The organism is Halopenitus salinus (assembly GCF_042662125.1).
GTDB lineage: Archaea > Halobacteriota > Halobacteria > Halobacteriales > Haloferacaceae > Halopenitus > Halopenitus salinus.
This window is the reverse complement of record NZ_JBHSXL010000003.1, coordinates 282,699-390,029: the sequence shown is the minus strand read 5'-3', so window position 1 is coordinate 390,029 and position 107,331 is coordinate 282,699. Positions and strand designations below refer to the sequence as shown.

The 107,331-nt window shown below is 67.0% G+C and carries 122 protein-coding genes, 4 tRNA genes and 4 pseudogenes (2 of these 130 running past the window's edge); 61 read left to right on the top strand and 69 right to left on the bottom strand.

The window, feature by feature from the left end; all coding sequences use genetic code 11:
- The 15 genes from ACFQE9_RS04775 to ACFQE9_RS04705 all read right to left on the bottom strand — a co-directional run.
- Nucleotides 1-9 carry the 5' portion of a 30S ribosomal protein S4e gene (locus tag ACFQE9_RS04775; protein WP_379741094.1) on the bottom strand. Its footprint begins 702 nt before the window's first position, so only the first 9 of its 711 coding nucleotides appear in the window; its start codon is at nucleotides 7-9; its stop codon lies beyond the left edge, outside the window.
- Nucleotides 6-362, bottom strand: coding sequence for a 50S ribosomal protein L24 (gene rplX / locus ACFQE9_RS04770; protein ID WP_379741091.1), 357 nt, complete (start codon nucleotides 360-362; stop codon nucleotides 6-8). Before rplX ends, ACFQE9_RS04775 begins: the two co-directional genes overlap by 4 nt.
- A gap of 2 nt (nucleotides 363-364) precedes the next feature.
- Complete coding sequence (locus tag ACFQE9_RS04765; RefSeq protein WP_379741088.1) at nucleotides 365-763, bottom strand: 50S ribosomal protein L14; 399 nt, start codon at nucleotides 761-763, stop codon at nucleotides 365-367.
- Nucleotides 763-1,107: a 30S ribosomal protein S17 gene (locus ACFQE9_RS04760; RefSeq protein ID WP_379741085.1), complete on the bottom strand. Its 345-nt coding sequence runs from the start codon at nucleotides 1,105-1,107 to the stop codon at nucleotides 763-765. The genes ACFQE9_RS04765 and ACFQE9_RS04760 overlap by 1 nt, the downstream gene beginning before the upstream one ends.
- Nucleotides 1,098-1,580 (bottom strand): ribonuclease P protein component 1, encoded by a 483-nt coding sequence (locus ACFQE9_RS04755; protein ID WP_379741083.1) that lies wholly within the window; start codon nucleotides 1,578-1,580, stop codon nucleotides 1,098-1,100. Before ACFQE9_RS04755 ends, ACFQE9_RS04760 begins: the two co-directional genes overlap by 10 nt.
- Nucleotides 1,581-1,599: 19 nt before the next feature.
- Nucleotides 1,600-1,812 (bottom strand): 50S ribosomal protein L29, encoded by a 213-nt coding sequence (gene rpmC / locus ACFQE9_RS04750; protein WP_379741080.1) that lies wholly within the window; start codon nucleotides 1,810-1,812, stop codon nucleotides 1,600-1,602.
- Entirely contained in the window at nucleotides 1,812-2,822 is a 1,011-nt protein-coding gene (locus tag ACFQE9_RS04745) for a 30S ribosomal protein S3 (protein WP_379741077.1), read from the bottom strand. The genes rpmC and ACFQE9_RS04745 overlap by 1 nt, the downstream gene beginning before the upstream one ends.
- Entirely contained in the window at nucleotides 2,822-3,289 is a 468-nt protein-coding gene (locus ACFQE9_RS04740; RefSeq protein WP_379741074.1) for a 50S ribosomal protein L22, read from the bottom strand. The genes ACFQE9_RS04745 and ACFQE9_RS04740 overlap by 1 nt, the downstream gene beginning before the upstream one ends.
- A 3-nt stretch (nucleotides 3,290-3,292) precedes the next feature.
- On the bottom strand, nucleotides 3,293-3,718 hold the full coding sequence (locus ACFQE9_RS04735; protein ID WP_379741072.1) for a 30S ribosomal protein S19: 426 nt from the start codon (nucleotides 3,716-3,718) through the stop codon (nucleotides 3,293-3,295).
- A complete protein-coding gene (locus ACFQE9_RS04730; RefSeq protein ID WP_379741069.1) occupies nucleotides 3,715-4,437 on the bottom strand; it encodes a 50S ribosomal protein L2 in 723 nt (240 codons plus the stop codon). Before ACFQE9_RS04730 ends, ACFQE9_RS04735 begins: the two co-directional genes overlap by 4 nt.
- Nucleotides 4,438-4,439: 2 nt before the next feature.
- Entirely contained in the window at nucleotides 4,440-4,694 is a 255-nt protein-coding gene (locus tag ACFQE9_RS04725) for a 50S ribosomal protein L23 (RefSeq protein WP_379741066.1), read from the bottom strand.
- Complete coding sequence (rpl4p, locus tag ACFQE9_RS04720) at nucleotides 4,691-5,437, bottom strand: 50S ribosomal protein L4 (protein WP_379741063.1); 747 nt, start codon at nucleotides 5,435-5,437, stop codon at nucleotides 4,691-4,693. The genes ACFQE9_RS04725 and rpl4p overlap by 4 nt, the downstream gene beginning before the upstream one ends.
- A 3-nt stretch (nucleotides 5,438-5,440) precedes the next feature.
- The gene (locus tag ACFQE9_RS04715) at nucleotides 5,441-6,457 is read right to left on the bottom strand and encodes a 50S ribosomal protein L3 (RefSeq protein ID WP_379741060.1); all 1,017 of its coding nucleotides are present in this window, start codon (nucleotides 6,455-6,457) and stop codon (nucleotides 5,441-5,443) included.
- Nucleotides 6,458-6,461: 4 nt separating this feature from the next.
- A complete protein-coding gene (locus tag ACFQE9_RS04710; RefSeq protein WP_379741057.1) occupies nucleotides 6,462-7,313 on the bottom strand; it encodes a putative RNA uridine N3 methyltransferase in 852 nt (283 codons plus the stop codon).
- A gap of 231 nt (nucleotides 7,314-7,544) precedes the next feature.
- Nucleotides 7,545-8,849, bottom strand: coding sequence for an amidase (locus tag ACFQE9_RS04705; protein ID WP_379741054.1), 1,305 nt, complete (start codon nucleotides 8,847-8,849; stop codon nucleotides 7,545-7,547).
- 207 nt (nucleotides 8,850-9,056) lie between these two features.
- On the opposite strand from ACFQE9_RS04705, the gene ACFQE9_RS04700 reads away from it, so the two are divergent.
- Nucleotides 9,057-9,818 carry a TetR/AcrR family transcriptional regulator gene (locus ACFQE9_RS04700; RefSeq protein WP_379741051.1) on the top strand — a complete coding sequence of 254 codons (762 nt, stop codon included), beginning with the start codon at nucleotides 9,057-9,059 and terminating at the stop codon, nucleotides 9,816-9,818.
- Between the two features lie 12 nt (nucleotides 9,819-9,830).
- Here ACFQE9_RS04700 and ACFQE9_RS04695 read toward each other — a convergent pair whose 3' ends face one another.
- From ACFQE9_RS04695 to ACFQE9_RS04685, 3 genes are all read right to left on the bottom strand, one after another.
- Complete coding sequence (locus ACFQE9_RS04695) at nucleotides 9,831-10,109, bottom strand: DUF7521 family protein (protein ID WP_379741048.1); 279 nt, start codon at nucleotides 10,107-10,109, stop codon at nucleotides 9,831-9,833.
- Nucleotides 10,110-10,185: 76 nt separating this feature from the next.
- Nucleotides 10,186-10,563, bottom strand: a complete 378-nt coding sequence (locus ACFQE9_RS04690; RefSeq protein WP_379741045.1) for a helix-turn-helix domain-containing protein — start codon at nucleotides 10,561-10,563, stop codon at nucleotides 10,186-10,188.
- 147 nt (nucleotides 10,564-10,710) lie between these two features.
- A complete protein-coding gene (locus ACFQE9_RS04685) occupies nucleotides 10,711-11,721 on the bottom strand; it encodes an AIR synthase family protein (RefSeq protein ID WP_379741042.1) in 1,011 nt (336 codons plus the stop codon).
- A 259-nt stretch (nucleotides 11,722-11,980) separates the two neighbouring features.
- On the opposite strand from ACFQE9_RS04685, the gene ACFQE9_RS04680 reads away from it, so the two are divergent.
- The gene (locus ACFQE9_RS04680) at nucleotides 11,981-13,048 is read left to right on the top strand and encodes an mRNA surveillance protein pelota (protein ID WP_379741039.1); all 1,068 of its coding nucleotides are present in this window, start codon (nucleotides 11,981-11,983) and stop codon (nucleotides 13,046-13,048) included.
- Nucleotides 13,049-13,241: 193 nt separating this feature from the next.
- On the opposite strand, the gene ACFQE9_RS04675 is transcribed toward ACFQE9_RS04680, so the two are convergent.
- The gene (locus ACFQE9_RS04675; protein WP_379741036.1) at nucleotides 13,242-13,493 is read right to left on the bottom strand and encodes a DUF8015 family protein; all 252 of its coding nucleotides are present in this window, start codon (nucleotides 13,491-13,493) and stop codon (nucleotides 13,242-13,244) included.
- A gap of 320 nt (nucleotides 13,494-13,813) precedes the next feature.
- Here ACFQE9_RS04675 and ACFQE9_RS04670 point away from each other — a divergent pair, with 320 nt between their 5' ends.
- The gene (locus ACFQE9_RS04670; protein ID WP_379741033.1) at nucleotides 13,814-15,136 is read left to right on the top strand and encodes an MFS transporter; all 1,323 of its coding nucleotides are present in this window, start codon (nucleotides 13,814-13,816) and stop codon (nucleotides 15,134-15,136) included.
- 34 nt (nucleotides 15,137-15,170) lie between these two features.
- On the opposite strand, the pseudogene ACFQE9_RS04665 reads toward ACFQE9_RS04670, so the two are convergent.
- The 7 genes and pseudogenes from ACFQE9_RS04665 to ACFQE9_RS04635 form a co-directional block, all read right to left on the bottom strand.
- Nucleotides 15,171-16,328: pseudogene (locus ACFQE9_RS04665) on the bottom strand (multicopper oxidase domain-containing protein).
- A 135-nt stretch (nucleotides 16,329-16,463) separates the two neighbouring features.
- A complete protein-coding gene (locus tag ACFQE9_RS04660; protein ID WP_379741030.1) occupies nucleotides 16,464-16,877 on the bottom strand; it encodes a DUF3054 domain-containing protein in 414 nt (137 codons plus the stop codon).
- Nucleotides 16,878-16,987: 110 nt separating this feature from the next.
- Entirely contained in the window at nucleotides 16,988-17,596 is a 609-nt protein-coding gene (locus tag ACFQE9_RS04655; protein ID WP_379741350.1) for a class I SAM-dependent methyltransferase, read from the bottom strand.
- 29 nt (nucleotides 17,597-17,625) lie between these two features.
- Nucleotides 17,626-18,096: a GNAT family N-acetyltransferase gene (locus ACFQE9_RS04650; protein WP_379741027.1), complete on the bottom strand. Its 471-nt coding sequence runs from the start codon at nucleotides 18,094-18,096 to the stop codon at nucleotides 17,626-17,628.
- A 102-nt stretch (nucleotides 18,097-18,198) separates the two neighbouring features.
- Nucleotides 18,199-21,339, bottom strand: coding sequence for an isoleucine--tRNA ligase (gene ileS / locus ACFQE9_RS04645; RefSeq protein ID WP_379741024.1), 3,141 nt, complete (start codon nucleotides 21,337-21,339; stop codon nucleotides 18,199-18,201).
- A gap of 108 nt (nucleotides 21,340-21,447) precedes the next feature.
- Entirely contained in the window at nucleotides 21,448-22,587 is a 1,140-nt protein-coding gene (gene cobT, locus ACFQE9_RS04640; protein ID WP_379741021.1) for a nicotinate-nucleotide--dimethylbenzimidazole phosphoribosyltransferase, read from the bottom strand.
- A gap of 2 nt (nucleotides 22,588-22,589) precedes the next feature.
- The gene (locus tag ACFQE9_RS04635; RefSeq protein ID WP_379741018.1) at nucleotides 22,590-23,048 is read right to left on the bottom strand and encodes a hypothetical protein; all 459 of its coding nucleotides are present in this window, start codon (nucleotides 23,046-23,048) and stop codon (nucleotides 22,590-22,592) included.
- Nucleotides 23,049-23,209: 161 nt separating this feature from the next.
- Here ACFQE9_RS04635 and ACFQE9_RS04630 point away from each other — a divergent pair, with 161 nt between their 5' ends.
- The 17 genes from ACFQE9_RS04630 (at nucleotide 23,210) to ACFQE9_RS04550 (ending at nucleotide 32,757) form a co-directional block, all read left to right on the top strand.
- Nucleotides 23,210-23,488, top strand: coding sequence for a hypothetical protein (locus ACFQE9_RS04630; protein WP_379741015.1), 279 nt, complete (start codon nucleotides 23,210-23,212; stop codon nucleotides 23,486-23,488).
- Nucleotides 23,485-24,318, top strand: a complete 834-nt coding sequence (locus tag ACFQE9_RS04625; protein WP_379741012.1) for a beta-keto acid cleavage family enzyme — start codon at nucleotides 23,485-23,487, stop codon at nucleotides 24,316-24,318. The genes ACFQE9_RS04630 and ACFQE9_RS04625 overlap by 4 nt, the downstream gene beginning before the upstream one ends.
- A 164-nt stretch (nucleotides 24,319-24,482) precedes the next feature.
- Nucleotides 24,483-24,568, top strand: a tRNA-Ser gene (locus ACFQE9_RS04620).
- A gap of 58 nt (nucleotides 24,569-24,626) precedes the next feature.
- Entirely contained in the window at nucleotides 24,627-25,166 is a 540-nt protein-coding gene (locus tag ACFQE9_RS04615; RefSeq protein ID WP_379741009.1) for a 30S ribosomal protein S13, read from the top strand.
- Complete coding sequence (locus ACFQE9_RS04610; protein ID WP_379741006.1) at nucleotides 25,163-25,690, top strand: 30S ribosomal protein S4; 528 nt, start codon at nucleotides 25,163-25,165, stop codon at nucleotides 25,688-25,690. Before ACFQE9_RS04615 ends, ACFQE9_RS04610 begins: the two co-directional genes overlap by 4 nt.
- Before the next feature lie 6 nt (nucleotides 25,691-25,696).
- A complete protein-coding gene (locus ACFQE9_RS04605) occupies nucleotides 25,697-26,086 on the top strand; it encodes a 30S ribosomal protein S11 (RefSeq protein ID WP_379741003.1) in 390 nt (129 codons plus the stop codon).
- 1 nt (nucleotide 26,087) lies between these two features.
- The gene (locus ACFQE9_RS04600; RefSeq protein ID WP_379741000.1) at nucleotides 26,088-26,840 is read left to right on the top strand and encodes a DNA-directed RNA polymerase subunit D; all 753 of its coding nucleotides are present in this window, start codon (nucleotides 26,088-26,090) and stop codon (nucleotides 26,838-26,840) included.
- Nucleotides 26,841-27,053: 213 nt separating this feature from the next.
- Nucleotides 27,054-27,138: transfer RNA gene (locus ACFQE9_RS04595), tRNA-Leu, on the top strand.
- An 89-nt stretch (nucleotides 27,139-27,227) separates the two neighbouring features.
- Nucleotides 27,228-27,581, top strand: coding sequence for a 50S ribosomal protein L18e (locus ACFQE9_RS04590; protein ID WP_379740997.1), 354 nt, complete (start codon nucleotides 27,228-27,230; stop codon nucleotides 27,579-27,581).
- Entirely contained in the window at nucleotides 27,578-28,027 is a 450-nt protein-coding gene (locus ACFQE9_RS04585; protein WP_379740994.1) for a 50S ribosomal protein L13, read from the top strand. Before ACFQE9_RS04590 ends, ACFQE9_RS04585 begins: the two co-directional genes overlap by 4 nt.
- Nucleotides 28,021-28,419, top strand: coding sequence for a 30S ribosomal protein S9 (locus ACFQE9_RS04580; RefSeq protein WP_379740991.1), 399 nt, complete (start codon nucleotides 28,021-28,023; stop codon nucleotides 28,417-28,419). The genes ACFQE9_RS04585 and ACFQE9_RS04580 overlap by 7 nt, the downstream gene beginning before the upstream one ends.
- A gap of 12 nt (nucleotides 28,420-28,431) precedes the next feature.
- Complete coding sequence (locus ACFQE9_RS04575) at nucleotides 28,432-28,626, top strand: DNA-directed RNA polymerase subunit N (RefSeq protein WP_379740988.1); 195 nt, start codon at nucleotides 28,432-28,434, stop codon at nucleotides 28,624-28,626.
- Between the two features lie 2 nt (nucleotides 28,627-28,628).
- Entirely contained in the window at nucleotides 28,629-28,805 is a 177-nt protein-coding gene (locus tag ACFQE9_RS04570) for a DNA-directed RNA polymerase subunit K (protein WP_379740984.1), read from the top strand.
- A complete protein-coding gene (eno, locus tag ACFQE9_RS04565; RefSeq protein WP_379740981.1) occupies nucleotides 28,805-30,007 on the top strand; it encodes a phosphopyruvate hydratase in 1,203 nt (400 codons plus the stop codon). The genes ACFQE9_RS04570 and eno overlap by 1 nt, the downstream gene beginning before the upstream one ends.
- 43 nt (nucleotides 30,008-30,050) lie before the next feature.
- Nucleotides 30,051-30,863, top strand: a complete 813-nt coding sequence (rpsB, locus tag ACFQE9_RS04560) for a 30S ribosomal protein S2 (protein ID WP_379740978.1) — start codon at nucleotides 30,051-30,053, stop codon at nucleotides 30,861-30,863.
- 119 nt (nucleotides 30,864-30,982) lie between these two features.
- On the top strand, nucleotides 30,983-32,002 hold the full coding sequence (gene mvk, locus ACFQE9_RS04555) for a mevalonate kinase (protein WP_379740975.1): 1,020 nt from the start codon (nucleotides 30,983-30,985) through the stop codon (nucleotides 32,000-32,002).
- On the top strand, nucleotides 31,999-32,757 hold the full coding sequence (locus ACFQE9_RS04550; RefSeq protein WP_379740972.1) for an isopentenyl phosphate kinase: 759 nt from the start codon (nucleotides 31,999-32,001) through the stop codon (nucleotides 32,755-32,757). The genes mvk and ACFQE9_RS04550 overlap by 4 nt, the downstream gene beginning before the upstream one ends.
- A 30-nt stretch (nucleotides 32,758-32,787) precedes the next feature.
- On the opposite strand, the gene glmM is transcribed toward ACFQE9_RS04550, so the two are convergent.
- Nucleotides 32,788-34,152, bottom strand: a complete 1,365-nt coding sequence (gene glmM / locus ACFQE9_RS04545; protein WP_379740969.1) for a phosphoglucosamine mutase — start codon at nucleotides 34,150-34,152, stop codon at nucleotides 32,788-32,790.
- A gap of 117 nt (nucleotides 34,153-34,269) precedes the next feature.
- Between glmM and ACFQE9_RS04540 the strand changes: the two genes are divergently transcribed.
- The 6 genes from ACFQE9_RS04540 to ACFQE9_RS04515 all read left to right on the top strand — a co-directional run bounded on the left by ACFQE9_RS04540 (nucleotide 34,270) and on the right by ACFQE9_RS04515 (nucleotide 37,661).
- Nucleotides 34,270-35,313, top strand: coding sequence for an Mrp/NBP35 family ATP-binding protein (locus ACFQE9_RS04540; RefSeq protein WP_379740966.1), 1,044 nt, complete (start codon nucleotides 34,270-34,272; stop codon nucleotides 35,311-35,313).
- The gene (locus ACFQE9_RS04535; RefSeq protein WP_379740963.1) at nucleotides 35,310-35,624 is read left to right on the top strand and encodes a hypothetical protein; all 315 of its coding nucleotides are present in this window, start codon (nucleotides 35,310-35,312) and stop codon (nucleotides 35,622-35,624) included. Before ACFQE9_RS04540 ends, ACFQE9_RS04535 begins: the two co-directional genes overlap by 4 nt.
- A gap of 55 nt (nucleotides 35,625-35,679) precedes the next feature.
- Nucleotides 35,680-35,997, top strand: a complete 318-nt coding sequence (locus ACFQE9_RS04530) for a DUF5785 family protein (protein ID WP_379740961.1) — start codon at nucleotides 35,680-35,682, stop codon at nucleotides 35,995-35,997.
- A 92-nt stretch (nucleotides 35,998-36,089) separates the two neighbouring features.
- Nucleotides 36,090-36,719 carry a CBS domain-containing protein gene (locus ACFQE9_RS04525; RefSeq protein ID WP_379740958.1) on the top strand — a complete coding sequence of 210 codons (630 nt, stop codon included), beginning with the start codon at nucleotides 36,090-36,092 and terminating at the stop codon, nucleotides 36,717-36,719.
- Nucleotides 36,720-36,965: 246 nt separating this feature from the next.
- Nucleotides 36,966-37,481 (top strand): GNAT family N-acetyltransferase, encoded by a 516-nt coding sequence (locus ACFQE9_RS04520; protein ID WP_379740955.1) that lies wholly within the window; start codon nucleotides 36,966-36,968, stop codon nucleotides 37,479-37,481.
- Nucleotides 37,482-37,587: 106 nt separating this feature from the next.
- A tRNA-Thr gene (locus tag ACFQE9_RS04515) sits at nucleotides 37,588-37,661 on the top strand.
- A gap of 167 nt (nucleotides 37,662-37,828) precedes the next feature.
- Here the strand turns inward: ACFQE9_RS04515 and ACFQE9_RS04510 are convergent.
- The 8 genes from ACFQE9_RS04510 to cofD form a co-directional block, all read right to left on the bottom strand.
- Nucleotides 37,829-38,095: an elongation factor 1-beta gene (locus ACFQE9_RS04510; RefSeq protein ID WP_379740952.1), complete on the bottom strand. Its 267-nt coding sequence runs from the start codon at nucleotides 38,093-38,095 to the stop codon at nucleotides 37,829-37,831.
- Between the two features lies 1 nt (nucleotide 38,096).
- Complete coding sequence (locus tag ACFQE9_RS04505) at nucleotides 38,097-38,276, bottom strand: HVO_2753 family zinc finger protein (protein ID WP_379740949.1); 180 nt, start codon at nucleotides 38,274-38,276, stop codon at nucleotides 38,097-38,099.
- A 91-nt stretch (nucleotides 38,277-38,367) separates the two neighbouring features.
- Nucleotides 38,368-39,603: a tripartite tricarboxylate transporter permease gene (locus ACFQE9_RS04500; protein WP_379740946.1), complete on the bottom strand. Its 1,236-nt coding sequence runs from the start codon at nucleotides 39,601-39,603 to the stop codon at nucleotides 38,368-38,370.
- 103 nt (nucleotides 39,604-39,706) lie between these two features.
- On the bottom strand, nucleotides 39,707-39,901 hold the full coding sequence (locus ACFQE9_RS04495; protein WP_379740943.1) for a 30S ribosomal protein S17e: 195 nt from the start codon (nucleotides 39,899-39,901) through the stop codon (nucleotides 39,707-39,709).
- 23 nt (nucleotides 39,902-39,924) lie between these two features.
- Nucleotides 39,925-40,566, bottom strand: coding sequence for a DUF447 domain-containing protein (locus ACFQE9_RS04490; protein ID WP_379740940.1), 642 nt, complete (start codon nucleotides 40,564-40,566; stop codon nucleotides 39,925-39,927).
- On the bottom strand, nucleotides 40,563-41,423 hold the full coding sequence (locus ACFQE9_RS04485; protein WP_379741347.1) for a triphosphoribosyl-dephospho-CoA synthase: 861 nt from the start codon (nucleotides 41,421-41,423) through the stop codon (nucleotides 40,563-40,565). Before ACFQE9_RS04485 ends, ACFQE9_RS04490 begins: the two co-directional genes overlap by 4 nt.
- Nucleotides 41,424-41,515: 92 nt before the next feature.
- Entirely contained in the window at nucleotides 41,516-42,382 is an 867-nt protein-coding gene (locus ACFQE9_RS04480; RefSeq protein ID WP_379740937.1) for a tRNA-dihydrouridine synthase, read from the bottom strand.
- A complete protein-coding gene (gene cofD / locus ACFQE9_RS04475; protein WP_379740934.1) occupies nucleotides 42,382-43,452 on the bottom strand; it encodes a 2-phospho-L-lactate transferase in 1,071 nt (356 codons plus the stop codon). Before cofD ends, ACFQE9_RS04480 begins: the two co-directional genes overlap by 1 nt.
- A gap of 112 nt (nucleotides 43,453-43,564) precedes the next feature.
- On the opposite strand from cofD, the gene ACFQE9_RS04470 reads away from it, so the two are divergent.
- Nucleotides 43,565-44,557 carry a biotin--[acetyl-CoA-carboxylase] ligase gene (locus ACFQE9_RS04470; protein ID WP_379740931.1) on the top strand — a complete coding sequence of 331 codons (993 nt, stop codon included), beginning with the start codon at nucleotides 43,565-43,567 and terminating at the stop codon, nucleotides 44,555-44,557.
- Here ACFQE9_RS04470 and ACFQE9_RS04465 read toward each other — a convergent pair.
- The 4 genes from ACFQE9_RS04465 to ACFQE9_RS04450 all read right to left on the bottom strand — a co-directional run bounded on the left by ACFQE9_RS04465 (nucleotide 44,554) and on the right by ACFQE9_RS04450 (nucleotide 47,577).
- Nucleotides 44,554-45,093, bottom strand: a complete 540-nt coding sequence (locus tag ACFQE9_RS04465; RefSeq protein ID WP_379740928.1) for a universal stress protein — start codon at nucleotides 45,091-45,093, stop codon at nucleotides 44,554-44,556. The genes ACFQE9_RS04470 and ACFQE9_RS04465 overlap by 4 nt on opposite strands.
- 134 nt (nucleotides 45,094-45,227) lie before the next feature.
- On the bottom strand, nucleotides 45,228-45,800 hold the full coding sequence (locus tag ACFQE9_RS04460) for an NADPH-dependent FMN reductase (RefSeq protein ID WP_379740925.1): 573 nt from the start codon (nucleotides 45,798-45,800) through the stop codon (nucleotides 45,228-45,230).
- Nucleotides 45,801-46,059: 259 nt separating this feature from the next.
- Nucleotides 46,060-46,572: a SprT-like domain-containing protein gene (locus ACFQE9_RS04455; protein ID WP_379740922.1), complete on the bottom strand. Its 513-nt coding sequence runs from the start codon at nucleotides 46,570-46,572 to the stop codon at nucleotides 46,060-46,062.
- A 3-nt stretch (nucleotides 46,573-46,575) separates the two neighbouring features.
- Nucleotides 46,576-47,577: an HhH-GPD family protein gene (locus tag ACFQE9_RS04450; RefSeq protein ID WP_379740918.1), complete on the bottom strand. Its 1,002-nt coding sequence runs from the start codon at nucleotides 47,575-47,577 to the stop codon at nucleotides 46,576-46,578.
- A gap of 114 nt (nucleotides 47,578-47,691) precedes the next feature.
- On the opposite strand from ACFQE9_RS04450, the gene ACFQE9_RS04445 reads away from it, so the two are divergent.
- Nucleotides 47,692-48,012, top strand: coding sequence for a hypothetical protein (locus tag ACFQE9_RS04445; RefSeq protein WP_379740915.1), 321 nt, complete (start codon nucleotides 47,692-47,694; stop codon nucleotides 48,010-48,012).
- A 76-nt stretch (nucleotides 48,013-48,088) separates the two neighbouring features.
- Here ACFQE9_RS04445 and ACFQE9_RS04440 read toward each other — a convergent pair whose 3' ends face one another.
- Nucleotides 48,089-48,364, bottom strand: coding sequence for a PadR family transcriptional regulator (locus ACFQE9_RS04440; RefSeq protein WP_379740912.1), 276 nt, complete (start codon nucleotides 48,362-48,364; stop codon nucleotides 48,089-48,091).
- Nucleotides 48,365-48,698: 334 nt separating this feature from the next.
- Between ACFQE9_RS04440 and priS the strand changes: the two genes are divergently transcribed.
- From priS to bcp, 3 genes are all read left to right on the top strand, one after another.
- The gene (gene priS, locus ACFQE9_RS04435; RefSeq protein WP_379740910.1) at nucleotides 48,699-49,862 is read left to right on the top strand and encodes a DNA primase small subunit PriS; all 1,164 of its coding nucleotides are present in this window, start codon (nucleotides 48,699-48,701) and stop codon (nucleotides 49,860-49,862) included.
- On the top strand, nucleotides 49,859-50,911 hold the full coding sequence (locus tag ACFQE9_RS04430; RefSeq protein ID WP_379740907.1) for a DNA replication complex subunit Gins51: 1,053 nt from the start codon (nucleotides 49,859-49,861) through the stop codon (nucleotides 50,909-50,911). The genes priS and ACFQE9_RS04430 overlap by 4 nt, the downstream gene beginning before the upstream one ends.
- 101 nt (nucleotides 50,912-51,012) lie before the next feature.
- The gene (gene bcp, locus ACFQE9_RS04425; RefSeq protein ID WP_379740904.1) at nucleotides 51,013-51,489 is read left to right on the top strand and encodes a thioredoxin-dependent thiol peroxidase; all 477 of its coding nucleotides are present in this window, start codon (nucleotides 51,013-51,015) and stop codon (nucleotides 51,487-51,489) included.
- Nucleotides 51,490-51,515: 26 nt separating this feature from the next.
- Here the strand turns inward: bcp and ACFQE9_RS04420 are convergent, their stop codons facing one another.
- From ACFQE9_RS04420 to ACFQE9_RS04400, 5 genes are all read right to left on the bottom strand, one after another.
- The gene (locus ACFQE9_RS04420; RefSeq protein WP_379741344.1) at nucleotides 51,516-52,442 is read right to left on the bottom strand and encodes a DMT family transporter; all 927 of its coding nucleotides are present in this window, start codon (nucleotides 52,440-52,442) and stop codon (nucleotides 51,516-51,518) included.
- A gap of 94 nt (nucleotides 52,443-52,536) precedes the next feature.
- On the bottom strand, nucleotides 52,537-53,589 hold the full coding sequence (idsA3, locus tag ACFQE9_RS04415; protein WP_379740901.1) for a geranylfarnesyl diphosphate synthase: 1,053 nt from the start codon (nucleotides 53,587-53,589) through the stop codon (nucleotides 52,537-52,539).
- Nucleotides 53,586-54,938, bottom strand: a complete 1,353-nt coding sequence (locus tag ACFQE9_RS04410) for an RNase J family beta-CASP ribonuclease (protein ID WP_379740898.1) — start codon at nucleotides 54,936-54,938, stop codon at nucleotides 53,586-53,588. Before ACFQE9_RS04410 ends, idsA3 begins: the two co-directional genes overlap by 4 nt.
- 222 nt (nucleotides 54,939-55,160) lie before the next feature.
- Complete coding sequence (locus ACFQE9_RS04405; protein ID WP_379740895.1) at nucleotides 55,161-56,159, bottom strand: YeiH family protein; 999 nt, start codon at nucleotides 56,157-56,159, stop codon at nucleotides 55,161-55,163.
- 2 nt (nucleotides 56,160-56,161) lie between these two features.
- Nucleotides 56,162-56,293: a hypothetical protein gene (locus tag ACFQE9_RS04400; RefSeq protein ID WP_379740892.1), complete on the bottom strand. Its 132-nt coding sequence runs from the start codon at nucleotides 56,291-56,293 to the stop codon at nucleotides 56,162-56,164.
- A gap of 405 nt (nucleotides 56,294-56,698) precedes the next feature.
- Here ACFQE9_RS04400 and ACFQE9_RS04395 point away from each other — a divergent pair, with 405 nt between their 5' ends.
- The 5 genes from ACFQE9_RS04395 to ACFQE9_RS04375 all read left to right on the top strand — a co-directional run bounded on the left by ACFQE9_RS04395 (nucleotide 56,699) and on the right by ACFQE9_RS04375 (nucleotide 59,835).
- The gene (locus ACFQE9_RS04395; protein WP_379740889.1) at nucleotides 56,699-57,547 is read left to right on the top strand and encodes a hypothetical protein; all 849 of its coding nucleotides are present in this window, start codon (nucleotides 56,699-56,701) and stop codon (nucleotides 57,545-57,547) included.
- A gap of 10 nt (nucleotides 57,548-57,557) precedes the next feature.
- Nucleotides 57,558-58,211 carry a hypothetical protein gene (locus ACFQE9_RS04390; protein WP_379740886.1) on the top strand — a complete coding sequence of 218 codons (654 nt, stop codon included), beginning with the start codon at nucleotides 57,558-57,560 and terminating at the stop codon, nucleotides 58,209-58,211.
- 2 nt (nucleotides 58,212-58,213) lie between these two features.
- Complete coding sequence (locus tag ACFQE9_RS04385; protein WP_379740884.1) at nucleotides 58,214-59,284, top strand: helix-hairpin-helix domain-containing protein; 1,071 nt, start codon at nucleotides 58,214-58,216, stop codon at nucleotides 59,282-59,284.
- Between the two features lie 141 nt (nucleotides 59,285-59,425).
- Nucleotides 59,426-59,662: an LSM domain-containing protein gene (locus ACFQE9_RS04380; protein WP_379740881.1), complete on the top strand. Its 237-nt coding sequence runs from the start codon at nucleotides 59,426-59,428 to the stop codon at nucleotides 59,660-59,662.
- Nucleotides 59,659-59,835, top strand: a complete 177-nt coding sequence (locus ACFQE9_RS04375; protein ID WP_021074254.1) for a 50S ribosomal protein L37e — start codon at nucleotides 59,659-59,661, stop codon at nucleotides 59,833-59,835. Before ACFQE9_RS04380 ends, ACFQE9_RS04375 begins: the two co-directional genes overlap by 4 nt.
- A gap of 107 nt (nucleotides 59,836-59,942) precedes the next feature.
- Here ACFQE9_RS04375 and ACFQE9_RS04370 read toward each other — a convergent pair whose 3' ends face one another.
- A complete protein-coding gene (locus ACFQE9_RS04370) occupies nucleotides 59,943-60,716 on the bottom strand; it encodes an alpha/beta fold hydrolase (RefSeq protein ID WP_379740877.1) in 774 nt (257 codons plus the stop codon).
- 220 nt (nucleotides 60,717-60,936) lie between these two features.
- Between ACFQE9_RS04370 and ACFQE9_RS04365 the strand changes: the two genes are divergently transcribed.
- The 3 genes from ACFQE9_RS04365 to ACFQE9_RS04355 all read left to right on the top strand — a co-directional run bounded on the left by ACFQE9_RS04365 (nucleotide 60,937) and on the right by ACFQE9_RS04355 (nucleotide 64,484).
- Nucleotides 60,937-61,182, top strand: coding sequence for a DUF7127 family protein (locus ACFQE9_RS04365; protein ID WP_379740874.1), 246 nt, complete (start codon nucleotides 60,937-60,939; stop codon nucleotides 61,180-61,182).
- Nucleotides 61,179-63,455, top strand: coding sequence for a CDC48 family AAA ATPase (locus ACFQE9_RS04360; RefSeq protein WP_379740871.1), 2,277 nt, complete (start codon nucleotides 61,179-61,181; stop codon nucleotides 63,453-63,455). The genes ACFQE9_RS04365 and ACFQE9_RS04360 overlap by 4 nt, the downstream gene beginning before the upstream one ends.
- A 318-nt stretch (nucleotides 63,456-63,773) precedes the next feature.
- Nucleotides 63,774-64,484 (top strand): TMEM165/GDT1 family protein, encoded by a 711-nt coding sequence (locus ACFQE9_RS04355; RefSeq protein WP_379740868.1) that lies wholly within the window; start codon nucleotides 63,774-63,776, stop codon nucleotides 64,482-64,484.
- A gap of 78 nt (nucleotides 64,485-64,562) precedes the next feature.
- On the opposite strand, the gene ACFQE9_RS04350 is transcribed toward ACFQE9_RS04355, so the two are convergent.
- Nucleotides 64,563-65,552 carry an aldo/keto reductase gene (locus tag ACFQE9_RS04350; RefSeq protein ID WP_379740865.1) on the bottom strand — a complete coding sequence of 330 codons (990 nt, stop codon included), beginning with the start codon at nucleotides 65,550-65,552 and terminating at the stop codon, nucleotides 64,563-64,565.
- A gap of 50 nt (nucleotides 65,553-65,602) precedes the next feature.
- Entirely contained in the window at nucleotides 65,603-66,346 is a 744-nt protein-coding gene (locus tag ACFQE9_RS04345) for a DUF47 domain-containing protein (RefSeq protein WP_379740862.1), read from the bottom strand.
- A 185-nt stretch (nucleotides 66,347-66,531) separates the two neighbouring features.
- On the opposite strand from ACFQE9_RS04345, the gene ACFQE9_RS04340 reads away from it, so the two are divergent.
- The gene (locus ACFQE9_RS04340) at nucleotides 66,532-67,005 is read left to right on the top strand and encodes a hypothetical protein (protein WP_379741341.1); all 474 of its coding nucleotides are present in this window, start codon (nucleotides 66,532-66,534) and stop codon (nucleotides 67,003-67,005) included.
- Nucleotides 67,006-67,030: 25 nt separating this feature from the next.
- Here the strand turns inward: ACFQE9_RS04340 and ACFQE9_RS04335 are convergent, their stop codons facing one another.
- From ACFQE9_RS04335 to ACFQE9_RS04315, 5 genes and pseudogenes are all read right to left on the bottom strand, one after another.
- Nucleotides 67,031-69,616 (bottom strand): RtcB family protein, encoded by a 2,586-nt coding sequence (locus tag ACFQE9_RS04335; protein ID WP_379741338.1) that lies wholly within the window; start codon nucleotides 69,614-69,616, stop codon nucleotides 67,031-67,033.
- Nucleotides 69,617-69,925, bottom strand: a pseudogene (locus ACFQE9_RS04330) (RtcB family protein); the annotation flags it as partial.
- Nucleotides 69,926-69,956: 31 nt separating this feature from the next.
- On the bottom strand, nucleotides 69,957-70,481 hold the full coding sequence (locus ACFQE9_RS04325; RefSeq protein WP_379740859.1) for a hypothetical protein: 525 nt from the start codon (nucleotides 70,479-70,481) through the stop codon (nucleotides 69,957-69,959).
- 101 nt (nucleotides 70,482-70,582) lie between these two features.
- Nucleotides 70,583-71,083, bottom strand: coding sequence for an archease (locus tag ACFQE9_RS04320; RefSeq protein WP_379740856.1), 501 nt, complete (start codon nucleotides 71,081-71,083; stop codon nucleotides 70,583-70,585).
- The gene (locus ACFQE9_RS04315; RefSeq protein WP_379740853.1) at nucleotides 71,080-72,000 is read right to left on the bottom strand and encodes a DUF502 domain-containing protein; all 921 of its coding nucleotides are present in this window, start codon (nucleotides 71,998-72,000) and stop codon (nucleotides 71,080-71,082) included. Before ACFQE9_RS04315 ends, ACFQE9_RS04320 begins: the two co-directional genes overlap by 4 nt.
- Nucleotides 72,001-72,136: 136 nt before the next feature.
- On the opposite strand from ACFQE9_RS04315, the gene ACFQE9_RS04310 reads away from it, so the two are divergent.
- Entirely contained in the window at nucleotides 72,137-72,610 is a 474-nt protein-coding gene (locus ACFQE9_RS04310; protein WP_379740850.1) for a GNAT family N-acetyltransferase, read from the top strand.
- 89 nt (nucleotides 72,611-72,699) lie between these two features.
- On the opposite strand, the gene ACFQE9_RS04305 is transcribed toward ACFQE9_RS04310, so the two are convergent.
- The 4 genes from ACFQE9_RS04305 to thyA all read right to left on the bottom strand — a co-directional run bounded on the left by ACFQE9_RS04305 (nucleotide 72,700) and on the right by thyA (nucleotide 76,691).
- Nucleotides 72,700-74,130, bottom strand: a complete 1,431-nt coding sequence (locus ACFQE9_RS04305; protein WP_379740847.1) for a helix-turn-helix transcriptional regulator — start codon at nucleotides 74,128-74,130, stop codon at nucleotides 72,700-72,702.
- Nucleotides 74,131-74,200: 70 nt separating this feature from the next.
- A complete protein-coding gene (psmA, locus tag ACFQE9_RS04300; RefSeq protein ID WP_379740844.1) occupies nucleotides 74,201-74,983 on the bottom strand; it encodes an archaeal proteasome endopeptidase complex subunit alpha in 783 nt (260 codons plus the stop codon).
- Nucleotides 74,984-75,105: 122 nt separating this feature from the next.
- Nucleotides 75,106-75,672, bottom strand: coding sequence for a dihydrofolate reductase (locus tag ACFQE9_RS04295; protein WP_379740841.1), 567 nt, complete (start codon nucleotides 75,670-75,672; stop codon nucleotides 75,106-75,108).
- Nucleotides 75,669-76,691, bottom strand: coding sequence for a thymidylate synthase (gene thyA / locus ACFQE9_RS04290; RefSeq protein WP_379740839.1), 1,023 nt, complete (start codon nucleotides 76,689-76,691; stop codon nucleotides 75,669-75,671). Before thyA ends, ACFQE9_RS04295 begins: the two co-directional genes overlap by 4 nt.
- Before the next feature lie 173 nt (nucleotides 76,692-76,864).
- Here thyA and ACFQE9_RS04285 point away from each other — a divergent pair, with 173 nt between their 5' ends.
- Complete coding sequence (locus ACFQE9_RS04285) at nucleotides 76,865-78,394, top strand: cryptochrome/photolyase family protein (protein WP_379740836.1); 1,530 nt, start codon at nucleotides 76,865-76,867, stop codon at nucleotides 78,392-78,394.
- Nucleotides 78,395-78,714: 320 nt separating this feature from the next.
- Here ACFQE9_RS04285 and ACFQE9_RS04280 read toward each other — a convergent pair.
- Nucleotides 78,715-78,798 (bottom strand) — tRNA-Leu (locus ACFQE9_RS04280).
- Between the two features lie 158 nt (nucleotides 78,799-78,956).
- On the opposite strand from ACFQE9_RS04280, the gene ACFQE9_RS04275 reads away from it, so the two are divergent.
- Nucleotides 78,957-79,265: a transcription initiation factor IIB family protein gene (locus ACFQE9_RS04275; RefSeq protein ID WP_379740833.1), complete on the top strand. Its 309-nt coding sequence runs from the start codon at nucleotides 78,957-78,959 to the stop codon at nucleotides 79,263-79,265.
- Between the two features lie 18 nt (nucleotides 79,266-79,283).
- On the opposite strand, the gene ACFQE9_RS04270 is transcribed toward ACFQE9_RS04275, so the two are convergent.
- From ACFQE9_RS04270 to ACFQE9_RS04245, 6 genes are all read right to left on the bottom strand, one after another.
- Nucleotides 79,284-79,724 carry a hypothetical protein gene (locus ACFQE9_RS04270; RefSeq protein ID WP_379740830.1) on the bottom strand — a complete coding sequence of 147 codons (441 nt, stop codon included), beginning with the start codon at nucleotides 79,722-79,724 and terminating at the stop codon, nucleotides 79,284-79,286.
- Entirely contained in the window at nucleotides 79,721-80,215 is a 495-nt protein-coding gene (locus ACFQE9_RS04265) for a phosphopantetheine adenylyltransferase (RefSeq protein WP_379740827.1), read from the bottom strand. The genes ACFQE9_RS04270 and ACFQE9_RS04265 overlap by 4 nt, the downstream gene beginning before the upstream one ends.
- 92 nt (nucleotides 80,216-80,307) lie before the next feature.
- A complete protein-coding gene (locus ACFQE9_RS04260) occupies nucleotides 80,308-80,943 on the bottom strand; it encodes a helix-turn-helix domain-containing protein (protein WP_379740824.1) in 636 nt (211 codons plus the stop codon).
- A 106-nt stretch (nucleotides 80,944-81,049) separates the two neighbouring features.
- Nucleotides 81,050-82,168: a glutamate--cysteine ligase gene (locus tag ACFQE9_RS04255; protein ID WP_379740821.1), complete on the bottom strand. Its 1,119-nt coding sequence runs from the start codon at nucleotides 82,166-82,168 to the stop codon at nucleotides 81,050-81,052.
- 62 nt (nucleotides 82,169-82,230) lie between these two features.
- Nucleotides 82,231-82,869, bottom strand: coding sequence for a fibrillarin-like rRNA/tRNA 2'-O-methyltransferase (locus ACFQE9_RS04250; protein ID WP_379740818.1), 639 nt, complete (start codon nucleotides 82,867-82,869; stop codon nucleotides 82,231-82,233).
- Complete coding sequence (locus tag ACFQE9_RS04245) at nucleotides 82,866-83,762, bottom strand: NOP5/NOP56 family protein (RefSeq protein WP_379740815.1); 897 nt, start codon at nucleotides 83,760-83,762, stop codon at nucleotides 82,866-82,868. The genes ACFQE9_RS04250 and ACFQE9_RS04245 overlap by 4 nt, the downstream gene beginning before the upstream one ends.
- 202 nt (nucleotides 83,763-83,964) lie before the next feature.
- Here ACFQE9_RS04245 and ACFQE9_RS04240 point away from each other — a divergent pair, with 202 nt between their 5' ends.
- Nucleotides 83,965-84,966, top strand: coding sequence for an arsenic resistance protein (locus ACFQE9_RS04240; RefSeq protein ID WP_379740812.1), 1,002 nt, complete (start codon nucleotides 83,965-83,967; stop codon nucleotides 84,964-84,966).
- Between the two features lie 149 nt (nucleotides 84,967-85,115).
- Complete coding sequence (locus ACFQE9_RS04235; RefSeq protein ID WP_379740809.1) at nucleotides 85,116-85,559, top strand: GIY-YIG nuclease family protein; 444 nt, start codon at nucleotides 85,116-85,118, stop codon at nucleotides 85,557-85,559.
- Nucleotides 85,560-85,568: 9 nt separating this feature from the next.
- On the opposite strand, the gene ACFQE9_RS04230 is transcribed toward ACFQE9_RS04235, so the two are convergent.
- Both ACFQE9_RS04230 and ACFQE9_RS04225 read right to left on the bottom strand, forming a co-directional pair.
- Nucleotides 85,569-86,006 carry an acyl-CoA thioesterase gene (locus tag ACFQE9_RS04230; protein WP_379740806.1) on the bottom strand — a complete coding sequence of 146 codons (438 nt, stop codon included), beginning with the start codon at nucleotides 86,004-86,006 and terminating at the stop codon, nucleotides 85,569-85,571.
- A gap of 49 nt (nucleotides 86,007-86,055) precedes the next feature.
- Nucleotides 86,056-86,607: a bifunctional nuclease family protein gene (locus ACFQE9_RS04225; protein ID WP_379740803.1), complete on the bottom strand. Its 552-nt coding sequence runs from the start codon at nucleotides 86,605-86,607 to the stop codon at nucleotides 86,056-86,058.
- Between the two features lie 192 nt (nucleotides 86,608-86,799).
- Here ACFQE9_RS04225 and ACFQE9_RS04220 point away from each other — a divergent pair, with 192 nt between their 5' ends.
- The 7 genes from ACFQE9_RS04220 (at nucleotide 86,800) to ACFQE9_RS04190 (ending at nucleotide 93,244) form a co-directional block, all read left to right on the top strand.
- On the top strand, nucleotides 86,800-87,783 hold the full coding sequence (locus tag ACFQE9_RS04220; RefSeq protein WP_379740800.1) for an ABC transporter substrate-binding protein: 984 nt from the start codon (nucleotides 86,800-86,802) through the stop codon (nucleotides 87,781-87,783).
- A 6-nt stretch (nucleotides 87,784-87,789) separates the two neighbouring features.
- Nucleotides 87,790-88,584: an ABC transporter permease gene (locus tag ACFQE9_RS04215; RefSeq protein WP_379740797.1), complete on the top strand. Its 795-nt coding sequence runs from the start codon at nucleotides 87,790-87,792 to the stop codon at nucleotides 88,582-88,584.
- 2 nt (nucleotides 88,585-88,586) lie between these two features.
- On the top strand, nucleotides 88,587-89,339 hold the full coding sequence (locus tag ACFQE9_RS04210) for an ABC transporter ATP-binding protein (RefSeq protein ID WP_379740794.1): 753 nt from the start codon (nucleotides 88,587-88,589) through the stop codon (nucleotides 89,337-89,339).
- An 81-nt stretch (nucleotides 89,340-89,420) separates the two neighbouring features.
- On the top strand, nucleotides 89,421-90,050 hold the full coding sequence (locus ACFQE9_RS04205; protein ID WP_379740791.1) for a cyclase family protein: 630 nt from the start codon (nucleotides 89,421-89,423) through the stop codon (nucleotides 90,048-90,050).
- A gap of 87 nt (nucleotides 90,051-90,137) precedes the next feature.
- Nucleotides 90,138-91,184 carry a zinc-binding dehydrogenase gene (locus tag ACFQE9_RS04200; RefSeq protein ID WP_379740788.1) on the top strand — a complete coding sequence of 349 codons (1,047 nt, stop codon included), beginning with the start codon at nucleotides 90,138-90,140 and terminating at the stop codon, nucleotides 91,182-91,184.
- Between the two features lies 1 nt (nucleotide 91,185).
- Nucleotides 91,186-92,826: a class I adenylate-forming enzyme family protein gene (locus ACFQE9_RS04195; protein ID WP_379740786.1), complete on the top strand. Its 1,641-nt coding sequence runs from the start codon at nucleotides 91,186-91,188 to the stop codon at nucleotides 92,824-92,826.
- Nucleotides 92,819-93,244, top strand: a complete 426-nt coding sequence (locus tag ACFQE9_RS04190; RefSeq protein ID WP_379740783.1) for a PaaI family thioesterase — start codon at nucleotides 92,819-92,821, stop codon at nucleotides 93,242-93,244. Before ACFQE9_RS04195 ends, ACFQE9_RS04190 begins: the two co-directional genes overlap by 8 nt.
- 78 nt (nucleotides 93,245-93,322) lie before the next feature.
- Here ACFQE9_RS04190 and ACFQE9_RS04185 read toward each other — a convergent pair whose 3' ends face one another.
- Complete coding sequence (locus tag ACFQE9_RS04185; RefSeq protein WP_379740780.1) at nucleotides 93,323-94,942, bottom strand: SufS family cysteine desulfurase; 1,620 nt, start codon at nucleotides 94,940-94,942, stop codon at nucleotides 93,323-93,325.
- An 89-nt stretch (nucleotides 94,943-95,031) separates the two neighbouring features.
- A complete protein-coding gene (locus ACFQE9_RS04180) occupies nucleotides 95,032-95,832 on the bottom strand; it encodes an ArsR/SmtB family transcription factor (protein ID WP_379740777.1) in 801 nt (266 codons plus the stop codon).
- Nucleotides 95,833-95,958: 126 nt separating this feature from the next.
- On the opposite strand from ACFQE9_RS04180, the gene ACFQE9_RS04175 reads away from it, so the two are divergent.
- Nucleotides 95,959-97,416 carry a nucleotide sugar dehydrogenase gene (locus ACFQE9_RS04175; RefSeq protein ID WP_379740774.1) on the top strand — a complete coding sequence of 486 codons (1,458 nt, stop codon included), beginning with the start codon at nucleotides 95,959-95,961 and terminating at the stop codon, nucleotides 97,414-97,416.
- 57 nt (nucleotides 97,417-97,473) lie between these two features.
- On the opposite strand, the gene ACFQE9_RS04170 is transcribed toward ACFQE9_RS04175, so the two are convergent.
- Nucleotides 97,474-98,895: an alkaline phosphatase family protein gene (locus tag ACFQE9_RS04170; RefSeq protein WP_379740771.1), complete on the bottom strand. Its 1,422-nt coding sequence runs from the start codon at nucleotides 98,893-98,895 to the stop codon at nucleotides 97,474-97,476.
- Between the two features lie 288 nt (nucleotides 98,896-99,183).
- Between ACFQE9_RS04170 and ACFQE9_RS04165 the strand changes: the two genes are divergently transcribed.
- The 8 genes and pseudogenes from ACFQE9_RS04165 to ACFQE9_RS04130 form a co-directional block, all read left to right on the top strand.
- Nucleotides 99,184-100,155 (top strand): phosphoadenosine phosphosulfate reductase family protein, encoded by a 972-nt coding sequence (locus ACFQE9_RS04165; RefSeq protein WP_379740768.1) that lies wholly within the window; start codon nucleotides 99,184-99,186, stop codon nucleotides 100,153-100,155.
- 119 nt (nucleotides 100,156-100,274) lie between these two features.
- Nucleotides 100,275-101,681, top strand: coding sequence for an oligosaccharide flippase family protein (locus tag ACFQE9_RS04160; protein WP_379740765.1), 1,407 nt, complete (start codon nucleotides 100,275-100,277; stop codon nucleotides 101,679-101,681).
- Between the two features lie 41 nt (nucleotides 101,682-101,722).
- Nucleotides 101,723-102,709 (top strand): hypothetical protein, encoded by a 987-nt coding sequence (locus ACFQE9_RS04155; protein WP_379740762.1) that lies wholly within the window; start codon nucleotides 101,723-101,725, stop codon nucleotides 102,707-102,709.
- Between the two features lie 499 nt (nucleotides 102,710-103,208).
- Nucleotides 103,209-103,843, top strand: a pseudogene (locus ACFQE9_RS04150) (IS6 family transposase).
- Complete coding sequence (locus ACFQE9_RS04145) at nucleotides 103,830-104,075, top strand: hypothetical protein (RefSeq protein WP_379740759.1); 246 nt, start codon at nucleotides 103,830-103,832, stop codon at nucleotides 104,073-104,075. Before ACFQE9_RS04150 ends, ACFQE9_RS04145 begins: the two are co-directional and overlap by 14 nt.
- 138 nt (nucleotides 104,076-104,213) lie before the next feature.
- Complete coding sequence (locus ACFQE9_RS04140) at nucleotides 104,214-105,329, top strand: hypothetical protein (RefSeq protein ID WP_379740756.1); 1,116 nt, start codon at nucleotides 104,214-104,216, stop codon at nucleotides 105,327-105,329.
- Between the two features lie 10 nt (nucleotides 105,330-105,339).
- On the top strand, nucleotides 105,340-106,245 hold the full coding sequence (locus ACFQE9_RS04135; RefSeq protein ID WP_379740754.1) for a glycosyltransferase family 2 protein: 906 nt from the start codon (nucleotides 105,340-105,342) through the stop codon (nucleotides 106,243-106,245).
- A gap of 61 nt (nucleotides 106,246-106,306) precedes the next feature.
- A pseudogene (locus tag ACFQE9_RS04130) lies at nucleotides 106,307-107,331 on the top strand (ISH3 family transposase) (it continues 87 nt past the right edge of the window).

The window sequence follows — 107,331 nt, the reverse complement described above, 5'->3', positions numbered from 1 at the left end:
GTTCGTCATTCGTTATCCTCCAGTAGCCGCGCCTCGCGGCGGTCGTCCTCGAGGTCGAGCTCCGTGACGCGGACGTTGCTGGCCGGCAGCGGACGGGGAACCTCCTCGCCGTCCGCCTTCTCGACCGTGACGTCCTCGACCGTGATGGTCGTGTCGCGAAGCGACACCTCGACGACCTCGCCCTCCTCGCCGGCGTGGTCCCCGCGGAGGATCTCCACCGTATCGCCCGCGTTGACGCGGACGTTTCGCTGGTCGTACTCCTCGCGGAGCTCGTCTGCGAGCGTTGCACGAACCTGCTTTTGGCGCTCGTGCAGCGGCGCGGTCTCCGTTCGTTTTCGCTGTTTGCGTGGCTGTCGCGTCATGGTTAGACGATCATCGTCGCGGTGGACGCGATGCTCCCGAAGCGTTCGGCGACCTCGCGGGCGACGGGGCCTTTGATCTCCGTGCCCCGCGGCTCCTCGAGGTCGTCGATGACGACGGCGGCGTTGTCCTCGAACCGGACGCGGCGGCCGTCGGGACGCCGGATCGCCTTGCGCTGGCGGACGATTACCGCCTCCAGCACCTGGCGTCGCATTTCCGGGGTCCCCTTGGTGACCGAGACGGTCACCTTGTCGCCGATGCCCGCCTTGGGGTGGCGGTTCTTCGTGCCGGAGTAGCCGTGCACGCTGATGACCTTGAGCTCGCGGGCGCCGGTGTTGTCGGCGCACGTGATGAGCGAGCCCTTCTCGAGGCCCTGCGTGACGTCGGCCTTCAACGCCTCCATCAGGCATCACCGTCCAGCACTTCGACGACGACGTGGGATTTCGTCTTCGAGAGCGGTCGCGTCTCCGCGATCGTCACTTCGTCACCGACCTCGAGGGAATCGAGCACGCCCGGCACGTGTGCCGGGATGCGCGATCGACGCTTCATGTACCGATCGTATTTCGGCACGAAGACGTCGTATTCCCGCTCGACGATGACGGTCTTTTCCATATCCGTCGACACGACCGTTCCCTCTCGGGTCTGGCCGCGGACGGAGAGCTGTCCGTAGAACGGACACTTCTCGTAGTCGTACTCCTCCGGTTCGTCTGGTTCCGGAGGCATGGGTACGTCAATTCCTATCGCCATACTGAGACACCTTCCTCGGTGCGTTCGGCGGGTCGTGAGAGCAGTCGTGTGCCATCCACCGTAACGTAGACCGCGTCCTCGCACTCGCCTAGGGAGCGGCTCGTCCCGTCTCCGGTCTCGGAGTCGTCCTCCGAGACCGAAGACGGGAACGGGCGAGACTGACGGGGGCGGACCCCCGCAGTATCCCGTCCGAGTTCGGACGCGGACCCCGGGACCTTCCGGTCGCCGGCGGCTTCATCTGTGCGTGCGTTCGCGGTCGCGGCGACGCTCGGCGCCTCGACGATCGCGAACTCGAAGGTCGTCCCCCGCTTGGGGACGCGTTTGTCCCCCGTCGCCGTGCGGACGACGATCGTCCGCTGGCTCTCCGCGACGACACGGCCAGCGACGTCGACGAGGTCGCCGTTGCTGGCGGCGGCCACCCGTACCGGGAGGCCGATGAGTTCGTGTCGCGTGAGCGTTTCGGGGGTGATCACGGATCGTGGTTCGTGGCCGCTATTCGTCCTCGAGGTCGCCTTCCTCGGTCTGGATCGTCTTGATCCGCGCGATGGTGCGTTTCAGCTCGCCCATCCGACCGGGACTCTCGGGCATGCCGCCCGCGGCCTGTTGGGCCTTCACGTTGAGCAGCTCGGTCTCGAGTTCCTCGAGTTCGACCTCGCGTTCCGCCGGGGTCATGTCGCGGATCTCGTCGGGGTGGAGGATCGCCATTATTCGTCCTCCTCCTCGTCGGCCGCGTCAGCCTCGTCGGTGGTCTCGGATTCGGTGTCCTCCTCAGCCGTGGATTCGGTCTCCTCGTCGGCCGCGGACTCCATCTCCTCGACGAGTTCCTCGGCCTCGGCCTCGACGTCCGCCTCGAGCTCGTCGAGATCCTCTGCGTCCTCGCCCTCCGGCGTGCCCGTCTCGACGGGCTCCTCGGGGGAGGTGTCGGTCGCCTCGGAAGCCGTCTCCTGGCTCTCCTCGATGACCTCCTCGACGATCTCCTCGTCGATCTCCTCGTCGGGACCGCCCGTGGGCACCTCGACGTCCTCGTCGGCGCCGACGTCGGGGACCTCCTCGGGCTCCTCCTCGAGGAGCGACTCGACGCCCTCCTCGGCGGACGCCTGTTCGACCTCGGGAACCTCGGCGTCCTCGCGGAGCTCGAAGTCGTCGGGAAGCTCCGCTCCCGGCGGGATGATCTTGACCGTCACGCCGATCGTTCCGAGCTTCATCACGGCGACGCCCTGTCCCTCGTCGACGACGTTCTCCGCGGGCTCGCCGTTGTGCTTGATGTAGCCGCGGTTGAACTTCTCGACGCGCGAACGGGCGCCCGTGACCTTCCCGGAGAGGACGATCTCGGCGCCGAGCGCGCCGGACTCCATGATCCGGTCGATCGTGGTGTGTCCCGCCTTCCGGAAGTACCAGCCGCGCTCGAGCGCGTTCGCGAGGCGGTCGGCGACGATCCGGGCGTTGAGGTCCGGCTCGTCGACCTCCTGGACGTCGATCTGCGGGTCGTCCATGTCGAAGCGTTCCTCGAGCGTCGAGGTGATCTTCCGGATGTTCTTTCCGCCCTTCCCGATGACCATGCCGGGCTTTTCGGCCTTCAACACGATCTGGGTGCCCATCGGCGTCTTGGCGATGTCCATGCCGCCGTAGCCCGCACGACCGAGCTCGTCAGCGAAGAACTCGTCGATCTGGGCCCGCTGTAGGCCGTTCTCGATGAATTGGTGTTCGTCTGCCATTATTCGTCGTCCTCCGTCTCCTCGATGATGAGCTCGACGTCACAGAGGGTCGTGTTCCACGGCGAGGCGCGGCCGAACGCGCGGGGCTGTCGTCCCGGGCGTTCGCCGACCTTGTGGGCGGCGACGTGTTTGATCTCCATCTCGTCGCCGTCGAAGCCCTGTTCGGTCGCGTTGTTCTCGACGTTCTCGATGAGCTTGAGGAAGTCCTTCGAGGCCTTCTCGGGGTACCGTCCCGCGTCCCAGCCGTCGATGTCCGATCGGTGACCGACGCCGGTGTTGTGCTGGCGGAACGGAACCGAGCGCTCCTCGTCGATGACCGCCTGGAGGTACGTCCGCGCCTCCGCGACGGTCTTTCCTTTGATCTCTCGCGAGATCGCCTTGCTGTGCTTCAGGCTGATCGGCCGCTCGCGGAGCATCCCCTTGGCGGTCGTCTCCGGATCGGCCTCGACGCTGTAGTTGATTCCCATGGGTTACTTGAGCGGCACGAACTTCGAGGACCGGGTCGCGCCGATGCCGGCCTGCCCGTGTTCGACGGACGTTCGCGTGAGCTGGAACTCGCCGAGGTAGTGGCCGATCATCTCGGGTTCGACCCGGACGCGCTCGAAGCTCTGTCCGGTGTAGACCTCGAAGGTCAACCCGACGAACTCCGGCAGGATCGGCATGTCGCGAAGGTGCGTTCGGATCGGGTCGTTGGCCGTCCCCTCCTCGGTTCGTTCGCGAGCCGTCTCGAGCAGCTTGCGCCGTTCGGCGCCCAGCCCTCGTTCGATGGTTCGCCGCTGGCGTGCGGGAAGCAGTTCCGCGACCTCGTCGACGTCGAGTTCCTGCAGCTCCTCGAGCGTGTGACCGCGGTAGGCGAACTCCTCGCCCTCGCGGCCGATGCGGTATTCCGAGCTCATGTGTCTCCTCCTCGTCCGGTCCGCTTCGATGCGATGTCGCCGACCTTCCGTCCCGGCGGGGCGTCACGCGAGACGGACTTCGGCTGTCCGGGGTGCTGGCGACCGCCGCCGCCGAACGGGTGGTCGACGGCGTTCATGGCCACGCCACGGACGCGCGGGTACTTCGTGCCCCGCGCCTTCATCTTGTGATGTTTGTTGCCGGCCTTCACGAACGGCTTCTCGGTTCGGCCGCCGCCGGCGACGACGCCGATCGTCGCGCGCGACTGCGGGTTGAGCCGTTTGACCTCGCCGCTCGGAAGCTGGACGACCGCGACGTCGCGGTCGTGGGTCAAAAGCGTCGCCGAGACGCCGGAGGCGCGGGCGAACTTGCCGCCGTCGCCCGGCTGGCTCTCGACGTTACACACCGGAACGCCCTCGGGGATCTCCGCCAGGGGCAGCGTGTTTCCGGGCTTGATCTCGGCGCTCACGCCGACCTGGATCGTCTCGCCGGTCGAGACGCCCTCGGGCGCGAGCACGAGTCGACGATCGCCGTCCTCGAACTCGATCTCCGCGAGCGGAGCCGAGCGGGCCGGGTCGTGTTCGATGCCGACGACCTCGCCGGCGATCGTATCGTCGCCCTCGTTCTGTTTGTGCGATAGCTCCGCCTTGTAGCGGTGGGACGGGGCTCGGAACGTCGAGCCGCCGCGTCCACGCCGCTGTCCTTGAATTCGTCGTCCCATGTTCAGAACACCCCGATTCGGGAGGCGACCTCGGTCGCGTCGTCGTCCGGCGAGAGCGTGACCGTGGCCTTCTTTTTCCCCTTCGGCGTCACCTGCGTGTTCACGTTCTCGATGTCGACGCCGTAGCGCGTCTCGATGGCGTCGCGAACGTCGCCTTTCGTGGCGTCAATGTGGACGAGGAACTGGAGCTTGTTGTCGAAGTCCATCTCGTCCATCGCCTTCTCCGTCACGAGCGGGTGTTCGATGATCGAGCTCATCGGTCGGCCACCCCCTCGATCGCGCTCTCGGTCCAGACGGTGAGCCGTCCGGGGTGTGCGCCGGGAGCGAGGTCCTCGGCGTCGAGCTGGTCGGCCGTCGCGACGTCGACGCCCGCGAGGTTGCGGGCGGCCCGCGACGGCTCCTCGCTCGTCACGACGAGCACCGACTTCGGCTGTCGGTACTTTCGACCGCGGGTCTTCCCGCGGCCGGCTCGGATGGATCGGCCGTCCTCGGCGCGCTCGATGTCGGCGTCGAGCCCGACCGTCTCGAGGAACGCGAGCGCCTCCTGGGTCTTCTGGAGGTCCTCGAACTCGTCGGAGACGACGAGCGGAAGCTCGACGTCCTCGTCGAAGGCGTGCCCGCGCTCGGCGACGATCTCCGCGTCCGTCGTGGCCGCGATGGCCGAGCGGACGGCGAGACGTCGCTCCTTGTCGTTGAGCTTCTTCGAGCGGTCCTTCTCCGTCTTCGGCGGGTGGGCGCGCCGCCCCGAAACGACGTTCGGGACGCGGCGCGCCTGACCGTTCTCCTGTGGGATGTGTGCCATCCCGCGGCCGGAGCCGGGCGACTCCGCCGGGGTTCGAAGCCCGGCGAACTCGTCGGAACCGTACGCCTGCTTTCTGTTTGCCTGTGCGACGGAGACCGCACGCCGGATGAGGTCCGGGCGGAACGCGGTCTCGAAGACGTCGGGGAGGTCGACCTCGCCCGCGTCGTCGCCGTCCAGGTCTCGTACTGTTGCCTTCATGGGTTATCCCTGGTTGGATGCGGTTGATACGTACCGGACCTCGGGGTCGAGGCGCGGCTGGTCGTTCGGTCGGATGGCCGGCCGGAACCGGAGCAGTCGTTTGTCCGGACCCGGAAGCGAACCCTTGATGAGCGCGTAGGAGCCGTCGACCTCGCCGTAGTTGACGAAGCCGCCCTCGACGGAGGCGTCGTCGCCCTCGCCGAAGTCGATGAGGCGCTTGTTGAGTTCCGTGCGCTGGTGGTAGCCGGTCTGTCCCTGCTGGGGAACCGTCGAGCGGACCCGGGAGGGGTTCCACGGACCGAGGTTCCCGATCCGGCGCCGCCAGCCCTGGCGGGCGTGTTTGCCCTTCCGCTTTTGAACGCCCCACCGCTTGACGGGGCCCTGGGTTCCCTTGCCCTTCGTGACGCCGGAGACGTCGGTGTACTCGCCCGCGCGGAAGACGTCGCCGAACTCGTGGGCGCCGCCCTCCTCGACGAGCTCGAGCGCGAACTCCGCGCGCTCCTCGAGCGAGCCGCCGCCGACTCGCGTCTCCATGACGTCGGGTTCCTTCTTCGGCACGTTCGCGAGCTCCGAGGGGGCGGTGTGTGTGATGACGCGGACGTCGTCGACGACGTCCTCATCCAGGAGCTCCTCGAGCTCCTCCGCGTCCTCCTCGAAGGTGTCCTCCGCCGGCAGGTCGAGGGCGCGGTCGAGTTCCTCGTGGAACTCGCCGCCCCAGACCTCGGTCACCGGCTTCTTGCCGTACGGCGTGTCCTCGTAGGCGCGCAGGGCCACCGCGTACATCGGCGGCGTCTCGACGACCGTGACGGGAACGGACTCCTCCATTCCCTCACGGGGCGAGTTGGCTTCGTCGTTGACCATGACGACGTGGGTCATTCCGGCCTTGTAGCCGGCGAATCCCTGGAGCGCGGGTGCTCCGTCGTCGTCGGGCCACGAGCGGATGCGGGGCACCTCGCTCGACGCGCGTTTGCGCGGTCCAAAGCCCAGCGAGCCTTTGCGTGGTCGGCTTGGTTGTGGCATGTGTTTACTCCGTGAGTGTGAGGGACGCGAGGGACGCGAACATCGCCTCCTCCGTTCGCACCACCTGGCTTCCCTGGTTCGGGATCGTGTTCACCCAGAGGTCGAACCCCGGATCGGGTTCGACGGGGCCGCCCTTCGCGGCCCGGACTGCCTCGGGTTCCACCCCGAGCATCTCCGGAAGTCCCCTGCCCGGCGAGCCGAACGCGACGATCGGATCGTCGACGTCGGCCACCGTTCCGACGAGTTCGCCGAGTCGCGAGACGGAGAGCCGCTCCCCGTGTCGCGACGTCGCGATGGCGTACCCGCCGTCGGCGAGCACCTCCGGGAGGTCCGCGCCCACGACCTGGAAGCCGTCCTCCGGCTTCCCGGTGATGCGGGCGCGGACCGGTTCTCTCGAAGAGATCCTGATGGTGACGCGCTCCCCCCGCTCGAGTTCCATACCGGATGGAACGAGCAGCGAGATCGGGTGTTCCCACGGCGGGGAATTGACCCGAACGCGGCCGTCAGGTCCGACCTCGGTCACGAGTCCCTGTGTTTTCGACTCGTCCCCGTCGGGGGTCGAGCCGGTCCGTGACGGGAGGCGAAGCGGCGGAAGGACGCCAACGTACGCCAGTTCGTCGCGACGGTCCCAGATGCCCGATCGCAGATCGGGCGGGGTCGCGGCGTACCGGAGTACGGTGGCGACGAACTCGCCGCCCCATCGGCGTTCGCCCTCCCCGTCGGGGAAGACGACGAGCCGGGTCGCCGAGAAGACCGCGGCCGCGCGGGCCACGTAGCCGAGTTTGCGAGTCGCCTCGCGTTGGTCCTCGGCCTCTCGGACGACCGACGACGGAACACACAACGTGAGTCCGTCCATGGGTCGCCTCGTCACCAGACTGTACACTCCATTCCGGATCCGATCCTAAAAGGGTAGCGGAACGAGTTCGCCACTGAGGACCGTTCACACGCCGATTGAGAGGCGTTCACGGGGGGGAGGCCATCGACGATGATCCGCCACGATCGTCCCCGCACCCGGTCGCCGTCGCGGTTCCCTACCGCGATCTCGCGATCCACGAACGTGGATCCGTCCTGGCGATCGATCGGGAGCTCACCGAAGCGCGTCCTCGATGGAGCGACACCAGGACAGTAGCCACTCGTCGCGGCCGAACCGCGACACGCACTGCAGCGCCATCGGCAGCCCGTCATCGGTCCTCGATGCCGGAACCGTGACGCTCGGGAGCCCCGAGTGCGTCCACGGCAGGTTCATGATCGGATCCCCGGTCGACTCGAGCCCCTCGGGCGCCGGGCCCGGCGCGGCCGGGCTCACCAGAACGTCGAGGTCGTGGGTCTCGAACGTCTCGTGGAGTCGCTCGCGAAGCTTCGACCGGCCGCTTCGAGCTCTGGCGAGCGTCTCGACCGACGTCTCCCGTCCCTCGTGGACGAACTCCGCCGTCGCGTCCGCGTATCGGTCCCCGTACTCGGAGAACCGGGCGTCGTGACCGATCGCCATCTCCGCGGACATGATCGCCTCGTGTCGCTCGTTTATCTCCTCGATGTCCTCGCCGAACGGGTCGATCCGGACCGTCGTGTACCCGGCGGCCTCGAGACGCTCGACGTGCGCTTCGAAGTGCTCGCGCCCGACGTCCTCGGCCTGCTCGAGATACGGTCCCTCGAGGACCCCGATCCGGGACAGATCCGGCGGGTCGTCCCCCGCTCGCCAGTCGTCGTAGAGGACGCCCGCCGCCAGCTCGGCACCCTCGACGTGCTGGGTGAAGAACCCGACGTGGTCGATCGACGGCGCGACCGCGATCGTCCCGTCGATCGGGATCCGGTCGTGGCTGGGCTTGACGCCGACGATCCCACAGAAGGCCGCCGGGCGGTTCGTCGACCCGATCGTCTGGGTCCCGAGCGCCAGCGGACACAGACCCGCCGCGACGGCGGCGGCGGATCCGCTGCTCGATCCGCCGGGGGTGTGGTCCGGATCGTGGGGATTCCGCGTCGGACCGGACTCGAAGCAGGCGAACTCCGCGGTCACCGTCTTGGCGAGGACGACGGCCCCGGCGTCCGTGAGCCGCGAGACCGCCTCGGCCTCCGCCCCGGAAAGCGCCTCGGCCGGGACGTCGGATCCCGCACGCGTCGGCAGGTCGGCCGTCCGAAAGACGTCCTTGATGCCCACGGGAACGCCGTAAAGCGGGGGGCGGGACTCCGGGTCCGGGAACCGCGATCGAACCCGCTCCAGGGCCCGATCGATCCGTTCCCATCGGTTCTCCTCGTCGACGAACGCCCGTAACCTCGGGTCGACCGCCTCCGCGCGCTCGCGGGCGTCCCGATAGTGCGCCTCGAGGTCGGTCGTGTCGTACCGCAGCGATCGCGAGATCGACGCGAGCGACGTGTCACCAAGTAGCTCCGTCATGCCGTCGTCTGTGGGGGCGGGGGGCTTAACGGTTCTCCCGTCGCGTCGATGCCGCCTCGAGTTCGGTTGCGTTCGGATCGATTCGGTTCGGATCGATTCGGTTTGGTTGTGTTCGGGTCGGGTCGTTCGGGTCGACTCCGGTCCCGCAACGTCGACCGATGGCCGGTTCCAACGCATCTATACGCGTGCTCGACCGAGACGAGGTGGATGACGACCGACTCGAGCACCACGGACGAGATCATGGCCGGCGTTCACCGTGCGCTTCGAGAACACGGTTACGCCGACCTCACGATGCGCGACATCGCCGAGGCGTGCTCGAAGAGCAAGTCCCTGCTGCACTACCACTACGACACGAAGGAGGACCTCCTCGTCGCCTTCCTCGATCGACTCATCTCGACGTTCGAGTGGCAGGTCGAACGCGGCGCGGATCGGCCGGCGCCGGAGCGGCTCGCCGAGTTCATCGCGTGGTTCACCTTTGGTCCCGACGCGACAGACCGCGAGCACTTCCACGTGGCCCTGTTGGAGCTTCGATCCCAGGGTCCGTTCAACGACCGGATACGCGCCCAGCTGCGCCGAAGCGACCGGATGTTTCGGGAGACGGTGTCCGACGTCATCGAGGACGGCATCGAGGAGGGAGCGTTCCGTCCGGTCGATTCCGGCGAGCGCGCCGCCCTCCTCGTTGCGGCCCTCGACGGCGCGAGGACCAGGCAGATCACCCTCGACGGGATGGCGATCGAGGGGGACACCTACACCAGGGTCGTCGCGGAGGCGGTCGTCGCCGAACTCGTCGAGCCGATCCTGACCGAGGGGACCCGGCTGCCGGCGCTCTCGGAGGTCGACGTGATGCTGCCCCGTGATTCGGACGTCTACACCTGTCGGTCGGGATCGTCATCGCGGGCGTCCGGCGCTCCCGACGTCGACGAAACCGACCGGGAATCGCGCGGTGGAGATCCGACCGATCCGGCGTAGCCGCCCGTCGTGTCACTCGATGTACAGCGAGTAGACGATCACGCCGAACCCGAACGCCGTGAGGACGCTGTTTATCGCGATCCCGATCGCGATGTCCCAGTTGAGCCCCTGATCGAGGATCCCGCCCAACAGCGCGCCGACCGTCACGAACCCGAAGCCGATCGCGAGCGCGCGAAGGGACCGGTCGCCGGTCCGTCTGTACGCGCGCGTGGCGTAGTAGGTGATGCTGCCACCGAGCAGTAGGATGGCGGTCTTCGCGACGATGATGAGCAGGTCGATATACATTACCATGTGTCGTGTCCTCGATTTCGTCAGTTTCTCGTTCGTTTCTCTCTCGTTCGTGTGTCTCGTCGTGGTTCCTCGTCTCTCAGGTCTCCTCTCGGACCTCCGACCAGAGCGCGGCGAGCCGCTCGTCCTTCGCGGGCTCCGGTCGGGATAGCTCCACGGTGAGCTCGTTCTCCTCGTCGAGCTCGACGGTCACCGAATCGAACGCCACGCTGTAGCGGGTCGTGTGCTGTCCGTCGCGGCGTATCTCCGTCGACTCGCGCAGCAGGTCGGCGTCGGTCAGCCGTTCCAGCTTTCGATAGGTGGTCGAAAGCGGGATGTCGCACTCCTCGGAGATCTGGCTCGCGGTCTTCGGCCCGTCCAGCGCGGCGATGATCTCGGCTGCGGCGTCGTCGCTCAGCGCGGCCAACACGTCCCGTGGATCCGGCTCCTCCTCGCGCGACGACGGGTCCCGCACCATGGTCGGAGGGTGTCGTCGCCGTCGGTTAAATCCTCCCGATCCGCTCGCCGCGGCGACCGAACCGGTTCGGGTTCCGCGAGCGGACGCGATCTCTCGACCCCCGACCGGGAGATGCACGACTGCGAGGGAATCGCTGACTGTCGGGGGTCACCGTCCCGACAGCCGGGCGTACACCGGCCAGGAGGCGTCCCCGTCGGGCGGCGAGGTCTCCTCGCCGTCGACCTCGACGCCCGACCCCGTGCGTGCCACGCCGACCTCGGCGGCGGGCGTCCCCCGCTCGTGGAGGGAGTCGAGGACGCCATCGACGTCGTCCGGGTCGACCGCGAGGAGCAGCGTCCCCGCCGTCGTCGCACGCCACGGATCCATCCCGAGGGCCTCACAGGTCGCCTCGACGCCGGGGCGATACGGCACCGCCTCGGAGTCGATCCGCAGGCGAACGCCCGCCGAGTCCGCCATCTCGTGGAGCCCCCCGAGCAGCCCGCCCTCGGTCGCGTCGTGCATCGCGTGGACGCCGTCGTGCTCCGTGATCGCCAGGGCGTCCCCGACGAGTCGGACCTCATCCAGCCGCGCTTGGGCGGTCGCGACCGTCTCGGCGGGAAGATCGATCGCGTCGGGAAAAAGCGAGGCGAGGAGGCCGGTGGCCTCGACGGCCGGCCCCTTCGTGAGGACGATCCGATCGCCGGGGCGCGTCCCGTCCGGCCGGACGATCCGGTCCGGATCGCCGACTCCGATCGCGGTGGCCGCCCCGACCCAGGGGTATTCACTCCCCGGATAGCGGGCGGTGTGTCCGGTCGTGATCGCCACCCCGAGGCGTCGACACTCCCCGTGGATCGCCCCCCAGACGCGGTCGAACTCCTCGTTCGCCATTTCGGAGGGAAGCGCGAAGGCCACGGAGAGGTGGCTCGGCGGGATCCCGGAGACGGCGACGTCGGAGAGCACGATGTGGAGGGCGAACCGTCCGGCGCGCTCGAAGCCGAGATCGGGGAGGATCGAGATCGGGTCCGTGGCGAGGACGGTCGCGCTTCCGCCCCCGGCGTCGATGACGCCGAAGTCGCAGCCGTGTTTCGGACCGAGCGCGACGTCCTCGCGGTCGGCCCCGAGCCGGGAGGCGACGTGTGTCTCGAAGAACCCCCGGGAGATCTTCCCGTCATCCGGCACGGCCGATCTCCCCTCCCTGTGGTGTTCGACTTCCCCGTGGTAGCCGTACTTCTCGCGGCCCCACGGCGAGGGGGCAGGACGAGAACACGACGTCGGAGGGAGGGACGACGGAAGGGGCGTCTTCGGACATGGGCGACGGTTGTGCGGAATCGCACATAAACCTCGGGAGTGCGGTCACGGATACCGGCCACGGCCGGATCGTCGCACACGTACGCCGAGAGAAGCCAAGCGTTGATACGACCGGGACCGAACGCCGGGTATGCGCATCACCGATCGGTCTCCGGGCGAGGAGGGCCGCGAGCGGATCGGCCTCGTTCCGGAGAACGTCGACGACCTCTGGCACCTCTCGCACGTCCTCGAGCCCGGTGACCGGATCGAGGGCGACACGACCCGACGCATCCAGCGCGACGACGACGAGATGCGGGACACCGGCGGGCAGCGCGAACACCTGTTCGTGACCATCGAGGTGGAGACGGTGGAGTTCGCGCGCTTCGCGAACCGGCTCCGCGTGGGCGGGGTGATCGCCGAGTGCTCCCGCGAGGACCAGCTCGGCCAACACCACACGCTGAACGTCGAGGAGCACGACGAGGTGACGATCGAAAAGCGGTTCAAACCCGACCAGCTCGAACGCATTCAGGAGGCGACCGAGGCCGCGGAGAACCCCGACGTGGCCATCGCGACCGTCGAGGAGGGCGAGGCGTACGTCCACACGGTCCAGCAGTACGGCACCGAGGAGTACGCCTCCTTCACGCGCCCGACGGGCAAGGGCGAGTACGCCCGCCCGCGCACGGAGCTGTTCGCGGAGCTCGGCGAGGCGCTTTCACACCTGGACGCGGACGCGGTCATTCTGGCGGGACCGGGGTTCACGAAGCGGGACGCCAACGACTACCTCTCCGAGGAGTTTCCCGACCTGGAGCCGTCGATCACGGTCGTCGACACATCGAGCGCCGGCGATCGCGGCGTTCACGAGGTGTTGAAACGCGGCGCCGTCGACGAGGTCCAACGGGAGACGCGGATCTCGAGGGAGGCGGAGCTCATAGACGAGCTGACCGAACGAATGGCGGAGGGGACGAAGGCGACCTACGGGCCCGAGGACGTCGCGGAGGCGGCCGAGTTCGGCGCGGTCGAGACGCTGCTCGTCGTCGACGATCGGCTCCGCCGCGAGCGGCAGGGCGAGGGCGACTGGGAGATCGACGTCAACGAGGTGGTTCGATCGGTGGAACGTCAGGGCGGCGACGTCGTCGTCCTCTCCTCGGAGTTCGCGCCGGGCGAGCAGCTCGCGGCGCTTGGCGGGATCGCCGCGCTGCTTCGATATCGGCTGCAGTGACCGCCCCCTCTCCATCGAGATCCGTGCTCGTACAGTCGAGCGCCTTCCTGGAACGGTGATCGGCTCGGAGCGGGAAACGAGGTCGGGAACGAACAACGAGGTTGGAGACGGAAAACGAGGTCGGGAACGGGAAACGAGATCGGAGTCGACGAGCGGAGAAGCGGAAGGAAGGTCGAAGAGATCCGAACCGGATTCAGTCGGCGTTCGTCGGGCCGGGCTGGGACGTGACGGCGGGTCCGGTCGTGTTCGACCCGCCCGCGCGAACCGACGGAGTTCCGGCGACCGGACCGTTCACGAACATCGCGTGGCCCATGAGGCCGATGGCGACGGTCGCGCCGACGGGAACGGCCGAGACGAGGGGGAGTCCGACGATCGTCAACGCAGCGGTGATGCCGATGAGCGCGGCCGGAATGAGTCCGAGAACGTAGTCGTAGTATCCAGTCATAATATACTCTATAGTATGAGACATGGGTATATAATTGTTTCCCATGGGTATGGAATCACTATTCCGATCCATTCCTGATGGTTTCTCATAACTTATGAACGATCGAAGGCGCGAATACACGCGTTAGCGACGTTGAAACGCGATTTCCAGTACGGTTGAAACGTGATTCCCAGTACGCGCTCGATCGGGCAGCCATCCACACAATCGCTCGATCACCACCGAAGCGCGTGTTCGATCACTGCCGATGAGCATGGTCGGCCACCACCGAGGGGCGTGATCGATCGAACCGTTAAACTCGCCGCGAGTCACACACGGCTGTAGTGAACACGAACGATCGCGCCATCACCGCGCTGGTCATGGTGGCACACGGGATGGTCCACACCTACGAGCTGTCGATCCCCATCTTCGTGGCGCTGTGGCTGCTCGAGTTCTCGACCATCGATCTCGGAATCGTCACCCTCGAGGTGACGACCGCCACGCTCGGCGTCGTCGTCACCGCCGGGTACGGCCTGTTCGGTCTCGGGGCGCTCCCCGGCGGGATCCTCGTCGATCGCCTCGGCTCTCGGCGACTGATAACCGTCTGTCTGCTCGGAATGGCCGGATCGTTCGCGCTGTTGGCGGTCGCGCCGGGCGTGACGGCCATCACCCTCGCGCTCGTGCTCTGGGGCGTCTCCGCGTCCGTCTATCACCCGGCCGGACTGTCGTTGATCTCGAAGGGCGTCGCCGACCGCGGAACCGGGTTCGCCTACCACGGGATCGCCGGGAACGTTGGGATCGGGGTCGGACCGCTCGTGGCCGCCACGTCGCTGCTCTTCTTGGAGTGGCGGACCGTGGCCGCCGTGCTCGCCGTCCCGGCCGTGATCGCGGCCCTCTACGCCTCCCGCGCGGACATCGACCCGCAGGCCGCGGTCGATTCCGATTCGGCCGCCGGCGACGGCGGGGACTCGAAGGCCGACGCCGGCGTCGACTCGCTCGGCGAGTTCGTCGCCGAGTCCCGCACGCTCTTCGCCGGAAGCTTCGCGCTCGTCTTCCTCGTCGTGATGTGCTCGGGGCTGTTCTACCGCGGCTTCCTCACCTTCCTGCCGGAGCTGCTCGGCCGGATCGAGGGCTTCGATCCGATCCCGGTCGCGTCCCTGGTCCCGGAGGCGCTTCGGTCCCTCCTCGGCGTTCAGGCGTCGGGCGGCGAGACGCTCGCGCCGGGCGATTACTTCTACTCGGGACTGTTGCTCGTCGGGGTCGTCGGCCAGTACGTCGGCGGCAAGCTCACCGACCGCTTCCCCGTCGAATACGGGCTCGCGGCGGGATTCAGCGGGCTCGCGGTCCTCGCGCTCGTGTTCCTACCGGCGGCCTCGCTGGGGCTCGGCCCGCTGGCGGTCGTCGGCGTGTTCATGGGCATGTTCCTGTTCGTCGTCCAGCCGCTCTATCAGGCGACGGTCGCGGAGTACACGCCCGCCGGAACCCGCGGACTCTCGTACGGGTACACCTACCTCGGCGTCTTCGGCGTCGGCGCGCTCGGCGGCACGGTCGCCGGCGTGATCCTCGAGTATCTCTCGGAGCCGGCCCTGTTCCTCACGCTGGCCGGGTTCGCGACCGTCGGCGCCGCGACCGGGCTGTATCTGGGTCGCAAGAACGCCCGTCCGTGAGCGCGGGAGGATCGACGCACGGTCGAGGACCGAGTCACCCCTCGTAGCCGGCGTACTCCATCAGGTCGGCGAAGACGTCCGTCCCCATCGCCTCGCGATAGACGACCGCGGAGAGCATCCCGCCCGGGTAGACGGTCCCGTTCATGACGTGATCGACCTTGTGACAGTGCATCGGGTAGATGCCGGGGTCGGCGTCGGCGGTGAACTCGACCGTGTGCCGCTCCGCGGGCGCGACGTCGCAGACATCCATCTCGTATCGGGCCGCCTCGGGGATCGTTCCGCCGTCCTTTTCGATCCGGGTGAACCGGTGGTTGTGGACGTGCAGCGGGTGGTTCATGTAGCCGGCGTTGACCCAGTGGATCCGAACGGTGTCACCGTGCTCGACGATCATCGGCGAGCCGTCCTCGGGGTGGAGCGTTCGCGGCGCGACCTTGCCGTTCACGGTGAAGACGTCCGGATTCCGGTTTCGCGGGCTGTAGGAGACGTCCTCGCCGGCCATCATCCGGTTGAGCCGGGAGTCCCAGTCCTTCACCGACAGGAAGTACTCCCGGTCGGCCTCCTCGTAGCCGGCCGGGTCAACGCGGAAGATCCCGTACATCCCCATGTCGATGTGCCGCTGGGTCTGGAAGTGGCAGTGATACAGATGCGTCCCGGGCACGTTCGCCGGGATGGTGTAGGTGTGCTCCTCGCCCGGATCGACGGTGATCCCGGTCGTCGTCGGCACCCCGTCGTCCTTCCAGGCCTTGCGCGAGCCGTGGAAGTGGACGGTGTGCGGCAGGTGCCCGTCGACGTTGTCGAGCGTGACCTCGACGTCCTCGCCCTACGTGGTCCGAATGATGGGTCCCGGGACGCTCGGTTCGCCGCCGGCGGCCTGGAACGCCCAGACCCGCGGCAGTCGCACCGGGCCGCCCATCGTCTCCAGCGGATGCGCCTCGTGGACCGCCGGCTGCGTCCTGAGCGTCACGGAGCCGCCCTGCTCGTCGGCGTTGACGACCTCGGGCGGGCTCGTCCGCGGCAGCTCCTCGTCGACCTGCTCGCGCCCGTCGGCACCGGCGGCGTCGTCCGCGCCCGCGCCGACTCGGTTCACCGGCGCCTGACACCCCGCGAGCGACGCCGCGCCCGTGCTTCCGGTGATCGCGAGGAACTCACGTCGTGATACCGCCGTTCCGGGTGCGCCGATCCGATCTCTCATCACGTATTGACGGAGGGAGCGTCACTACATAGGGCGGTCGCGCGTTCTCGGCCCGCTGGAAGGCGGGCGAACGTATTCGACCGATTCCTTATAAATAGCGGAACGTGTTCGATTCGGCCTTTTTGTCAACCGATTTCACCGCACTCGGAAGTAGACGGCCCGCCAGACCCCGATCGCCACGGAGCCGGTCACCACCATCACGAGGACGAAGACCGGTTCGGCGCCGCCGTGAAAGAGTCCGACCCACCGCAGTCCGACGCCGATCAGGGCCGCCGGAACCCACGACCGGATCGCGAGCGGGACGGAGGCCTTCGCGGACTCGACTGCCCCCGGCGAGTACGCTCCGATCGGCGGCGCCGCGATCGCCCAGCCGATCAGAAACGGCGCGTATATCCCGGCCAGATAGAGGGGGTTCTCGAGCAGGAACGCGGTCTCGTGGTGGCTCGAGGCGCCGATCGACAACACGACCAGGATCGCGAGGACGTCCCCGACCGCAAGCGGCAGCGCGCCGCGGTCGAGACGCCTCGACAGGAAGCCGTCTTCGGGCATACACGGAGTTGTGTCGGGACGCCCCTTGTTTCGTGCGATTCGTGACGCCACTCGTTTCGTGTGGCGCGGAACCCCTCCCCTGGTATCGGCGATCGTCGCTCGACGTCGTCTCACGCGTCGGTGTCGTCGACGTCCGTCGGAACCCGGCCGACGGCGGTGTAGACGAACCCCTCCTCGAGCAGGACCGGATCGAAGCCGGACGCCTTGAGGGCCGCCAGGAGCTCGTCGCGCGCGACGAACGTCGATCCCATCCCGAGGACCGACTCGCCGACCGCGAGAAGCCGGCCGAGCGGATGGCTCGGATCGAACTCGCGTATCACGGCCACGCCGCCGGGCCTGATGGCGCGGTACATCTCCGCGAGGGCCGCGTCCCGGTCCGGAACGTGATGGAGGGCGTCGACGATCATCGCGGCGTCGACCGCGTCCGACCCGACGGGCAGTTCCCGCGCGTCCCCCCGGATCGCCGCCAGCCCGCGATCGAAGGCGCGATCCAACATCCCCGCCGACACGTCGACGACGATCGAACGCTCGACGTCGGGACGGTTCGCGATCGCCAGCGACGCGCGACCCGACCCGCCGGCCACGTCGAGGACGCGCCGGACCGGGACGTTCGCGAGATCGAAGGCGTCCGAGAGGCCGACCGGATCCGCGGCGGGCATCACCAGGTCGTACAGGCGCGCGAGCCGGTCGAAGAATCGAACGTCGCCGACGCCGTGGATCCCCGCCGATCCGCTCCGTCGAGAACGGGTCACAGCCAGCGATCGAGGGGGGCGCTCAAGCGTATCTCCTCGCCGCCGTGTCCGCGGCGGGTGTCCTCGGGCTCGAACCCGTTGGCCCTGTAGAACTCCGTCGCGGCGGGCTCCTCGGTCGGAACGGACACGCGGAGCGTCTCCACGCCCTCGCGCGCGAGGTCGCGGGCGACGCGCTCGAGGAGTCGCCCGTCGACGTTCGTCTCCACGTGGTCGGGGTGGACCCACAACGCCAGAAGCTCCGCCGCCGACCCGTCGCGGTCGGGGTGGGCGATCGCCAGCCCGACGGGTCGGTCGTCGACCTCGACGAGGTAGCCGCAGTCGGCGGCGACGGCCGCCTCCCGAACGCCGGCAGCGGAGACGTCGAAGACCTGTACTTCACGATCGTCGAAAACGGCCGTTTCTCCCGCGCGGGAAACCGCCGCCCGTAGCGCCTCGGCGTCGCCGGGACGCGCCGGTCGGACGTGCATCGTGTCCGATGGGATGTGCGACACCGTCGAATATCTTTCGACCGTCGCGAGCCGCGGCGGTCTGCCCCGGACGACCCGGGACGGTGATCGGGAGCGCCCGGACTATCGCGGGTCGATCCCGATCGTGACGTCCACGCCCTCGATCTCCCACTCCTCCGTGTGCGAGGCGTCGGAGGGGTCCGCGAGCCGCTCGCTCGTGCGCGTCTCCTCGTCAATGAGTTCGCGATGTTCCTCGACGAACGATGCGATCCGGTCGTCCTCGACGTCGAGCGCCAACCGGATCTCCGCGTCCACCTCGAGATCGAGGTCCTTGCGCATCTGCTGTATCCGCCGGATGACGTCGCGCGCGTAGCCCTCCGCCTCGATCTCCTCGGTCAGCGTCGTGTCGACGTAGACCGTTCCGTCCTCGAAGTCGGCCCCCCACATGTTCTCGGGGGGCGTCGAGACGTACTCGACCATCTCGTCTTCCAGTTCGACCGGCTCGCCGTCGACGACGACGCCGTCGCCCTCGACCGTCTCGCGGGTGGCACCCTCCAGGGCGTCCATCACCTTCTGGGCGTCGCCGCCGAAGGCGGGGCCGATCTCGGACATCCGCGGCTCGGCCTCCTCGACGAGCTCGTCGAACCGGTCGGTCACCGCGAGCTCGCGCGCGTTCACGCGCTCGAGGATGAGGACCTCGAGGCGCGCGATCGACTCGCGAACGTCCCCGTCGTCGCTCTCGACGACGACTCGGGAGACGGGCCAGCGCAGCTTGCGTCCCGCCTGCTGGCGTGCGTTCGCCGCCGCCTCCTCCACCTCGCGGAGGACCGCAACGTCCCGTTCGAGTTCGGGATCACGGCGGGACGGATCGGGGGCCGGGTACGAGAGCGCATGGACCGTCGCGGCGTCGCCGTCGAACGTCTGGTACATCCGCTCCGTGACGTAGGGCGCGATCGGCGCCAGCATCCTGATCGTCTCGTCGAGGACGGTCGCGAGGGTGGCGTAGGCGCCGCGTTTGGACGCCGAGTCGGACTCCTCCCACATCCGGTCGCGGACCGCCTTGATGTAGAACCGCGAGACGTCCTGGGTGACGAACTCGATCAGTTCGTTGACCACGTCGCTGACCCGGTAGTCCTCCCAGGCGTCCTCGACCTCGCGCTCGACGGACTGGAGCCGCGAGAGGACCCACTCGTCGACGAGTTCGAGCTCGCCGTCAGTGAGGTCGGCCTCGGCGGGGTCGTAGCCGTCCAGATCCATGTAGGGAAGCGGGAACCGGAAGGTGTTCCAGAGGATGTTGAGCTTGCCCTGGATCTCGCCCAGCCCGTCCCACTCGAAGGCCAGGTCGATGCCCTGCTGATCGTGGCTCAACAGGTAGGTCCGGAGGGGATCCCGGCCGGCGCGGTCGATCGCCTCCTCGGGGGTGACGATGTTGCCGACGGACTTCGACATCTTGCGCCCCTCGCTGTCGTTGACGAACCCGTGCATCAACACCTGCTCGTAGGGGGTCTCGCCGAAGGCCGCCGTTCCCATCCCGAGTTGCGACCAGAACCACCCGCGCGTCTGGTCGTGCGCCTCGACGATGAGGTCGGCCGGCCACAGCTCCTCGAACGCCTCGGTCTCGCCGGGGTAGCCGATCGTCGCCCAGGACGCCACCGACGAGTCGAGCCAGACGTCGAAGACGTCCTCGACCCGCCGGTAGGTCGTCCCGTCCTCCGTGATCGTCAACCCGTCGACGGTCGGGCGATGGAGGTCGACGTCCGCCGGGTCGATCGACTGGTCGACGCGATCGGCCAGCTCCTCGCGCGTGGCGATCACGATCATCTCCTCGCCGTAGTCCCCCGGCTCCGCGTCCTCGGGGACCCAGATCGGGATCGGGATGCCCCAGTAGCGCTGTCTGGAGACGTTCCAGTCTGGGGCGTCCTCGATGAAGTCACGGAACCGCTGGTCGCGGGCCCACTCCGGGAACCACTCGGAGTCCGTCATGTTCTCGAGGAGGTCGTCCTTGATGTCGGTGATGGAGATGAACCACTGGTCCGTGACGAGCTGGATGATGCCCGTGTCACACCGCCAGCAGTGGCCGTAGCTGTGCTCGACCGTGCCGTGGGCGAGCATGTGTCCGTCGGCGACCAGGTCCTCGATGATGTCGTCGTTGGCCTCGCGGACGAACTGTCCCGCGTACTCGCCGGCCGCGTCGGTGAACTCGCCGTTCGGCTCGACCGGACAGGCGATCTCCAGCCCGAGTTCGGTCCCGCGCTCGAAGTCGACCTCGCCGTGGCCGGGCGCGGAGTGAACGAGGCCGGTCCGGTCGGCCTCGACGTAGTCGGCGGCGTACACCCGCCCGGCCCCCTCGAAGTCGGGGTACTCGGCGAGGTGATCCGCGAGCGGATGGTCGTACTCCCAGCCGACCAGATCCTCGCCGGACAGCTCGGCCTCGATCTCGTAGTCCTCGTAGCGGCCCTGCTTCAGGACGTCCTCCACGCACTCGGCGGCGACGTAGAGCAGTTCCTCGCCCTTCCCGCCGCCGGTGGTGGCGCGAACCGCGTTGTAGGTGAGATCCGGGTCGACCGCGACGAAGGTGTTCGCGGGGATCGTCCACGGGGTCGTCGTCCAGATGACGAGGCTCCCCTCGCGGTCCGAAAGCGGGAACTTCACGTAGATGGAGGGGTCCTCGACGTCCTCGTACTCCACCTCGTTGTTCGCGAGGCCGGTCTCACACCGGGGACACTGGGAGATCGACCGCTTTCCCCGCTCGACGAGCCCGCGGTCCGCGACCTCTGCGAACGCCCACCAGGCCGACTCCATGTACTCCGGCGAGACCGTCCTGTAGGGGTCCTCCCAGTCCATCCACACCCCGATGGACTTGAAGTCCTCGTCCATCGCCTCGCGGTTGGACTCGGCGAACTCCATGCACTCCTCGATGAACGCCTCCATCCCGTACTCCTCGATGTCGCGTTTGGACTCGAAGCCCAGCTCCTCCTCGACCTTGACCTCGATCGGGAGCCCGTGCATGTCGTAGCCGGGCCGATCCGTCACCCGGTGGCCGTCCATTCGCTTGTACCGGATGATGGCGTCCTTGAGCGTCTTGTTCCAGGCCGTCCCGAGGTGCATCTGCCCGGAGGTGTACGGCGGGCCGTCGACGAAGAAGAACGGCGGGTCGTCGGCGTGGGCCTCCTTTGCCGCCTCGTAGGCGTCCGCGTCGTCCCAGTAGGCGTCGACCGTGGACTCGACGTCCGCGGGCGCGTACTGGTCGTCGATCTGCTCCATATCCGTGCGTGTCCGGCCGCGTATTTGAATACGACGGAGTCGCGTTTCGCCGCTTCGAGGGAGTCCTCATCGGTTCGCCGTCCCATCGGACGGTCGAGCCGCGTCGCCTCACTCCGCGAGGCCGATGTCCTCGAAGGTCGCCATCCCGCGAAGCGTCGCGCACGCGGACCGGTAGATCGGCAGCGCCAGGCAGGCGCCGGTCCCCTCGCCGAGCCGGAGGTCGTAGGCGAAAAGCGGCTCCAGTCCGAGCGCGTCTAGTTGGATCGCGCACGCGGGCTCGACGCCCGCGTGCGAGGGAAGCAGGAACGGCCGAACGTCCGGCTCGAGCGCGTCGGCCAAAAGCGCGGCCGCCCCGCTTATCGCGCCGTCGACGACGACCGGCGTCCGGTCGGCCGCACAGCCGATCGCCACTCCGGCGAGGACCCCGACCTCGAACCCGCCGACGCCGGCCAGGACGTCGATCGCGTCGTCGACACGCGCGCTCGCGTCCTGTTCGTTCGCAGCCTGCTCGTTCGCATCCAGTGCGCTCGTCTCGAGCATCTCCTCGACGACCGCGACCTTGTGATCGAGCTCGCCGTCGTCGATCCCGGTTCCGTGGCCGGTCGCCTCCCCCGGCGATGCCTCGGTCAGGGCAGCCGTGATCGCGGCCGCGATCGTCGTGTTTCCGATCCCCATCTCGCCGAGCGCGACGACGTCGGCGTCGGCCAGCTCCTCGCTCGCGATCCGCAGGCCCGCATCGATCGCCGCCACCGCGTCCCGGCGGGACATCGCCGGGGCGCTGGAGGCGTCGTCGGTCCCCCGATCGATCCGGACGTCGAGTGCGCCCGGAACCGGATTCCCGGCGATCCCGGCGTCGACGACGAGCGTTTCGGCGTCCACGGCGCCGGCGATCGCGTTGATCGCCGCTCCCCCCTCGAGGAAGTTCTCGAGCATCGCGCGCGTGGCCGCCTGCGGGTACGCGGAGACGCCGCGATCGACGACGCCGTGATCGCCGGCGGCGACGACGACGGTCGCCTCGGCGAGTTCTGGACGGGGAGCGCCGACGAGTCCGGCGATCGCGACCGCGAGGTCCTCGAGACGACCGAGGCTCCCGGGCGGCTTCGTGAGAGTCGGCTGGCGCTCGAGCGCCGCGCGCTCGGCGGCCCCGTCGACCGGCGGCACGGCCGGAAGATCGGGATCGACGGACTCCCCACCGCGGCGATTGCTTTCGCTCTCCTCGACGCTCTCCATGGACGATCGGTCCCCCATTTTCAGGCCTCGAAGTCCGGGAGGTCGTCGGGCGCCTCGTAGTCGCTCTCCCAGTCGATGTACTCCTCCTTCAGGGTCTCACAGACGACCTGGCCGAGCTCGGTCAGTCCCGCGTTGATCCCCGAGACGGTCCCCCACGAGTCGAGATCGGGGTGGAGGTCGCGCTCCTTCCAGTCCTCGGGAAGTCCCGGAGCGTGATAGCCGACGCGGTCGGCAAACGAGTCCCAAAAGAAGTCGAACCTGGAGACGAGATCGAGGTCGGCGACGATCGCCCACTCCGACTCGTCGAGGTCGCTCGTCGCCGCCCACTCCTCGAAGGCCTCCTCCCAGGCGCCCTCCTCGAGGAACGCGGACAGCTCCGCGCGTCGGTAGTCGCCGCCCGCGACCTCCGCGTCGTCGTACTCGTTCGGATCGACCTCGGAGAGCTCCGGCGGGTCGAGTACGGTCACGTCGAGGGACATACCGTTCCGTTCTCGCGACGAGGCCAAAGGTGCGTCGACTGCGTCGGTCGAATGGACGTGACGCGGGCCGGCGGATTCGCGCCGCCGACGGTCGCCCGAATCGCCCCGGCGTTCCCTCGTCGCCCCCGTGTTTCAAGGCGTCCCGGCCCGTCAGACGGACGATGACCGACGACTGCGTTCACCTGGAGTACCGGCGTGAGTCCGGCGATCGGGCCTTCGAGACGCCACGGGCGTACTGTACGGTCACGGGCTCGTTCGTACAGCCGATGCGCGCGGACGTCTGCAACGCCCGCTACGGCCTCGATCCGGAGACCGACTGCGAGTTCTACGTCGATCCGGACGATGAACTCGACGCCGAATCGGACGGCAAATTCGACGCCGAATCGACCGATGAACCCGACGCCGAGCCGGACGGCGACGACTCGGGGGCGACCGAATGACCTACGAGGAGTACCTCGAGGGGAAGCCCGTGATCATCACGGCGGCGCTCACCGGCGGCGTCCACGGCAAGGAGGCGCATCCGGACCTCCCGGAGACGCCGGCGGAGATCGCAACGGCGGCCGCCGCCTGTGAGGACGCCGGCGCGAGCATCGTCCACCTGCACGCCCGCCGCGAGAACGGGGAACGGGCCTTCTCGCGCGAGCGGTTCCAGGCGGTGACGGACGCGGTTCGCTCGGCGACCGACGACGTGATCGTCCAGCACTCGACCGGCGGGACCGCCGCCCCGGACGGCCTCCGACACGAGCCGTTGCGAACCGATCCGGCCCCGGAGATGGCCTCCCTCGACATGGGCCCGCTGAATCGGTACGAGCGGCTGACCTCGGAGAACACGCGTGGGCTCGTCGCCTCGCTACACGCGGAGATGCGCGAGCGGGACGTCAAGCCCGAACTGGAGGTGTTCAACGACGGCCACCTCAACGAGGCGCTTTCGATCCTCGAGGAGTTCGCGGATCCCCCGTATCTGAACCTGCTCTTCGGCGGCGGAACGACCTCCCCGCCCCATCCACGGAACCTGCAGAACGCGGTCGCGAACCTCCCCTCGGAGGCCGAGTTCAACGTCATCGGCCTGGGACGCCACCAGCTCCCGATGACGACCCAGTCGATCCTGCTCGGCGGCCACGCTCGCGTGGGACTCGAGGACAACAGATACCTCCGGCGCGGGGAGCTGGCGACGAACGAGCAGCTCGTCTCGCGAACGGCACGCATCGCGGAGGAGCTCGGGCGACCGGTCGCGACGCCGACGCAAGCGCGTGAGATCCTGAAGTTGTAGCCGTGGGCTGAAGATGGAACGGTAGCGGGCCGCGTTCCTCGTGTCACCCCGACGCACGGGGCGGCGACATCCGTGATGTTTAAGTGGCGATGACGGGTTCGTTCACACGCACGTACTGCAGGGGCAGCGGGGCCCCGAGTCCGGAAGGGCGACGATACGATAGGGTTGCGGTAGCCAAGTCTGGCCCAAGGCGCAGGGTTGCTAACTCTGTGGCGGTCACGCCTCCGGGGTTCGAATCCCCGCCGCAACGCTCGAACCGACCCCGCGGACGACGGGAGACCGTCGACCGCACCGACACTCCACCACAAATGAGTGCAGAAGAACCACAGGACGACCCGGCGGAGGAGGAGGACCTCCAGTACTTCGTTCGCATCGGGGGCGCGGACCTCGATGGGACGAAGACCGTCGAGCGAAGTCTGACAGAACTCAACGGTATCGGCACGCGAGCGGCGCGAATCGTCGCCGACGCCGCCGACGTGGACCGCACGGCCACGTTCGGCGCGCTCGAGGACGACGAGATCGACGCCGTCGTCGACGTCGTCGAGAACTTCGAGGATCACGTTCCGTCGTGGATGGTCAACCGGCAGAAGGACTTCTTCACCGGCGAGACCGACCACAAGATCGGAACCGATCTCTCCGAACAGCGACGACACGACATCAACCGCATGAAGATGATCGAATCCTACAAGGGACTCCGACACAAGCGCGGCCAGAAGGTCCGCGGACAGCGGACCAAGTCCACGGGACGGACCGAGGGCACCATCGGCGTCAACGTCGAGGAGATCCGCGAGGAACAGGCCGAAGAGGAGGCCGCCGCGGAGGCCGAATCGGCCGGTGATGAGGAATGACGACCGGCAACAACACCAAGGCCTACGAGACGCCCAACCACCCGTACCAGGGCGAGCGGATCGCCGAGGAGGCCGACCTGGTCTCGCGGTACGGGCTGAAGAACAAAGAGGAGTTCTGGCGAGCCCAATCCGAGCTGCGGAACATGCGTCGCGAGGCGCGACGCCTGCTCGGGGACGCACAGGGAGACGTCGAGGCGGCCCAGGAGGCCGGCTCGGAGTTCCTGACCCGGCTTCGAACCCTCGGCATTCTCGGGGAGAACGACGACATCTCGTCGGTCCTGTCGCTCGACGTGACGGACCTGCTCGAGCGTCGACTCCAGACGGTCGCCTACCGGAAGGGCCTCGCCTCCTCGACGAGCCAGGCGCGACAGTTCATCGTCCACGGCCACGTGACCGTCGACGGCGCCCGCGTCACGCGCCCCTCGAAGAAGGTCGACACGACCGAGGAGGACACGGTCGCCTTCGACGAGACGAGCCCGCTCGCCGACGAACTACACCCCGAGCGTGCGGACGCACAGGAGTAACCACCCATGAGCGAAACAGAAGACGAAAAGTGGGGAATCGCCCACGTCTACGCATCGTTCAACAACACGCTCATCACGGTCACGGACGAGACCGGCGCGGAGACGATCGCCAAGTCGTCCGGCGGGACCGTGGTGAAACAGAACCGCGACGAGGCGTCGCCGTACGCGGCCATGCAGATGGCCGAGGTCGTCGCCGAGGAGGTCAAGGCGGCCGGCCTGGAGGGCGTTCACGTTCGCGTGCGCGGCCCCGGGGGCAACCTCAACAAGTCGACGGGTCCCGGCGCACAGGCGACGATCCGTGCGCTCGCGCGAGCCGGCGTCGAGATCGGCCGGATCGAGGACGTGACGCCGATCCCGCACGACGGAACGAAGGCGCCGAAGAACAAACGGATCTAACATGAGCGAGGCCGACTTCGACGTGCAGTACATCGAACGCGAGGACCGGAGCGCGCGGGTGTTGATCCGCGGGCTCTCGCCGGCGTTCGCCAACGGCATTCGCCGGGCGATGATCGCGGACGTCCCCACGTTCTCGATCGACACCGTCCGGTTCCTCGAGAACTCGTCGGTGATGTTCGACGAGATGCTCGGGCTTCGGCTCGGGCTGGTTCCGTTGACGACGCCGATCGACGACTTCGAGATCGGCGACGAGGTGACCCTCGCGCTCGACGTCGAGGGGCCGGCGACGGCCTACTCGGGCGACCTCGAGACCGCGGAGCCGCTCGTCGAGCCCGCCGACGAGAACGTCCCCATCATCGAGTTGAAGGAGGGACAGCGGATCGAGCTGGAGGCCGACGCGGTACTCGACACCGGCAAGGAGCACGCCAAACACCAGGGCGGCGTCTCCGTCGGCTACCGGCACCTCCAGCGCGTCTCCGTCGGCGACGACCTCGGCGAGTTCGACGACGAGGAGGCGCGGATCCTCCGCGGCGTCATCGAGACGGAGGACGGCGAGGTCGTCCCGACCGAGGAGTTCGGCCACGACCTCTCCGAGCGATACCCCGACACGGAGGTGCACGTCGAGGACGTCCCCGGCGCGTTCGTCTTCCACATCGAGACGGACGGCTCCGTCGACGTCGAGGAACTGCTGCTTCGCGCGATCGACACGATCGAGTCCCGCGCGGACGAACTGCGAGAGACGGTCGCCGTCTGAACACGAGAACGACCATGACCCTTCGAACCACCACGAAACGGACGCGCGCCCTCGATGCGCCGGCGGTCGCCGCCGACGCGTCACGGGGAGCCAGCGGCTTCCCGTCGAGGGAGCGAGCCCGTTTCGAAGGAGTCCCCGCTTTCCCGCCCGCGATCGCGGGGGGACGGCGGACCGAAAGTGGTTTGAAGGGCGACGCGGTAGCGTGGAGTGCACGCAGGGATAGCCAAGTCAGGCCAACGGCGCAGCGTTCAGGGCGCTGTCCTGTAGAGGTCCGCAGGTTCAAATCCTGCTCCCTGCACTCCACTTTTACCGACTCGACCGGGATCGCGCGGCCTCCGGCCGCTCGGCCCCACGCGTATTCACGACCTTCGATACTGGAGGAGACCAATGAGTAGCAAGACGAATCCACGATTACAGAACCTCATCGCCGACCTCAAGTCGGCATCCCGCGAGTCCGACGCCGCAGTCTGGCAGGACGTCGCGGATCGGTTGGAAAAGCCCCGGCGCACCCACGCTGAGGTCAACCTGGGCCGCATCGAACGGTACGCCCAGGAGGACGAGGCGGTCATCGTTCCCGGCAAGGTGCTGGGAAGCGGTGTGCTGGAGAAGAACGTCACCGTCGCCGCCGTCGACTTCTCGGGAACCGCCCGCAAGAAGATCGAACAGGCCGGCGACGCCGTGTCGCTCGAACAGTTCGTCGAACGCAACCCCAGCGGCTCGAACGTCCGGGTGATCCGATGAACCTGTCCGAGTTCGACGCGGACGTCGTCGTCGACGCCCGCGACTGCATCCTCGGCCGCGTCGCCTCGAACGTGGCGACCCGAGCCCTCGACGGCGATCGCGTCGCCGTGGTCAACGCCGAACACGCGGTGATCACCGGCAACGAGGAGGACACGATGGACACCTATCAGACGCGAGCGGAACTCGGGTCCGACAGCGGGCCCTACTTCCCGAAGCGTCCCGACCGCATCTTCAAGCGGACGATCCGCGGCATGGTCCCCTACAAGACCGACCGCGGCCGCGAGGCGTTCGAGAACGTTCGGGTGTACGTCGGCAACCCCTACGAGCGCGACGACGACCACGAGGCCGTCGTGCTGGAGGGAACCTCGCTGGATCGGCTGTCGAACATCAAGTTCACGACGATCGGGGACGTCTCCGAGAGTCTGGGTGCTAACGTCACATGGTAACGAATACCTCAGGAAAGAAGAAGACGGCCGTCGCCCGCGCCACCGTTCGCGAGGGCGAGGGTCGCGTTCGAATCAACTCCCAGCCCGTCGAGCTGGTCGAGCCGGAGCAGGCCCGCCTCAAGATGCTGGAGCCGTTCCGCATCGCCGGCGAGGAGCTTCGCGACGGCGTCGACATCGACGTCTCCGTCGACGGCGGCGGCTTCAGCGGACAGGCCGACGCCGCCCGGACGGCCATCGCCCGCGGGCTGGTGCAGCACCTCGGCGACGCCGAGCTGCGCGAGGCGTATCTGAACTTCGACCGGACGCTTTTGGTCAACGACGTCCGCCAGTCCGAGCCCAAAAAGTGGGGCGGACCCGGCGCGCGTGCCCGCTACCAGAAGTCCTACCGCTGAGGTGATCCACCCATGATGATCCCTGTCCGGTGTTTCACCTGCGGCAACGTCATCGGTGAACACTGGGACGAGTTCAAGGAACGCGCTCGCGACGGCGACGAGGACCCCGGAGCGGTGCTCGACGATCTCGGCGTCGACCGGCACTGCTGTCGCCGGATGATGGTCAGCCACACCGACCTCGTCGACGTCGTCTCGCCGTATCAGTGACCATGTCACGAAACCACAACCGCTACGAGAAGGCACGCATCCTGGGCGCGCGAGCGCTGCAGGTGTCCTACGGCGCACCCGTGCTGATCGACACCGACGAGACGCAGCCGATCCTCGTCGCGGCCGAGGAGTACGATGCGGGCGTCCTCCCCTTCACGGTCCGTCGGGAGGAGGCGTAATGACGCGCATCACCTCGATCGCGTTGCGGCGCGTGCTCGACTCGCGCGGCAACGCGACGGTGGAGGCGGACGTCCTCACCGAGTCGGGCGGCTTCGGCCGCGCGGCCGCGCCATCCGGCGCCTCGACCGGCGAGTACGAGGCCGTCGAACGGCCGCCCTCGGAGGCGATCGCGGCGGCCCGCGAGCACGCCGTTCCCCGCCTGGAGGGGCTGTACGCGGGCGACCAGCGCGAGGTCGACGCCGCCCTTCGAGCCGCCGACGGCACGGAGGACTTCTCCGCGATCGGCGCCAACTCGGCGGTCGCGATCTCGATGGCGGCCGCCAAGGCCGCTGCCGACGTCATCGGCGCCCCGCTGTATCAACACCTCGGCGGGGCCTTCCGCGGGGAGAACTTCCCCGTCCCGCTCGGGAACGTCATCGGCGGCGGCGAACACGCCGCCGACGCGACGGACATTCAGGAGTTCCTCGCGGCGCCGGTCGGCGCTCCGAGCGTCTCGGAGGCCGTCTTCGCGAACGCCGCCGTCCACGCGGCCGCCGCGTCGATCCTGGCCGACCGGGGCGTTCCGGCGGCCAAGGGCGACGAGGGCGCGCTCGCGCCGTCCATCTCGGACGCCGAGGCGTTCGAGGTGATGGCCGAGGCGACCGACCGCGTCGCCGAGGAGGTCGGCTTTTCGATCCGGTTCGGCCTCGACATGGCCGGCGCGGAGCTGTACGACGCCGACGCCGATGCGTACGTCTACGGCGAGGAGACCCGCTCGCCCGACGAGCAGGTCGAGTACGTCGCGGGGCTCATAGAGGAGTACGACCTCGCGTACGTCGAGGACCCGCTCGACGAGGACGACTACGACCGGTTCGCGACGCTCACCGAGCGCGTCGGCGATCGGACGCTGATCTGCGGGGACGACCTCTTCGTCACCAACGTGGATCGGCTCGAGGAGGGGATCGACGTGGGTGCGGCAAACAGCATCCTGATCAAGCCCAACCAGATCGGAACGCTCTCGCAGGCGTTCGACGCCGTCGAGCTCGCCACCCGCAACGGGTACGACTCCGTCATCTCCCACCGCTCGGGGGAGACGGAGGACACGACCATCGCACACCTCGCCGTCGCGACCGACGCCCCCTACATCAAGACGGGGACCGTCGGCGGCGAGCGAACCGCCAAGCTCAACGAGCTGATCCGGATCGCCGACGGGGCGGTGTGAGATCCATGAGCCGACGAACGACAACCACGACAACGGACAACCGATGACCGAGGACAACGACGCGGTCGAACTCGACGAGGACGCGGCGGCCGAGGAGGCCGACGCCGACGTCGCCGAGGACGAGACCGACACGACGGACGCACAGCCCGCCGACGCGGCGGAGACGCCGACGGAGGCGGAGACCGAAGCAGCCGAGGCCGACGCGGATGCGGACGCCGAGGCCGAAGCGGAGGAGGCGGGCTCGCCGTTCGACGAGGACGTCATGCCCGACGAGGAGGCCGACCTCCTCATCCCCGTCGAGGACTACCTCGGCGCCGGCGTCCACATCGGCACCCAACAGAAGACCCAGGACATGGAGCGGTTCATCCACCGCGTTCGCGACGACGGACTCTACGTGCTCGACGTCTCCAAGACGGACGAGCGCATCCGCGTCGCCGCAGACTTCCTGTCCGACTACGAGCCCGAGCAGGTGCTCGTCACCTCCTCGCGGCAGTACGGCCGGTTCCCGGCCGAGAAGTTCGCGGACGCCATCGGCGCCCGCGCGCGCACCGGACGGTTCATCCCCGGCACGCTGACGAACCCCGATTACGCCGGCTACATCGAGCCGGACGTCGTCGTCGTCACCGACCCCATCGGCGACGCCCAGGCGGTAAAGGAGGCCATCACGGTCGGCATCCCCGTCATCGCGATGTGCGACTCCAACAACCAGCTCTCGAACGTCGACCTGGTCATCCCCACGAACAACAAGGGTCGCCGCGCGCTCTCGGTCGTCTACTGGCTGCTCGCCAACGAGACGCTCGACCGCCGCGGCGCCGACTCGCTTTACGCCCTCGAGGACTTCGAGGCCGAGCTGTAACGCGAACGAGACGTTTCGATCTCGATTCGTTTCGACTTCCCAACGACGATCGACCCCGTTTCCTCGCGCGCTCGACGACAAGCGCAACGCCTGTTATCTCGGAGCCTGTCTGGACGACCATGACCGTCTCCAGCGCGCCGGGGAAGGTGTACCTCTTCGGCGAACACGCCGTCGTCTACGGCGAGCCCGCGGTTCCGTGTGCCATCGAGCGTCGCGCGCGCGTCTCCGTCGAGCCGCGCTCCGACGACCACGTTCGCGTCGTCGCGGAGGACCTCTCGCTCGACGGGTTCACGGTCGAGTACGAGGGGTCGACGCGAACCCAGCCCGACGTCGACGTCGACGAGTCGCTGCTTTCGGCCGCGACCGGATACGTCGACGCGGCGGTCAGGCAGGCCCGCGAGGCGGCCGACGCGCCGGAGGCGGGCTTCGACATCACCGTCGAGAGCGACATCCCGCTCGGGGCCGGACTCGGATCGTCGGCGGCCGTCGTCGTCGCCGGGATCGACGCGGCCACGCGCGCGCTCGGCGAGCCGATCGACGACCGTGAGATCGCCCGGCGCGCCTACCGGGCCGAGTACGAGGTCCAGGACGGCCAGGCCTCGCGCGCGGACACCTTCTGTTCGGCGGTGGGCGGCGCGGTCCGCGTCGAGGGCGACGACTGCACCACTCTCGAGGCGCCGAACCTCCCCCTCGTCGTCGGATTCGACGGCGGGGCCGGCGACACCGGGAAGCTCGTCGCCGGCGTTCGCGATCTGAAGGACACACACGGGTTCGCCGCCGACACGGTGGCGTCCATCGGCGACATCGTTCGCGAGGGAGAACGCCTGCTCGCGGCGGCCGACCCCGACGCCGGTCCCGATTCGGAGCTGCTCGACGGCCTGGGCGAGCTGATGGACTTCAACCACGGGCTCCTGTCCGCGCTCGGCGTCTCCGCGCGCTCGCTCGACTCGATGGTCTGGGCGGCACGCGACGCCGGCGCCCACGGCGCGAAGTTGACCGGCGCCGGCGGCGGCGGCTGCATCGTCGCGCTCGATTCGTCCCCGGAGACGGAGACGGCGCTGTCGTTCACCCAGGGCTGCGTCGACGCGTTCCGCGCGGAGCTCGCCACCGAGGGCGTCCGCCGGGAGGACCGGCGATGACCGGCGACCGCGTCGTGGTGAAGCTCGGCGGCAGCGTGATCACGGAGAAGGACCGCCCCGAGACGCTCGACGGCCCGGCCCTCGATGCCGCCTGCGATGCGATCGCGGGCGCGCTCGTCGACGGGGCGGTTTCGCGGCTCGTCGTGGTCCACGGCGGCGGCAGTTTCGGCCACCATCACGCCAGCGAACACGGGGTCTCGACGACCGCGGGGACCCACGACGCCGGCGCCGTGATGGACGTTCACGGGGCGATGGCGACGCTCAACCGCTTCGTCCTCGATCGCCTTCACGATCGAGGAGTCGAGGCGGTCCCGGTCCATCCCCTCTCGCTCGCCGCCCGTCCGGAGGGGGCGGAGGGCGACCTCGCGCTGCCGGTCGAGTCGACCGAAACGCTGCTCTCGGAGGGGTTCGTCCCCGTCCTCCACGGCGACGGGATCGCCACCGCCGGGGCGGGCGTGACCGTCGTCTCCGGCGACGAGCTGGTCGTCGAACTCGCGAGCGCTCTCGAGGCCGATCGCGTCGGGGTCTGTTCGACCGTCCCCGGCGTGCTCGAGGACGGCGAGGTGGTCCCCTCGATCACGGCCTTCGAGGACGTGGCGGACGCCCTCGGGGAAAGCGACTCGACGGACGTCTCCGGCGGAATGGCCGCCAAGGTTCGCGAGCTGCTCGCGCTCGAGGCGCCGGCGTCCGTGTTCGGCCCCGACGATCTCTCCGGGTTCCTCCGCGGCGAGGAGCCAGGAACGCGGATCGAGTGACGGGGGTCGATTCTCCCGGAGGCTGCCTTCTCAGCGGGACGCGATCGCGTCCTCGAGGATCCCCCGCGCCTCCGCCAACAGCACCTCGCTCGCCTCCGGATCGCGCGCCTCCGCCGTCAGTCGGACGAGCGGCTGGGTCCCGGAGGCCCGGATCAGGAACCATCCGTCGTCCGTCTCGACGCGGACGCCGTCGAGCGTTTCGACGTCGGCGTATTCCCCTCGAACCCGATCGCGGACGGCGTCCATCGTCGCGGTTCGATCCGCCACTTCGAGGTGTCCGCGTCGGATCGGATAGGTCGGGATCGCATCGAGGCGGTCGGAGAGTGGCTTTGCGGCGGAGAGCGCCGCCAGCCGCACGGCGGCCAGCGGTCCGTCCGGACACGGCGTTTCCTCCGGGAAGATCCACGCCCCGGAGGGCTCGCCCCCGAGGACGACGCGGTCCTCGCGGGTTCGGCGCGCCACGGAGACGTCGCCGACGGGCGTCCGTACGACTTCCCCGCCGACGGTCTCCAGCGCGTCGTCGACCGCGAGGCTCGTGTTGACCGGCGCCGCGACCCGATCGCCGTCCCGTCCCGCCTCGACCGCCTCGCGTGCAAACACGGCCAGGAGCGCGTCGCCGCCGACGAACTCGCCGTCCCCCGTCACCGCCATCATCCGGTCGGCGTCGCCGTCGTGTGCGATCCCGAGATCGGCGTCGGTCGCGGCCACGTGGGCGGCAAGCGATCGGCAGTTCTCGGCGGTCGGCTCGCTGGGGCGTGCCGGGAATCGGCCGTCCCGCTGTCCGTTGAGGGTCTCCACGTCCGCGCCGAGATCGACGAGCGCGTCCGCGGTCACCCGGCCCGTTCCGTTGCCGAGGTCGACGACCACGGTCGTCCCTTCGAGCGTAACTCCGAGCGACTGGAGCGTCCGATCGCCGGATTCGACGATCGCGTTTCGGTGGGCGGCGGCGGCGGTCGTTCCGGCGGCGTCGGCGTACTCCCGGCGGCGCCCGTGGGCGTTCCAGGCCGCCAGGTCGTACGCCTCGCGTTCGATCCGCTCCGTGATCCGGTCGCCGTCCTCGGGGCCGAAGGCCATCCCCGAGGCGGTCCACAGCTTGATCCCGTTGTCCGCGGGCGGGTTGTGTGAGGCCGTGACGACCGCGCCGGCGTCGGCGTCGCCTGTCGCCGCCGCGCGGGCGATCGCGGGCGTGGATGCGACGCCGACCTCGCGGACGTCGACGCCGGACTCGATCAGCCCCGCCGCGAGCGCGTCGAGGAGCGCCCGCCCGGAGTCGCGGACGTCGCGTCCGACGACTACGGCGTCCGTCTCGGCGCCGAGCGCCCGTCCGATGGAGAGGGCCAGCTCCGCCGTGACCGTCTCGCCGACGGGCCCGCGAACCCCGCTCGTTCCGAACATGCCTCCGGATGGGCGCGGGCGGGCCAAAAAGCGCTCGGGATCTCCAAAGCGTTCGAGAGCCACGCCGAACGCCTCCCCGGACGTCATGCTTATTCGGCCGAACCCCCTCCGACCGACATGGACGAATCCGCGATACGCGATCTCCTCTCCGCGGTCGAGGACCCGGATCTCGGCGACGACGTCGTCTCCCTGGGTCTCGTGAACGAGGTCGACGTCGACGACGAGGACGGGACGGTCCACGTCTCGCTCGCGCTTGGGGCGCCCTACTCGCCGACCGAGACCGCCATCGCCGAACGGGTCCGTTCGACGCTCGCGGCCGAAGGGATCGACCCGGAGCTGTCGGCGCGGATCCCGACGGACGTTCCCCCGGGCGAGCAGGTGCTTCCGGGGATCAAGAACGTGATCGCCGTCGCCTCGGGAAAGGGCGGCGTCGGCAAGTCGACGGTGGCGGTCAACCTCGCGGCCGGCCTCTCGGACCTGGGCGCGCGCGTCGGAGTGTTCGACGCCGACGTCTACGGCCCGAACGTCCCGCGGATGGTCGGCGCCGACACGCCGCCGCGAACCGACGGCGAGACGATCGTCCCGCCGGAACAGTACGGGCTGCGCGTGATGAGCATGGACTTTCTCACCGGCGAGGACGACCCGGTCATCTGGCGTGGCCCGATGGTCCACAAGATCCTGACCCAGCTCGTCGAGGACGTCGACTGGGGCGAGCTCGATTACCTCGTGGTCGACCTCCCGCCGGGCACCGGCGACACGCAGCTCACCGTGCTCCAAACGCTGCCGCTCACCGGCGCCGTGATCGTGACGACCCCGGAGGACGTGGCGATCGACGACGCGACGAAGGGGCTGCGGATGTTCGGCGAACACGACACGAACGTGCTCGGCATCGCGGAGAACATGTCCGGATTCAGGTGTCCCGACTGCGGGAGCGTCCACGACGTCTTCGGCGAGGGCGGCGGCCGCGAGCTCGCGGACCAACACGACCTGCCGTTCCTCGGAGCCGTCCCCCTCGATCCGGCGATCAGAGCCGGCGGCGACGGCGGCGAGCCGATCGCGTTCTCGACGGGCGAGACGGCGGCGGCGTTCTCGGAGATCGCGGAGACCGTCGCGAACAACGCCGGAATCGTTCGCAGACGTGAGGTGAGCGAGGGATCGTGAGCGATCGCGATCCGGAAGCCGGGACCGATTCGACACCCGACGACGATCCGGGCCTCGACGCCGATCCGGACGTCGACGTCGACGGCGCAACCTCCGACGCGCGGTTCGGCGACGACCCCGAGAAGCGACGGTTCCTCCGTGGGATCGCCTCGGAGATCCGCGCTGACAGCTCCGAGAGCAAACAGGTCGCTGCCTTCCTCCAGCGGGTTTCGGATCTGTACGACCCCGCGGAGGACACCTCGCCCGAGGAGATCTACCGGAACGTCGAACACATCGTCGAGACCAAATCCCGCGGCGGCCTCGATCGCTGACGGTCGCCTCGTGGGCGAACGTAACGACTATGCCACCCGATCGCGAACGTCGGGTATGGACTGGCCACACGACCCCGACGGCGAGGAGGGGAGCGAGGGCGGTCGAAAATACGGCCACGCCGTCCTCGCGAAGAAGATCGACGAGGAGGAGGACTTCCCGCTTTCGGCGGCGGAGTACGTCGAGGAATACGGCGACCATCCGGTTCGGATCGACCACGAGACGGTCGTCTCCGTGGCCGAGATCTTCGAGAACGTCGATCGAGAGGAGTTCGAGGACTTCGTCGAGTTCCACCAGGAGCTCGGCCGAGCCATGCGCGAGGCCGGCCACTGGTTCTACGAGGGTTCGGAAACCTTCGTCGGCTCGCAGGCCTGACCGGCGATCGTCGTCCGAACCGTACTCTACGCCCCGGTCCGTGTTAACTGTACTGCAGGCAAGTTTTACACCCCCGCGTTCGATCTACGAGTATGCGGGACGATATCACGGTACAGGAAATCATGAACCGGGAGTTCCTCGGGGTCAGCGAGTCCGACTCGCTCCGGGATGCCGCGGAGCTCCTGGTTCGCGAGGAGGCGGACTGTCTCGTCGTGCTTCGCGGCGGCGATCCCGTCGGCTGTCTGTCCCCGCGTGACGCCCTCGAGGCGATGTTGGTCGGCGATGCGACCGCGGGCGAAAGCGACTCCGATCACGGAGCGACCGTCGGCGAGGTGATGGCCGATCCGGCGCCCACGATCCACGCCGACGAGGGACTCACGCTCGCCGAGGACCGACTGCTCTCCGACGGATCGAGTCGACTCGTCGTCACGGCCGACGGCGAGGCCGTCGGCGTACTCACCGAACGGGACGTGCTCGCGACGCGCCCGCCGGGTGCACGCGCGGAACCGGCTTCCGACTCGCAGGCCGGATCGGCACGCGAGCTGCGGTCCTCCACGGACCGGGTCCGGGAGTCGGAGGCGACCTCCGCTCCCGACCGCGATCGGGAGCCCGAGGCCACCCGCGAGGCGACCCAGAGCATCTGTGAGGTCTGTGGAACGCTCACCGCGTCCCTCTCGAACGTGAACGGACAGCTGGTCTGTCCGGACTGTCGGGAGGTTTGAGTGACCGCGAAGCGCGTACTCCCTCGAGGTGGGCTCCGACCCCTCGACGATCGTCCGCGTTCTCGCCCTCCGACGAGTCGATCCGATATCGGATTGGCAGTCGGGTCGGAACCCGTGTCGGAAGATGGAACCGGATCGAAGCCCGGATCCGAATTCGGATCGGAACTCCGATCGGGATTCGGATCCGGTCCCGGACCCGCCCTCGTAACCGGAAGACTCGACGGCATCGAGCGCCGCCGCTGATCCATGGACGGATCGACGACGGTCGAGATACGGGAGGGAACACGGGCGGACGTCGACGCCGTCGTGGATCTGTGGGTCGACCTCGCCGCGGATCAGCGACGGCACGGGTCACATCTCCGTGCCGACGCGAACCGGACGGCCGTCCGCGAGACCATCGCACGACGCGTCGTCCGAGACGAACTCCTGGTCGCGATCGGGACGGCGATCTCGGAGACGGACGACGGGGACGCCACGCCGCTTGGGTTCGTGATGTTCTCGATCGAACGCGGCGTCTACGAACAGGACCTCACGCGGGGGATCATCGATGCGGTGTTCGTCCGCCCGGCGAACAGGGATTTCGGGATCGGATCGCGACTGCTTGACGCCGCCGAAACGCGGCTCTCGAACCGCGGAGTCGACGTCGTCGCTCTCGAGGCGCTCGCGGACAACGACGACGCACGTCGGTTCTACCGCGAGCGGGGCTACGATCCACGACGGATCGAGTTCGAGAAGCCGATCGATTCGAACGGGACGAAGTGAGTCGACTCGTGTTCGACGAGGCGAGTCGGTTCGACCGGGGCCGAGGACGGCCGATCGAGGGACGAAGCGATACTGACTCAAGGGAGGGTATACAACCCGAATCCGTGCCAGGGGAGCATGGGCGGTTCATGCACTCGACTTGTAATCGAGATTTCCGGGGTTCAAATCCCCGCCCTGGCTCGTGGCGGTCAACCTCGCGGCTTCTCGCGACCGTTCGACTTCTCCCGTGACTCGACGTCGTGGCGTCGTGGCCGACGACGCCGCGGCTCGCCAAGTCGAACGAAGCGGTGAAAAATCCCGACGAGCGATGGACTCGCCTCCCGATCGCGATCCGAAACGTCGCGAACTCAGAGTCGGCCGACGTTCTCGACCGCGACGGACTCGACGCCCTCGACGCCGGAGAAGGCCTCCTCTACGGCCTCCGTGCCGCCGGCGTCGTCGGGGACGATGACGGTCGGCAACAGCGCGACGAGACCGAACGCGACGTCGTCGCGCTCGAACCCGCGGATCTTCGCGCCCTGGGGCAGCGAGTCCTCGAGCTTCTCCTGCAGCTCGTCCAGGTCGATCTCGGGGCTGTCCGGCATGACCTTGATTTTGGCGGCGACGTCTCCCATCTCAGGGCCCCCGGAACCCGCAGTCGGGACACTCATACAGGTTGCTCTGCTTTCGGCACTTCGCACACCGGCTGATGTTCGTGCCGCACTCGGGGCATTTGAACCGGGCGGCGTTCATCCCGGCGACCTGGATCCCACAGGAGACACACTGTTGTGCCGCCTCTTCTTCGCTCTGGCTCATGGTACAACGAACCCGTGCGCGGCTTTTAACGGTTGTTCTTTGCACCCGCCGCCTCGCCCGCCGACGTCGTTCGATCGGGGATTCCCCGACATCACCCGAGCATCAGCGGTCCGATCAACACCCCCATGAGGTGGACGCGACGGGTGCCGACTCGCGGCGGCACCATCCCGAGAAGCGTCGCAACGCCGAAGGTTCCCACGCCGGTCACCCCGGCGAAGAGGTACGAGAGGCCCACCAAAAGCGTCAAGACGCCGATCGAGAGCCGGGCGTAGTCGGCTCGGCCGACCACCCGGAGATAGGCGTCACCGACGGCGAGCAGCACGCAGAATCCGATCGCCGCGGCGATGGCGACCGCGGCCAGCAACATCGGGAGGGCGAACGGGACCGTCGCCTCCTCGAGTGCGACCATCACCCCGGTCCGCGGCGTTCCGAGGGCGACGAGCGCGAACAGCGCGAAGACGGTGTTGCTCGTCGAGGCGCCGCTCGTCGCGACGACGAACCCCCGATCGGCGGCCGACCGCGGGATCGCCGGAAGCGCCGCGGTCGCAGCGATCGCCGCCGAGACTCCGGGAAGGTAGCCGACGATGGCGCCCGAAAGGGATCCGGCGGACGCCGCGACGCCGAGATCCCGTCGCTCCATCGCGATCCGCGCGTCCGACTGGGGCGGAACGCCGGCTCCGTCGATCGCGTCGATCAGGACGGGCGCGCCGAAGAGTCCCGCGAAGAGCGGCGCGAGCATGCCGCCGGTCGAAAGCGGGGCGTCGGGATCGACGTCGAGCGTGACCGCTCCGAGCACGGCGCTCGCCAGAAAGACGACGAGCCCCGCGATCGCCGCCCGGCGTGAGGACTCCGTGACGAGGAGGAACGCGACGACGGACGCGAGCACGAGGACGATGTGTGCTCGGATCGTCGGATAGGCACGAACCATCCCCCAGGTGATCGGGATCGCGAGCGGCACGGCCAACGCGACCGCCAGCCCGGAACCGACCGCCGAGAGCCGGATAGCCTCCCGGCCGCGCCCGGCGATCACGAGCCGGTGGCCGGGCAGGGAGGCAACGGCCATCGCGGCATCGGGGACCCCGAGCGCCAAAGCCGGGACGACGTCCAGGAAGGTGTGGACCACCCCGGCGCCGATCATCGCACAGCCGATCAAGAGGGGATCGGCGGGGACGCTCGGAGCCACGCTGGCCAGAAGCAGCGCGAAGTTGTTGGCGTGGAGCCCGGGAACGAGACCGCTCACCGTGCCCAGCGCGGCTCCTCCCAGGAGGAACGCGATCGCCGCGGCCGCGAAGCTCGGATCCACGACCGGGCGCACGATGGGGTCCATCCCGCGGACTTGGCCGCGGCTTCGGACATAAACCTCCGGAGTCGTTTCGATTTCGGGCGCCGCTCGGGATCCGATCGTCGTCGAGGTAAATTCGGAAAAGCGCTTACGCCGCGGCGTTCGTCTGGGTCTTCTTGCGGGTGACGTAGCCCGCGATGCGGTTGCGAACGCCCTTGGACTCGACGGTCGTCAACGCCTCGACGCTGTCCTTGTTCGTCTCGAAGTCCGTGTTGAACGAGTCGGGATACTCCTCGAGGAGCACGTTACCCAGCTGTTTGATGTACTTGGGCTTGATGGCCATACGGGCGGTATCCTCGGCTCGAACTAAAAGGGTTCGTTCCGGTCTCGCCACCCCGTCAGCTCGTCGATCCGGGCGAACGCCTCCCGCTCGCGGGGACCCCCACAGCGGTCTACCGTCCCCGCGAGACGACCGAGGCGCGCGAGCAACTCTCCCTCGTCATACGCGGCGACGTCGAGACGCGAGGCGGCCACCGTCGCCTCGATCACGGCGCCGAACCCGCGATTGATCGTCGGAACGCGCTCGGCGATCACCGCCGACTCGATCGGATCGAGTTCCCATGTCGCGATCTCGGTGTCTCCCTCGTGGTCGATCCCGACGCGGGTCGCCTCGATCTCGACCCACGCGTCGGCCTCCGGAAGGATCGCTTCCGAACGCTCCTCGATGGCGAGCGCCGCCTCCACGAACGTGCGGGGATCGACCGTGAACTGGACGACGCCGCCGCCGCGACGCTCGAAGTTGCCTCGCGTGCGCGTTCGACCGTAGGTTCGTGCCGTCACCGTCTCGTCCTCGTCGTCCGGGGCGTGGAGTCCGAGCGCGGCCACGTTCCACCGGTCGTTGGGCCCGAGCGTCGAAACGATCGACTCCGTGACGCCGCGGAGACGGACCGGCCAGCCCGCCGCGGTCGCTTCCCCGTCACTCGAGTCGACCCTTCCCTCACGTGTCACACCTGGAGCCCCCGTTCGAGCGCGACGAACAGCGCCGCCGCCGTGAGATCCGCCGTCGTTCCCGGGTTGATCCCTTCGGCGTGGAACTCCGCTGCCAGCTCCGCCGCGGCTTCGAGGTCCTCGCCGATCGCCGCGGCGCGCCGGGTGACCCCCCGTGCGGTTTCGGCGCCCTGGCTCGCGGCGACGAGCGTATCCGGCCGATCAGCCAGGATCCGAAGGAAGGCCCTGGCGGCCCGGTCCGTGACGGGGCCGTCGTCGTTTCGGATCGCCTCCGCGGCCTCGAAGGTCCGATCGAAGCCGGTCGTCCACTCGATCGCGTTCCCGTCCGGGACCCGGGCCTCGTCGGGGGGTTCGCCAGCCCCTTCGACCGCGCTCTCGGCGGCGTTTTGAGGTCGTGCCGACAGCTCCATGACGTCGAGGAGCGACAGCTCACGGCTTCGAAGCGCCGGTTCCGCCTCGGCGCCCCGGCGAACGTCGAGGGCGTCAGCGTCCGGCGGCGGGTCCGCGACCGCGACGTCCACGTGCTCGAAGGCACGGTAGAACGCGGCCGCGTCCTCGACCGTCGTCCGCTCTACGACCCGAGATACGCCCTCTGGCGTGAGATCGCCGTCGGCCGCTGCGGAGACGAGCGGCGTCAAGAGGAGCAGGCAGCCGAACTGCGTGTTCCCGCCCGACTGCCGGCTCATCCCCGCGACGGCGCGTTCGAACGCGACGCCGACGGTCGCGCCGCGTTCGGCGCGTCGGAGGCCGCGTCCGGACCCGACAGCACCGGCCATGAAGTGTTCGAACCGCAGGTCGCCGAGATCACGCTCGCGGTCCACGTTCCCCGGCTTCGGCGTCCCGGAGACCTCGAGCAGGAGCGCGAGCTGTGCGTTCTCCGCGGGCGTTCGATCCCGGGACGGAAGGGGCGAAGTGGTCGCGCGCTCGCCGTCCGCGTGGCGTCGGTCGCTCACGGCTCGGCGCCCTCCGGATCCGTTCGGAGTCGTTCGTCTCTCCCGTCGTCTGACGGGTCGACGGTATCATCGGACGCGTCGACATCCTCGTCCGCCGCGGCGAACCTCTCGACCGCACGCGCCACGCGCTCGAGCACCCGCGGATCGTCGCTCGGACGGCCGACGCTCACGCCGTCGGCGCCGAACGCGAGGTACTCGCGGACGCTCTCCGCGCCGCGGACCTCGTTGTTGGCGATCGTCCACAGGTCCGCCGCGCGGTCCACGTCCGCGATCACCGATTCGGAGTCCATCGCGTCGACGTGGACGATCGCCGCACCCGCGTCCTCGATCGCGGCCGCCACGACGGCGAGGTCGACGCCGGGAACCTCCGCGCGGACCTTCACGCTCACCGTCGCGCCCGTCTCGGCGGCGGCCTGGACGTATCTCGAGAGGCGGTCGCGGTCGGCCAGAAGGGACTCCCCGCAATTGACGGCACACAGCTCGGGCTGTCGACAGTGGGCGTTGATCTCCAGGATCGCTTCGTGGTCCGCACATACGCGGGCGACCTCGCGAACAGGCTCGATCGTGGCGCTTCGAACGTTCACGGCCGGGCGAACGTCGACCTCGGCGAGGGCCTCGAGCTGCGCGTCGACGAACGCGACCGGATCGGGAGGCAGGAACTCCTCGCGGTCGCGTTCCACGAGATCGCGCGCCGCGGAACGGCTCTCCGGATCGAGGGCGATCCCGCCGAGGAACGCGCACCCCACGTACGGCGCGGCCGTTCGCGCCCACGCGGCATCGGAGCGTCCGCTGAGGCTCGCGGCGGCGACCGGCGGATCGAAGGGGACTCCCGCCTTCCGCCGGCGTGATTCGGCTCGGGTCATCAGTGATCCGGCTCCGTCGTTCGACCGGTCGCGTCGACTCCATTCGGATCCGATCCGGCTCCATCTCGGTCCGCGCCGGCTTCGACTGCATCGAGCGCACGTCGACACGCCCGCGCGACGCGTTCCGCGTCCGCCTCGTCGTCGATCCGCGTGTCGGTTCGGACCACCTCGCGTTCGAGTTCGGTTCCGTCGTCAGCATCGAGCACGAAGGCGTCGACGAACGGGTACGCGTTCGCGACCCCCCGAGTGCTCGGTTCCCGGTCGGTGCTGGCCATGAGCTTCCCGGCGGGCCCCGAAAAGACCGTGTCCTCGACGAACGGCGAGACCGCGACCACGGGCGTTCGAGCCAGCGCCTCCTCGACGCCGGGGAGCGCGAGCATCGGGCCGATGCTCGTTACCGGGTTCGACGGACCGATCACGACCGGGTCCGAAAGCGCCCGCTCGAACGCCGGGGACGGTTCCGCACGGTCGGCGCCGCGGAACTCGACGCCCTCGACGGCGGGGGACGCCCGCCTCCCGACCCAGTACTCCTGGAAGTGCATCTCGCCGGCGTCCGTGTGCACGATGGTCGCCACCGGCTCGTCGGACATGGGAACCACCTCGAGGTCGACCCCGAGCGCGTCCGCGAGCGTACGGGTGACCTCGCTGAGCGAGCGTCCCGCATCGAGCAGGCTCGTTCGCGTGATGTGGACCGCCCGGTCGCGGTCGCCTATCTCCATGAACTCGCCGACGCCGGAAAACCGCCGCCACCGTGCGATGTCCCGACCCGCCGTCTGTGCGGCCTCCGGGAGGTACCGCGGTCCCGGATCGAGGTCGGCCGCCTCGGCGAGCCGGGACAGATCCTCGTGTGTCGCCGTCGTGTCCCCCTCGATCCCCCACCACGTCTCGCGATCGAGGAGGCCGGCCTCGTGGAACAGCACCGTATCGACGTCCGGACACACGAGGTGGCCGCCGATCTCGACGTCGTCGCCCGTGTTCGCGACGACCGTGATCGCGTCGGGATCGAAGACCGATTTCGCCCCCGGCAGGAGCTTCGGCGTCCCCGTCCCGCCCGCGAGGAACGTGACCATATCGAGGGATGGCCTCCCACCGGTATGTATGCTGCGTCGTCGGCGATTCGAGACGCCGCTCGCGTCCGGCGGGGACCCGAACCCCTATCTCGCAGCGCCGATCAGAGGACGTATGGACACGCGTCGTGCCCTGCTCGATGCGCTCTCTACCGGTCCCGTCGAGGGCCCCGAACTCGCCGATCACCTCGGAATATCCAGGGCGGCGGTCTGGAAGCAGATCGAGGCGCTGCGCGCGAACGGATTCCGGATCGAAGCCGGGGAGGAGGGATACGCCGTCCGATCGGTCCCGGAGTACGGCTCGGAGGCGATCCGGTTCGGACTCGAGGCTCCCTACGGGATCGAGTATCACGAGTCGATCGAGTCGACGAACGAGCGAGCGCGGGAGCTGGCCGAGTCGGGCGAGACCGACGTCGCCGTCGTGGCCGACGAACAGACCGGCGGTCGCGGGCGCCTCGATCGAGAGTGGACGTCGCCGTCCGGCGGCGTCTACGCCTCGCTCGTGATCCGTCCGGATCTCCCGCCGGCGCACGCGGCGATCGTCACCCTCGCGGCCGCCGTGGCGACGACCGACGCCTGTCGGGAACTCGGCGTGGACGCGCGGATCAAGTGGCCGAACGACGTCCTCCATCCCGACGGTGCGGGCGAGCGCGGGGGTGCCAAGCTCGCCGGCATCCTGACCGAGATGACCGGTGAGTCCGACCGCGTCTCCTGGATGATCGTCGGCACCGGCGTCAACGCGAACGTCGACGCCGCGGATCTCCCGCCGGGTTCGGCGAGCCTGCAGTCGATACTCGGCCACGAGGTCGACCGACGGCGATTCCTCCAGCGGCTACTCGAGCGGCTCCACGAGCTGATCGAGACGCCCGACGACGTCCTTCCCGACTGGCGCGACCGCGCGATGACGATCGGGGAGCGTGTCCGCGTCGAGACGACGACCGACGTCATCGAGGGGACGGCAGTCGACGTGGAGTTCCCTGGCGCGCTCGTCGTGCGAACCGACTCGGGACGACGGAGGGTTCTCGCCGGGGACTGTCGGCACCTACGACCGATCGAGGAGGTGGACTCCGGATCCGGATCCGGACGCGGGTCCAACCCCGACGGCTAGCTGCTTCCGGAGGCCTCGGAGCCGGTCGCGGCGTTCGTTGTCTCGGTCTCCTCGCCCGCGGGGGCGACCTCGGTTTCGGCCTCGGCCGCCGCCTCGGAGGCGTCGACGCGAACCGTCAACACGGGAACGCTCGAGCCACGTACCACCTTCTCCGCGACGCTTCCGAGCAGGAGCCGGTCGATCCCGCCCCGACCGTGGGTCCCCATCACGACGAGGTCGCAGTCCTCCCGCTCGGCGAAGTCGATGATCTCGCGGCTCGGCGACCCCTCGACTATCGCCGTCTCGACCGGAACCTCGTAGTCCGCCGCGATCGACTCGACCTCCTCGACGGCGGTTTCGGCGTCGGAGCGAAGCAGATCGTCGACGCCGTCCCACGTCGTCTCCATCGGGAGCCCGGCGTAACTCGAGACGTTGACAACGTAGAGCGCGTGGACGCTCGCGCCGTGAACCGCCGCCAATTCGAGCGCGTGGCGCACCGCTCGCCGTCCCTCCGTCGATCCGTCGGTCGGAACCAGGATCCGGTCGTAGAGAACCATGGCAATATACCACACGGTAGCGGATGAACCCCCATAACTGTTTGCACGTTTTGCCGGTTCTCGTCCATGGTCGTTCGTTCTCCCCCGCGAGCGCCTGCGATTCCCCGCGACCGTCCCCTCGCGGGCGCTTCGACTCACCCTCCCTCGTTCTGCTCGCTCTCGAAGGTCGGCGGCTCCGGCTCGATCGATCCGTACGCGACCGTCCGCTCGCCGAGGGTCGAGACCCGCTCGCGAAGGTCCTCGTCGGCGAATTCCCCGTCGACGATGGCTGACTCGGAACGCGGAACCGCCGCCTGGTAGGGAAGTACCCAGGCGTTGAACGCTCGACAGATCGAGCGCAGGTGGTCGAGCGCGGTGATCGGAAACGCGCCGCCGGCGACCGCGAGTAATCCGATCGTCGTTCCCTCCAACTCGTCGAATCCGCAGTGGTCGAGGGCGTTCTTCAACACTCCCGAACAGGAGCCGTGGTACATCGGCGTTCCCAACACGACCGCGTCTCCCCTCGCGACGGATTCGCGAAACTCCTCGGCGTCGCCCTGTTCGTCCAGATCCGGGTTGAGCGGCGGGAGGTCGAACCGTCGAAGATCGAGATGTTCCGTGCTCGCTCCCGCCCGCTCCGCGCCGGCGAGCGCGGTCTCGACGGCAGCCCGCGTCCGACTTTCCGAACGCAGACTCCCGGAGACGCCGACGACGTGCAGATCGCTCATAGATCGACCCCGACTCGTGACACCAAAAAACCGACGACCCGTCGCCGGAGGTTTATCACCGATCGCGCCCCACCGTCGCCGCCGTGAGTTGAACACGGACCACGACGGTCGAGGCGGGAGTCCGGCACGCCGTCGTGGCCACCATCGGATCGCACACGTGCCGGCTGTTCGCCATCCACGGATCCGGTTCAGTCGTCCACATCAAGCGGAGGCCCAGATTCGGCGCCGTGTTCGGCTTCGATCGTTCGATGGACGCCGGTCACTCGTTTCGAACGACGCGGAACCGCCCTCCGCAGTTCCCACAGCGGTACTCCTCGGGTCGTTCAACGAGCTTCGATCGGCGGTATCGCGCCAGCCGATCGCCGCAGTCGACACAGCGGACCCACCATCTCGGGTCGACGAAGCGTTCACAGCGGACGTGCGTCTCGAGCTCCGCGGCGAGTCGAGCGAACGCATCGCCGTGGCTCGGATCCCCGCGTTCGTTCAACAGATGGGCGTGAACGAGCTCGTGGCGGATCGTCGCGGCCAGTGCGTTCCACCCCCTGTTCTCGAACTGTCGCCGTGCGAGGACGATCGATCGGGGTTCGCCGTCTCGATACCGGACCATCCCGGCACGACGTTTCGCGCGGGTGCTGAGCCGCCACTCCAGGTCCCCGACCGACACGGTGAGATCGTGTTCGGAGACGACGTCCCGGGCATACACCCGCGTGACCGCGAGCAGCTCCTCGTCCGAACAGCCGGATTCGATCGCGTATCGGTCGATCGGCGGCATGGATCACTCCCGGAGCCGTGCCACGGGCGGATCGCGCGACTCGTCCATCCGGACGAGCCCGTCCGCGGCGAGGTCCTCGAGCAGCCCGCGTAGCCACTCGCGTCCGTGTTCGCCCTCGGGCGAGTAGTCGACCCGGATCCGGTGTCCGAGGTCGTCGAACGCGAGCGCGTCGTACTCTCCGAGCGTCCGGACGATCCGTCCGCGGAACTGGCGACGGCTCCCCTCGAAGCTCGGCTGAGTGGGAACGTCGGGCGCGGTGAAGTCGCCGGTCTCGTAGGCGCGACACCGTCCGCGCCAGGGACACCCGGCCTCTTCACACCGCGGTGTCGTCCCACACGCGACCGCGCCGAGTTCCATGATCGCGTTGTTCCACACGCGCGATTCGCCCTCGGGCATGAGCGTTCGTGCGGCGGTCTCGAACGCGTCCTCGTCGTCTCGAACCCCGAACGCGCGGTGGAGGACCCGTTTCACGTTCGTGTCCACCACGGCGTCCCCGGCGTTGAACGCGAAGGAGGCGACGGCGTTGGCGGTGTATGGCCCGACCCCCATCAGCTCCTGCAGTTCCGCCGGCTCCTCCGGGAATTCGCCGTCGTACTCCGAGACCACCTGCCGAGCGGCCTCCGACAGGTACTTCGCCCGGTTGTTGTAGCCGAGCGAGTGGTCCGACCAGAAGGCGACGACGTCGCTTTGGTCCGCCTTCGACAGGTCCTCTACCGTCGGCCACGTCTCGAGGAAGTCCTCCCAGGCGGGGACGACCCGGTCGAGTTGGGTCTGCTGGCTCATCACCTCCGAGACGAGAATCTCGTAGGCGTCGTCGGTTTCGCGCCACGGAAACTCGCGGTGGTCCTCGCGGTACCACTCGATGAGCCCCTCGCGAATCTCCGTGGCGTCCTCCGGGATCAACTCGCCATCGTCGGTCGGTTCCGGGCCGCCGTCCTCGGCCGAACCGGTCGTGGTCACATCCGATCCCGAGGCCGGCGTCGATCCGTTCCCCGAACTCGTCATATCGCCGCTACGTGCTTCGCTCGTTTATACGGTGGTGGTCCCTTCACGGGCAGTGCTTCCGTCGTCGACGACGGATGCGAAACCGGTTTGAGGCCGCCGCCGCTGTCGGGAAGCATGACGCTCGAGGATCTAACCGCCGACGTCGAGGACGCCTACGGCGATCTCGACGGGACGTTCGGACTCGATCTCGACCGGGAGACCAGAACGGAGCTTGCAATGTTGGTCGCGGCTATGGAGGCCGATCCCGAGGAGTTGGTTCGCCGAGGGATCCACGCGCTGTTCCGGTCGACCGTCGACACCGGCGACCTCGACTTCCAGCTTCGAAACGGGTACGACGTCACCTACGACGAGTACCTGATGGGGATGAGCTACGACGAGATGGCCGGCGGATCACAGTATCCACAGCGCGACGACGATCGCCGCTACCAGATGTGACTCACGGCTGGTAGGATTCGAAGCACGGATCGGATTCGAGTCGCGAACAGGAACGCGTGCGTGTCGCTCGAGGCGATCAGGCGTCGACGTACTGCGCTTCCCACTCCGTCCGGGCGTCGATCTCCCGTTTCCCGCGGCGGGTGAGCGTGTAGTAGTTGGTTCGGCGATCGCGTTGGCCCTTCTCGACGAGTCCCTTCTCGACGAGGGTGTCCAGGTTCGGATAGAGGCGCCCGTGATGGATCTCCTTTTCGTAGTAGTCCTCCAGCTCGTCCTTGATCGCGAGTCCGTGCGGCTCGTCGAGTCCAGCGATCACGTAGAGCAGATCCCGCTGGAATCCTGTCAGATCGTACATCGGTGAGTTCCGTTCGATAATTCTTGTCGTATTATGATAAATATGTCGAACGATTATTCGGATGTAGCCACGGTATACGGCCAATACGTCTGGATATCACATCTGATGATCCGTTCAGATGGTTTACTACTCCGGCGTGCAGTATCCATATCCGATCGTACAGGTTAGCATCTCGACGTTCCGATATTCCAATAGTCGAGAACCGATCTCGGGTGACAGCCGTGATCGGCGACGGCTCCCGAACGAATCCGGGATCCGAAAGACTGGGGAGTCGTACGACGTCGAGACCCGAACGGAACGGCTTTAGGCCGACCGGTGTTAGCGACCGAAAGCGATGGACGACCGAACGCGCGAGTACCTCCGCGGCCGGTTCGGCGACTACTACCGCGTCTCCTCTCCGTCGATGCCCCCGCAGGCGAACGAGCGCGAGTGGGGGCACATTCCGTGGACGCCGGGATCGGGCACCACCATGGTGCGCCACCGGTCGCTCTTCGATCTGGGGAACCCGGACGCGTTCTTCGCGGAGACCGCTCCACGCCACGCGTACTTTTCGGCCGCCAGATACGACACTCCCGGCGCGTCGACGATGTCGAAGAAGGGGTGGCGATCGGCCGATCTCGTCTTCGATCTCGACGCCGACCACCTCCCGAGCGTCGACCCCGATTCGGCCTCGTACGCGGAGATGCTCGCCGCGTGTAAGGACGCGCTCGTCCGGCTCGTTCGATTCCTCGAGGAGGACTTCGCGTTCGAGGACCTCGAGATCGTCTTTTCGGGCGGCCGCGGCTACCACGTCCACGTTCGCGATCCGGACGTCCTGGAGCTTGCGAGCGACGCGAGACGGGAGATCGTCGATTACGTTCGGGCGATCGACCTCGACGTCGACGGGCTGATCCACACCGTACAGGAACGCGGCACGAACAAGCGCGTGCTTCGTACCGAAGGTGGGTGGGGCAAACGCGTCCACGAGGCGCTCGTCCGATACGCCGAGGAGCTGCGCGAGCTTGACGACGAGGCGGCCACCGATCGACTTCAGGATCTGGAGGGGATCGGCGAGGGACGCGCCGAGACGATCCTCGGCGCGTTCCGGCGGAACCCGGAGGCGATCCGGGAGGGGAACCTCGAGGCGGGCGGCCCGGGCGCTCGACGGCTCGTCGAGGCGCTTTGCGAGCGGGTGACGGACGAGACCATCGCACCCGTCGACGAGCCGGTGACGACCGACACACACCGGCTCATCCGCCTTCCGGGGACCCTCCACGGCGGAACCGGCCTCGAGGTTCGGCGGATCGACCGCGAGGACCTCGCGGCCTTCGATCCCCTCGTCGATGCGGTTCCCGACCGATTCACCGGGCGGTCGATCGCGATCGAGTGTTCAGAACGAACGACGATCGAGCTGTGTGGCGATAGCTTCATACTGGAGCCCGGAGAAACGACTGTCCCGGAGTACGTGGGCGTCTTCGCGATGGCCCGCGGACGAGCGAGGAAGGCACCGGAACGATGAATCTCGATGAACTCCGCTCGGTCCAGGCGAAGGAGCGCCGAAAGGATAGCCTGCAGCATCTCCGAGACGCGTTCTACGACGACGTCGCCGCCTACATATCGGATCTGCGCGACGCGCGCGATAGACGAGCCGAGCAGGTGGAGAACCCCTTTTCCGACGACGACGTGCGGCGGCTCTCCGATGAGATCGAGACCGCAGAGGAGGTCGCCGAGGCGCTCTACGAGCGTCGGGTCGGCAAGGTCGTCAAGCTGGCTTCCTTCGCGGCGGCCGACATGCCCGTCGAACAGGAGGGAATGACGAGCCAGGAGCGCGCGCTCTTCGAGGATCTCGTCGAGCGGATCGAGCGGAACAAGTCGTCAGTCCTCGACGTGCTATCGGGGACGACCAAGGCGGGCGAGGCCTCGTCCGACGCAACGGCGGATCCACCCCGCGTCGACGCGGAACCGAACGCTCGCCCGGAGTCGCTCGAGGCGAATCCGACTGAAGAGGCCTCGACCGACCCCGTGGAGGGTGACTCCCGGTCGCGTCCGTCGAACGATGAGCCACCCGTGCCGCCGGAGGATCCGCCGGGATCGGCCGGGATGGACGGGACCGAATCGGCAAGGCCGGACGGGACCGAATCGGCAAGGCCGGACGGGACCGGTTCCGCGAAGCCCGACGACGGCGGCATGCTTGCCGATGCGATGGCCGGGGGGGACGCCTCGGACGGATCCGACGATCCGTCCGGGGACTCACCCGCCGCCGTCCCGAGCGGCGATGCGGTCGCCGGGGATGGCCCGAACGCCGACGGCCCCCCAACCGGCTCCGCTACGGGGTCCCACGAGGGGATGCAGCCGCCTGACGATGACGGAACGATCGGGGATCCGAGCGACGACGCGGCGGCCGAGGAGGATCCAGAACGGACCACGGTTCGGATCAAACGTGACGTCGGATCCATACTCGGCGTCGACGAGCGCGAGTACGACCTCGAGAGCGAGGACGTGGTGCGTCTCCCCTCGAGCAACGCCGAGCCGCTCTTGGCCCGCGATGCGGCGGAGCGGATCGAGTAGCGACCTCCTCGGGAGCCGTCGCGATCGCACCGGTTCACCGGTCGGTTCGACCGAACGGCTCCGACCGTCGTGTTTTTGTTGCCGCCCCGCCACCTCGGAGCATGCTCGAAGTCGGCGCCACCGCACCCACGTTCTCGCTTTCGAACCACCGCGGCGAGGACGTCTCGCTCGAGTCGATCGACGCCGAGTACGTCGTCGTCTACTTCTACCCCCGAGCCGACACGCCCGGCTGTACGACCGAGGCGTGCGGCTTCCGTGATCGATGGGACGCCTTTGCGGACGCCGACGTGACCGTCGTCGGGATCAGCGACGATCCGGTCGAGGACCTCGAGTCGTTCGCCGCGAAACACGACCTCCCGTTCGATCTGCTCTCCGATCCCGACGGGGCCGTGGCGTCGGCCTACGACTCCTACGGGGAGAAGAACGTCTTCGGAAACGTCGTCGACGGGACGTTTCGAAACACGTACGTCGTCGACTCCGACGGGGAGATCGTCCTCGCCTACGAGGGCGTCGACCCGGAGGCACACGCCGAGGCGATCCTCGAGGACCTTCGGTCAGTCCGATCGACCGACGATTGAAGCGTCCCGGAGACGACCGATCCCTCTCAGCGACGGCCGCCGATCGCCGCCCGGATCCCGGGCAGTTCCCGACGGATCGCCTCGCGTTTGACGAGCACGAACCCGACCACGATGACGCCGAACCCCGCGACCGTCCAGCCCGTCACGGCCTCGCCCAACAGCGCCCAGCCGGCCACCGTCGTCACCACCGGTACGACGTAGGAGGTCAAGTTGATCTGGAAGGCGCCGAGCCGCGAGAGCAGTTCGAAGTAGATCGCAAAGGCGATCGCACTCGAGAACACGCCGAGGAAAACGACCGCGACGACCGCCAACGGCTCGGTGGAGGGAGGCATCTGCGGCTCCCCGCGAAGGAGGCTGAAGGCGTGTAACACGCTCGCGCCGAAGAGCATGGCCCACGCCGTGAGCGTCAGACTCGAGAAGGAGGGATCGAGTTCCTGGAGTCCCACGCTCCCGACCGCGGCCGCGATGACGCCGACCAGGATGATCGAGACGCCGAGGGTGACTCCCGACGAGAGGTTCGCCGGATCGGGCTGGGCGACGAGGGCGACGCCGAGGAACGCCAGCCCGATCCCGACCACGTCGCGGCCGTCGATCCGCGCGTCGGCGACGACCAGGGCGGCGACCGCGGCGGTGGCGATCGGTACGAGGCTGTAGGTCACGGCCGCGATGCCGCTCGTGGTGTACTGCTGGCCGATGAACAGGACGGAGTTGTTGACGCCGATCGAGAGCCCGCCGCTGAAGGCGATCGCCAGCAGGTCATCGCGCGTTCGCGGCGGCGCTCCGCCCCGGTATCCGAGCGCGTACCCGGCGAGAACGATCGCGGCGAGATCGAACCGGTAGGCCGCAAACAGGACCGACGGGTAGAACTCTAATCCGATCTCGATGGCGATGAACGAGCCGCCCCACAGGGTGGAAAGCAGGAGGAATCCGGCCGCATCACGATAGCGGGACACGATCCGATCGCGGGCCCGGGGGGACATACCTCCTCGCATCCCCGGACGACTTGCCGGATGTCGACCACGGGACGACCGACTGGGGTCCGCTGGGTCAGTAACCGCGGCTGATCAGGTACTCCGCGATCTCCGCGAGCCGCCGGCGCGCCTCATTGTCGGGGAGGACCTCGAGGTGCCGCTTCGAGCGCTCGGTGAGCTCCTCCGCCTTCTCGCGGGCGTAGTCTATCGATCCCGACTCCTCGAGGGCGGCGACGGCCGACTCGACTTCGGACTCGGTCACTTCCGCCGGCGTCTCCGCGTCGACGAGGGCGTCGACGTCGACGCCCTGTTGACGGGCGTGAAGCGTGATGAGCGTCTCCTTGCCCTCCACGAGGTCGGAGCCGCGCTGCTTTCCGAGATCCTCGGAGGGAACCGTCAGATCGAGGACGTCGTCCTGGATCTGGAAGGCCCGCCCGGAGTCGATCCCGTAGCGATACAGGGCGTCGACGACCTCCTCGTCGGCGCCCAACAGGACGGCCGGCGTCGAGGCGGCCGCCCCGTAGAGGACCGCCGTCTTCAACTCGACCATCTCCAGATACTCCTCGGGGAGAACCTCCGCACGCCGCTCGAATGCGACGTCGAGCGCCTGCCCCTCGCAGATCCGGGTGCACGTCGAGGCGAGCAGCCGCATCGCCTCCAGGCCGTTTTTCGGATCGGCGCCCGTCTCGGACATGATCTCGAAGGCCTTCGAGTAGAGCGTGTCGCCGGCGAGGATGGCCGTCGACGTGTCGTAGGCCTCGTGGACGGCCGGAACGCCGCGTCTGAGGTCGTCCTCGTCCATGATGTCGTCGTGGATCAGCGTGAACGACTGGATGACCTCGATCGAGACGGCAGCACGCATCAGATCGACGGGGTCGCCGGAAACGGCGGGGAACGAGCGATACTCGACGTCCGACGACTCGACGTCGACGTCGGCGATCGCCTCGCCCGCCAGTAGCGCGACCGTCGGCCGGAGGCGTTTGCCGCCGGCCTCGAGGATGTATCGCGAGGCCTCGTACAGCCGCTCCGGCTCGGCCAGCGGCAGCTCCTCGTCGATCGCGGCGTTGACGAGTTCGCGCCGCGTGCGGATGGTCTCGAGTACCCGTTCCTCCGTCGCTTCGTTCGTCATTCGACGAGCTGGAAGGTGTTCCCGTTCTGTGTGACGTGGAGGTCACGCCCGAGTTCGTAGCCCTGGGAACGACACAGGTCGACGTACGGCGCGAATCCTTCGAGGTTCTGGTGGGCCGGAATGACGTGTTGGGGCTGGAGGGCATCGAGCATCGTGTAGTGGCCCTCCTCGCGCAGGTGGCCGGAGACGTGGATGTCGTCGTAGATCCGGGCGCCCTGCATCCGGAGCAGCTGTTCGGACTGGTAGCGCTGGCCCTCGTTGGTCGGCTCCGGGATGACCCGGGCGCTGAAGATGACCTTGTCGCCGTCGTCCAGCTCGTAGGGGGTCTCGCCGCGGCCCATCCGGGTGAGCATCGCGCGCGGCTCGCCCTGGTGGCCCGTGACGATGGGCAGGTAGTCCTCCTTGCCCTCCTTCATGATCCGCTTGAACGTCCGGTCGACGGACTTCCGGTGGCCGTACATCCCCAGGTCGCCGGGGAAGTCGACGAAGTCGAGACGCTCCGCAGTCCCGGAGTACTTCTCCATCGAACGGCCGAGCAGGACGGGCTGGCGACCGATGTCCCGGGCGAACTCGACGAGACTCGAGACCCGTGCGATGTGGGAGGAGAACGTCGTTGCGACGATCCCGCCGTCGTAGTCCTCGACCGAGCGCATCACGTCGCGAAGGTGTTCGCGCGCGACCGACTCGGAGGGGGTCCGACCCTTGCGTCCGGCGTTCGTACAGTCCTCGATGTACGCGAGCACGCCCCCGTCCTCGCGGCCGATCTGGCGGAACCGGTCCATGTCGATCGGGTCCCCGATGACCGGCGAGTGGTCCATCCGCTTGTCGAGACCGTACACGATGGCGCCCTCGGGCGTGTGGAGGACCGGGTTGATCGCGTCGATGATCGAGTGAGTGACGTTGACGAACTCGAGTTCCACCTGCTCGGAGTCGCCGATCCGCATCGTCCCGCCCGGGTTCATCTTGATCAGGTCGTTGTCGACCTGGAACTTGCTCTCGCCCTGGATCTGCTGTTTGACGAGCTCGATCGTGAACGGCGTCGCCACGACCGGCGCGTCATAGCGGTGGGCGAGCTTCGGGATGGCCGCGATGTGGTCGAGGTGCCCGTGTGTGGGCACGATCGCCTGGACGTCGCCCTCCAGTTCGGACATCACCCGGTCGTCCGGGATGGCGCCCATGTCGATCAGATCGAGGCTGTGCAGCTTCTCAGTCTCCACGTTGTCGTGGATCAGGACCTTGCTCAGGTTCAGGCCCATGTCGAAGATGACGATGTCGTCCCCCGCACGGACGGCAGTCATCTGTCGGCCGACCTCTTCGTATCCGCCTATCGTTGCGATTTCTATTTCCATAGTTGTCTCCTCGAGCATCCAAAGCCGCGTACACGGCGATACTGCTCACTGAAACCCGCAATCTGGGGGCCAAGGCCCCGGCGTCTTACAGCGCGTCGGCGAGGGCCCCGCTACGGCCGAGCCGACACCGGCTCGCCGTGTCCCGCGGGATGGTGGTAGCTGGACGTACACGTGCGCCTCTTAAAAACTGTGTGGGTTGACCTGCGAAACCGCGGCGTTCGATCAAAAGACCGCTCGGAGGACGAGGAGGACCGACGTGCTCACCACGAACAGCCCCGCGAGCACGACGGCCGCCGGACGCATCCCGACGTCGAAAAACTCCCTGACGTCGATGCGAAACCCCAGCCCGGCGAAGGCGACGAGGAACAGCCAGCTCGAGACCCGATCCATCGCGGCGATCTGCGCGCTCGAGAACGCGCCGAGGGTCGCAAGGACCACGAGGGCGAGGAACCCGACGATGAACGCCGGAACGGTGCGCCAGATCCGAAGGAGTCGCATTCCGGTGAACGCCTCGGAACCGCCATCACGGGAGTAGTACGTCGCGTACCCCACCGCCACCGCTCCGATCAGGGCGTTTCGCGCGAGCTTGACGATCACGGCCCACTCGCCCGCGGGCTGTGAGTACGCGAACCCGGCGGCGGTCACGGGGCCGGTGCTGAACATCGTGGCGCCGGCCCACACGCCGAAGACCAGATCGGAGAGTCCGAGCGTTCGACCGACGATCGGGTAGACCACGAGGGTGACCGCATCGAAAAGCAGGATCGTCCCCGCCGCGTAGGCGACCTGGCGGCGGTCCGGATCGATGCTTGCGGCCACCGCGGCGACGGCGGAGACGCCACAGATGCTGGACCCGGCCGCGAGCAGGGATCCGAGCTTCTCGGGCACGGGCAGAAGGAACCGCGCGAGCACCTCGACGGAGACGATGCTCACACAGACGGCGGTGACGACGACGAGGAGGACCGGTCCGCCCGCCTCGATCAGGCGCTCGAGGCCGACGCTCGCCCCCATGAGGACGATTCCCGCCTCCAGCCAGCGGCCGTGGGTGTCGACGCCCGGCTCGGCCGATTCGGGAATCCCGACGGCGTTCGCGATCAGGGCGCTCACGCCGATGACCACGACGAGGGGACTGCCGAGCGGAACGAACTCCGCCAGCCACCGGGCGATCAGTCCGCACACGACGAGCAGCGCGAGTCCGGGCACGAGACGGCGGATACCGGACATATTCACCTCGAGATGTCGGCGTCGATCCGGCTTTCGCGAGCGGACACGGCGGGCGTCTCTCGGGAGAGACGTTCGCCATCGAGGGTCGCAAGCGCCCCGTCGAACGCCTCACTCGGCGGCGGTCGTCGGATCACTGTCCGCGATTTCGACCCGCGACGGTTAACGCTGCTGGTGGCCACTCGTTTGTCGCGGATGTCGGCGAGTATCTCCGATTCTGGGGACACGCACCCGACCACGACAACGATGATCGGCTTGTCGCGGTAGCGAAGCCGGAGATTCGAACCCGAAGATGCGAAGCCGGAGATGTGCTGTGGAGGATGCAACGCCGGAGATTCGACGTGGAGGATGTGACGTCGGAAGGTGACCCCACGTTGAGGGGTGATCGACGTCGCGAGCGTACGATCGTCGTCGGTTTAAACGCTCCAAATTGCCGGGAACGGCTGGACCACGTGCTATCGGTTCCGATCGGAGTCACGCGTGGGTATATATATGATAAATAACTAAGGTGTCTCGGCTGAACGTTCATGGTAGGTGATATCATGCCAAAAGCCGGAGAAGCGATAGAAAACGCGGCGCGACTCGAGGAGATCGAGTTTCCGGAGTTCACCTCCCAGCTGATCTCCGATACGTTCAACGCGATCGTCACCTCGATGATCCGCCAGCAGGAGGCGTACGCCGACCTGCTGGAGAAGGTCTCACAGTCCGTGGCGGACTTCGAACAGGAGTCCGTGAGCGCGCGCGACGTGACCCAGTGGCTCATCGGGAACTTTCCGGGGGACTCCCGCGGGACGACCACCGTCGGCACCCTCGACGATCCGGGTACGCTCTCGGAGACGGAACTGGAGATCCTCGAACGCAAGCTCACCTCCCAGGTCGAGGAGATCGGCGTCGAACTCCCCGGTCCGGGCGACGCCTCGGGCGGAAACGGCGACGAGGCGACCTACGACCTCACCGAGGACGACGTCGGGAACATCCGTGACGCGGCGCGACGGAAGATCGCTCGCCCCCGTCTCGAGGCCCTCCAGGACCTCGTCTCCCAGGGGATCGTCAGGGTCGTCGTCGACGACGGAACGATCGAGACGCGCGTGATCTTCGAGACGGTCGCCTCGGAGTACGACACCTCGAGCACGTACGAGAGCGAACGGACCCGAAGCCAGTACGGCGGGCGAGCGGGCCTGACCCTCGGGTCGTTCTCCATCGGCGGGTACGGCAGCCGGCAGACGACCTCCGTCTCGACGATGACCGAACGCGAGCGTTCGAGCAGCCGGGCCAGCGTCGAGATCATGGGCGGCGTGACGATCAACGTCCGCGGCGACTATCAGGCGCTCCGCCCCGAGGGCGGAGGCGAGGGAGAAGGCGGCGGAGGCGGGGGCGGAGGCCCCGCCTGATCCTCCGACGGTGCCGTCGTTATCCACCGTCGTCTCCTCGCTCGTTCGGGACGCGGCCGCAGGCGCGACCGCCGGCGAGCGGGTCGCGGCGCTCGACCGTTCGGACCTGGAGGACCGCCTCTCGGACCCGCCGGAGTCGTTCGTCGAGGAGTCCGAGATCGACGCCTTCCTCCGGGAACGCTTCCCGCCCCCGGAGGAGCCGCCGATCGACCACCTCACGAAGGCGCTCCACCCGGCCGTCCGCGATCGCTACCTCGAGAGCTGGCAGCCCGGCGAGACGGCGATTCGCCCCTACGAGGTTTTCCTCCACCCGGCCGACGTCGGCGAGGACGGCCAACGTCGCTTCGAGGGGCTCGAACGACTACCCGGGCTCGATCCGGCGGACCTCCCGCTGGAACGCCGCGGGGATCTCCCGTTCTTGACGCCGGAGGCGGTCGGCCGGATCCGGGACGCCGCCGCGAACGCGATCGGAACCCGACGACGCGATGCGATCCGGACCGTCGCCGAATCCGGGATCCCCGAGCCGGTCGTCGAGGACGTCGAAATGGACGTCAAGCTCGCGATCGACGAGGACCTCGACGCGAGGGCGATAGACGCACGGGCGGCGACCGGCGTCGAATCGCAGGCCGTCTGCAGCCTCTCGGCGCGAATGCACTTCAGGTGACCGTGACCATGGTACGACTCGGCGATCTGTTGATCGAGGTTCGAAACGAGATCCAACGAGGCATCGACGCGATCGAGGTCGAGTCCGACGCCGCCGACCGGGAGGGCCCGAACGTCGAGGTGGCGTCGGTCGAACTCGACATTCCCTTCGGGGTCTCCGAGGAGACGAGCGACGGTGAGCCTTCAGCGGAGGAGGCCCTCGAGAGAGGATCGCTCGCGAAGGAGGCCTCTCCGACGGAGTCGCCCGGGGATGAGTCGGCCGCGGAGGGGGATGGGGAAAGAACGGAGAAGGGGGAGAGACGCCCGACCGCCGACCTCGACGTTCGCCCCGGCGCGGCGGGCGGCACCTTCTCGGTTCGGTTCGCGCCGAGCGCGCGACGTCGACGAACTCGGTCGGCCGATCGGAAAGCGGAGGGATCCGCCGACGGCACGCCCGACGCGCTCCGGTCGATGGACCCGCTGATCGCCGATCGGATGCCCCCCTCGTGGTTCCCCGACGGGATGGACCGCGGGAGCGAGAGCGGCGACCGGGACGTCCAAGGACCGGAACGGGGCGGGATGGCGGGATCGGTCCTCGCCGGAACCCACCCGACGTTGATCGATCCGCCGGACGTCGACGAGGGGGAATCCGCCCCCGGTTCCGACGGCGGAAACGGGCCGGGGACGGGATGGGAATCCGACTTCGAGGTCGACGCCGACACGCCCCTCGAGGCGGTTCCCGGCGTCGGCGACACCTACGGGGAGCGACTCAGGGAGGGCGGGATACGTGACGTTCCCTCGCTCGCCGAGGTTCCGGCCGACCGGCTCGCGGAGGTGATAGACGCCGGATCGCGGCGGTCCTCCCGGATCGTTCGGACCGCCGAGTTGATGTGTCTCGGCGTGAGACCTGACACGGCTCGACTGCTCGCGGTCGCCGGCTTCGACGGGGACCGGCTCGCGGCGACGCGTCCCGACGACGTCCTCCGAGCGGTTCGCGACGTGCTTCCCGAAGTACGGCTTCCGGACGGCTACGACCCCGACGAGTCCGAACTCCGCTGGGTCCTGGAACGTGCACGAGAGACACGGGAGGAGTGAACCCGAGGGGATGGGCAGTGGAGGAGGTGGCCCTCTGTGGGGATGGTGGTGAACGGAGCGAGATGATGTCGGGCGTGTCGGACGTTCTCGCCCCCGTCCGGTCCCGGTATTTTTAATACCTCGACGGGAGGCGCATAGGACATGAGTGGCCGACCCCTCGACGTCCTCGAATCGTCGCTCGACGATCCCGTAACCGTCCACCTCAAGGACGGAACCACGTACTACGGGCTGTTGGCCGGATACGATCAGCACATGAACCTCGTGATCGACCCGGAGACGGCGGAGGCGGACCGGGTCCCCGACGAGGAGGACTTCGCCGTCGCGGTCGAAGACACAACGATTATACGCGGCGATAACGTCGTCACGATCAACGCATGACTGGAGCCGGTACGCCCTCTCAAGGGAAAAAGAACAAGACGGTCCACGTGAAGTGTCGACGTTGCGGCGAGAAGTCCTACCACCTCAAGAAGGAGCGCTGCTCCTCGTGTGGATTCGGCAAGTCGGCCAAGCGTCGCGAGTACGCCTGGCAGTCGAAGTCCGGCGACAACTGACCGCGAACGACCGACCCGACGACAGCGACCGCCGTTTCTCCACGATCTCGTTTCGACCCGTCCGAGAGCTGCGCGGCCGTGGTCGAACACGAAGAACGCCGAATGTCTCAGAGCCGATCGAGGAACTCCGCGAGGACGGCGTTGAAAGCCGCCGGCTGCTCGATCATCGCGAGGTGGGCGGCGTCCGCGACGAGGGCCCGTTCGCAGTTCGGGATCTCAGCGGCGAGGAACTCGTGATACGACGGCGGCGTGAGCCGGTCGTGTTCTCCGACGACCGCGAGGACGGGAGCGTCGATCGCCGACAGGCGGTCGCGAACGTCGAACTCGTGGCAGGTTCGAAAGTCCCGCTCGACGGTCGCCCCCCCGACCTCCCGCATCGCCGCCCGTGACTCCTCGCGGTACTCCTCGGGTGCGTCGTGAAACAGCCGGCCGTCCGCGTGGAGGAACTCGATCGCCCGCTCGAAGTCGTCGGCGAGCCATCCGAGGAGGTCCTGGAGGACGGCGAGTTTCGCGCCGGTTCCCTGCAGAACGAGCCCATCGAGATCCGTCTCGTCGGCGCGTTCGATCGCGATCCACTGGGCGACGGCGCCGCCGAGCGAGTTGCCACAGAGGACGCTCGCGCCCGTCTCGTTCGCGACGGCGAGCACGTCGGCTGCATAGGCGTCGAGGGTCTCAACGCCGGGAGCGGCCTCGACGTCCGCGCTTTCGCCGTGGCCCGACAGATCGAGGGCGACGATCGAGCGCTCCCGCAGACGCGCCTGCGCCCTCCAGACGGCGTGTGTACCCCCGCTTCCGTGGATGCAAAGCGTCGTCGGACCGTCGTCTCCGTCGGCGAGAACGCGATAGGCCGTCTCGCGGCCGTGGTGGGTGACCCGTTCCATGCGGTCGCTTGGATCGCGAGGTACAAAAAGCGGTCCCGCGCAAGCGATCGCTCATAGCGGAGGGGAACACCCGAGTACGTCCGGGTCGATAGAAGTCGACCGGAGCGGATTCGATGTCTCGAACTGCAAACAATCTCTCGATGGTTGACTCGACGCCTTCCTGCGGTATATCGACGAAAGGTTTATATAGTTACTCGCCTAACTTGGAGTTAGGATTAGAATGAGACAGACCCAATTCACCGACGGCGACGCGCAGGTTCGCCGCTACGAGTATCCGGACCGATGGGTCCTCGCGGCCGATCTCGGCGTCGCCGACGATCAGGTCACCGTCGACACCGTCGGTGACACGGCGATCGTCGTCATCGACCGGAACGGGACGGAGGCCGAAACGGAGTTCGACCTCCCCGGACCGGCCGCGGACGTCGCGGTTCGAAACGGCGTGTTGACGATCGAGGTGGAGCGATGAAGCTCACCGTCAAGCCGCTGAAACAGAAGGACGCCGGCCGCCGGCTGGCGGCCATCGACCGCGTGGCGGCCGAGGAGCTCGACCTCTCGGGCGGCGATTTCGTCCGCATCGAGGGGTCGACCGGAGGCGCGATCGCGCGCGTCTGGCCCGGCTACCCCGAGGATGACGGCACCGGCGTCGTTCGGATCGACGGCCGGATGCGCCAGCAGGCCGACGTCGGCATCGACGACCACGTGACCGTCGAGAAGGTCGAGGTTAAGCCCGCGGAACGCATCACGATCGCGTTGCCCCAGCGGCTCGGGATTCGCGGCAACATCGACGCGTTGATCCGCCGTGAGATCGGCGGCCAGCCCATCACGCCCGGACAGAACGTCCAGCTGCCGCTGGGCTTCGGCTTCATGGGCGGCCAGTCGCAGGCGGTCCCCCTGAAGATCGCCTCGACGACGCCCTCGGGAACGGTCGTGGTCACGGACGAGACGGAGATCGAGATCGCCGAAAAGCCCGCCGAGGAGATCATCGAGGGTCCCGCCGCCGAGAGCGGCGCCGGCGGGGACGCGACCCCGGACGTCGCCTACGAGGACATCGGCGGCCTCGACGACGAGCTCGAGCAGGTCCGTGAGATGATCGAGCTGCCGATGCGGCATCCCGAGCTGTTCAAGCGCCTCGGGATCGACCCGCCCAAGGGCGTCCTGCTTCACGGCCCGCCGGGCACCGGCAAGACGCTGATCGCGAAGGCCGTCGCCAACGAGATCGACGCCAGCTTCCATACGGTCTCGGGCCCCGAGATCATGTCGAAGTACTACGGCGAGTCCGAAGAGCAGCTGCGCGACGTCTTCGAGGAGGCCTCCGAGGACGCGCCGGCCATCATCTTCATGGACGAGCTCGACTCGATCGCCCCCAAACGCGAGGAGGCCGGCGGCGACGTCGAACGGCGGGTCGTCGCCCAGCTGCTCTCGCTCATGGACGGCCTCGAGGAGCGCGGCCAGGTCGTCGTGATCGGCGCGACGAACCGCGTGGACGCGATCGACCCCGCGCTTCGCCGCGGCGGTCGCTTCGACCGCGAGATCGAGATCGGCGTCCCCGACCGCGACGGTCGCAAGGAGATCCTCCAGGTCCACACCCGAAACATGCCGCTCGTCGACGGGATCGACCTCGACGAGTACGCCGAGAACACCCACGGCTTCGTCGGCGCGGACCTCGAGAGCCTGGCCAAGGAGTCGGCGATGCACGCGCTGCGTCGCATCCGCCCGCAGCTCGACCTCGAATCCGACGAGATCGACGCGGACGTCCTGCAGTCGATCCAGGTCACCGAACGCGACCTCAAGGAGGCGCTCAAGGGCATCGAGCCGTCCGCCCTCCGCGAGGTCTTCGTCGAGGTTCCCGACGTCACCTGGAACGACGTCGGCGGCCTCGAGGACACCAAAGAGCGGCTCCGCGAGACGATCCAGTGGCCGCTCGAGTACCCCGAGGTCTTCGACCAGCTCGACATGCAGGCCGCAAAGGGCGTGTTGATGTACGGCCCGCCGGGCACCGGCAAGACGCTGCTCGCCAAGGCCGTCGCCAACGAGTCCGAGTCGAACTTCATCTCGATCAAGGGTCCAGAGCTGTTGAACAAGTTCGTCGGGGAGTCCGAAAAGGGCGTCCGCGAGGTCTTCTCGAAGGCCCGCGAGAACGCGCCGACGATCGTGTTCTTCGACGAGATCGACTCGATCGCGACCGAGCGCGGACAGAACACCGGCGACTCCGGCGTCGGCGAGCGCGTCGTCTCCCAGCTGCTGACCGAGCTCGACGGCCTCGAGTCGCTGGAGGACGTCGTGGTGATCGCCACGACGAACCGCCCGGACCTCATCGACTCCGCGCTGTTGCGCCCCGGTCGGCTCGACCGCCACGTGCACGTGCCGGTCCCCGACGAGGAGGCTCGCCGCCGGATCTTCGAGGTCCACACGCGTGAAAAGCCCCTGGCCGACGACGTCGACCTGGACGTCCTCGCCCGGAAGACCGAGGGCTACGTCGGCGCCGACATCGAGGCGGTCGCCCGCGAGGCATCGATGAACGCCTCCCGGGAGTTCATCGCCAGCGTCGACCCCGAGGAGGTCGGCGAGTCGGTCGGAAACGTCCGGGTGACGATGGACCACTTCGAGGACGCCCTCGAGGAGGTCAACCCGAGCGTCACCGCCGAGACCCGCGAGCGCTATGCGGAGATCGAACAGCAGTTCGAGCGCTCCGAGGTCGAGACGGACGCCGAGGCCGTCCCCGGCGGCGCCTTCCAGTAGGCGCAAACGAGCCGCTCTTCAGCCTCGTCGGTCCGTTTTTCGCATCGTTCGACGGATACCGGCGTCGCTCGCTCGATTCCGGCGTCGTCCGTCCCTCCCGGCATTGTTCGACGTCTTCCGTTCGATGCGATCGAAGATCGTATTGGTGAGGACGACTCCACAGTTAGACACGTCTAATCCAGCCGGACCGATGACTATCGACCGAACCACTCGACGAGCCAGCACTCGTCGATGCGCTGCCGTGGATGCCCTCTCGACCGAGCCCCCGGGCAGCCGAAGCGGACGTCGAACGAGCCGCCGATCGCCGGGCGATCACTGATGACGACCTGGATCGAGGTCGCGACGATCGCGTTTCTCGCCCAGCTCGCGGTGTTGCCGGGCGAGAAGGTTCAGTTCATCATCGCGGCGCTCTCGACGCGATACAATCCGCTCGTGGTCGTCGCCGCGGCCGGGAGCGCCTTCGCCGGATGGACGGTGCTCGAGATCCGCTTCGGAAGCTACCTCCAGACGGTGCTCCCCGGCGTCTACCTCGATCTGTTGACCGGGATCCTGTTCCTGTTCTTCGCGGTCGCGTTGTTCCGTTCTGCGCCCTCGAGCGGCGACGTCGACGCACAGCCCGACGGCGGGCTGGCCGCGGTTCTCGACGGCGATCTCGACGTTCGCGTGCCGTATCTCGGCTGGCGGGTGCCGAACGTCATGGGCGGCTTTTTGCCCATCTTCGCGCTGATGGCCTTCGGCGAGTTCGGCGACAAGACCCAGCTCGTGACGATCGGCCTCGCCGCGCAGTACCCGGCGTTCCCGACCGCCATCTGGGCGGGCGAGATGGCCGCGATCATCCCGGTGAGCCTGCTCAACGCCTTCGTCTTCTTCCGGTTCGCACACCGTTTCGACCTCCGAAAGGCGCACTTCGTCGCGGCCGCCGCCTTCGGCTTCTTCGGCGTCGACACCCTTCAGGCCATGCTGACGGGGGTCTCCGTCTGGGACACCGTCGTCGAGACGGTGGCGTCGGTGATACTCGCGCTCGTGTGATAGCCTCGTTCGGGCAGTGGACGGTGTCGTTCGAGCGGTGGACCGGTGTCGTCCGGGACGGCGATCAGGACTGGGACGTCACTCGTGTCCGTTCACCCCGACCGGTCCGTACGGCTCCTCGAGGTACGCGAGGTCGCTCTCCGAGAGATCGATGTCGAGCGCCTCGACCGCGTCCTCCAGGTGTTCGACGCTCGTCGTCCCGATGATGGGCGCGTCAACCGTCTCCTGGTGGAGGAGCCACGCGAGCGCGATCTGCGCCATCGTGACGCCCTTGTCCGCGGCGAGTTCCGCGACGCGTTCGTTGATCTCGTCGCCGCCGTTGGCGCGGTAGGTGGCGATCCGTTCGGCGAACTCGCTGTCGTTCATGTACTCGCCGCGAACCGTATCGAGGAACTCCTCGTGGGGACGGGTGAGGTACCCCCGCGCGAGCGGGCTCCACGGAACGACCCCGATCCCCTCGCGATCACAAAGCGGGAGCATCTCTCGTTCCTCCTCGCGGTAGGCGAGGTTGTAGTGGTTCTGCATCGTCTGGAATCGCTCCAGCCCGAGGTCGTCGCTCGTGTGTAAGGCCTCCGAGAACTGGTGGGCCCACTGCGAGGAGGTGCCGATATATCGGACCTGATTCCGGCGGACGGCGTCGTCGAGCGCCCGGAGAGTCTCGTCGATCGGCGCGTCGTAGTCCCACCGATGCGTCTGATAGAGGTCGATCGTGTCCATCCCGAGGCGGTCGAGGCTGTTCGACAGCTCCTGTTCGATCGCCTTGCGCGAGAGTCCGGCGGCGTTGGGGTTCGTCTCGTCCATCTCGCCGTAGACCTTCGTGGCCACCACCTGTCGATCGCGGTCGTACCCCTCGAGGGCGTTCCCGAGGACGCGTTCCGACTCGCCGTTCGAGTAGACGTTCGCCGTATCGAAGAAGTTGATTCCGAGGTCGATCGCCCGCTCGATGATCGGCCGGCTCTCCTCCTCCTCGAGGACCCAATCGCGCCAGTCGTTCGATCCGAAGCTCATACAGCCGAGACAGATCCGGCTGACCTCCATGCCCGTGTCGCCGAGCGTCGTGTACTCCATGGTACGATCACTCGTGGATCCGGACCATAAGGGTTGTGCCCGCGTGCCGCTCACTCGAGGTCGCTCCCCCGATCGTCGAACTCGGTCGTGATCCACGCCTCGGTGCTCGAGACGAGCACCAGGGTGTCTGTCACGTCCTCCATTGCGTCACAGAGCGCGTCGAACAGGAGCGCGAACTCGCGGTGGACGAGCGGCCGATCGACGCCGTCGTCCGCGAAGGCCGTCTCGACGACCTCGTTGCGGAGCTCGTCGACCGCGCTTTCGATCCCGCGAACGCTCGCGATCTCGTCCGCGATGGTGCCTGACCGTGAGGGGGACCGAAGCAGCCGGACGTATCGCGAGACGGCCGCCGAAAGGGCGTCCATCCCCCGGATCGCAAAGCCGGCCATCTCCACGTAGCGGTCGAAGCAGTCCGCATCCCGCGGGGGGCGAACGGTGACGAGCTCCTCCGCGATCCGTTCCGCCACGTTCGCGATCACGTCCAGCCGCTGATAGAGGTCCAGCACCTGCGAGGAGTTGCGGTGGATACGGGCGTTCAACAGCCCGACGTCGGCGGCGTCGGCGTTCGTTATCTGGCCGGAGATGTCGCGTTTGAGCCGGTCACAGTCGCTCTCCAGGTTCACGATCGAGGCGGCGACGGAGTCGGTTCCGGCCGTGGTCTCGTCCGTCCCCTCCGCGAGGTACGTCTCGAGCAGCCGCGGCAGGAGCCCGACGCATTCCGAGATCCGATCGAGATAGTCCTCGGTCCGCGAGACGATCCGGTCGTCGAACCGCGAGTCGGAATCTGCGGCCATCGATCGATCCGCTCTCGGGAGGCCGAAAGTAGGTTGCTAAGAGACCTATATACCGGACCGATCCGTCCCGTATCGTTCGGTATCGATCCATCCCGTATCGTTCGGGAGCGATCTGTCCAATAGCGTTCGGGAGCGATGCCGAAGTCGGCGATGACGACTTGGTCCTCGACGCCGTCGGACCGAACATGGGTCATCCGGTCACCTACCGCTGTCCGCGCTGTGGGACGCTCGCCGCGATCGAGCGGGAGGGCTACCTCGCCGACAAGGCGGTCACCCCGTATCCGCTCGAGGGGTGGACCTACGTCGAGCCGACCGCGGAGTTCGACGTTCATCGGGAGGGAGGTGACGCCGAGACGGAGAACGCTCCCGACGGCGTGCGCTTCGTCTGCGGGAAGAGCGACGGCGTCGACTGGGACCCCTCTCCAGGAACCGCCGATGAAGAGGACGAACCGGGGGGCGAGAGACGCGATGAACCCGGTGAGATCGGCTGTGGCGAGCCCTTCTACCTCTCGTTTGTCCGGTTCGAGAACGGACGCGAGGTCGATCCCCGCTCCGACTCGACCGGAGAGCGCGTCCGGCTCGCCCTCGGCCGGGAGCCGGCGAGTCCGCGTGGCCCGTCCGGGCCGGGCGGGCCCGACGGGGACGGGTTTCGGGGATGACCCCGGTTCGGTCCGGGCCGAAAACTCACCCCTTGATGTTGCACACCGGGAACGTTCGGGCGACCTTGTCGCCGATCCCGAGCTCGTCGCTGACGCGGACGACCTCGTCGACGTCCTTGTAGACGCCGGGCGCCTCCTCGGCGATCGTGGCCCCGCTTTGGGCCTTCACGTAGACGTGGTCCTGTTCGGCGAGGTCGTCGCGGACGTCGCCGCCCCAGAACTCCTGTTTGGCCTGCGTCCGACTCATGAGCCGGCCCGCGCCGTGGGCGGTCGACCCGAAGGAGACCTCGAGGGAGTTCTCCCCGCCACGCAGGACGTACGAGCCCGTGCCCATGCTTCCGGGAATGATGACGGGCTGGCCGACCTCGCGGTAGGCCGCGGGGACTTCCTCGCGACCGGCCGGGAACGCCCTCGTTGCGCCCTTGCGGTGGACGTACAGATCGCGTTCCTCGCCGTCGACCACGTGGGTCTCGCGTTTGGCGATGTTGTGGGCGACGTCGTAGAGCAACTCCATCCCGAGGTCGTCGATCGGGTCGGCCTCGAAGACGTGTCCGAACACCTTTCGAGTCCGGTGGGTGATCAGCTGGCGGTTGACCCAGGCGTAGTTGATCGCGGCACACATCGCGCCGTAGTACTCGTGGGCGAGTTCGGAGCCCGCGGGCGCGGCCGCGAGCTCCTTGTCCGGGAGCGCCTCGAGGAGGTCGCCGTGTCGTTTCTCGATCCGCCTGAGGTACTCCGAGCACGTCTGGTGGCCGAGCCCCCGCGAGCCGCAGTGGATGAGCACGACGATCTGATCCGGCCGCAGCCCGTAGACGTCGGCGACGTCCCCGCGGAAGACGTCCGTGACCCGCTGTACCTCGAGGAAGTGGTTTCCGGAGCCGAGCGAGCCGATCTGGTTGCGTCCCCGGTCCTTGGCCTTCTTCGGAACGTATTCGGGGCGTGCGTCGGGCCTGCGCCCCTCGTCCTCACAGCGGTCGAGGTCCTCGGGGACGCCGTACCCCTCCTCTACCGCCCACTCGACGCCGCGCTCGAGGACCGCCTCGACCGTGTCGCGGTCGCCCTCGACGATCCCGCCGCCGCCGAGCCCGGAGGGGATCCGGTCGAAGAGGACGTCGACGAGCTCCTCCTCGCGTCCGCGGACGTCGTCGTAGGTGAGGCTCGTCCGGACCATCCGGACGCCGCAGTTCGACACGACGAACCCGTTCGCCAGGAAGTTGTGTGCGTCGTGGTCGACGCCGATGTCGAACACCTCCCTGCGTCCGCGTTCGGCGATCGAGACCACCTCAGCCGCGATCGTCCCGTTCGCTCGAACGGTGATCGATTCGCGGAACTCCGCGAAGTCAGGGAAATCCGCGGGCGGGCGGGGACGACCCTTCCGCCCGTCGTACACGCTTCGCTCGATGAACCGGCCGTTGACCTCGCCGAAGCGTGATTTGATCTCGCCGATCTCCACGCCCCCGTCGGCGAGCGCGCTGGCCTCGGCCGCGATGCGCGCACGCTCGTCGATGACTCGCTTCTTGTGCTTGAGGTACTGTGCAGCAACGAGCGCGTCGCGCCGCTTCCGTTCGGCATATCTGTATCCAACCCGGGTGAAAAACCGGATCAGGTTTTCGGCCTCGGAGCTGACGCCGAACCGGAACCGGACCGTTTCTCCGACGGTCGTCTCGGTACGTTCGACCTCCTCGAGCGCGTTCGTCCTGATTCCGAGTTCGTTGAGATGGCGCATGAGATCCCGGAGGAACTGTTCTCCAGCCTCACGAACTTCGACGGTGCGGTTGTGCGAGACCGACGGCGCATAGAAGTTCTTCCGTGAGACCGTGTCGGGCGCACTCATCTCGGCGCCGAAGAACGCCGACAGGTACAGCGCTCGCTGCCAGTCCGCGAGGCGATCGAGATACGCCGGTACGGTGAAGTCGGATTCGACCTTGCGCCCCTCCGGAACGCCGAGGCGAACGAGGAGCTGTGTGAACGCGTTCGAGTTCGACCGAACGCTGTACTCCGTTCGGGTGAACTCCCGTCCGTCGATCTCGTGGTCACGCTCGCGTTCGTAGATCCGGGACGGAGTGAACCCGAGCGCCTCGATGTCCTCCTGGATCGCCTCGAGATCCTCCGGATCCCCGTAGAACCACGACAGCGAACCGCTGAACGATCCGTCCCCGGTGTGATATCCGGCCAGCTTGAGCAATCGATGGAACGCCTCGTCGGTCGAGTACAGCGGGAGCAGGTCCCGCTCTTTCAGCACGCGAACGAGCTGTGGATCCTCGTCCGCGAAGTCCGATTCGTCCAGGACGACGAACTCCGGCGGGGTCTCGTCCGGGAGCCCCTCGAACGGGTGTACGAACACCTCGTCGCCGACGTCGATGTCGCCGAGTTCGGACATCCCGTCCGTCGTTCGGAACGGATGATCGCTCGTCGCAGCCACGGTATCGCCGGTGTCCGTCTCCAGTTCGTACACCGTCCGTGGCTTCGAACGCGTGAACAGTCGAACGTCCGAGTCGACGGGCCCGTCGTCGGCCGCGACGACCGCCTTCTCGTCCTCGAAGCGATCCTGAAGCTCCTCGATCCGGCGGCGACGACCGAACGAGAGCAGAACGTCGGTATCCCCCGGCAGGCAGTTGATGTCATACCCGATCGCTCCGGGCGAGATACAGCCGCTCTCGGCGTCGATCGCGCCCACGCCGCCGACCGGGAAGCCGTATCCCTGGTGACCGTCGGGCATGCAGAGCGCGTGTCCCGCGATGCCGGGGAGATGCGTGGCGTTTCGAAGCTGGGTGAGCGTGTCGTCCCCGGAGATCTCCTCCAGGAGGTCCTCCGAGGCGAGCACGCGGGCGGGGACGTTCATCTCGCCCTCCTTCGGGATCTCCCAGACGTGCTCTCGAACCTTCCGCAGCCGGACGCCGTCGAACTCGCGGGTGGTCATACCGGAACAACGCGCCGCCGGGGAAATAGCGTTACGACCCCGGCTCCTCGGCCGCCCCCGCCGGCCACCACCGTACGTCGACCGTGGCGCCGACGCGATGGGCGAACGTTCCGCCCAGAACCAGCCCGTACACGAGGTGTGAGACGGCGATGACGACGCCGACCTCGATGCCGGCGGTGACGCCGGGAAGCGGAAGGGCGGCGATCGGCAGCGAGGAGCCGTCGCTGAACGCGATCGACGCCGGCAACACGACACCGCCGGTGAGCAGCCCGAGCGCGGCGGAGTGTGCGACCCCGAGCGATAGACACCCGCTGACGGTGGTTCGTAGCTCGTCGAAGAACGGCCGATCGAAGGCCGCGACGAACAACACGCCGAAGGCCGTCGCGATGGCCAGGTGGACGGCCCATCCCGCGGGGGCGCTCTCGACGCCGACCAGCGCGCCGATGATCGCCATCACGTCGGTGCCGAACTGGAGGACGACACCCATTCCGACCCCGCCGACGAGCCCCGCGATCGCTCCGGACGTCCAGGCTCGCGTTCGATCCATCTGTGACATACGTTACCAAACACCTCCCGGACAAAGAATCTTCCCCCGTTCGGCTCGCGAGGTGGACGAAAGTCTACGGTCAAAGTGGGTTGAACGGGCGGCGGAGACACTCAGACGTCGAAGACGACGTAGGCGTACCACCCGTCGCCGCGGGGTTCCAGGCGCATCTGCGAGTAGGTCACGGCCTTGACGTCGCGGGCCGAGACGGACTCCAGTGGGACGCCGCGCGCGCTCGCGACCAGGGTCCATTCGGTTTCGTCGTTCGACCGGTCGGTTTCGTCGTTCGACCGGTCGGTTTCATCGTTTGACCGGTCGGTTTCATCGTTCGACCGGTCGGTTTCATCGTTCGACCCCTCGAGTTCACACCGATGGTCGACCGGGAGCACGCCGCGAACGTCGCGCTCGTAGATGAGGCGATCGAGGTAATCGAACAGGAGCGCCTCGCGGGACTCCGCCGTCACCTCGATCGCGAAGCGGTCGCCGGTCTCCGGCCACTCGTCACACATCGCCGCGGCGAGCCCGTTCGCCACGTCCGCGAGGACGTCGGCGAGCGTGCCCGCGGTCGCCTCGACCGCGACGTCGGCGGTGTGATCGCGGAGTTCGAACGTCACGTTTCCGACGGTTCGTCCGGCTCCGTCCTATCGGTGTCGGTTCGATCCTCGCTTTCGTCCCCGTCGTCCGCGTCGACCGCCGAGTCGGGATCGAGAACCGCGTTCACCACGTTCCCCCGGTCGCGGGAACGGTGGTCATCGCGATCGAGCCGTTCCTCGAGCCGGTCGACCATCGAGAACTCGCGAAGCGGGTTGGGCGAGACGGCCGGTGAGACGCCGCCCTCCTCGCCGATCGACTCCTCGATCGCCACCCCGCTCGTCACGAGCGCCCGGATCCCCTCCTCTACGGTCATGTCGACCTCGACGACCCGCGAGCCGGGCACGAAGACGACGTGACCGCCCATGACCGGGTTTGGCGCCATGGGCAAAAACAGTGTACGCGTCTCGCCCGCGTCCTCACGGTGGTCGCTCTCCTCTATCGGGTCCGCGATCGACGACGGCGTTCGGCTCGTGACGAACGCGAGCGCGTAGACCCCCTCCGTCGGGAACTCGACGAGGACGACCTCCTGGAAGTGTTCGCCGTCGGAGTCCAACATCACGTCGGACATCCGACGGAAGCTCTCGTAGACGGCTCCGACGCCCGGGACGCGCTCGATGACGCGATCGAAGTAGCTGACGGCCAACTCCCCGTATCGCGAGGAGTTCGCGGTCAACCCGACGAGGAGGATCAACGCGAACAACACGATCGGCGTCGCGACCTCGACGAGGAGCTCGCGGCCGAGAACGCCGTATCCGGGTATCGAGATTCGCGGCGAGAACGGCAACACCGCATCGGAGAGGAGGTCCAAGTAGACGTAGACGTAGTTGAAGGCGATCGCGAGGACGATGAGCGTGATCAAAAGCGGCACGATGACCGCGACGCCGGTCAGAAAGGCGTTCTTCAGGATCGCCGCCGGCCGAGCGTCCGATAACTCCATCACGCCGATCCACGACGGAGGGAACCAAAACGCTTCGGGGGTTCGCTCGGACGGGTGAATCATCGTCCGGACGGAGGAGAATCATCGTCCGGACGGACGGAGGAGTTATATTGAGCCCGCGCGTTACTCCCCGTCAGTGAGCGTTACCGTCGAGAAACGGGTCGATCGTCCGGGGGACGCGGACCACGTCGAGGAGGCGTGGGAGCTCAAAGAGCGGATCCGCTCGCGGGACGGCGTGCTCCGGCAGCGACGAGGGTTCTTCGTCGACGCGTACCGACGGTCGAGGACGCACCTCCTCTTCGAGGACGATCAGCTTGTCGCGTTCGCCTCGGTGCGACGCGACGGATACGTCCTGTTCCTCGCGGTCGCCCCCGAGGCGCGCGATCGCGGCTACGGGGAGCGGCTCATCGCTGAGATCGCCGAAAACAACCGCTCCGTGACCTGCCACGCCCGTGCGACCAACGAGAACGCGCTCGGATTCTATCGCCACCTCGGCTTCGACGTCGAGCGGCGGATCGACGGCTACTACGAGGACGGCGGGGACGCCTATTACCTGAAGCTCGGAGGCGACTCGCTTCGAGATCGGCTCTCGGACTTCGTGCGTCGGTGACCGGCTCGAACCCCGCACGCCGACCGCTTCGCTTCGGTTCGCTTCCGTTCGATTCCGTTCGGTTCGGTTCGGCTCGGTTCCCGCCGGCATCACCTCTCCGGGGTCGATCCCTCGTCGCCGGAATCGGTCCCGTCGGCGTCGTCGGTATCGGTTCCCTCGACGTCGTCGGCATCGGGCCCTTCGAGCGTGATGACGTTCTCACGGCCGATCCGAAGCTTCGAGACGGTTCCGTCATCGGCCATCCTCGAGAGGACCACGCTCACCTTGGATTTCGACCAGTCGGTCTCCTCGACGATCCGTGTCTGTTTCACCCGGCCGCCGTGCTCGCGGAGGATCGACTCGATCCGGTCCTCGTCCGACAGCATCTCCGCCTCCGTGATCGCGGTCGCGGTCGCGGCGTCGGCGTCTTCTCCGCCCGTGGTTTCGTCGACGCCGGATCCGCCGGTAGAGGTCTCCTCGACCGTGTTCGTCGACCCTCCGCCAACCGGATCGGACCGATCGCCGTTTCGAGACGCGGGCCGTGTCCCCGACCTCGTCCGGATCGCGATCGCCGCGGCGAGAATCACGGCGGCCCCCAACACGCCCCACAAGAGCGGGTCGCTGCCGTTCCCGCCCGTTCCGGAGGCCTCGGTCGGCGAACCCGACGTGTTCGCGTCGTCGGCCGCTCCCGTTTGAAGCGCCGTCGCCGCGTCGGTTGCGCCCCCGCTCGTCGATCCGGAGGCCGTCCCGTTCGTCGCGTTCCTCGCGAACACGACCCGCGGGCGTCGATCGGTGAACCGTCGTTCGCCCTGCCAGGTGATCGATGCGCTCTCCGCGAGCGACTCGGGGTTCGACGGGGTCCCCTCGGGGTCGCGCGAGACGAACGAGAGGTCCCCGCCGGGACGGACGACGAGCTCCTGGTCGGGTCCGAGGTAGAATCCCCCCTCGAAGACGTCGCCGACGGTGACGACGTCCCCGTCCACGGCGGCGAATCCCCGCCAGGCGAACGAGAGCTCGATGACTCCCACGTCGGATCCGAACCCCGAGTCGACGAACGCCTCACGGGAGAAGTTTGCAGCGGCCATCTCGCGGTCGGTCACGTTCTCGCCCTCCTCCGCGAGCCCCGTCGCGTCGGCCTGGAAGTTCCGGTAGAGCTCCGTCTCCTCATCGTTGAACCGGTCGGCGAAGGCCTGGAAGTCGTCGCGTTCGGACTCGTTTCGGAGGGTTCGTTCGTACCGTAACGTCCAGTCCCCCCGCCCCGATTCGTCGACGGTGATCTCGATCGCGCTCCGGTCGAACCCCGCGAAATCGACCTGACGGGCGTCGGGATCCGAATCCCGGTTCGGCGCCCGGACCGCCGCGGCAGGGGAGACGTCCCCGACGGATACGGCGGCCTCACCGGGGGACACGCCGCCCGTTGGGGTGGCGACCTCCGCGGGGTCAGTGCTCTCGACCGCGATCGCGACGCCGGCGGTGCCGGCCATCGTCGCCCCGACGAGGAGCACGCAGATGGCAACACGGAGGACGGAGGTGCTCCTCATCCGTTCGATCGCGCTCGCCGCCGCGTAAAAGCGCTTGCGCACCGTCACTCTCTCGGGTTGCCCGAGGGCGTCACTCCTCGTCGGACCCGTCCGTGGACGTCTCCTCGTCCCCGTTTTCGTCCTCGTCGGCGGCCCCCGCGTCGTCCTCGAGCGCCTCGAAGGCCGCGGCGATCTCGTCGTCGGAGGACACGTGGTACCCGTCCGCCTCGGTTATCGTCGCGATCGAGAGGTCCTCGGCCACGAGGTCCTCCTCGTACTCGGCGAGCGCCCGCACGGCCAGTTCGACGCCCTCCTCGACCGTGGCGTCGGGCTCCCACTCCTCCTCGAGGAACGCCTGGATCTCCTCCCTGCCGTTTCCGATGACCGTCGCCTTCCACTCGTGGGGCGTCCCGGAGGGGTCGGCGCCGAACAGCCGGGGCTCGCCGTCCTCGAAGCCGCCGAGCAACAACGCGGCACCGTAGGGTCGGGTCCCGCCGAGCTGGGTGTTCTCCTGGACGTGGTCCGTCACGTCCTTCGTCAACGCCTCGACGCCGATCGCCTCGCCGTAGCGCAGGCGGTTCATCTGCGCGCGCCGGCGCGCGAAGTCGATGAGCTTGCGCGCGTCGGCGACGTGGCCGGCCGAGGCGGTTCCGACGTGGTCGTCGAGCTTGTGGAGCTTCTCGATGCTTTCGGCCTCCATCAACGGTGACGAGGCGCGGCTCATCGCCGCGAAGACGATCCCGTCCGCCGTTCGGATCCCCACGCTCGGCGCGCCGCGGGAGACGGCCTCCCGGGCGTACTCGACCTGATAGATGCGTCCGTCCGGGGAGAAAAGCGAGGTTCCCCGGTCGTAGGCCTGCTGGTCGTTGTTCATCGTCGCGGCCCTCCGAACGTGTCCGTCGCGTCCTGCGTCATTACCCGTCGATAGCGGCTCGTCCGGGAAAAACCCTCCCTATCGGGGCGCTCGTCGCGGAGGCGATCGTCCCCCACGGGCCCTCACCGCGATCGACGCCGATATCTCGAGAAGGACAGCTCCTCGCGGTCCTCGCGGTCGAGAAGCTCCCACTCGTCGCGGTCCCACGACGGGAAGGACGTGTCCCCCTCGTGGCGCTCGTGGATCTCCGTGATCAGGAGCTCGTCCGCGATCGGCAGGAACGCCTCGTAGACGGTCGCTCCGCCGGCGACGTAGACCACGTCGACGCCGAGCTCCTCGGCCGCCTCCGTCGCCCGATCGATGGCCTCGTCGACGCCGCCGGCCGGAACGGCCCCCTCCGCGAGGTCGAGATCCGACCGCGAGAGCACGATCGAGATCCGACCCGGAAGCGGCTCGCCGAGGTCCGAAACGATGCTCTCGTGGGTCCGACGGCCGAGGATCACGGGATGGCCGGTCGTCGTCTCCTTGAACCGTCGCAGGTCCGCCGGATGGTGCCAGGGCATCCCCCCGGAGTCGCCGATCACGCCGTTCTCTGCGATCGCGGCGATCATCGAGATCGTGAGGTCCTCCGGAACCGGCGGGTCCCGCTCGTCCGGTCGGTTCGGTCCGCTCTCGTCCGATCCGTTCATTCCGCCACCGAAAAGGCGATCCCGTCCGCGGAGTCGTACTCGCGAAGCTCGACGTCCTCGAAGGTCAACTCGTCGAGGGGCTTGTCGGCGATCTCGATCCTCGGGCGGTCGCGCGGCTCCCGCGAGAGCTGCTCGAGCAGCCCCGGTACGTGGTCGTAGCCCTCCTCGCCGTCCCGCTCGGCCGGCGCCGCGTCCTCGAGCCAGGCTCGAACGTCTCGGTAGTCCCCCGCGCGTTCGACGTCGCTGAGTCGGTTCTGGAGGCGTTCGAGGTTCTCGCCGTACCACTCGCCGCGGTCGCCCTGCCCGCAGTAGACGTGGGCGTCGACGATCGTGTGTCCGAACTGCCCGAGTTCGAAGTCCGTCCGCTGTGCGATGGCGGTCGCGAGCAGCGAGTAGGCCGCGACGTTGAACGGAACGCCGAGCGCGATGTCGCCGGAGCGCTGGGTGAGATGGAGGTTCAACCGGCCGCCCTGGACGTTCACGACGAAGGTGTAGTGGCACGGCGGCAGCGTCGAGACGGCGGCGTTCGCGGGGTGCCAGGCGTTCACGACCATGCGCCGCGAGTTCGGGCTCTCACGCAGCGTGTCGAGGACGTACCGGATCTGATCGAAGGTCCGCCGCTCGGTCCCGTCCGCGTCGGTCTCGACGGTCACCCATCGATGCGCGTCGTCCGGCCAGCTCTCGCCGGGGAGCCCCTCCTCCGGGATCGGGTAGCGCCGCCAGAACCGGCCGTAAGCCGTGTCGAGGCGACCCTCCTCGTCGGCCCAGGCGTCCCAGATGCCGGTGTGTTCCGAGAGGGTTCGAACGTGTTCTTCACCCGAGAGGTACCACAGCACCTCGTGGATGAGCGAGTTCCATCGGAAGCCGTCCATCCGCTTCGTCGTCAAGAGCGGGAACCCCTCGGAGAGGTCGACCGTGTACTGGCCGCTGAAGCTCGCGATCGTGTCCACGCCCGTGCGGTTCGGCTTGTAGACCCCCTGAGAGAGGGTCTCGTCGACGAGATCGAGGTACTGTTGCATGGGTGTCGGGCTCGACCGGGCGGTCGTGGACGGCCGCCGGATCGAAGTCGTCCGGAAAAGCGCGGCCGATCCACTAAAATCGACGCATCTCGGATCCGGTCTCGGAAACGGTCGGTCGAGAGCGGTCGCGTCCCGCCCGACACCTTCAGGGACTCCCCGTCCGACCAGGGCCCATGGAGCTGTTCTGGCACCGCCGTGACGTCCGGCTCTCGGACAACGTCGGGCTCGCGGCCGCCGCGGACCGCGGTCCGGTCGTCCCCTGTTTCGTGTTCGACGACGACGTCCTCGAACACGCCGGCGCGCCGCGCGTTCGATACCTGATCGACTCCCTGTCGGCGCTTCGTGAAGACTACCGCGACCGAGGAAGCGATCTCGTGATCGCCCACGGCGACCCCGCGAGCGTCATTCCGGAGGTCGCCGACGCGCTCGGCGCCGATCGCGTCATCTGGAACGAGGGCTACTCGGGGCTCTCGAGGGAGCGCGACGCCCGCGTCGAGACCGCCCTCGATGACGCCGAGGTGGCGATCGACCACGAGACCCACCACGACGCCGTCCTCCAGAAACCGGGATCGATCCGGACGAACGACGGCGAGCCATACTCCGTGTTCACCTACTACTGGCGGAAGTGGCACGACCGGGCGGTCGATTCGCCCGCTCGCACGCCGGAGCCGGACGATCTCGTCGACGCCGATCGGATCCGATCGCGGCTCGAGTCCGGCGTATCCGGATCCGTGACCGACAGCGTCGAATCCGCCGAATTCGGAACCGGTGAGTCGATCACGGTTGGAACGCTTCCCGCCATCTCGGCCCTCGGGTTCGAGGAGCCCGACGCCGAGCTTCCGCCCGCGGGCACCGAGGCGGCCCGATCCCGGCTGGAGGGGTTCTGTGAGGGCGACGTGTTCCGGTACGAGGAGAAGCGGGACCTCCCCGCCGAGGCAGCCACATCGAAGCTCTCCCAGGACCTCTCGTTCGGCACGATCGGGATCCGAGAGGCGTACGCCGCGACCGAGGACGCGATGGCCCGCGCACGCGAGAGCGATCTCGACGAGGTCGACCTGCCGGCGGAGGCCGACCCGGAATCGAGCGTCGAGGAGTTCCAACGCCAGCTCGCCTGGCGGGAGTTCTACATGCAGGTCCTCCGGTACAACCCCGACACCGTCTCCGCGAACTACAAGACCTACGAGAACCCGATCGAGTGGCGCGATGACCCCGAGGGGCTCGCGGCCTGGAAGCGCGGCGAGACCGGCTACCCCATCGTCGACGCCGGGATGCGCCAGCTCCGCGCGGAGGCGTACATGCACAACCGCGTGCGGATGATCGTCGCCTCGTTCCTCACGAAGGACCTCCTCGTCGACTGGCGCGAGGGGTACGCCCACTTCCGCGAGCGGCTGTGTGACCACGACACCGCGAACGACGTCGGCGGCTGGCAGTGGGCCGCCTCGACGGGCACCGACGCACAGCCCTACTTCCGCATCTTCAACCCGATGACCCAGGGCGAACGCTACGATCCCGACGCCGAGTACATCGCGGAGTACGTCCCCGAACTCCGGGGCGTCGACCCCGATCTGGTCCACGAATGGCACGAGCTCGACGACGATCGAAGACGGGAGGTCGCCCCGGAGTACCCCGCGCCGATCGTCGACCATTCCGAGCGCCGCGAGACGGCTCTCGCCGCCTTCGAGGCCGCCCGCGGCGAGGACTGATCCGGCGGTCGGTGATGGTTCACGCTCGCGATGGGGCGAAAGTACTTCGCAACCACCTGCTGCGAGTATCGGCGCGAGCAGCAGGAGCGTGGGACCGGATTCGATCGATCGTGGGACCGGATTTGAACCGAGCCGAGACGGTCAGCCTCGCTCCGCTCGGCTGTTGCGACTCGTCGGGTTCAGATCCTCAACAGTCAGTTGCTGCGAGCATCGCCGCGAGCAGCAGGAGCGTGGGACCGGATTTGAACCGCGAGGACTCGCTTTGCTCGTCCTCTGGGCTCAAATCCGGTCCGACTCCCTCGCTCACTTCGTTCGCTCAGTGCGTGGGACCGGATTTGAACCGGCGGACCCCTACGGGATAGCGTCCTAAGCGCTACGCCGTTTCCGTGCTTGGCTACCCACGCGCGGGCGGACGTACTCGAAGGTCGCCAAAGAACCTGTCGGACCGGTTCGCGATCGCCGGACGATCACTCCTTCGACGGCCGCCACCCCACCCTTCGCCGGTCGACCTTCCGCACGCTCGTCGACGATCGTTTATATACGTCCGCGGCATACGGGAACCATGTACCGGGCGAGCGATCGGGTCGCGAACGAGACCTGGATCGACCGGATCGAGACGGCCTGCGACCGCCTGGATCTCGGCGATTCGGTCGCGACCACGGCCGCGGACCTGTTCCTCTCGAACGTCCCGGAGTCAGACCGCTCGAAGCGGACGATCGCCGCCGCGAGCCTCTATGCCGCCGCGCTCATCCGGGGCGACGAGCGGTCCCAGTCCGCCGTCGCCGACGCCATGGACGTCACCCGACTCAGCGTCCACAACCACTGGAAGTCGGTCATGGACGAGGCCGGGTTCCGACCGCCGACCTGGTGAGGGCGACGCCGTGCGAACTCACCGATCGCCGCGAAGGAGCCGACCCAACTCGCCGAGAAGAACCGCGGCGACGCCGATCGCGAGCGCGGCAGCGAGCGCGACTCCGATGGATGCCGGGATCGACCCGCCGAGAGCCTCGACCGGGACCGCCCTGCCCAGAACGTCCGATTGCGGTCCCGGCGCGCACTCGTTCACTCCCACCAGCGCGCCCCCGAGCGGGCCAAACGCGAGCGCCACGCACGCCAGGAATCCGCCCGCTGTGACTCCACGTGCGATCGCGGCCAGCGCCGAGAGGACGCCGATCGCCAGCACGTAGGTCCGCGGGGTCGCGAATCCGCCGCCCACGATCGGGACCGCACCGTAGCCGACGATCAACGCGCCGACGACGCCCCACCACACGGGACGTTCGAGCGACTCGCTGCCGATCGCGAGCCGTCGAATCGACCCGGTCGCCGTCATCGCGGCCGGGTGGCCTCACGGCCCTCGCGGTCGGGGGTGAGGTTGCCGTGTTCGTCGATCTCGCCGCGGACGATCCGCGTCGAGGAGATCCACTCGCCGTCCTCTGCCGGGACGTGGTCGACGACCACGACCTCGAGGGGGTCGTGGCCGCGCTCGCGGCGGATCTCGTTGATGCGCTCGCCGCCGTCCTTCGTCTCCGGGGAGACCACGAGCGCGTCGAACTGCGGCTCGGTGGCGATGCCCGTCGGCTCCGTGAGTTCTCGAACCTCGAACTCCCGACCGTGTTCGGCCGCCAGCGGCTCCAGTTCCGACTCCAGGTCCCGTTTCCGTTCCTCGTAGTCCCGGACGTACCGCTCGACGTGTCGGGTTCGCGGGGCGAGCTCGTCGGAGGTCAACCCGACCGTGACGTCCCCGAGCTCGAAGGCGCGCTCGAACAGCTTGCGGTGGCCGTCGTGGATCGGATCGAAGGTGCCACCTAACGCGACGTCCATATCCGCCACTCGTGGGGGCGAACCTTAAAAGGTCGCGAACCGACCGCGCCGGAGTTCGTCTACTCGTCCGCCTCGTTCGTCGTCCGTCTCGTCTACTCGTCCGTCTCGTCCGTCTCGTCCGTCCCGTCTCCGACGCTCACGCTCTCGTCGTCGGAGTCCTCCGAATCGGCGCTCTCGACGGATATCTGGACCGGCTCGGAGGTCGACCCCGCGTCGGCTCCCGGTCCGCCGCCCAGCCGCTCGTCGAGGTTGAACACCGTGTTCAGCTCCGATTGGACCTGTCCGACGACGCCGCGGACCAGCTCGCTCGGCGCGATCGCCTCGTACTCGTAGGGGTTGTTGCCCGCGCCGTCGCTCTGGCGTTTCCCGCGCTCGACGGTCCCCTCCTCGTGAAGCTCCGCGAGCGCCTCGCGGACCGTGCTCGGATAGAGGCCGGTACCGTCGGCGATCTCCTCGCTCGTGCTGTGGGAGTTCTCGCGCAGGTAGACGTAGATACGCGCGCGCGTCTCCGTCTCCAGTAGCCACGACAACAGGTCGACGACGCCCTCGTCGAACTCTCGAACCGCCTTGTCAGCCTCCTCGCCGAGCTTCTCGCGGGTCTTTCTGATCCCCTCGCGGGGACCGTCCGCCGTCGTCTCGTCCGTTCCTATTCCCTCATCCGTTCCCGCTCTCTCGTCCGGTCCGCCACTCGGCTCCTCGTCGGGCCCGTCATCGTCGTGGTCGCTCATGGATACCGATCACTCACCGCTCTGCGGGGAAAAGGGTTTCTCGTGGCCTCGCATCCGACGGAATTCCTCGGGGATCGATCCCGAGCCGTCGCGTCCCGCCGGGGACTCACCAGCGGCGAAGCAGGAGGTCCCGCCGGAGGGCCTCGACGCCCTCGTTCCGGAGGAGGCGACGTTGACGCTCGGCGCCGCTCTCGCGGTCGAGCACCTCGCGGATCCCGGAGACGTCGAGCCGGTCGCATTCGCGTTCGACGACGTCCTCGAGCGCGATCGTACCCCCGCCGTCGCGGGCGATGAACGAGGCGTCGTGCCCGTGGCGCATCGCCCGCCACTTGTTCTCGTCGAGCAGCTCCCGGCGCAGTCGCGTCTCGTTTCCGGCGTCGACCGGGCCGTTGGTTCCCTCGCCGCGGTCCGCCCGATCGTATCGCTCGGCGAGGTCCTCGACGAGCGCGTGGACGTACTCGACCACGGCCAGCGTCACCTCGGGATCGCGTTGGCCGTCCGGAGCGCGCACCTCGACGCTGCCGTGGCCGGTGTGCGGGCGGACGTCGAACCACAGCTCGCCGCGGTCCTCGATCGAGCCGTACTCCACCATCCGGCGTTCGTATCGCTGGAACGCCTCGAAGTCCTCGAATCGGGAGGGGATCCCCGTGTTGGGCAGGTTCTCGAAGATCTTCGCCCGGGCGGAGGCGAGGCCCGTGTCGAACCCGTTCCAGAACGGCGAGTTTGCCGACAGCGCGAGCAGGACCGGCGCGTACCACCGTAGCTCGTTCGCGATCCACACCGCCTTGTCCGCGTCGTCGACGCCGACGTGGACGTGGACGCCGGAGGTCGTGTTCCGGTGTTGGGGATACTGGATGCGCTCGAGCTGGGAGCGATACCGCGGCTTGCGTGCGTGATCGAGCTCGCGCCACCGCGCCGCCGGGTGCAGCCCGGCGCCGGCGATCCGGTAGCCGCCGTCCTCGGCGTGGTCGACGAGGGCGTTCCGAACCTCCCGGAGATACTCGCGCGCTCGCGAGGGCTCCTCGATGACCGGCGTCTGCACCTCGATCGTACACGCGAACAGTTCGTGGTCGACCCCGCCCGCGATCGCCTCCGGCGGTTCCGGCCCGTAGACGAGATCCGAGATACCGGAGGTGGGACGCCCCGACTCGTCGACGATGAAGAACTCCTCCTCGATGCCGAGCGTTCCCATCCGGTCGAAGGCGTCGCGCGAGCCGAGGTCCATCACGACCCCCTTGTTCGCGGGGGACCATATATGGTCGGAAGCCGGCCGATCGCTCGCAGCGGCTACCGCGGCGTCGCGACGATCCCGAGGTGATCGTCGTGATGCGGCTCGAGCCGGCGGTCCTCGAGGATCCGGTAGGCGTCCGACAGCCGCGAGCGGACGTCCGAGAAGACGGCCTCGGGGTCGGCCGTCACGTCCTCGCTTCGGGCCTTGATCGCGAGCAGGAGTCGACCGTCGTCGCCGAGAAACCGCGCGTTCCGAACCGCGACCGCGGCCTGCCCGCGGGTGGCGACGTCCTGGACGAGGAGGTCGAGGTCCGATTCGACCACGTGGGCGTACGTCTCGGGACGCCGCGCGTCCTTCAAAAGCGGGAAGAGCCGGTCGCGGTCGGCGGCGACCCCGAGGAGCTCCCGCATCGGGCGCGGCGCGAACTCGACCGCGTAGGTCGGACCCGCGAAGTCGGCGACGTGACCGACGGTCGTCCCCGCGGCCGCGCCGAGATAGAGCGTGCGCTCGCCGCCCTCGAGGCCGACGTCCATCCCGAGGTCGATCATCGCTCCGAGCTTCGATCGCGAGGGATCCCACGCGCGCCACTCGCCGTCCGTGGGCTCCCCGTAGACGGGCTCGCCGCGCGTCGCCAGCCGCTCCCTGCCGCCGATCGTCCGGCGCTCGACGCCCGCCGGAAGCGGTTCGTCGCTCATCGGTCGGCCTCCGCGGGGTTTTCGACGGCGTTCGTGTCGGCACCGTCCTCGTCCGCGCGAGCCCGGATCGTCGCCATGCGCTCGCGCAGGTCCTCGTGGATCTCCTCGCGGTAGTCGCCCGCGTAGTGGTCGATCCGCGCGGCGATGGTCAGCTTCCCCGCGAACGCCCGCGCGGCGGACCCGCGGTCCTCGGGTCGCGTCTCGCGGACGTACTCGTGGGTGAAGATGATCCCGTGTTTCGGCGAGGGGGCGTGTCCCTCGAGGTGGGCGAACAGCGCGTCCTCGGCGCCGAGCACCTGGACCGTCCCCGAGGGCTTCTTCGCGAGCGGCTCGAGTCCCCCCGCGAGGGCGATCAGCCGGCTCGCGAGCACCGGCCCCGCCATCGCCGAGAGGTTCGGCGCCACGCTCGGGGCGGTCCGCTCGATGAACCCGCGGATCGCCTCGGCCTCGTCGGCGAGCTCGACCACCCGCTCGGCGAGCGAGATCGCTCGCCGCTCGGCCTCGATCTCCGGGTCGCGCGTCGCGACCTCACGGGCCCCGTCGATTCCGGCGTCGACGTCCGCGAACAGGCCGCCGCCCCACTCGACGGCGCGCTCGGACAGCTCGTTCGCGGTCCGCTCGCAGTCGTCCATGGCGCGAACGGCGTGTTTCAACTGCTGGTCGTCGGCGCGTTCCCGCTCCTCGACGGCCGAGCGCGCGGCGTGCAGCGTGGCCCCGTGGAGTCGATCGTAGTAGTCGTCCTCGTCGTCCGCGAAGCCGGAGTCGATCGCGTTGGTTGGCCAATCTCGAGGTGCTTCGGCCGATCCCTCGGCGATCGCCGTCGCCCCGGACTCGACGTCACCCGGATCGATCCCCGTGAACCATCCCGCTCCATCGGGATCGTGGCTGGTCATACGCCGTCTTGTGGTCGACCCCGTATATGCGTTCGCGAAGCGATCGGGGCGGAACTCTCCGAGTCGTCGTTAAGCGACTCGAGTTAATTCGGGCCAATGACCATCGGAACCATATGTGTGTTGGCGACGACGACCGTTCGGTTTCGGTGTGGCGGTTCTCACCCAAAGACGGTTTCTCTCCCGGTCTCGAACCGGCGTGTGAATGGGGACACGAAGCTGGCTGCAACGCCACCAGGTCGCGACCTACGCGGTCGCGGTCGGGCTGGCCGTCGGCGTCGGGGTCGGTCGTCCGGAGAGGGCCGGATTCGTCCAGCGGCTGATCGAGCCCGTGCTGGCTGTGTTGCTGTACGTGACGTTTCTGGAGATCCCGTTCGTTCGGCTCCGCCGGGCGTTCACGAGCGGCCGGTTCGTGGCGGCCGCGCTCGGGATGAACTTCCTCGTCGTCCCCGTCGTCGTCTGGACGCTGACCCGGGTGCTCCCCCGGGAGTCGGTCGTGCTCGTCGGCGCCCTCATGGTGCTTTTGACGCCGTGTATCGACTACGTCATCACCTTCGCCGAACTGGCGGGCGGCGACTCCGAGCGGATCGTCGCGACGACGCCCGCGTTGATGCTCCTCCAGCTGCTGTTGTTGCCGGCCTACCTCTGGCTCTTCATGGGCGCGGACGTCGCCGCGGTCATCGAGGCCGAGCCGTTCGTCGAGGCGTTCCTCACCCTCATCGCGCTCCCGCTGGCGCTCGCGTGGGTCACGGAGGCGTGGGCGACGCGGTCGTCGAGGGGGCGATCGTGGCAGGCCGCGATGGGGTGGCTGCCGGTGCCGATGATGGGGGCGACGCTGTTCGTCGTCATCGCCTCCCAGCTCCCTCGCGTGCAGGAGTCCATCGGCCGGATCGTCGCCGTCGTCCCGGTCTACCTCGCGTTCCTCCTCGTCATGCCCGTGATCGCTCGGCTCGCGGCGGGGGTGTTCGGGATGGACGCCGGCGAGGGGCGCGCGCTCGTGTTCACTTCGGTCACCCGGAACTCACTCGTCGTGCTCCCGCTCGCGCTGGCGCTGCCGGCGGGCTACGAGCTGGCGCCCGCCGTCGTCGTGACCCAGACGCTCGTCGAGCTGATCGGGATGGTCGTCCTCGTTCGAGCGGTTCCGGCGTGGCTGATCCCGGAACCGCCGGCGGGCCGGCCGAACCCGGACGAGTCACACGACGGATGACGGAGTGGGCGAGGGAGTGTGATGGAGTGGTGAGCGAGTGGGAGTGTGGCAAGCGAGTGGGAGATCGAGTGACCGAGGAATTGCTCGTCGAAACACTCAGTCTCCGAATGCCGTGGGTTTAGGCTCGCGGCCCTCGAAGAACGGCGACGATGACTGATCGTGTTTCGGCCGGCGGGACCTACACCCTCGTCGTCTCGCTGCCGGAGGCGACGACGATCGCGGTCGGCGCGCTCGGCGACGTCGCGTTTCCGGCCGGCGGCTACGCCTACACCGGGAGCGCACTCGGCAGCGGCGGGTTCGCCAGGGTGGACAGACACCGCGAGCTGGCCGCCGGCGAGCGGGAGACCCGCCACTGGCACGTCGACTACCTCCTCGGCCACCACGCGACCGCGATCGAGGACGTGGTCCGGACCGCCGGTCGCGACGTCGAGTGCGCCGTCGCGAATCGGCTCGGTGACGGCCCCGCGCCCGGATTCGGCGCGTCCGACTGCGGGTGTTCGAGCCACCTCGCCCGCCGGGAGTCGGTCGAGGCGATACGTGCCGACGTCGAGGACGCACACGCCGAGGCTACGGAGGTGGAAACGGAGCCCTGACGGCGCTGGTCACGACTCGTCGCGAAGGGCGGCTTCGAGCAGTTTCTCGCCCTCGTCGCTCGAGACGGTGAGGTCGGGGACCGGGATCGGGTTGCGGTCGTCGTCGATCGCGACGAAGACCATGTAGGACTCCGTGGTGAGTTCCTGGTCGCCCGATTCGGGGTCCTCGCGGAACACCCGCGTTCGAATGCGAATGCTCGTCTCGCCGGTGTCGTAGACGTACGCCTTCACGAGGGCGATCCCGCCGACCGGAACGGGACGTCGAAAGTTCACCTCGTCGAGGTGGGCGGTCACGCACGTGTCGCCGCAGAACCGCATCGCACACATCGCGCCGAGTTCGTCCATCCACTTGAGGACGTTTCCGCCGTGTGCGGTACCGAGGTTGTTCGCCTGGTTCGGCTGGACGAACCAGCGATTCTCGAGGTAGGTGTCCATCAGATCCGCCATGCTTCGGTCAACTCGACCGGCCGGGATGAACGTTCGGATCGACCGCGGCTTAGATCCCCTCGAACTCGTCGTCCCGCCCCTCGAACTCGTCGTCCCGCCCCTCGAACTCGTCGTCGGGACCCTCGGACCATCGCTCCGGGAGGTCCTCGGGGTTGGGGTCGTCCTCGACGTCGAACCCGACCGACTCCGGCGGGCGACCCCCCTCGTCGATCACGGGGTCCGAGACCACGATCGGACACTCCACCCGCACGGCGAGCGCGAGCGCGTCCGAGGGCCGGGCGTCGAAGACGAACCGCTCGGGCTCGCCCTCGTCGTAGCGCTCGACGTCGACCTTCGCGTAGTAGGTGCCGTCGCTGAGGTCGTCGATGCGCACGCGGTCCACGGCGCCGCCGAACTCGGTGAGCACGCCGACGAGCAGGTCGTGGGTGAGCGGCCGCTCGAAGGGCTCGCCCTCGAGGGTCATCCCGATCGACCGCGCCTGCTCGGGGGTGACGAAGATGGGCAACACCTCGCCGCGAACCGCGAGGACGACGGCCGGTACCTCCTCGCCGTCGAGCCCGCGTCCGGCGCCGATCGCGACGACCTCCGCCTGATGGTCCATACCGGCAGTACACGCTCCGGTGGCTTGTAGCTACTCCCCGCGGATCCGACGACGGCCGACGAGTCGTGGATTGCATCGCGTCATAGGTGCCGGCAAAATCCTCTCGTGGCCCGGGCCACCGCTAAGAATCGCCCGTTCCAAACAGATAATACGCTTCTGGGGAAAACATGGACCAACTGCCGGGTTCACCAGATGACTTCACAAGAATATTCTCGTCGTGACGCGCTCGCGGGTATCGGATCGATCGGCGCCCTCTCGGTGGCCGGCTGTCTCGGAGGGGACGACGGCGGCGGCTCCATCGGGACGGCGCGCCTCTCCACCGGCGCGACGTCGCTCATCGCTCCGGTGATCGTCGCGGAGGAGCTCGACGCGGAATACGGCTTCGAGCTCGAGGTCGTGGTTCGCGACTCCATCTCGGCGTACTACGGCGACTTCGTCGGCGGGACGTACAACACGCTCCCGTTCGGCGTGGAGTCGGCCGCGGCGCGGTACAACGAGGGCGTCGATCTCAGCGTGATCGGCGGGTTCACCTACTCGAGCATGTCGTGGGTGACGAACGATCCCGACATCGAGTCCGTCGAGGACTTCGAGGGCGAGACGATCGCCGTCCCGCTCGGCTCCGGCTCGTTCGCGGTCGCCGACGCCGTGGTTCGCGAGCAGACCGGCCAGTCAGTAGAGGAGCTCGCGAACAACGTGATCAACGCGCCCGGACCGGGCGGCTCGCCGCCCGAGGTGGTGACCGGAAACGCGTCGATCGGCCTCTCGTGGGAGCCGGCGCTCAGCAACTTCCTCGTCCAGGACAACGAGCTGGAGGCGATCATCGACGTTCGCGGCGAGTACCGGGAGCTGTTCGACGCCGACTCGTTCCACCTGCTTTGGGCCGTCAAAGACGAGCTGCTCGAAAACGATCCCGACGCGGTCTCCGGGCTGTTCCAGGCGAGCCAGGACGTCGCGGAGATGTACGCGAACGACCTCGAGGGAACGATCGACATCCTCACCGAGGAGACCGAAAACGAGCCCGAGCCGCTGCTCGAGGCATTCGACAGCGGTCGACTCGAGTTCGCGATGGAGCCGCTCGGCGACCTCCAAAGCGACATCAACACGCAACTCGAGACGTTCGCCGACCTCGGACTCATCGAGGAGATCCCCGACGACGAGCTCTTCCACGAGGTCTAACCCCGCATGGTAGACCGGTCGACGATGGGGCTGTTCGGTCCCCGCGGAGCGTCGCATCTGCCGCCGATAGTGCGGACGATCGTTCCCATACTCGGTTTCTTCGTCGTTCTGCAGGCGTTCTCGTTCGTCACTCCGCCGTACATCATGCCGTCGGTCCTCGAGATCGCCTCCCGGTACGCCCTGTTGTGGGTGTCGGCTCCCGGGGCCGTCGCCTCGACGTTCCTCCGGATCATCGCGGGACTCGCCTTGGCGTTCGTCGTCGGCGTCTCCGGGGGGGTCGCGATGGGGCTCAACACGACCGCACGGGAGTACGGCGAGACGTTCGTCAAGTTCCTCACCGGGATTCCGGGGCTGTCGTGGGTGTTGATCGCGGTCCTGTGGTTCAGCAACGTGCAGGTCCGGATCGTCTTCGTGTTGTTCATGGTGCTCTTCCCGTGGTACACCTTGAGCACGATGGACGCGGTTCGCGGGATCCCCCGCGACTACCAGGACATGGTCCGGTCGTTCCGGTTCTCGACGCGCGAGTACACGCGCAAGCTCGTCGTTCCGTACATCCTCCCCGACGTCGTCTCGATCTCGAAATCGAACATCGGCTACGCGGCACGCGTCGTCGTCGTCGCGGAGCTGGTCGGCGCCTCGGCCGGGATCGGCCGGGAGCTGCTCGTCGCCCAGAGCCAGTTCGACATCGTCGACATCTTTGCGTGGACGTTCGTACTGGTCACCATCATGCTCTCCCTACAGGGGGTCCTGCTCGTCGTCGAACGCACCCAACTCAACTGGCGCAAGGCGGGAGGTGAGTGAGCGTGGGGCTTCCGATCGCCGTCGAGGAGGTCACGAAGGAGTTCCGGACCGACGACGGAACCGTCACCGCGATCGAGGAGTTCGACTTCGACATCGAGGCCGGCGAGGTCGTCACCCTGGTCGGGCCGACCGGCTGTGGGAAGTCGACGATCCTGAGCATCATCCTCGGCGTGCTCTCGCCCACCTCCGGCGAGGTCGTCGTGGACGGCCGACGGCCCTACGACGACTTCTACTCCTTCCGCGGCGAGATCGCGGCGGTGTTCCAGGAGGACCGGCTCCTCCCGTGGCGGACCGCGGCCGAGAACGCCGGGTTCGGCCTCGAGGCGCTCGGCGTGCCGGAGGACGAACGGCGGCGACGCGTCGAGGAGTGGTTCGACACGCTCGGGCTGTCGGGCTACGAGAACGCCTACCCCCAGGAGCTGTCGGGCGGGATGCGACAGCGGGTCGGACTCACGCGCGCCTACGTGACGGACCCGGAGATCCTGCTTTTGGACGAGGCGTTCGGCCATCTCGACGAGGTGACCGCGACGAAGCTCAGAGAGGACTTCCTCTCGCTCATCGACGGCGGCGAGGGCCGAACCACGACGATGTTCATCACCCACGACATCGACGAGGCGCTCATGATCGGCGACCGGGTGCTGGTCTCTCGGTCCCCGGGGAAGATCATCGACCGGATCGACGTTCCCGAGGGGCTCCACGAGGATCCCGAGCGCCACCACGAGTATCGGACCCGCATTCTCGACTCCCTGCGATGAGGTTCAATTCGACCGTCCCACCTTCAGGCGATATTCGCTGACAGGGGAACGCTTGATACGTCTCCGACCCGGACCCGCATCATGGCGATCGATCTCTCGCTTCCGCTCGAGGAGGGAATGCCCGGCTTCCCCGGCTATCCCGGCTACGAGACGTCACAGCTACAGGACTACGATCCCGACGGCAAGGTCTCCCATCACGTCTCGATGAACACCCACCAGGGGACTCACATCGACGCCCCGGCCCACTTCATCGAGGGCGGCGCCACCGTGGACGAGCTGTCGCTTGAACTGCTGTGTGGACCCGCGCGGGTCGTGGACCTTCGGGCCCACCGCGGCGAGGAGATCACCGCGGACGTCCTCGAGTCCGCGGCGCCCGACCTCGCGGCCGATCGGGTCCTGCTTTTGACCGGCGACGTCGACGCACGATTTTACGATCCCGACTTCTTCGAGGAGGCCGCGGTGTTGACCGTCGACGCCGCACGCTGGCTCCTCGAGCGCGACGTGAAGCTCGTCGGAAACGACTTCCTCACGGAGTCCATTCGGGTCGAGGAGCGCCCGGTCCACCACGCCCTCCTCGGCGAGGGGGTTCCGATCGTCGAGTACCTCTGTAACGTCGAGGACGTCCTCGCGGAGACGACCGTCGAGTTCCGCTGTCTCCCGTTGCGGCTGCCGGGACTCGAGGCCGCGCCGGTGCGCGCCGCGGTGTTTTGAGCCCTCGGCGACTCACACCGACCGGAAACAGCCGGCCGAAGTTGCAAGAAGCGGAAGGTCCGTATCCCTGGAGTACGACCATCGTCCATGGCCGACGAAATGGACGCCGTCGTCTTCGAGGAGCACGGTGGGTTGGACGTTCTCGAGCACACGACCGTCGACGTGCCGGAGATCGGACCCGAGGAGATGCTAGTCGACGTCAAGGCGTGCGCGCTCAATCGCCTCGACATCTTCGTTCGAGAGGGAATCCCGGGCGCCCACCTGGAGTTGCCCCACGTCTCCGGAGGGGACATCGCCGGCGTCGTCGAGGCGGTCGGCGACCGCGTGGACAACGTGGAGCCCGGCGACCGCGTGCTCGTGGATCCGCGGATCACCTGCGGCGAGTGCGAGTACTGTCGAAAGGGCGAGACGAACCGCTGTTCGGACGACGTTCACGGCAACCTCGGCGAGGAGTACTGGGGGGGATTGGCCGAGTACGTCGCCGCCCCCGCGAGGAACGCGATCCACATGCCCGACGGCGCCGGCTTCGTCGAGACCGCGGCGCTTCCCATCGCGTACGCGACCGCCTGGCGGATGCTCGTCTCGCGCGCGGAGGCCGATCCGGGCGAGACGGCGCTCGTGCTCGGCGCGAGCGGCGGCCTCGGTACGGCCGGCGTGCAGATCGCCGATTATCTCGGAGCCGAGGTGTACGCGGCCACGAGCTCCGAGGAGAAGGCGGAACGCGCCCGAGAGCGCGGCGCGGACCACGTGATCAACTACGAGGAGGAGGAGTTCGACCGCGCGATCTGGAACGCGACGGACAAACGCGGCGTCGACATCGTCTTCGAACACGTCGGCGAGGCGACCTGGGAGGGGTCGATCCGGAGCCTCACGAACGGCGGCCGGATCGTCACCTGCGGCGCCACGACCGGGCCGAAGGCCACGACCGACATCCGGTATCTGTTCACCCGCGAGGAGACGATCCTCGGGAGCCGCGGCTGGCAGCGCGACGAGCTCGAGACGGTCGCCGACCTCGTCTGGCGCGGCGAGTTCGAGCCCGCGATCGATCGAACCCTCCCGCTCGAGGAGGCGATCGAGGGCGTCGAGGCGATGGAGGACCGCGATCTGACCGGCAAGGTCGTCATCACGCAGTGAGATGGCCGGAACCGTCGGACTGGACTTCACCCCGGGGCCGGACGACGAGCCCCACCTCGGACGGCTCCACGAGGAGACCGCCGCGGCCCATCCCGATCGCATCGCCCTCATCGACGGGGAGTCGGGCGACGAGGTGACCTACGGGGAGGTCGAAGATCGCATCGCTGCGGCGGGCAACGCGCTCGCCGACCTCGGCGTCGAGCGCGGCGACCGTGTCGCGCTCTCGTTCCCGAACGAACTCACGTTCGTCTACGCGTTCTTCGGCGCGGCCCGCCTCGGCGCGGTGCCGGTGCCGGTGAACGTTCAGGCGACCTCGGCGAAGATGCGCTCCGTGATCGACGACAGCGACGCGGCGGTCGTCGTCACGAGCGACGACGAGTCGATCCTCCCCGAGATACGTGCGGCGGCGACCGCGATCGACGCGATCGAGACGGTGGCGGTCGCCGCGCCGGAGCCGCCGGGGATCGACGGCGTCGACGTCGTCGACTTCGCGACGCTCCTCGCGGAGGCGGACGCGAGCCTCGAGCCCGCACCGGTCGACCCCGACGATCCGGCGATGCAGCCGTACACGAGCGGATCGACCGGCGACCCGAAGGGCGTCGTGTTGACCCACGGCGGCTGTGCGTGGATGATCACCTGCATCCATCGGCTGCACTTCCTCGACGAGGACGACCGGGCGATCGTCGCCGGGCCGCTGTACCACAAGAACGCGATGGTCGGCGCGATCAAGCCCATGCTCGCGATCGGCGGGAGCGTGGTCGTCATGGACGGCTTCGACGCCCACGACGTGATAGAGGCGATAGACGCCCACGACGTGACGTATCTCCGCGGCGTTCCCGCGATGTACAAGATGCTCGTGAACGCCACGGAGGCGCTCGCCGACCACGACGTCGAGAGCGTCGACTGGGCGGTCTCCGGGAGCGCGAGCCTCCCCAACTCGCTCATCGAGGACGTCCGCGACGTCTTCTCCTGTGACATGGGCGAGGCCTACGGCCTGACCGAGACCGGCGGCCCGATCACGCTCTCGCCGCGGTGGGGGCCGCGCAAGCTCGGAAGCTCCGGGCTGGCGTTGCCCGGCGCGGACATCCGGATCGTCGACCCGGAGACGAACGAGGAGTTGCCCGCCGGAGAGACGGGCGAGCTCGTGATCGCGGCCCCGAGCAACGGGTCGTACTACCGACGGCCGGACACGGAGGCGGAAGCGTACTTCGAACGCGACGGCCGACGCTTCCTCCACACCGACGACCTGGCCTATCAGGACGAACAGGAGTACCACTACATCGTCGGCCGGCTCGACGACATGTTGATCGTCGGCGGCGAGAACGTCTATCCGGCCGAGGTCGAGAACCTGCTCCAGCGACACGAGCGGGTTCGAGACGTCGCGGTCGTCGGCGCTCCACACGCGGTCAAGGGCGAGGCGCCGGTCGCGTTCGTCGTCGCCGACGACGTCACGGAGGAGGAGCTGAAGCAGTACACCCTCGAGAACGGGCCCGCGTACGCCCACCCGAGGCGGGTGTTCCTCGAGGACGAGCTGCCGCTTGCGAGCACCGGGAAGATCGACCGAGACGCGCTGGAGGCCGCCGCCCGCGAGCGGATCGAGGGCGGCGAACTCCGATCCAGCAGACCACACCACAATGAGTGACCACATCGACCGCGAGGAGGCAGAATCGATACTACAGAGCGCGCCGTTTCACCAGTTCCTCGGCGTCACCTTCGCCGAGTACGAGGAGGGACACGTCGTCATCGAGTGTCCGTTCCGCGAGGAGTTTCTCGTCAACGAGGACAAGGAGATCGTCCACGGCGGCGTGTTGAGCTCGCTCGTCGACATCGCGGGCCACTACGCCGTACTCTCGTCCGTCGACGCCCGCGTGCCGACCATCGACCTGCGGACGGACTATCTCCGACCGGGTCGACGCGGGCCGTTCACCGTCGAGGCCGAGGTGGACCGCGTCGGGCGAAACGTCGCCGTCGCGGACGCGGAGGTCCGACAGGAACAGCGCGGCGAGACGAAGTCCGTGACGCTCGGGCGGGGCTCGTACGGCGTCTCACACGTCGAGTAGTCGGAACCGAGGCGGCTCCGGCGGAGCGTCGACAGCGTCGGCGACGCGGGAACGCGTCGCGGTTTTTGTAATCCGGCCTCACTCGACCGTTCGTTCGAGGTACTGTCTCGCCGCCTCCTTGATGACCATCTCCGGGCCGACGACGCAGTCGTGCCGGAGCTCGGGGAAGGTGTCCTCGAGGAGGTCGACGACGAGCCCGTCGACGTTCGCGACCTCCTCGATCGGTCGCCCCTCGAGGTGGACGGAGAGCATGCTCGCAACGGCCTGGCTGACGGCGCAGCTGTCGCTCTCGAAGGCGATCGCCTCGACCGTGCCGTCGGGGGCGACCTCCAGGTGGAACTCGCCGTCGTCGCCACAGGTCGTCTCCCTTGAGGACTTGACGAGCGTCGGGTCCGCGAGCCCGCCGGCGTTTCTCGGGTTCCGGTGGTGGTCGAGGATCCGATCGTGGTATCGATCGGAGGCGAGATGGCGGGGGAGTTCGTCCGCGGCGGCGTCGACCGCCTCGAGGAGCCGGTCGACCTCCGCCTCGGTGTTGTAGACGTAAAACGACGCGCGGACGGAGCCGGGGATCCGGAGCCAGTCGTGAAGCGGCTGCGTGCAGTGGTTGCCGGCGCGGACGGCGATGCCCCGGTCGTCGAGCAGCGAGGACATGTCGTGGCCGTGGATGCCGTCGACGTTGAACGAGACGAGCCCGGTGCGCTCCTCGCCCGACGGCGGGCCGTAGGTCTCGACGCTCTCGCGCGCCTCGAGACGCTCCAGCGCGTACTGGGCGAGCTCGTTTTCGTGTCTCCGGATCGCGTCCATTCCGATGTCGTCGAGGTAGTCGGCCGCGGCCGCGAGCGCGATCCCCTCACAGATCGGCGGCGTGCCGGCCTCGAACTTCCAGGGGAGCTCGTTCCAGGAGGCGTCCGTGAGCGTGACGTGTTGGATCATCTCGCCGCCGAAGAGGAACGGGTCCATCTCCTCGAGCAGGTGGCGCTTCCCGTAGAGCCCGCCGATCCCGGTCGGTCCGGCCATCTTGTGGCCCGAAAAGGCGAGGAAGTCGACGTCGAGCGCCTCGACGTCGACGGGTCGGGTCGGAACCGACTGCGCCCCGTCGACGAGGATGTACGCGTCGTGGTCGTGAGCCATGTCGGCGAGCTCCCCGACCGGGTTCACCGTTCCGAGGACGTTCGAGACGTGCGTGACGGCGACGATCGCCGTGTCGTCGCCGATCAGTTCGGCGGCATGGTCGAGATCGAGTCGTCCCTCGTCGGTCACCCGGACGTGTTTCACCTCCGCCCCGGTCCGTTTGGCCACCTGCTGCCAGGTCACCATCATCGCGTGGTGTTCCATCTCGGTGGTGACGATCTCGTCGCCGGGGCCCAGCTCGGACATGCCGAGCCCGTAGGCCACGAGGTTGATGCTCTCCGTGGAGTTCTTCGTGAACACCATCTCCTTTCTGCCGCCGCTCGCCCCGACGAACTCCGCCAACCGATCGTGGGCCTGCTCGTAGGCCACGGACGCGCGGTGGCTCAACTCGTGCATTCCGCGGTGGACGTTCGCGTTGTACTCCGTGTAGAACTCCTCGAAGATCTCATAGACCTGCCTCGGGGTCTGCGTGGTCGCGCCGTTGTCGAGGTAGACGAGCGGAGCGTCCCCGACGGTTTGTTCGAGTATCGGGAAGTCGTCCCGTATCGTGGACGGAGCCGGTTCCATGTATCTACCCGTCGTAGGCGCCGACGGGTAAATACTTCACCGGTCGATGGAGCCGAATTCCGAGAGCGTGGTTCCCGAGAGCGGACGGGTCACGACTCGGCGAAGTAGCCGAGGTTGTAGTGCCAGTAGACCCACGCGAGCGTGAAGACGATGGCCGCCCCGAGGAAGAAGACGATGCCGGGTTCGAGCAGCGAGACGGCGTGTTCGGCGGCGGCCTCGGCGCGCTCCGCGGCCGCGCCGTCGAAGGTCACCTCGACGATGGGCGTCTCCGTCGTGCCGGCCCCGGCCGAGTCGGCCGCCGGGGTCGTCTCCGCCATCTCCGTCGCGGTCGGTTCGTCCATCGACTCCACGTCGACGGCGTCGCCCGAGCCCCCGTTGCCGTCGTCGACGCCACCGGCGTCGCCGTTCGAGCTGACCGAGTAGCCGTCGGCGCCGGCCCCGCCCTCCGGGACGGAGACCGACAGAAGTGACTGGACCGCGAGCGCCGCGAGCGCGAGGATCCCGTAGCCGCCGAGAAGCCGTTTCAGTGCGGTCTTGATCCCGTCGCCGCGGGTCGACTCGCCGGCGAACAGCACGAGTGGCTCGCTCGCGGGCGCGTAGACGTTCATCTCGCGACCCTTCTCGGAGTAAACCGTGTCGGCGACCCGGACCAGGTCGGCCTCCCGGAGGTTCGAGAGGTGGTACTGGACGTTCTGGAGCGAGGTGTCGAGCGCGTCGGCGAGTTCGGACGTCGTCGCCGGCTCCTCGTGGAGCGTTGCGAGGACGGAGCGGGCCGTCTCCGAGGAGAGCGCGGCAAAGAGCTCGTCGGCGTCCTCCTCGGAGACGTCGACGACCCGCGGCTCCTGGTCGCCGAGGGAGACGTCGGGGGTGGAGGGCAGCAGCCGGGACATACCCGACACTCACACAGCAGCCTACAAATCCCTTGTGTCGGACGATTCCGGACTCCTCCCGGCGCGACCCCTCACGACGAAGCCTCCCGACGGAAGACTCTTGAGCCGACGGTCGCCAGAATCGGTATGCACGTCACCGTCGTCGGCAGCGGCTACGTCGGCACGACGCTTTCGGCCTCGCTGGCCGACATGGGCCACCGGGTCACGGCGATCGACATCGACGAGGCGATCGTGGAGAGGCTGAACGCCGGCTCGGCGCCCATCCACGAGCCCGGCCTCGACGAACTCGTCGCCGAACACGCCGGCGACCGCCTGACAGCCACGACCTCCTACGCCGCGATACCCGACTCCGATCTCACCGTCCTGGCCATCGGCACGCCGTCGAACCCGGACGGCTCGCTCGATCTCACGGCGCTCGCCGCCGCGACGGAGATGACCGGCGAGGCGATCGCCGACGCCAACGACGGGGCGATTGCGGACGCCGAAGGTGAGACGTCCGGCGACGCCACGAACGGAGCTTCCGGCCCGGATCGCCACCTCGTCGTGGTGAAGAGCACGGTCGCGCCCCCCGCGCTCGCGGAGCTTCGGGAGGCGCTCGCGAGAGGTCTCGACGGGGAGCGCCCGGACGCGGACGCGAATTCGGATACGGATCTGGATACGGGTGCGGGCACGGATGAGGACGCGAACACGGACGCAGTCGACTCGAGCGCGGACGTACTCTCGCGGTGGGGCGTCGAGCTCGCGACCAACCCGGAGTTCCTCCGGGAGGGGACCGCCGTCGCCGACTTCCGCGATCCGGACAAGCTCGTCCTCGGCACGGAGACCGATCGGGCGCTCGAGCGCCTCGAGGAGCTCTATGAACCCCTCATCGCGGAGACCGACGCCCCCGTCGTTCGAACCGATCCGGAGAGCGCGATGATGATCAAGTACGCGAATAACGCGTTTCTCGCCGCGAAGATCTCCCTCGTCAACGACCTCGGGAACGTCTGCAAGGAGTTCGGCCTCGACGCCTACGAGGTGATGGACGCGATCGGACTCGACGACCGCATCTCCGAACGCTTCCTCCGATCGGGGGTCGGATGGGGTGGCAGTTGCTTCCCCAAGGACGTCGATGCGATCCGCGCCGCGGCCCGCGAGGCGGGCTACGATCCGGCGCTGCTCGAGGCCGCGGTCGAGGTCAACGACCGCCAACCCGAGCGGCTGCTCGAGCTACTCGAGGAACACGTCGACGTCGACGGCGAGCGCGTCGCGGTGCTCGGGCTCGCGTTCAAGCCCGGCACCGACGACGTCCGCAACTCCCGGGCGATCCCCGTCATCGAGGGGTTGCGCGAGCGCGGCGCCGATGTCGTCGGGTACGACCCGGTCGCGACGGAGACCATGCGCGAGCACTTTCCCGACCTCGAGTACGCCGCGGATGCCGCCGAGGCGCTCGAGGGAGCCGCGGCCGCGGTCGTCGTGACCGATTGGGACGAGTTCGCGGCGCTCGACGCCGAGTTCGACGCGATGGCCGAGCCCGTGGTGATCGACGGTCGACGGATCGTCGAACGCCGCGAGGGACTCGTCTACGAGGGCCTCACCTGGTAGACGGTCAAGCGTCGAAAACCGGCTCGTTGAGCGCTCGATGTCCGCCCACCGTCGTCTTCACTCGGAGGCGACGAGCGAGTCGCCGTCGAACGCGGACCGGTCGGCATCGACGTCGAGCTGGTCGAGGATCGTCGGGGCGATGTCGAAGAGGTTCACGTCGTCCCCGATCTCGACGTCGGAGTCGGTCGTGTAGAGACACGCGTTCTCGAACTTGTGCATCCCGTTTCGGGGTCCCTCCGAGAAGACGTCCTTGTCGCTGCCGAATCCGGCCTTCAGGTCGAATCCGTCGGCGGGGATGACCACGAGGTCGGGAGCGATCTCCGTGTGGTCGCCCGCGAAGGCGTCCTCGCCCTTCACGATCCGCTTGCAGACGGAGCGGCCGTCGGGGCCCTCGAGCCTCTCGAGGTCGGCGATCAGCTCCTCGCGGACCGACTCGTAGTCGTCCTCCGGGACGCCGCCGCGGGGCTCGCGCCCCTCGAGGTTGAGGTAGAGACGACCGGGGATGAGCGAGTAGGCCCGGGCGTCGTCGGCGATGTCCTCGAGGGAGTCGGGGGCGTCGTCGTCACTCCCGTCGTCGTCGGCCGCGGCGGCGACGCCGTCCTCACCGCCATCGCCCGATTCCGCCGCGTCGTAGGTCAACCAGCCCGCCTCCTCGAGCCAGCGGTTGAGGTCGACCTCGTACTCGAGGTGCGTAAAGCCGTGATCGGAGGCGACCACGAGTTCGGTGTCGTCGTCCAGGCGCTCGCGGATCTCGCCGATCGCGGCGTCGAGCTCGCGGTAGAACTCGAGGAACTCCTCGGCGTACTCGCCGTCCGTCGCGTAGTCGCCGAACAGGAAGTGGTTGACGCGGTCGGAGGTCATGTACACGCCGAAGAACAGGTCCCAGTCGTCCTCGTCGACGTAGTGACGGAAGACGTCCGTGCGCGCGTCGAGGGTATCGTGTGCGTTCTCGATGAAGTCGGTCTTATCGTCGTCGTGGCCGAGCTTCGCGTCGGCGTCGATCGCGTAGTCGTACCGCTCGAGCGTCCGGCGCACCTCGTCGTCGCTCGAGGCCTTCTCGACCGACGGCGAGAGGAATCCGGAGACCTGTCGCTGGATCCGGCTCGAGGGCGGGAACGTGACGGGAACGTTGAGGACGGTCGCGTCGCGGCCGTCCTCGGTGACGAGGTCCCAGAGCCTGGTCGCTCGAACGTGGCTCCCCATCGGGACGTACGTCTCGTAGGAGTCGCTCTCGCGGTCTTGAAACCCGTATACGCCGGTCTTTCCGGGATTCTGGCCGGTGGTGAGTCCCGGCCAACACGCGCTCGATTCCGGCGGGACGATGCTCTCGATCCGGCCGCCGGCTCCCTCCTCGGCGATCGCGTGCAGGTTCTCGAAGACGTCAGGATGCTCCTCGACCAGGTCGTGGGGAACGCCGTCGATCCCCAAGAAGACGACCCGGTCATCGGAGCCACCGCGCAGCTTGTCGAACAGACCCATGTTCCGGATCCGGTGTTCGCCGCGGTTAGCCCTTCGGATGTCCGACGAATACTGCCCCGACCGCGGTCGCGTCGATCACGCTCTCGCCGGCCGGTATTAGGATCGAGACGGAACTGAACAGACACGATGCCCCAGCGTGGCGGAAACGGACCCAAACCGGCGAGAATGCGCCCGTATTCGGGCGATCGAAATACCGGCAGACGTCGAGCGCGGTATAAATGGTCTGGGATATCGGACCGCGGGAATCAGGTAGAAAGCCTCATACGTGCCCGTTCGCACCTATCCGGTATGTCGAGCGCGTTCCCGGAGTACGTCGACGTCGACTACGACGACGGCGAGGGCGAGTCGCCCGACGACTACCCGTCGCTGCAACACAAGATCGAAAAGGCGATCGAGGTGACCCGGCGGGGGCTCGAACAGTACGACAACCCCGCGGTCATGTGGACCGGCGGGAAGGACTCCACGCTCACGCTCTACTTCATCAACGAGGTCGCCGACCAGTTCGGCTACGAGAAGCCGACCGCCGTCTTCATCGACCACTACCAGCACTTCGACGAGATCACCGACTTCGTCGAGCGGTGGGCCGACGAGTGGGACATCGACGTCGTCTACGCCCGCAACGAGGACGTCGGCGCCTACGTCGACGAACACGGGCTCGAACCCGGCGACGACGTCCCCGTCGAGGCGCTCTCCGAGCCGAACCAGCATCACGTTCGCGACATCCTCGAGTACCAGGAGGACACCTTCCCGTTCCTGCTCGACACCTACGTCGGCAACCACCTGCTGAAGACGGTCGCGCTCAACAACGCCCTGGAGGAACACGGCATCGACGGCGTCATCTCCGGCGTCCGCTGGGACGAACAGGAGGCGCGCGCCGACGAGACGTTCTTCTCGCCGCGCCACGACCCCGACATCTACCCGCCCCACGACCGCATCCAGCCCATCCTCCAGTTCGCAGAGGCCGACGTCTGGGACGCCTTCTGGTACTACGTCGTGCCCGACACCGTCGCGGCCTTCCCCGACGACGGCTACGTGCCGGAGTCGGCCGAGGACCTCCCGGAGGGCGTGAGCCAGGACGACGTGCCGATCTCGCCGAAGTACTTCGCCGGCTTCCGGTCGCTCGGCAGCGAGGTCTCCACCGAGAAGACCACCGCCGAACCCGCCTGGCTGCAGGACCTCGAAAACACGACCGAGCGTGCCGGTCGGGCGCAGGACAAAGAGGACCTGATGGAGCGCCTGCGGGATCTGGGGTACATGTAGGCTAGGCCGTCGAGCGACGTACGGCGCCCTCTCGATCGAAGAAGCACGGTATTGATACGTCGGCAGTCGAAATTCGACCGTAATCGCGATCCCTAACTATGAGATACGGTCGGACCTCGATGATCAACTTCCTGTCGCGGGTGGTGATGTCCGTCTCGGGCTTCGTCGCGACGATCGCCCTCACGCGGACGCTCGGACAGGAACGATATGGGACCTACGTCGTCGTCCTGTCGGTTCTGGCGTGGGTCGCGATCGCCGGTGAGCTCGGGCTTCCGCAGGCGATCCGAAAACGAGTGAGCGAATCTGACGAGGGGAACTACGTCGTCACCGGCGTTCTCGCGCAGTTCGGGCTGTTCGCGGTCGTGGCCGTCTGCCTCTGGATCGCGCGACCGTACCTGAACGAGTTCATGGAGATAGAGGCGACGTGGATCCTCATTCTGATGCTTTCCGTCCGCCTCGGGATCGGTTTCGTCCGTGCCATACTTGACGGACAGCTTCTCGTCCACGTTTCGAGCGTCCTCTCTCCGGTCGAGTGGACGAGTCGAAGCATCGTGCAGGTCGTTCTCGTGTTGTCGGGGTTCGGGATCGCCGGGGCGTTCGCCGGATACGTCGTGGGTGCCATCGTCGCGATCGCGATCGGCGCATACTTCGTGGAGATTCCGAGGAGGAAGCCGTCGCGTCGGGATTTCTTCCGACTCAGATCGTACGCCCAGTTCTCGTGGCTCGGGTCGATCAAGGGACGGACGTTCATGTCGATGGATACGATCATCCTTGCGGTGTTCGTCTCGAATAGCCTCATCGCGGTCTACGAGGTGGCCTGGAACCTCGCATCGCTGTTCGCGATCTTCGGCAATTCGATCAGACAGACGCTCTTCCCGGAGATGAGCAAGCTCTCTTCGGAGGGAAGTTCGGACGGTGAGATAGCCGGTTTGCTGCGTGTGAGCCTCGCGTACGCCGGTCTGTTCATCATTCCGGGACTCGTCGGCGCGGCGATCGTCGGGGACGTCGTCCTGACGGTCTATGGATCCGGATTCGAAACCGGATACTATATCCTGCTAATTCTCACCTTTGCGCGATTGCTCTACGGATACATGGGCCAGTTCCTGACCACGATCGACGCGATCGATCGGCCGGATCTGACCTTTCGGATCAACGCCGTCTTCGTTGTAGTAAATCTCGTGTTGAACGTTCTACTCACGTGGCAGTTCGGCTGGTACGGTGCCGCGGCGGCGACGACCGCGTCTGCCGGCATTGGGCTACTTCTCGGCTACTACTACGCAAACCACGTCGTCGACGTCGTCGTTCCAATCGCCGAGATCGGAAAGCAGTGTCTGGCTGCCGGGACCATGGCCGGGATCGTTTTCTTTGGACGAGCCGTGATCGGTGAGTCGTTGCCGATCGTCGTCGTTCTCGTCGGAGTCGGGGCAGGCGTCTACTTCGTGGCGCTGTTCGGTCTCTCACAGGAGTTCCGAACGACGGTGCGTGAGAACATGCCGTTCCCGATTCCGTTTTTCGCGCCGAAGTAGACCGGTCGTTTCATCACTACTGCCCTTCCTACGACAGCTACATGGAGACGAATATTCGGACGTGGCTCGCGGAGATGCGCGAGCGATTCCACGAAACTCCGACTCGGGCGCCTCTATATGTTGTCTTTACGTGGTATCTGGCAATCTGGTTCGGTATAACTTCACGATTCCCGATCGGAACGAACGTCTACGAGCGGGACTGGGACGTACTCATCGTACTTGATGCATGCCGAGTAGACACTCTCCGAGAAGTTTCAGACGAATACGAATTCATCGAGAGCGTATATGAGGTGTGGTCTATCGGAAGCCATTCCGCGGAGTGGATCGCACAGACGTTTTCCGAAGAGTATCGGGCAGAGATCGAACAAACCCAGTACATTACGGGAAATGCACACGCCACTCGAGTTCTCGAAGAGCGGAGAATGCCTCCGATGGCGATGCACAACACGACGCCGATCGAGTTCTCCAAGTGGGATACCGTCGATATCGATGCGTTCGCATCCATCGATACGGTGTGGGAGAACTACAATAACGAAACATACCGCGTTGTTCTCCCGAGTACGATGACTGATTACGCGATCGATGCCGGGCGAGCGAGAGATGACGATCGGATGATCGTCCACTACATGCAGCCCCACCTCCCGTATATCGGTCAGTCGCTTCCGGAGGGTCGACCGCCGACTGAGTTCGAGCAGGAAGGGTACGAAAAACTGGAATCGGGTGAAGCCTCCCGAGAAGCCGTATACGAGTTGTACAAGGACACTCTCAGACTCGCACTGGACGAAGTCGAAGTTCTCCTCGAAAATCTGGATGCGGATCGGGTTGCCATTACTGCAGATCACGGGGAGGCGTTCGGGGAGATGTACGCCTATGGTCATCCCGAAGGGTTCCCACACCCGATCGTGAAGAAAGTCCCGTGGGTCGAAACAACGGCGGAAGATCTTCAAACACAGAAACCAGATTTAGAGATGGATCAAGAAGTTAGTGTTGATATCGAAGAACATCTCCGTGATCTCGGATATCGTTGAGGTGTCTGTAGCTTTAGAAAGTTTCAGGATTACTCACGGTAACACCCATAATGTAATAGATGTGGAACAGTATTGAACAGATAATATATGAAAGACGTCGTGTGATTCACTGGTTGTTCTGTTGCTTCGATTTCACTACTTCCGTTTGGTGTATGAATTGAGAGGGAGATCTTCGTAACTTCGGGACCGAGACCAGTATGACCCCACATACCGTACTCGCCGAATGCTTTCCAGTGATCGGCTAGTATTATAACGCACTCGAAATCCTCAGTCAGTAACTCATGCTGTTGTCTGTAGATATCAGATAAATATCGAACACAGTCATCGTACGCTGACATTACGTCCTCGCTGGTGACTTTTTGGTCCTCATCGGATATTATCAATTAGTTGGTAGGATATCAGTTGGATTGACAGTTTGATATTCCGCGGGCGCCTTGTAGGGTCCGTGTGCGGTCGTGTTTAGTTACGGAAGTGAAGGGGAGTGATTTCTTGCTGGTCTATGGCAGAAATCGCCCGCCTCAGCGGATGCACGGACTGGATTGAGTTGGATTTTGTGGAGCGACAGCGGACACCCGAGCGTGCGATGAAGATCGGTATTCAACTGCAGTTAGCGGGGCTCTCGCTGTCGAATACCGTCTCTCTTCTTGAGGATCAGGGTGTCGGCGGACGCGCAAGGCAATCCACGATTGGATACAGAAGGCCGATCTACAGCCCACAGACGGTCGAAGCCCGAATCACGTTGCGATTGACGAGACCGTGATTCGACTCAATGATCAGCAATTCTGGCTGTACGCTGCAGCTGATCCTGAGACGAACGATCTGCTGCATTTCCGATTATTTTCCACGACAACAACCGCAGTAACCGAGATCTTTCTTCGAGAACTTCGCCAGAAACACGAGATTGAATCCGCCGTATTCCTCGCCGATGGCGCCCAACACCTCCAAACTGCGCTTGCCAGAGCTGGGCTCTGATTTCAGACAGAACGCCATGGAAATCGGAATGCCAGCGAACGAATCTTTCGAGAACTCAAACGCCGAACGTCGTCCTTCCCAAACTGTTTCAGCCATGTTGAGCCTCAAACCGCCGAAAATTGGCTTCAAGCATTTGATTCCTGGCTCAATGCTCCAAACTAAACTACTCTTGGAGAACGTCGACGCCGCCGACGTCATCATCACCGCAGACCACGGTAACCCTTTCGGCGAATACACGATTCACGGACACCCCGAGGGGATGCTGTTGCCGTGCGTGAAGAAGGTTCCCTGGGTGGAAAGCGATGCTGTAGATAAGAAAGCGTTCGAACCGACGACAAATCATATGAACGTTGAAGACAATAAAACCAAAATCCAAGACCTTGGATATGTATGAAATCATCGAATTACGTACGTGGATGCAAGTAGAATCTATGGACCCTAGTTCTGATAGATACTCACGTATTCGGGAGAATACTTCATCTCTATCTCTTCAAGAGACTTTTACTAGTACCCCTTCTTAGAGAGAAAAAAGATGGAATCGAACAGCGGAATTGTCACGTTACATGATATTATTGAACGAAGTGCGAGGGATGGGCTGGATTTACAACGTGATGACGGGTCATTCCCGCCAGGGCGGAACTACACCTACGACGAGCCGGAAACGCCGGTGCGAACAACCTCCCACTGGTTGCTGGTTCTAACGAAGGCGTACAAAATATCCAGAGAGACAGTGTTTGAAGACGCAGCAAATAGCGCTATAGATTATCTTCTATCCGACGACGTGCGTCCATCAGGATTCACATACCACTGTCGGAACGTCGAATCGAAGGACAAGTGCAACGGGCTGGTAGGACAAGCAGCGCCGATCCGTGCGCTAGCACGAACGAGTGAGGTCTTTGAGCGATCAGATGCTAGGGAAACAGCCGAAGAGGTGTTTCGATTACACCCATTCAGCGAAGAGTTGGGCTTGTGGGAGAGAGTGGAAACCGATGGGAGTACTCTGTCGTTCGATCGGACGCTGAACCACCAGATTATATTCTCCGCGGCAGCCGCCGAGATCGCGCCCACCGTCAACATTATTGAGGAACGCATCGGGAATTTCTTAGATCATCTCTCAACCAATATGCGGCTTCACTCCAATGGTCTCATAAAGCATTACGTTCGGCCCCGTTTTATCGATACAATCTGTTCAATTAGTTGTGCGCCACGGCGTCGATACGATATGCTCATCAACGAGATCGCGTTTCACTACTATTCGTATTCTGATGAACGTCGGAAGAAAGAACGAGGGTATCAGACGGTGAACCTAAATGCACTTTCGAAGCTGAAACCTATCTTTCCGAATCACGAGTTCTGGAGGTGTGAGAAACTATCACGAGCCCTTGACTTTGTTCGCGACAACGAGAACGACCTTATTAGGGGTATCGATACGAAACACGGAAGCTTAGTACAGGGTATTAGTATAGCGAAGATTCTGCACCGCTTTGAGGGGACTTCAATTGAGGAACATCGGGAGCGAATAGTGTCCGACCTCTGTCTAGAAACTGACACGGTCTTTGATATTCTTGATATTGAAGGAGTTGACGAGAACACCCGGATTGCGCTAGTTTCAGTGCTCACTGATCTCCCAGATATGGACCTTCCGTGAATCACTAACTATGACTGGTTGTGAAGAATGTTCTAATCAGTTCGTGTCGATTGTTATCCCAGCCTATTCGGATCCGGAGGGTCTCCGAACCACTTTAAAAAGTGCTATTGACCAGTCATACAACGATTTTGAAATAATTGTAGCGATCACTCCAACTTCGGGAGAGACTCTTGAGGTAGCTGAAGAGTTCAAGACCAAATACCCCGATATAGTTCATATCGTCAAAGTTGTTGAGACTGGCCGGGCAAAGGCGAGGAACGAAGGAATTGCTGAAACAAGGGGTGATATCATCGCCTTTGTTGACGCAGATATCTGGTTGGAGCCGAACTGGTTGAAATGTGCAGTTACCGATCTTCGGAAAAATGATGCTGAGTATCTTGCTTGTCAAGTCAAGATCTCTTTAGATGAGGGCGGAGAAAGGTTTGTTGAACGCTATGATCAAGCACTTTCAATCCCGGTACAGCACTACGTTGAGGACTACAATTTCGCTCCGACTGCAGCATTATTACTAACTCGAGAATTAATTAGAGAGGTCGATCATTTTGATCCGGAATTGACGTCTGGTGAGGATCGGGAATTGGGGAACCGGGTTTATAACAAGGGCTACGACCTAGCCGTGAGTGATTGCGAGGTTTATCATCCTCCTCGAACAACAATCTGGGAACAAATTCAGAAGGCGATCCGAATCGGAATTGGGATGGAACAGCTCCGAAATCGATACCCTGACCGTTATTCGTTTCCGAGCCTCTTCTCGCCTCTCTCATATGCTCCACCGAGTCCAAAACGATTGAAGTCGCGACTAACGAGCAACAGTTACACCACTTCTCTCATTGAATCGATCGGCTTCTACTTGTTTAATTACACACTCAAACTATTCCAGCAGTTTGGTCGATGGAAACAATTCCTTTCCAATTAGTATATAGTAAATTTCAGTACTTCACAAGGCTCGTTAGTTAGAACGTCTGCTTGGTGAGGATGTGCACTCCAACAAGCAAGCAGACAGTAAGATTTATGAAGACCAGATTCTTGAATTTCTCGTTAACCAGCTTGACGAGGGAGTCCCGATCTCCTTAGCGAACAATGCTCAAATCACTACTGAGGCCATCTACGAGTATTTCGTCGGCGCTTGGGCCGACAGAACCTCTGTCTCTACGCTCTGTGCGTCGAGTCAGAACGGCCCCGCTGCCGACACGATCCTCTATCATCTGCGGACGAAGTTCGAGCCGGAACGGCTCGAGCGAGTTGCTAACATGCTTCTTCGGAAGGATCTCGATGAACTACTTCCCGAGCAGGTGGAGGTCTGTGCAGACCTCCCCTGCGACCCCACTACGGTGATGAAGATGACACGAATGGACTCATCCACTCGGTGGCAAAGCGTGGAACTACCGCGTTCCACGCCTATGCGACACTCTACGCGCGTGTGAAGAACAAACCCTACACGCTGTCGGTACACCGTCTCGAAGACGGCGATACCGCCGGCAGTGTCCTCGCTGAGTTCCCCGGAGTGCTCGACGTCCTTGACACTGAGGTCAAGGCCGTCTATCTTGATCGCGGATTCTACAACAGTAAGTGTTTCACGTTACTTCAAGCGCATAACTACGCGTACGTGACTCCGATCATCCGGTGGGTTGAGACGATTCAGCAAGAACCCTCGGAAGGGTAAAGTCGCGTCATTCAGTATGATCTGACGGGAAAACTCGACTGTACGTACCTGAACGGGAAGTATGACGACCACGGCGTGGCGCGTCACGGCTACGCCGCTGACGCGCCAGTTATCGAGACTCCGCGAGACGCTCGATACCACTACAGCAAGCAATGGCGACGACAACAACGCGAGATCCAACGGTACGAATGCTGTACGTCGTGGTGAGTCTGCTGTTACAGAACGTCTGTTGGTACCTCCACTACGATATGTGGCGACGCCCCGCCGAGGCGGTCATCGCCTCTGGTAGTGGCCGTATAAGGAATTCGTCAATATGGTTCGACGGGCTGCGTGGACGGC

Bases quoted from the DNA above. Each gene is read 5' to 3' on its own strand.
- rplX (WP_379741091.1), bottom strand. From the start codon at position 362: ATGACGCGACAGCCACGCAAACAGCGAAAACGAACGGAGACCGCGCCG.
- ACFQE9_RS04765 (WP_379741088.1), bottom strand. From the start codon at position 763: ATGGAGGCGTTGAAGGCCGACGTCACGCAGGGCCTCGAGAAGGGCTCG.
- ACFQE9_RS04760 (WP_379741085.1), bottom strand. From the start codon at position 1,107: ATGGCGATAGGAATTGACGTACCCATGCCTCCGGAACCAGACGAACCG.
- rpmC (WP_379741080.1), bottom strand. From the start codon at position 1,812: ATGGCGATCCTCCACCCCGACGAGATCCGCGACATGACCCCGGCGGAA.
- ACFQE9_RS04745 (WP_379741077.1), bottom strand. From the start codon at position 2,822: ATGGCAGACGAACACCAATTCATCGAGAACGGCCTACAGCGGGCCCAG.
- ACFQE9_RS04740 (WP_379741074.1), bottom strand. From the start codon at position 3,289: ATGGGAATCAACTACAGCGTCGAGGCCGATCCGGAGACGACCGCCAAG.
- ACFQE9_RS04735 (WP_379741072.1), bottom strand. From the start codon at position 3,718: ATGAGCTCGGAATACCGCATCGGCCGCGAGGGCGAGGAGTTCGCCTAC.
- ACFQE9_RS04730 (WP_379741069.1), bottom strand. From the start codon at position 4,437: ATGGGACGACGAATTCAAGGACAGCGGCGTGGACGCGGCGGCTCGACG.
- ACFQE9_RS04725 (WP_379741066.1), bottom strand. From the start codon at position 4,694: ATGAGCTCGATCATCGAACACCCGCTCGTGACGGAGAAGGCGATGGAC.
- rpl4p (WP_379741063.1), bottom strand. From the start codon at position 5,437: ATGAAGGCAACAGTACGAGACCTGGACGGCGACGACGCGGGCGAGGTC.
- ACFQE9_RS04715 (WP_379741060.1), bottom strand. From the start codon at position 6,457: ATGCCACAACCAAGCCGACCACGCAAAGGCTCGCTGGGCTTTGGACCG.
- ACFQE9_RS04710 (WP_379741057.1), bottom strand. From the start codon at position 7,313: ATGGACGGACTCACGTTGTGTGTTCCGTCGTCGGTCGTCCGAGAGGCC.
- ACFQE9_RS04705 (WP_379741054.1), bottom strand. From the start codon at position 8,849: ATGACGGAGCTACTTGGTGACACGTCGCTCGCGTCGATCTCGCGATCG.
- ACFQE9_RS04700 (WP_379741051.1), top strand. From the start codon at position 9,057: ATGACGACCGACTCGAGCACCACGGACGAGATCATGGCCGGCGTTCAC.
- ACFQE9_RS04695 (WP_379741048.1), bottom strand. From the start codon at position 10,109: ATGGTAATGTATATCGACCTGCTCATCATCGTCGCGAAGACCGCCATC.
- ACFQE9_RS04690 (WP_379741045.1), bottom strand. From the start codon at position 10,563: ATGGTGCGGGACCCGTCGTCGCGCGAGGAGGAGCCGGATCCACGGGAC.
- ACFQE9_RS04680 (WP_379741039.1), top strand. From the start codon at position 11,981: ATGCGCATCACCGATCGGTCTCCGGGCGAGGAGGGCCGCGAGCGGATC.
- ACFQE9_RS04675 (WP_379741036.1), bottom strand. From the start codon at position 13,493: ATGACTGGATACTACGACTACGTTCTCGGACTCATTCCGGCCGCGCTC.
- ACFQE9_RS04660 (WP_379741030.1), bottom strand. From the start codon at position 16,877: ATGCCCGAAGACGGCTTCCTGTCGAGGCGTCTCGACCGCGGCGCGCTG.
- ACFQE9_RS04650 (WP_379741027.1), bottom strand. From the start codon at position 18,096: ATGCACGTCCGACCGGCGCGTCCCGGCGACGCCGAGGCGCTACGGGCG.
- ileS (WP_379741024.1), bottom strand. From the start codon at position 21,339: ATGGAGCAGATCGACGACCAGTACGCGCCCGCGGACGTCGAGTCCACG.
- cobT (WP_379741021.1), bottom strand. From the start codon at position 22,587: ATGGGGGACCGATCGTCCATGGAGAGCGTCGAGGAGAGCGAAAGCAAT.
- ACFQE9_RS04635 (WP_379741018.1), bottom strand. From the start codon at position 23,048: ATGTCCCTCGACGTGACCGTACTCGACCCGCCGGAGCTCTCCGAGGTC.
- ACFQE9_RS04630 (WP_379741015.1), top strand. From the start codon at position 23,210: ATGACCGACGACTGCGTTCACCTGGAGTACCGGCGTGAGTCCGGCGAT.
- ACFQE9_RS04625 (WP_379741012.1), top strand. From the start codon at position 23,485: ATGACCTACGAGGAGTACCTCGAGGGGAAGCCCGTGATCATCACGGCG.
- ACFQE9_RS04615 (WP_379741009.1), top strand. From the start codon at position 24,627: ATGAGTGCAGAAGAACCACAGGACGACCCGGCGGAGGAGGAGGACCTC.
- ACFQE9_RS04610 (WP_379741006.1), top strand. From the start codon at position 25,163: ATGACGACCGGCAACAACACCAAGGCCTACGAGACGCCCAACCACCCG.
- ACFQE9_RS04605 (WP_379741003.1), top strand. From the start codon at position 25,697: ATGAGCGAAACAGAAGACGAAAAGTGGGGAATCGCCCACGTCTACGCA.
- ACFQE9_RS04600 (WP_379741000.1), top strand. From the start codon at position 26,088: ATGAGCGAGGCCGACTTCGACGTGCAGTACATCGAACGCGAGGACCGG.
- ACFQE9_RS04590 (WP_379740997.1), top strand. From the start codon at position 27,228: ATGAGTAGCAAGACGAATCCACGATTACAGAACCTCATCGCCGACCTC.
- ACFQE9_RS04585 (WP_379740994.1), top strand. From the start codon at position 27,578: ATGAACCTGTCCGAGTTCGACGCGGACGTCGTCGTCGACGCCCGCGAC.
- ACFQE9_RS04580 (WP_379740991.1), top strand. From the start codon at position 28,021: ATGGTAACGAATACCTCAGGAAAGAAGAAGACGGCCGTCGCCCGCGCC.
- ACFQE9_RS04575 (WP_379740988.1), top strand. From the start codon at position 28,432: ATGATGATCCCTGTCCGGTGTTTCACCTGCGGCAACGTCATCGGTGAA.
- ACFQE9_RS04570 (WP_379740984.1), top strand. From the start codon at position 28,629: ATGTCACGAAACCACAACCGCTACGAGAAGGCACGCATCCTGGGCGCG.
- eno (WP_379740981.1), top strand. From the start codon at position 28,805: ATGACGCGCATCACCTCGATCGCGTTGCGGCGCGTGCTCGACTCGCGC.
- rpsB (WP_379740978.1), top strand. From the start codon at position 30,051: ATGACCGAGGACAACGACGCGGTCGAACTCGACGAGGACGCGGCGGCC.
- mvk (WP_379740975.1), top strand. From the start codon at position 30,983: ATGACCGTCTCCAGCGCGCCGGGGAAGGTGTACCTCTTCGGCGAACAC.
- ACFQE9_RS04550 (WP_379740972.1), top strand. From the start codon at position 31,999: ATGACCGGCGACCGCGTCGTGGTGAAGCTCGGCGGCAGCGTGATCACG.
- glmM (WP_379740969.1), bottom strand. From the start codon at position 34,152: ATGTTCGGAACGAGCGGGGTTCGCGGGCCCGTCGGCGAGACGGTCACG.
- ACFQE9_RS04540 (WP_379740966.1), top strand. From the start codon at position 34,270: ATGGACGAATCCGCGATACGCGATCTCCTCTCCGCGGTCGAGGACCCG.
- ACFQE9_RS04530 (WP_379740961.1), top strand. From the start codon at position 35,680: ATGGACTGGCCACACGACCCCGACGGCGAGGAGGGGAGCGAGGGCGGT.
- ACFQE9_RS04525 (WP_379740958.1), top strand. From the start codon at position 36,090: ATGCGGGACGATATCACGGTACAGGAAATCATGAACCGGGAGTTCCTC.
- ACFQE9_RS04520 (WP_379740955.1), top strand. From the start codon at position 36,966: ATGGACGGATCGACGACGGTCGAGATACGGGAGGGAACACGGGCGGAC.
- ACFQE9_RS04510 (WP_379740952.1), bottom strand. From the start codon at position 38,095: ATGGGAGACGTCGCCGCCAAAATCAAGGTCATGCCGGACAGCCCCGAG.
- ACFQE9_RS04505 (WP_379740949.1), bottom strand. From the start codon at position 38,276: ATGAGCCAGAGCGAAGAAGAGGCGGCACAACAGTGTGTCTCCTGTGGG.
- ACFQE9_RS04500 (WP_379740946.1), bottom strand. From the start codon at position 39,603: ATGGACCCCATCGTGCGCCCGGTCGTGGATCCGAGCTTCGCGGCCGCG.
- ACFQE9_RS04495 (WP_379740943.1), bottom strand. From the start codon at position 39,901: ATGGCCATCAAGCCCAAGTACATCAAACAGCTGGGTAACGTGCTCCTC.
- ACFQE9_RS04480 (WP_379740937.1), bottom strand. From the start codon at position 42,382: ATGACCCGAGCCGAATCACGCCGGCGGAAGGCGGGAGTCCCCTTCGAT.
- cofD (WP_379740934.1), bottom strand. From the start codon at position 43,452: ATGGTCACGTTCCTCGCGGGCGGGACGGGGACGCCGAAGCTCCTGCCG.
- ACFQE9_RS04470 (WP_379740931.1), top strand. From the start codon at position 43,565: ATGGACACGCGTCGTGCCCTGCTCGATGCGCTCTCTACCGGTCCCGTC.
- ACFQE9_RS04465 (WP_379740928.1), bottom strand. From the start codon at position 45,093: ATGGTTCTCTACGACCGGATCCTGGTTCCGACCGACGGATCGACGGAG.
- ACFQE9_RS04460 (WP_379740925.1), bottom strand. From the start codon at position 45,800: ATGAGCGATCTGCACGTCGTCGGCGTCTCCGGGAGTCTGCGTTCGGAA.
- ACFQE9_RS04455 (WP_379740922.1), bottom strand. From the start codon at position 46,572: ATGCCGCCGATCGACCGATACGCGATCGAATCCGGCTGTTCGGACGAG.
- ACFQE9_RS04450 (WP_379740918.1), bottom strand. From the start codon at position 47,577: ATGACGAGTTCGGGGAACGGATCGACGCCGGCCTCGGGATCGGATGTG.
- ACFQE9_RS04445 (WP_379740915.1), top strand. From the start codon at position 47,692: ATGACGCTCGAGGATCTAACCGCCGACGTCGAGGACGCCTACGGCGAT.
- ACFQE9_RS04440 (WP_379740912.1), bottom strand. From the start codon at position 48,364: ATGTACGATCTGACAGGATTCCAGCGGGATCTGCTCTACGTGATCGCT.
- priS (WP_379740910.1), top strand. From the start codon at position 48,699: ATGGACGACCGAACGCGCGAGTACCTCCGCGGCCGGTTCGGCGACTAC.
- ACFQE9_RS04430 (WP_379740907.1), top strand. From the start codon at position 49,859: ATGAATCTCGATGAACTCCGCTCGGTCCAGGCGAAGGAGCGCCGAAAG.
- bcp (WP_379740904.1), top strand. From the start codon at position 51,013: ATGCTCGAAGTCGGCGCCACCGCACCCACGTTCTCGCTTTCGAACCAC.
- idsA3 (WP_379740901.1), bottom strand. From the start codon at position 53,589: ATGACGAACGAAGCGACGGAGGAACGGGTACTCGAGACCATCCGCACG.
- ACFQE9_RS04410 (WP_379740898.1), bottom strand. From the start codon at position 54,938: ATGGAAATAGAAATCGCAACGATAGGCGGATACGAAGAGGTCGGCCGA.
- ACFQE9_RS04405 (WP_379740895.1), bottom strand. From the start codon at position 56,159: ATGTCCGGTATCCGCCGTCTCGTGCCCGGACTCGCGCTGCTCGTCGTG.
- ACFQE9_RS04395 (WP_379740889.1), top strand. From the start codon at position 56,699: ATGCCAAAAGCCGGAGAAGCGATAGAAAACGCGGCGCGACTCGAGGAG.
- ACFQE9_RS04380 (WP_379740881.1), top strand. From the start codon at position 59,426: ATGAGTGGCCGACCCCTCGACGTCCTCGAATCGTCGCTCGACGATCCC.
- ACFQE9_RS04375 (WP_021074254.1), top strand. From the start codon at position 59,659: ATGACTGGAGCCGGTACGCCCTCTCAAGGGAAAAAGAACAAGACGGTC.
- ACFQE9_RS04370 (WP_379740877.1), bottom strand. From the start codon at position 60,716: ATGGAACGGGTCACCCACCACGGCCGCGAGACGGCCTATCGCGTTCTC.
- ACFQE9_RS04365 (WP_379740874.1), top strand. From the start codon at position 60,937: ATGAGACAGACCCAATTCACCGACGGCGACGCGCAGGTTCGCCGCTAC.
- ACFQE9_RS04360 (WP_379740871.1), top strand. From the start codon at position 61,179: ATGAAGCTCACCGTCAAGCCGCTGAAACAGAAGGACGCCGGCCGCCGG.
- ACFQE9_RS04355 (WP_379740868.1), top strand. From the start codon at position 63,774: ATGACGACCTGGATCGAGGTCGCGACGATCGCGTTTCTCGCCCAGCTC.
- ACFQE9_RS04350 (WP_379740865.1), bottom strand. From the start codon at position 65,552: ATGGAGTACACGACGCTCGGCGACACGGGCATGGAGGTCAGCCGGATC.
- ACFQE9_RS04345 (WP_379740862.1), bottom strand. From the start codon at position 66,346: ATGGCCGCAGATTCCGACTCGCGGTTCGACGACCGGATCGTCTCGCGG.
- ACFQE9_RS04340 (WP_379741341.1), top strand. From the start codon at position 66,532: ATGGGTCATCCGGTCACCTACCGCTGTCCGCGCTGTGGGACGCTCGCC.
- ACFQE9_RS04325 (WP_379740859.1), bottom strand. From the start codon at position 70,481: ATGTCACAGATGGATCGAACGCGAGCCTGGACGTCCGGAGCGATCGCG.
- ACFQE9_RS04315 (WP_379740853.1), bottom strand. From the start codon at position 72,000: ATGGAGTTATCGGACGCTCGGCCGGCGGCGATCCTGAAGAACGCCTTT.
- ACFQE9_RS04305 (WP_379740847.1), bottom strand. From the start codon at position 74,130: ATGAGGAGCACCTCCGTCCTCCGTGTTGCCATCTGCGTGCTCCTCGTC.
- psmA (WP_379740844.1), bottom strand. From the start codon at position 74,983: ATGAACAACGACCAGCAGGCCTACGACCGGGGAACCTCGCTTTTCTCC.
- ACFQE9_RS04295 (WP_379740841.1), bottom strand. From the start codon at position 75,672: ATGAACGGATCGGACGAGAGCGGACCGAACCGACCGGACGAGCGGGAC.
- thyA (WP_379740839.1), bottom strand. From the start codon at position 76,691: ATGCAACAGTACCTCGATCTCGTCGACGAGACCCTCTCTCAGGGGGTC.
- ACFQE9_RS04285 (WP_379740836.1), top strand. From the start codon at position 76,865: ATGGAGCTGTTCTGGCACCGCCGTGACGTCCGGCTCTCGGACAACGTC.
- ACFQE9_RS04275 (WP_379740833.1), top strand. From the start codon at position 78,957: ATGTACCGGGCGAGCGATCGGGTCGCGAACGAGACCTGGATCGACCGG.
- ACFQE9_RS04270 (WP_379740830.1), bottom strand. From the start codon at position 79,724: ATGACGGCGACCGGGTCGATTCGACGGCTCGCGATCGGCAGCGAGTCG.
- ACFQE9_RS04265 (WP_379740827.1), bottom strand. From the start codon at position 80,215: ATGGACGTCGCGTTAGGTGGCACCTTCGATCCGATCCACGACGGCCAC.
- ACFQE9_RS04260 (WP_379740824.1), bottom strand. From the start codon at position 80,943: ATGAGCGACCACGACGATGACGGGCCCGACGAGGAGCCGAGTGGCGGA.
- ACFQE9_RS04255 (WP_379740821.1), bottom strand. From the start codon at position 82,168: ATGGACCTCGGCTCGCGCGACGCCTTCGACCGGATGGGAACGCTCGGC.
- ACFQE9_RS04250 (WP_379740818.1), bottom strand. From the start codon at position 82,869: ATGAGCGACGAACCGCTTCCGGCGGGCGTCGAGCGCCGGACGATCGGC.
- ACFQE9_RS04245 (WP_379740815.1), bottom strand. From the start codon at position 83,762: ATGACCAGCCACGATCCCGATGGAGCGGGATGGTTCACGGGGATCGAT.
- ACFQE9_RS04240 (WP_379740812.1), top strand. From the start codon at position 83,965: ATGGGGACACGAAGCTGGCTGCAACGCCACCAGGTCGCGACCTACGCG.
- ACFQE9_RS04235 (WP_379740809.1), top strand. From the start codon at position 85,116: ATGACTGATCGTGTTTCGGCCGGCGGGACCTACACCCTCGTCGTCTCG.
- ACFQE9_RS04230 (WP_379740806.1), bottom strand. From the start codon at position 86,006: ATGGCGGATCTGATGGACACCTACCTCGAGAATCGCTGGTTCGTCCAG.
- ACFQE9_RS04225 (WP_379740803.1), bottom strand. From the start codon at position 86,607: ATGGACCATCAGGCGGAGGTCGTCGCGATCGGCGCCGGACGCGGGCTC.
- ACFQE9_RS04220 (WP_379740800.1), top strand. From the start codon at position 86,800: ATGACTTCACAAGAATATTCTCGTCGTGACGCGCTCGCGGGTATCGGA.
- ACFQE9_RS04215 (WP_379740797.1), top strand. From the start codon at position 87,790: ATGGTAGACCGGTCGACGATGGGGCTGTTCGGTCCCCGCGGAGCGTCG.
- ACFQE9_RS04205 (WP_379740791.1), top strand. From the start codon at position 89,421: ATGGCGATCGATCTCTCGCTTCCGCTCGAGGAGGGAATGCCCGGCTTC.
- ACFQE9_RS04200 (WP_379740788.1), top strand. From the start codon at position 90,138: ATGGCCGACGAAATGGACGCCGTCGTCTTCGAGGAGCACGGTGGGTTG.
- ACFQE9_RS04195 (WP_379740786.1), top strand. From the start codon at position 91,186: ATGGCCGGAACCGTCGGACTGGACTTCACCCCGGGGCCGGACGACGAG.
- ACFQE9_RS04190 (WP_379740783.1), top strand. From the start codon at position 92,819: ATGAGTGACCACATCGACCGCGAGGAGGCAGAATCGATACTACAGAGC.
- ACFQE9_RS04185 (WP_379740780.1), bottom strand. From the start codon at position 94,942: ATGGAACCGGCTCCGTCCACGATACGGGACGACTTCCCGATACTCGAA.
- ACFQE9_RS04180 (WP_379740777.1), bottom strand. From the start codon at position 95,832: ATGTCCCGGCTGCTGCCCTCCACCCCCGACGTCTCCCTCGGCGACCAG.
- ACFQE9_RS04175 (WP_379740774.1), top strand. From the start codon at position 95,959: ATGCACGTCACCGTCGTCGGCAGCGGCTACGTCGGCACGACGCTTTCG.
- ACFQE9_RS04170 (WP_379740771.1), bottom strand. From the start codon at position 98,895: ATGGGTCTGTTCGACAAGCTGCGCGGTGGCTCCGATGACCGGGTCGTC.
- ACFQE9_RS04165 (WP_379740768.1), top strand. From the start codon at position 99,184: ATGTCGAGCGCGTTCCCGGAGTACGTCGACGTCGACTACGACGACGGC.
- ACFQE9_RS04160 (WP_379740765.1), top strand. From the start codon at position 100,275: ATGATCAACTTCCTGTCGCGGGTGGTGATGTCCGTCTCGGGCTTCGTC.
- ACFQE9_RS04155 (WP_379740762.1), top strand. From the start codon at position 101,723: ATGGAGACGAATATTCGGACGTGGCTCGCGGAGATGCGCGAGCGATTC.
- ACFQE9_RS04145 (WP_379740759.1), top strand. From the start codon at position 103,830: ATGCTCCAAACTAAACTACTCTTGGAGAACGTCGACGCCGCCGACGTC.
- ACFQE9_RS04140 (WP_379740756.1), top strand. From the start codon at position 104,214: ATGGAATCGAACAGCGGAATTGTCACGTTACATGATATTATTGAACGA.
- ACFQE9_RS04135 (WP_379740754.1), top strand. From the start codon at position 105,340: ATGACTGGTTGTGAAGAATGTTCTAATCAGTTCGTGTCGATTGTTATC.